General features: G+C 70.8%; 102 protein-coding genes, 3 tRNA genes and 2 pseudogenes (2 of these 107 running past the window's edge). 61 read left to right on the top strand and 46 right to left on the bottom strand.

Going from position 1 to position 114,943, the window contains the following annotated elements; translation table 11 throughout:
• From murJ to trxA, 6 genes are all read left to right on the top strand, one after another.
• On the top strand, positions 1–1,836 hold the 3' portion of the coding sequence (gene murJ / locus JNO44_RS22375; protein ID WP_205365820.1) for a murein biosynthesis integral membrane protein MurJ. 228 nt of this gene lie to the left of the window's left edge; only the last 1,836 of its 2,064 coding nucleotides appear in the window; the start codon falls outside the window, past its left edge; its stop codon occupies positions 1,834–1,836.
• 107 nt (positions 1,837–1,943) lie between these two features.
• Positions 1,944–3,644 carry a protein kinase family protein gene (locus tag JNO44_RS22370; protein ID WP_205365819.1) on the top strand — a complete coding sequence of 567 codons (1,701 nt, stop codon included), beginning with the start codon at positions 1,944–1,946 and terminating at the stop codon, positions 3,642–3,644.
• 186 nt (positions 3,645–3,830) lie between these two features.
• Positions 3,831–4,526, top strand: a complete 696-nt coding sequence (gene sigM / locus JNO44_RS22365; protein WP_205365818.1) for an RNA polymerase sigma factor SigM — start codon at positions 3,831–3,833, stop codon at positions 4,524–4,526.
• Positions 4,523–5,512, top strand: a complete 990-nt coding sequence (locus tag JNO44_RS22360; protein ID WP_205365817.1) for an anti-sigma factor family protein — start codon at positions 4,523–4,525, stop codon at positions 5,510–5,512. The genes sigM and JNO44_RS22360 overlap by 4 nt, the downstream gene beginning before the upstream one ends.
• Before the next feature lie 113 nt (positions 5,513–5,625).
• Positions 5,626–6,600: a thioredoxin-disulfide reductase gene (gene trxB / locus JNO44_RS22355; RefSeq protein ID WP_039634713.1), complete on the top strand. Its 975-nt coding sequence runs from the start codon at positions 5,626–5,628 to the stop codon at positions 6,598–6,600.
• 49 nt (positions 6,601–6,649) lie between these two features.
• Entirely contained in the window at positions 6,650–6,976 is a 327-nt protein-coding gene (trxA, locus tag JNO44_RS22350) for a thioredoxin (RefSeq protein ID WP_067349208.1), read from the top strand.
• 111 nt (positions 6,977–7,087) lie between these two features.
• Here trxA and JNO44_RS22345 read toward each other — a convergent pair whose 3' ends face one another.
• The 9 genes and pseudogenes from JNO44_RS22345 to rpmH all read right to left on the bottom strand — a co-directional run bounded on the left by JNO44_RS22345 (position 7,088) and on the right by rpmH (position 13,938).
• Entirely contained in the window at positions 7,088–7,705 is a 618-nt protein-coding gene (locus JNO44_RS22345) for a GNAT family N-acetyltransferase (RefSeq protein WP_039634717.1), read from the bottom strand.
• Positions 7,706–8,013: 308 nt separating this feature from the next.
• Positions 8,014–9,111, bottom strand: a complete 1,098-nt coding sequence (locus tag JNO44_RS22340; protein ID WP_205365816.1) for a ParB/RepB/Spo0J family partition protein — start codon at positions 9,109–9,111, stop codon at positions 8,014–8,016.
• Positions 9,108–10,178, bottom strand: a complete 1,071-nt coding sequence (locus JNO44_RS22335) for a ParA family protein (protein ID WP_205370214.1) — start codon at positions 10,176–10,178, stop codon at positions 9,108–9,110. The genes JNO44_RS22340 and JNO44_RS22335 overlap by 4 nt, the downstream gene beginning before the upstream one ends.
• Positions 10,179–10,483: 305 nt before the next feature.
• Complete coding sequence (gene rsmG / locus JNO44_RS22330; protein WP_067349216.1) at positions 10,484–11,209, bottom strand: 16S rRNA (guanine(527)-N(7))-methyltransferase RsmG; 726 nt, start codon at positions 11,207–11,209, stop codon at positions 10,484–10,486.
• Positions 11,210–11,342: 133 nt separating this feature from the next.
• Entirely contained in the window at positions 11,343–11,849 is a 507-nt protein-coding gene (locus tag JNO44_RS22325; RefSeq protein ID WP_039634723.1) for a Jag family protein, read from the bottom strand.
• 14 nt (positions 11,850–11,863) lie between these two features.
• The gene (gene yidC / locus JNO44_RS22320) at positions 11,864–13,000 is read right to left on the bottom strand and encodes a membrane protein insertase YidC (protein ID WP_205365815.1); all 1,137 of its coding nucleotides are present in this window, start codon (positions 12,998–13,000) and stop codon (positions 11,864–11,866) included.
• A gap of 3 nt (positions 13,001–13,003) precedes the next feature.
• Entirely contained in the window at positions 13,004–13,321 is a 318-nt protein-coding gene (gene yidD / locus JNO44_RS22315) for a membrane protein insertion efficiency factor YidD (protein ID WP_006604423.1), read from the bottom strand.
• A gap of 86 nt (positions 13,322–13,407) precedes the next feature.
• Positions 13,408–13,776, bottom strand: a pseudogene (rnpA, locus tag JNO44_RS22310) (ribonuclease P protein component); the annotation flags it as partial.
• Between the two features lie 24 nt (positions 13,777–13,800).
• Entirely contained in the window at positions 13,801–13,938 is a 138-nt protein-coding gene (gene rpmH / locus JNO44_RS22305; protein WP_009716483.1) for a 50S ribosomal protein L34, read from the bottom strand.
• A 375-nt stretch (positions 13,939–14,313) separates the two neighbouring features.
• Here rpmH and dnaA point away from each other — a divergent pair, with 375 nt between their 5' ends.
• The 11 genes from dnaA (at position 14,314) to JNO44_RS22250 (ending at position 29,645) form a co-directional block, all read left to right on the top strand.
• Positions 14,314–16,212, top strand: coding sequence for a chromosomal replication initiator protein DnaA (gene dnaA, locus JNO44_RS22300; protein ID WP_205365814.1), 1,899 nt, complete (start codon positions 14,314–14,316; stop codon positions 16,210–16,212).
• A 998-nt stretch (positions 16,213–17,210) separates the two neighbouring features.
• Positions 17,211–18,341 carry a DNA polymerase III subunit beta gene (gene dnaN / locus JNO44_RS22295; protein ID WP_039634734.1) on the top strand — a complete coding sequence of 377 codons (1,131 nt, stop codon included), beginning with the start codon at positions 17,211–17,213 and terminating at the stop codon, positions 18,339–18,341.
• Between the two features lie 171 nt (positions 18,342–18,512).
• On the top strand, positions 18,513–19,391 hold the full coding sequence (gnd, locus tag JNO44_RS22290; protein WP_039634736.1) for a phosphogluconate dehydrogenase (NAD(+)-dependent, decarboxylating): 879 nt from the start codon (positions 18,513–18,515) through the stop codon (positions 19,389–19,391).
• Between the two features lie 41 nt (positions 19,392–19,432).
• The gene (gene recF, locus JNO44_RS22285) at positions 19,433–20,569 is read left to right on the top strand and encodes a DNA replication/repair protein RecF (RefSeq protein ID WP_205365813.1); all 1,137 of its coding nucleotides are present in this window, start codon (positions 19,433–19,435) and stop codon (positions 20,567–20,569) included.
• On the top strand, positions 20,566–21,099 hold the full coding sequence (locus tag JNO44_RS22280; RefSeq protein ID WP_039634740.1) for a DciA family protein: 534 nt from the start codon (positions 20,566–20,568) through the stop codon (positions 21,097–21,099). The genes recF and JNO44_RS22280 overlap by 4 nt, the downstream gene beginning before the upstream one ends.
• Positions 21,100–21,510: 411 nt before the next feature.
• A complete protein-coding gene (gene gyrB, locus JNO44_RS22275; protein ID WP_275695761.1) occupies positions 21,511–23,565 on the top strand; it encodes a DNA topoisomerase (ATP-hydrolyzing) subunit B in 2,055 nt (684 codons plus the stop codon).
• A 50-nt stretch (positions 23,566–23,615) separates the two neighbouring features.
• Positions 23,616–26,240, top strand: coding sequence for a DNA gyrase subunit A (gene gyrA, locus JNO44_RS22270; protein ID WP_205365812.1), 2,625 nt, complete (start codon positions 23,616–23,618; stop codon positions 26,238–26,240).
• A gap of 15 nt (positions 26,241–26,255) precedes the next feature.
• Positions 26,256–26,957 (top strand): DUF3566 domain-containing protein, encoded by a 702-nt coding sequence (locus JNO44_RS22265; protein WP_235093804.1) that lies wholly within the window; start codon positions 26,256–26,258, stop codon positions 26,955–26,957.
• Between the two features lie 100 nt (positions 26,958–27,057).
• Positions 27,058–27,131 (top strand) — tRNA-Ile (locus JNO44_RS22260).
• A 245-nt stretch (positions 27,132–27,376) separates the two neighbouring features.
• Entirely contained in the window at positions 27,377–27,511 is a 135-nt protein-coding gene (locus JNO44_RS22255; RefSeq protein WP_003958712.1) for a DLW-39 family protein, read from the top strand.
• Between the two features lie 274 nt (positions 27,512–27,785).
• Positions 27,786–29,645 carry a vWA domain-containing protein gene (locus JNO44_RS22250; RefSeq protein ID WP_240167613.1) on the top strand — a complete coding sequence of 620 codons (1,860 nt, stop codon included), beginning with the start codon at positions 27,786–27,788 and terminating at the stop codon, positions 29,643–29,645.
• A 75-nt stretch (positions 29,646–29,720) separates the two neighbouring features.
• Here JNO44_RS22250 and JNO44_RS22245 read toward each other — a convergent pair whose 3' ends face one another.
• Together JNO44_RS22245 and JNO44_RS22240 are read right to left on the bottom strand one after the other, a co-directional pair.
• Positions 29,721–31,142 carry a serine/threonine-protein kinase gene (locus JNO44_RS22245; RefSeq protein ID WP_205365809.1) on the bottom strand — a complete coding sequence of 474 codons (1,422 nt, stop codon included), beginning with the start codon at positions 31,140–31,142 and terminating at the stop codon, positions 29,721–29,723.
• Positions 31,143–31,209: 67 nt separating this feature from the next.
• Positions 31,210–31,758 (bottom strand): helix-turn-helix domain-containing protein, encoded by a 549-nt coding sequence (locus JNO44_RS22240; RefSeq protein WP_039634751.1) that lies wholly within the window; start codon positions 31,756–31,758, stop codon positions 31,210–31,212.
• Positions 31,759–31,887: 129 nt separating this feature from the next.
• Here JNO44_RS22240 and JNO44_RS22235 point away from each other — a divergent pair.
• A tRNA-Ala gene (locus JNO44_RS22235) sits at positions 31,888–31,960 on the top strand.
• 91 nt (positions 31,961–32,051) lie between these two features.
• Here the strand turns inward: JNO44_RS22235 and JNO44_RS43600 are convergent.
• Positions 32,052–32,249, bottom strand: coding sequence for a hypothetical protein (locus JNO44_RS43600; protein WP_240167612.1), 198 nt, complete (start codon positions 32,247–32,249; stop codon positions 32,052–32,054).
• The gene (locus JNO44_RS22230; protein WP_240167611.1) at positions 32,198–33,430 is read right to left on the bottom strand and encodes an MFS transporter; all 1,233 of its coding nucleotides are present in this window, start codon (positions 33,428–33,430) and stop codon (positions 32,198–32,200) included. Before JNO44_RS22230 ends, JNO44_RS43600 begins: the two co-directional genes overlap by 52 nt.
• A gap of 93 nt (positions 33,431–33,523) precedes the next feature.
• On the opposite strand from JNO44_RS22230, the gene JNO44_RS22225 reads away from it, so the two are divergent.
• The gene (locus JNO44_RS22225) at positions 33,524–34,444 is read left to right on the top strand and encodes a LysR family transcriptional regulator (RefSeq protein ID WP_205365808.1); all 921 of its coding nucleotides are present in this window, start codon (positions 33,524–33,526) and stop codon (positions 34,442–34,444) included.
• Between the two features lie 87 nt (positions 34,445–34,531).
• Here JNO44_RS22225 and JNO44_RS22220 read toward each other — a convergent pair whose 3' ends face one another.
• A complete protein-coding gene (locus JNO44_RS22220; RefSeq protein WP_205365807.1) occupies positions 34,532–35,251 on the bottom strand; it encodes a DUF5324 family protein in 720 nt (239 codons plus the stop codon).
• A 291-nt stretch (positions 35,252–35,542) separates the two neighbouring features.
• Here JNO44_RS22220 and JNO44_RS22215 point away from each other — a divergent pair, with 291 nt between their 5' ends.
• Positions 35,543–36,070, top strand: a complete 528-nt coding sequence (locus JNO44_RS22215; protein ID WP_205365806.1) for a peptidylprolyl isomerase — start codon at positions 35,543–35,545, stop codon at positions 36,068–36,070.
• Positions 36,071–36,266: 196 nt separating this feature from the next.
• Positions 36,267–37,181, top strand: a complete 915-nt coding sequence (locus JNO44_RS22210; protein ID WP_205365805.1) for a rhomboid family intramembrane serine protease — start codon at positions 36,267–36,269, stop codon at positions 37,179–37,181.
• Positions 37,182–37,436: 255 nt separating this feature from the next.
• Here the strand turns inward: JNO44_RS22210 and crgA are convergent, their stop codons facing one another.
• Positions 37,437–37,691 (bottom strand): cell division protein CrgA, encoded by a 255-nt coding sequence (gene crgA, locus JNO44_RS22205; protein ID WP_039634763.1) that lies wholly within the window; start codon positions 37,689–37,691, stop codon positions 37,437–37,439.
• Positions 37,692–37,868: 177 nt separating this feature from the next.
• Here crgA and JNO44_RS22200 point away from each other — a divergent pair, with 177 nt between their 5' ends.
• The 6 genes from JNO44_RS22200 (at position 37,869) to JNO44_RS22175 (ending at position 42,614) form a co-directional block, all read left to right on the top strand.
• Complete coding sequence (locus JNO44_RS22200; RefSeq protein WP_205365804.1) at positions 37,869–38,639, top strand: DUF881 domain-containing protein; 771 nt, start codon at positions 37,869–37,871, stop codon at positions 38,637–38,639.
• A 36-nt stretch (positions 38,640–38,675) separates the two neighbouring features.
• On the top strand, positions 38,676–39,362 hold the full coding sequence (locus JNO44_RS22195) for a class E sortase (RefSeq protein WP_205365803.1): 687 nt from the start codon (positions 38,676–38,678) through the stop codon (positions 39,360–39,362).
• An 81-nt stretch (positions 39,363–39,443) separates the two neighbouring features.
• A complete protein-coding gene (locus JNO44_RS22190; protein ID WP_205365802.1) occupies positions 39,444–39,620 on the top strand; it encodes a hypothetical protein in 177 nt (58 codons plus the stop codon).
• Positions 39,617–40,273, top strand: coding sequence for an aminodeoxychorismate/anthranilate synthase component II (locus tag JNO44_RS22185; protein ID WP_039634771.1), 657 nt, complete (start codon positions 39,617–39,619; stop codon positions 40,271–40,273). The genes JNO44_RS22190 and JNO44_RS22185 overlap by 4 nt, the downstream gene beginning before the upstream one ends.
• Positions 40,270–41,841 carry a class E sortase gene (locus JNO44_RS22180; RefSeq protein WP_205365801.1) on the top strand — a complete coding sequence of 524 codons (1,572 nt, stop codon included), beginning with the start codon at positions 40,270–40,272 and terminating at the stop codon, positions 41,839–41,841. The genes JNO44_RS22185 and JNO44_RS22180 overlap by 4 nt, the downstream gene beginning before the upstream one ends.
• A 26-nt stretch (positions 41,842–41,867) precedes the next feature.
• Positions 41,868–42,614, top strand: a complete 747-nt coding sequence (locus JNO44_RS22175; RefSeq protein ID WP_205365800.1) for a class E sortase — start codon at positions 41,868–41,870, stop codon at positions 42,612–42,614.
• 79 nt (positions 42,615–42,693) lie between these two features.
• Here the strand turns inward: JNO44_RS22175 and pknB are convergent, their stop codons facing one another.
• The 6 genes from pknB to JNO44_RS22145 form a co-directional block, all read right to left on the bottom strand.
• A complete protein-coding gene (gene pknB / locus JNO44_RS22170) occupies positions 42,694–44,694 on the bottom strand; it encodes a Stk1 family PASTA domain-containing Ser/Thr kinase (RefSeq protein ID WP_205365799.1) in 2,001 nt (666 codons plus the stop codon).
• Positions 44,695–44,840: 146 nt separating this feature from the next.
• A complete protein-coding gene (locus tag JNO44_RS22165; protein WP_073446653.1) occupies positions 44,841–46,310 on the bottom strand; it encodes a peptidoglycan D,D-transpeptidase FtsI family protein in 1,470 nt (489 codons plus the stop codon).
• On the bottom strand, positions 46,307–47,704 hold the full coding sequence (locus JNO44_RS22160) for an FtsW/RodA/SpoVE family cell cycle protein (protein WP_039634781.1): 1,398 nt from the start codon (positions 47,702–47,704) through the stop codon (positions 46,307–46,309). Before JNO44_RS22160 ends, JNO44_RS22165 begins: the two co-directional genes overlap by 4 nt.
• Before the next feature lie 23 nt (positions 47,705–47,727).
• Positions 47,728–49,263 (bottom strand): PP2C family protein-serine/threonine phosphatase, encoded by a 1,536-nt coding sequence (locus JNO44_RS22155; RefSeq protein WP_205370211.1) that lies wholly within the window; start codon positions 49,261–49,263, stop codon positions 47,728–47,730.
• A gap of 132 nt (positions 49,264–49,395) precedes the next feature.
• Entirely contained in the window at positions 49,396–49,920 is a 525-nt protein-coding gene (locus JNO44_RS22150) for an FHA domain-containing protein FhaB/FipA (RefSeq protein WP_067349278.1), read from the bottom strand.
• A 10-nt stretch (positions 49,921–49,930) separates the two neighbouring features.
• Positions 49,931–50,749, bottom strand: coding sequence for an FhaA domain-containing protein (locus JNO44_RS22145; RefSeq protein ID WP_039634788.1), 819 nt, complete (start codon positions 50,747–50,749; stop codon positions 49,931–49,933).
• A gap of 456 nt (positions 50,750–51,205) precedes the next feature.
• Here JNO44_RS22145 and JNO44_RS22140 point away from each other — a divergent pair.
• Positions 51,206–51,289: transfer RNA gene (locus JNO44_RS22140), tRNA-Leu, on the top strand.
• 483 nt (positions 51,290–51,772) lie between these two features.
• Here the strand turns inward: JNO44_RS22140 and JNO44_RS22135 are convergent.
• Entirely contained in the window at positions 51,773–52,765 is a 993-nt protein-coding gene (locus tag JNO44_RS22135; RefSeq protein ID WP_240167610.1) for a LysR family transcriptional regulator, read from the bottom strand.
• Between the two features lie 100 nt (positions 52,766–52,865).
• Between JNO44_RS22135 and JNO44_RS22130 the strand changes: the two genes are divergently transcribed.
• Complete coding sequence (locus JNO44_RS22130; protein ID WP_205365798.1) at positions 52,866–54,128, top strand: MFS transporter; 1,263 nt, start codon at positions 52,866–52,868, stop codon at positions 54,126–54,128.
• A gap of 247 nt (positions 54,129–54,375) precedes the next feature.
• On the opposite strand, the gene JNO44_RS22125 is transcribed toward JNO44_RS22130, so the two are convergent.
• Entirely contained in the window at positions 54,376–55,026 is a 651-nt protein-coding gene (locus JNO44_RS22125) for an FMN-dependent NADH-azoreductase (protein WP_205365797.1), read from the bottom strand.
• Between the two features lie 125 nt (positions 55,027–55,151).
• Between JNO44_RS22125 and JNO44_RS22120 the strand changes: the two genes are divergently transcribed.
• Positions 55,152–55,514 (top strand): winged helix-turn-helix transcriptional regulator, encoded by a 363-nt coding sequence (locus tag JNO44_RS22120; protein WP_039634792.1) that lies wholly within the window; start codon positions 55,152–55,154, stop codon positions 55,512–55,514.
• Between the two features lie 123 nt (positions 55,515–55,637).
• Here the strand turns inward: JNO44_RS22120 and JNO44_RS22115 are convergent, their stop codons facing one another.
• On the bottom strand, positions 55,638–56,072 hold the full coding sequence (locus tag JNO44_RS22115; RefSeq protein ID WP_205365796.1) for a MarR family winged helix-turn-helix transcriptional regulator: 435 nt from the start codon (positions 56,070–56,072) through the stop codon (positions 55,638–55,640).
• Between the two features lie 187 nt (positions 56,073–56,259).
• Between JNO44_RS22115 and JNO44_RS22110 the strand changes: the two genes are divergently transcribed.
• The 4 genes from JNO44_RS22110 to JNO44_RS22095 all read left to right on the top strand — a co-directional run bounded on the left by JNO44_RS22110 (position 56,260) and on the right by JNO44_RS22095 (position 60,949).
• Positions 56,260–57,552 (top strand): ABC-2 transporter permease, encoded by a 1,293-nt coding sequence (locus JNO44_RS22110; RefSeq protein WP_205365795.1) that lies wholly within the window; start codon positions 56,260–56,262, stop codon positions 57,550–57,552.
• Between the two features lie 355 nt (positions 57,553–57,907).
• The gene (locus tag JNO44_RS22105) at positions 57,908–59,464 is read left to right on the top strand and encodes a DUF2252 domain-containing protein (protein ID WP_205365794.1); all 1,557 of its coding nucleotides are present in this window, start codon (positions 57,908–57,910) and stop codon (positions 59,462–59,464) included.
• Positions 59,465–59,628: 164 nt separating this feature from the next.
• Positions 59,629–60,594: a J domain-containing protein gene (locus tag JNO44_RS22100; RefSeq protein ID WP_205365793.1), complete on the top strand. Its 966-nt coding sequence runs from the start codon at positions 59,629–59,631 to the stop codon at positions 60,592–60,594.
• 10 nt (positions 60,595–60,604) lie between these two features.
• A complete protein-coding gene (locus JNO44_RS22095) occupies positions 60,605–60,949 on the top strand; it encodes a rhodanese-like domain-containing protein (RefSeq protein ID WP_073446637.1) in 345 nt (114 codons plus the stop codon).
• Between the two features lie 80 nt (positions 60,950–61,029).
• On the opposite strand, the gene JNO44_RS22090 is transcribed toward JNO44_RS22095, so the two are convergent.
• The 6 genes from JNO44_RS22090 to paaA all read right to left on the bottom strand — a co-directional run bounded on the left by JNO44_RS22090 (position 61,030) and on the right by paaA (position 65,879).
• Positions 61,030–62,163 carry an acyl-CoA dehydrogenase family protein gene (locus JNO44_RS22090; RefSeq protein WP_205365792.1) on the bottom strand — a complete coding sequence of 378 codons (1,134 nt, stop codon included), beginning with the start codon at positions 62,161–62,163 and terminating at the stop codon, positions 61,030–61,032.
• 108 nt (positions 62,164–62,271) lie between these two features.
• Positions 62,272–63,318 carry a 1,2-phenylacetyl-CoA epoxidase subunit PaaE gene (gene paaE, locus JNO44_RS22085; protein ID WP_073446634.1) on the bottom strand — a complete coding sequence of 349 codons (1,047 nt, stop codon included), beginning with the start codon at positions 63,316–63,318 and terminating at the stop codon, positions 62,272–62,274.
• Entirely contained in the window at positions 63,318–63,818 is a 501-nt protein-coding gene (paaD, locus tag JNO44_RS22080) for a 1,2-phenylacetyl-CoA epoxidase subunit PaaD (protein ID WP_205365791.1), read from the bottom strand. The genes paaE and paaD overlap by 1 nt, the downstream gene beginning before the upstream one ends.
• On the bottom strand, positions 63,812–64,531 hold the full coding sequence (gene paaC, locus JNO44_RS22075) for a 1,2-phenylacetyl-CoA epoxidase subunit PaaC (protein ID WP_205365790.1): 720 nt from the start codon (positions 64,529–64,531) through the stop codon (positions 63,812–63,814). The genes paaD and paaC overlap by 7 nt, the downstream gene beginning before the upstream one ends.
• A complete protein-coding gene (gene paaB, locus JNO44_RS22070) occupies positions 64,528–64,794 on the bottom strand; it encodes a 1,2-phenylacetyl-CoA epoxidase subunit PaaB (protein ID WP_039641264.1) in 267 nt (88 codons plus the stop codon). The genes paaC and paaB overlap by 4 nt, the downstream gene beginning before the upstream one ends.
• Positions 64,795–64,895: 101 nt before the next feature.
• Positions 64,896–65,879, bottom strand: coding sequence for a 1,2-phenylacetyl-CoA epoxidase subunit PaaA (gene paaA, locus JNO44_RS22065; RefSeq protein ID WP_205365789.1), 984 nt, complete (start codon positions 65,877–65,879; stop codon positions 64,896–64,898).
• Positions 65,880–66,045: 166 nt separating this feature from the next.
• Between paaA and JNO44_RS22060 the strand changes: the two genes are divergently transcribed.
• The 5 genes and pseudogenes from JNO44_RS22060 to JNO44_RS43590 all read left to right on the top strand — a co-directional run.
• The gene (locus tag JNO44_RS22060) at positions 66,046–66,717 is read left to right on the top strand and encodes a DUF5819 family protein (RefSeq protein ID WP_205365788.1); all 672 of its coding nucleotides are present in this window, start codon (positions 66,046–66,048) and stop codon (positions 66,715–66,717) included.
• Positions 66,714–68,087, top strand: a complete 1,374-nt coding sequence (locus JNO44_RS22055; protein WP_205365787.1) for an HTTM domain-containing protein — start codon at positions 66,714–66,716, stop codon at positions 68,085–68,087. The genes JNO44_RS22060 and JNO44_RS22055 overlap by 4 nt, the downstream gene beginning before the upstream one ends.
• A 523-nt stretch (positions 68,088–68,610) precedes the next feature.
• Positions 68,611–69,357, top strand: a complete 747-nt coding sequence (locus tag JNO44_RS22050) for a hypothetical protein (RefSeq protein WP_205365786.1) — start codon at positions 68,611–68,613, stop codon at positions 69,355–69,357.
• Positions 69,358–69,382: 25 nt separating this feature from the next.
• Positions 69,383–70,144, top strand: a complete 762-nt coding sequence (locus tag JNO44_RS22045) for a TrmH family RNA methyltransferase (RefSeq protein ID WP_205365785.1) — start codon at positions 69,383–69,385, stop codon at positions 70,142–70,144.
• 1 nt (position 70,145) lies between these two features.
• Positions 70,146–70,283: pseudogene (locus JNO44_RS43590) on the top strand (rRNA methyltransferase); the annotation flags it as partial.
• Between the two features lie 9 nt (positions 70,284–70,292).
• On the opposite strand, the gene paaN reads toward JNO44_RS43590, so the two are convergent.
• Positions 70,293–71,975: a phenylacetic acid degradation protein PaaN gene (gene paaN, locus JNO44_RS22040; RefSeq protein WP_205365784.1), complete on the bottom strand. Its 1,683-nt coding sequence runs from the start codon at positions 71,973–71,975 to the stop codon at positions 70,293–70,295.
• A gap of 145 nt (positions 71,976–72,120) precedes the next feature.
• Between paaN and JNO44_RS22035 the strand changes: the two genes are divergently transcribed.
• Together JNO44_RS22035 and JNO44_RS22030 are read left to right on the top strand one after the other, a co-directional pair.
• On the top strand, positions 72,121–73,641 hold the full coding sequence (locus JNO44_RS22035) for a 3-hydroxyacyl-CoA dehydrogenase (RefSeq protein WP_205365783.1): 1,521 nt from the start codon (positions 72,121–72,123) through the stop codon (positions 73,639–73,641).
• Positions 73,642–73,643: 2 nt separating this feature from the next.
• Positions 73,644–74,234: a TetR/AcrR family transcriptional regulator gene (locus tag JNO44_RS22030; protein WP_205365782.1), complete on the top strand. Its 591-nt coding sequence runs from the start codon at positions 73,644–73,646 to the stop codon at positions 74,232–74,234.
• Between the two features lie 26 nt (positions 74,235–74,260).
• Here the strand turns inward: JNO44_RS22030 and JNO44_RS22025 are convergent, their stop codons facing one another.
• On the bottom strand, positions 74,261–74,791 hold the full coding sequence (locus JNO44_RS22025; protein WP_073446616.1) for an Lrp/AsnC family transcriptional regulator: 531 nt from the start codon (positions 74,789–74,791) through the stop codon (positions 74,261–74,263).
• A 248-nt stretch (positions 74,792–75,039) separates the two neighbouring features.
• Between JNO44_RS22025 and pdhA (JNO44_RS22020) the strand changes: the two genes are divergently transcribed.
• The 9 genes from pdhA (JNO44_RS22020) to JNO44_RS21980 all read left to right on the top strand — a co-directional run bounded on the left by pdhA (JNO44_RS22020) (position 75,040) and on the right by JNO44_RS21980 (position 85,315).
• Positions 75,040–76,233, top strand: a complete 1,194-nt coding sequence (gene pdhA, locus JNO44_RS22020; RefSeq protein ID WP_205365781.1) for a pyruvate dehydrogenase (acetyl-transferring) E1 component subunit alpha — start codon at positions 75,040–75,042, stop codon at positions 76,231–76,233.
• Positions 76,230–77,264, top strand: a complete 1,035-nt coding sequence (locus JNO44_RS22015) for an alpha-ketoacid dehydrogenase subunit beta (protein WP_205365780.1) — start codon at positions 76,230–76,232, stop codon at positions 77,262–77,264. Before pdhA (JNO44_RS22020) ends, JNO44_RS22015 begins: the two co-directional genes overlap by 4 nt.
• On the top strand, positions 77,264–78,706 hold the full coding sequence (locus JNO44_RS22010) for a dihydrolipoamide acetyltransferase family protein (protein WP_205365779.1): 1,443 nt from the start codon (positions 77,264–77,266) through the stop codon (positions 78,704–78,706). Before JNO44_RS22015 ends, JNO44_RS22010 begins: the two co-directional genes overlap by 1 nt.
• Before the next feature lie 54 nt (positions 78,707–78,760).
• Positions 78,761–79,675 carry an NTP transferase domain-containing protein gene (locus JNO44_RS22005; protein ID WP_205365778.1) on the top strand — a complete coding sequence of 305 codons (915 nt, stop codon included), beginning with the start codon at positions 78,761–78,763 and terminating at the stop codon, positions 79,673–79,675.
• Positions 79,672–81,240: a molybdopterin molybdotransferase MoeA gene (locus tag JNO44_RS22000; protein WP_205365777.1), complete on the top strand. Its 1,569-nt coding sequence runs from the start codon at positions 79,672–79,674 to the stop codon at positions 81,238–81,240. Before JNO44_RS22005 ends, JNO44_RS22000 begins: the two co-directional genes overlap by 4 nt.
• Complete coding sequence (locus tag JNO44_RS21995; RefSeq protein WP_205365776.1) at positions 81,237–82,373, top strand: potassium channel family protein; 1,137 nt, start codon at positions 81,237–81,239, stop codon at positions 82,371–82,373. The genes JNO44_RS22000 and JNO44_RS21995 overlap by 4 nt, the downstream gene beginning before the upstream one ends.
• Positions 82,374–82,482: 109 nt before the next feature.
• On the top strand, positions 82,483–83,460 hold the full coding sequence (locus JNO44_RS21990) for an NAD(P)H-quinone oxidoreductase (protein WP_205365775.1): 978 nt from the start codon (positions 82,483–82,485) through the stop codon (positions 83,458–83,460).
• A 196-nt stretch (positions 83,461–83,656) separates the two neighbouring features.
• Positions 83,657–84,424: a hypothetical protein gene (locus tag JNO44_RS21985; protein WP_205365774.1), complete on the top strand. Its 768-nt coding sequence runs from the start codon at positions 83,657–83,659 to the stop codon at positions 84,422–84,424.
• A gap of 330 nt (positions 84,425–84,754) precedes the next feature.
• Positions 84,755–85,315, top strand: coding sequence for a bacterial proteasome activator family protein (locus JNO44_RS21980; protein WP_205365773.1), 561 nt, complete (start codon positions 84,755–84,757; stop codon positions 85,313–85,315).
• Between the two features lie 85 nt (positions 85,316–85,400).
• On the opposite strand, the gene JNO44_RS21975 is transcribed toward JNO44_RS21980, so the two are convergent.
• Entirely contained in the window at positions 85,401–87,062 is a 1,662-nt protein-coding gene (locus JNO44_RS21975) for a protein kinase domain-containing protein (RefSeq protein WP_205365772.1), read from the bottom strand.
• Positions 87,063–87,374: 312 nt separating this feature from the next.
• On the opposite strand from JNO44_RS21975, the gene JNO44_RS21970 reads away from it, so the two are divergent.
• Entirely contained in the window at positions 87,375–89,045 is a 1,671-nt protein-coding gene (locus tag JNO44_RS21970) for a protein kinase domain-containing protein (protein ID WP_205365771.1), read from the top strand.
• 26 nt (positions 89,046–89,071) lie between these two features.
• Here JNO44_RS21970 and JNO44_RS21965 read toward each other — a convergent pair whose 3' ends face one another.
• The 3 genes from JNO44_RS21965 to JNO44_RS21955 all read right to left on the bottom strand — a co-directional run bounded on the left by JNO44_RS21965 (position 89,072) and on the right by JNO44_RS21955 (position 91,371).
• Entirely contained in the window at positions 89,072–90,115 is a 1,044-nt protein-coding gene (locus JNO44_RS21965) for a phosphotransferase (RefSeq protein WP_205365770.1), read from the bottom strand.
• Between the two features lie 52 nt (positions 90,116–90,167).
• Positions 90,168–90,584, bottom strand: a complete 417-nt coding sequence (locus tag JNO44_RS21960) for a pyridoxamine 5'-phosphate oxidase family protein (RefSeq protein ID WP_067349359.1) — start codon at positions 90,582–90,584, stop codon at positions 90,168–90,170.
• Positions 90,585–90,711: 127 nt separating this feature from the next.
• Positions 90,712–91,371: a response regulator gene (locus JNO44_RS21955; RefSeq protein ID WP_275695760.1), complete on the bottom strand. Its 660-nt coding sequence runs from the start codon at positions 91,369–91,371 to the stop codon at positions 90,712–90,714.
• A 325-nt stretch (positions 91,372–91,696) separates the two neighbouring features.
• On the opposite strand from JNO44_RS21955, the gene pdhA (JNO44_RS21950) reads away from it, so the two are divergent.
• The 3 genes from pdhA (JNO44_RS21950) to JNO44_RS44485 are packed head-to-tail and all read left to right on the top strand — an operon-like array spanning position 91,697 to position 95,400.
• Positions 91,697–92,914 carry a pyruvate dehydrogenase (acetyl-transferring) E1 component subunit alpha gene (gene pdhA / locus JNO44_RS21950; protein WP_205365768.1) on the top strand — a complete coding sequence of 406 codons (1,218 nt, stop codon included), beginning with the start codon at positions 91,697–91,699 and terminating at the stop codon, positions 92,912–92,914.
• Between the two features lie 2 nt (positions 92,915–92,916).
• Positions 92,917–93,900, top strand: coding sequence for an alpha-ketoacid dehydrogenase subunit beta (locus tag JNO44_RS21945; protein ID WP_067349365.1), 984 nt, complete (start codon positions 92,917–92,919; stop codon positions 93,898–93,900).
• A gap of 21 nt (positions 93,901–93,921) precedes the next feature.
• A complete protein-coding gene (locus JNO44_RS44485) occupies positions 93,922–95,400 on the top strand; it encodes a dihydrolipoamide acetyltransferase family protein (RefSeq protein ID WP_205365767.1) in 1,479 nt (492 codons plus the stop codon).
• A 106-nt stretch (positions 95,401–95,506) separates the two neighbouring features.
• Here the strand turns inward: JNO44_RS44485 and JNO44_RS21935 are convergent, their stop codons facing one another.
• Entirely contained in the window at positions 95,507–95,683 is a 177-nt protein-coding gene (locus JNO44_RS21935) for a hypothetical protein (protein WP_167390791.1), read from the bottom strand.
• Positions 95,684–95,887: 204 nt separating this feature from the next.
• On the opposite strand from JNO44_RS21935, the gene JNO44_RS44480 reads away from it, so the two are divergent.
• The 3 genes from JNO44_RS44480 to JNO44_RS21920 all read left to right on the top strand — a co-directional run bounded on the left by JNO44_RS44480 (position 95,888) and on the right by JNO44_RS21920 (position 98,943).
• Positions 95,888–96,742, top strand: a complete 855-nt coding sequence (locus JNO44_RS44480) for a GNAT family N-acetyltransferase (protein ID WP_205365766.1) — start codon at positions 95,888–95,890, stop codon at positions 96,740–96,742.
• Positions 96,743–96,877: 135 nt separating this feature from the next.
• The gene (locus JNO44_RS21925) at positions 96,878–97,570 is read left to right on the top strand and encodes a GntR family transcriptional regulator (protein WP_205365765.1); all 693 of its coding nucleotides are present in this window, start codon (positions 96,878–96,880) and stop codon (positions 97,568–97,570) included.
• 119 nt (positions 97,571–97,689) lie between these two features.
• Positions 97,690–98,943, top strand: coding sequence for an MFS transporter (locus JNO44_RS21920; RefSeq protein WP_275695809.1), 1,254 nt, complete (start codon positions 97,690–97,692; stop codon positions 98,941–98,943).
• 179 nt (positions 98,944–99,122) lie between these two features.
• Here JNO44_RS21920 and JNO44_RS21915 read toward each other — a convergent pair whose 3' ends face one another.
• Positions 99,123–99,947: a maleylpyruvate isomerase family mycothiol-dependent enzyme gene (locus tag JNO44_RS21915; RefSeq protein ID WP_039634857.1), complete on the bottom strand. Its 825-nt coding sequence runs from the start codon at positions 99,945–99,947 to the stop codon at positions 99,123–99,125.
• 238 nt (positions 99,948–100,185) lie between these two features.
• Positions 100,186–100,716, bottom strand: a complete 531-nt coding sequence (locus tag JNO44_RS21910; RefSeq protein ID WP_073446589.1) for an LURP-one-related/scramblase family protein — start codon at positions 100,714–100,716, stop codon at positions 100,186–100,188.
• A 64-nt stretch (positions 100,717–100,780) separates the two neighbouring features.
• On the opposite strand from JNO44_RS21910, the gene JNO44_RS21905 reads away from it, so the two are divergent.
• Positions 100,781–102,607, top strand: a complete 1,827-nt coding sequence (locus JNO44_RS21905; RefSeq protein ID WP_205365764.1) for an NHL domain-containing thioredoxin family protein — start codon at positions 100,781–100,783, stop codon at positions 102,605–102,607.
• A 225-nt stretch (positions 102,608–102,832) separates the two neighbouring features.
• On the opposite strand, the gene JNO44_RS21900 is transcribed toward JNO44_RS21905, so the two are convergent.
• The 6 genes from JNO44_RS21900 to JNO44_RS21875 form a co-directional block, all read right to left on the bottom strand.
• Positions 102,833–103,723, bottom strand: coding sequence for a helix-turn-helix domain-containing protein (locus JNO44_RS21900; protein ID WP_205365763.1), 891 nt, complete (start codon positions 103,721–103,723; stop codon positions 102,833–102,835).
• A 185-nt stretch (positions 103,724–103,908) separates the two neighbouring features.
• Positions 103,909–104,808, bottom strand: a complete 900-nt coding sequence (locus JNO44_RS21895) for an NlpC/P60 family protein (RefSeq protein WP_205365762.1) — start codon at positions 104,806–104,808, stop codon at positions 103,909–103,911.
• Between the two features lie 341 nt (positions 104,809–105,149).
• Complete coding sequence (locus tag JNO44_RS21890) at positions 105,150–105,971, bottom strand: DUF4232 domain-containing protein (RefSeq protein ID WP_205365761.1); 822 nt, start codon at positions 105,969–105,971, stop codon at positions 105,150–105,152.
• A 156-nt stretch (positions 105,972–106,127) separates the two neighbouring features.
• Positions 106,128–108,122, bottom strand: a complete 1,995-nt coding sequence (locus JNO44_RS21885) for an AfsR/SARP family transcriptional regulator (RefSeq protein ID WP_205365760.1) — start codon at positions 108,120–108,122, stop codon at positions 106,128–106,130.
• Between the two features lies 1 nt (position 108,123).
• On the bottom strand, positions 108,124–109,419 hold the full coding sequence (locus JNO44_RS21880; protein WP_205365759.1) for a M18 family aminopeptidase: 1,296 nt from the start codon (positions 109,417–109,419) through the stop codon (positions 108,124–108,126).
• Positions 109,420–109,722: 303 nt separating this feature from the next.
• A complete protein-coding gene (locus JNO44_RS21875; protein WP_039634869.1) occupies positions 109,723–111,549 on the bottom strand; it encodes an acyl-CoA dehydrogenase in 1,827 nt (608 codons plus the stop codon).
• Positions 111,550–111,738: 189 nt separating this feature from the next.
• Here JNO44_RS21875 and JNO44_RS21870 point away from each other — a divergent pair, with 189 nt between their 5' ends.
• From JNO44_RS21870 to JNO44_RS21860, 3 genes are all read left to right on the top strand, one after another.
• Positions 111,739–112,209: an SseB family protein gene (locus JNO44_RS21870; protein WP_016571781.1), complete on the top strand. Its 471-nt coding sequence runs from the start codon at positions 111,739–111,741 to the stop codon at positions 112,207–112,209.
• A 176-nt stretch (positions 112,210–112,385) separates the two neighbouring features.
• Positions 112,386–113,339: a pirin family protein gene (locus JNO44_RS21865; protein WP_205365758.1), complete on the top strand. Its 954-nt coding sequence runs from the start codon at positions 112,386–112,388 to the stop codon at positions 113,337–113,339.
• A 160-nt stretch (positions 113,340–113,499) separates the two neighbouring features.
• A complete protein-coding gene (locus tag JNO44_RS21860; RefSeq protein WP_205365757.1) occupies positions 113,500–114,660 on the top strand; it encodes an AI-2E family transporter in 1,161 nt (386 codons plus the stop codon).
• On the opposite strand, the gene JNO44_RS21855 is transcribed toward JNO44_RS21860, so the two are convergent.
• Positions 114,576–114,943: the 3' portion of an ATP-binding SpoIIE family protein phosphatase gene (locus tag JNO44_RS21855; protein ID WP_205365756.1), read on the bottom strand. Its footprint extends 1,819 nt past the window's final position; the window shows 368 of its 2,187 coding nt (coding positions 1,820–2,187); the start codon falls outside the window, past its right edge; it ends in the stop codon at positions 114,576–114,578. The two genes, JNO44_RS21860 and JNO44_RS21855, sit on opposite strands and share 85 nt — an antisense overlap.

Raw genomic sequence — 114,943 nt, 5'->3', positions numbered from 1 at the left:
GCCGAGGATCGCTCCGAGCGGGACGCCTTCGCGCATCTCTACCGGGATCAGCAGCAGCCCTACCAGCCGCCGCACCCCGCACCGTCCCCCATGACCCAGCAGGCGCCCACGATGGCCCCCGGCCCGGAGCCGGTGGCTCAGCAGCTCACCGAGGAGCCCGAGCCGGAGCCCGCCCCGGTGGCGGCGGCCGGCAAGCAGTCCGGAGGCCGCGCCTCGGGACTGCTGAAGTCCAGCGCCGTGATGGCCGCCGGCACGATGGTGTCCCGTCTGACCGGCTTCGTCCGCTCGGCGTTGATCGTCGCGGCGCTCGGCGGCGCGGTGCTCGGTGACTCCTGGCAGGTGGCCTACCAGCTGCCGACGATGATCTTCATCCTGACCATCGGCGGCGGTCTGAACTCCGTCTTCGTCCCCCAGCTCGTCCGCGCGATGAAGGAGGACGAGGACGGCGGCGAGGCATACGCCAACCGGCTGCTCACCCTCGTCATCGTCGTGCTGGGCATCCTGACGATACTTGCGGTGTTCGCGGCGCCACTGTTGGTGAAACTGGTCTCGTTCGACATCTCCCGCAACCCGGCGGCCAACGAAGTCGCGGTCGCCTTCACCCGCTACTGCGTGCCCACGATCTTCTTCATGGGCCTGCACGTCGTCATGGGCCAGATCCTCAACGCCCGCGGCCGCTTCGGCGCGATGATGTGGACCCCGGTCCTCAACAACATCGTCATGATCGCCACCTTCGGCCTGTTCATCTGGGTCTACGGCACAGCGAAGACCTCGCACATCGGCGTCACCACGATCCCGGACGACGGCATCAGGCTGCTCGGCATCGGCACCCTGCTGGGCCTGGTGGTCCAGGCGCTGGCGATGATCCCGTACCTGCGCGACGCCGACTTCAAGCTGCGGCTCCGGTTCGACTGGCGCGGCCACGGCCTGGGCAAGGCCGCCAAGCTCGCCAAGTGGACGGTGCTGTTCGTCCTCGCCAACCAGGCAGGCGTCCTGGTCGTCACCCAGCTCTCCACCTGGGCAGGCAACACCGCGGACCGGCAGGGCCACCCGGGCACCGGGTTCATCTCCTACGCCAGCGCCCAGCTGATCTGGAACATGCCGCAGGCGATCATCACCGTCTCCGTCATGGCCGCCCTGCTGCCGCGGCTGGCGCGCTCCGCCCACGACGGCGACACCGGAGCGGTCCGGGACGACATGTCCCAGGGTCTGCGCACCTCGGCCGTCGCCATCGTCCCGATCTCGTTCGGGTTCCTCTCCCTCGGCATCCCGCTGTGCACGCTGGTCTACGGCTCGTCCGGCGCCGGTATCCCGATGGGCTACATGCTGATGGCCTTCGGTGTGGGCCTGATCCCGTTCTCGGTGCAGTACGTCGTCCTGCGCGCCTTCTACGCGTACGAGGACACCCGCACCCCCTTCTACAACACGGTGATCGTCGCCGGCGTCAACGCCGCGGCCTCCGCCCTCTGCTTCCTGGTCCTGCCCGCCCGCTGGGCCGTGGTGGGCATGGCGGCGTCCTACGGCCTTGCCTACGTCATCGGCGTCGGCGTCGCCTGGCGCCGCCTCAGCAAGCGGATGGACGGCGACCTGGACACCGCGCACGTGGTGCGGACCTACGCGCGACTGGCCGGCGCCAGCATCCCGGCCACGATCGTCTCCGGCGCCCTGGTGTACGTCCTGATGCAGGCGCTCGGCACCGGATTCGTCGGCTCGCTCGCCGCGCTCATCGGCGGCGCCGCCGCACTTCTGGCCGTCTTCTACCTCGCCGCCCGAAAAATGCGGATCGAGGAGCTGAACGCCCTGGTGGGCATGGTCAGGTCCAAGCTGGGACGCTGACGGGGCACAACCATCGGCTGCCACCGTGTGTCGTGCATAGTGGCGGACTGTGGGCACAATTGTCTTGGCTCATTGAGCCTGCAACGGATGGGGAGGCAGGAACGACGGTGGCGGAACGGAGCACGGCTGCCGTCGACGTGGCCGACACCAGCGGCGAGGAGTCGCTGACCGCCAAGGCGGGTCGGGCCACGGACGACGGTGCGCAGGCCGAGAAGGTATCCGGCAAGGAACAGGACGCCGCGCGCACCGAAGGAAAGGGCGCCGAGGCAACCGATCCCAAGCCACCGGAACTCCACAGCGGCCACAAACTCGCCAGACGATACCGACTCGAAGAGTGCGTCACCCGTCTGGACGGATTCAGCAGCTGGCGCGCCGTCGACGAAAAGCTGCGTCGGGCCGTCGGGGTGCACGTCCTCCCCGCGGACCACCCGCGGGCCCGTCCGGTGCTCTCGGCTGCCCGGGCCTCCGCGCTTCTCGGGGATCCCCGCTTCGTCCAGGTCCTCGACGCCGTCGAGGACAACGACCTCGTCTATGTCGTCCATGAGTGGCTGCCGGACGCCACCGAGTTGGCCACGGTCCTCGCCAACGGCCCGCTCGAACCCCACGACGCCTACCAACTCGTCAGCCAGGTCTCCCAGGCCATGGCCGCCGCCCACCGCGAGGGCCTGTCCCACCTGCGGCTCACTCCGAGCTCGGTGCTGCGCACGGAGTCCGGGCAGTACCGCATCCGCGGCCTCGCGGTCATGGCGGCGCTGCGCGGCATCACCTGCGAACACCCGCAGCGCACGGACACCGAGGCGATCGGCGCACTGCTGTACGCCGCCCTCACCCAGCGCTGGCCGTACGAGAACGACGCCTACGGCCTCACCGGCCTGCCCAAGGGCGTCGGCCTGATCGCACCCGACCAGGTCCGCGCCGGCGTGCACCGGGGCCTGTCCGAGCTCGCCATGCGGGCCCTGGTCAACGACGGAGCCACCGCGTCCCGCCAGGAGCCGCCGTGCACCACGCCGGAGGAACTGGCCAAAGCGGTTGCCGCCATGCCGCGCATCCGTCCCCCGGAGACGGCGTTCTCGACTCCGCCGCCATATCAGCGCGCGGGCTTCCCCCAGGGTTCCTACGGCCAGGCGGCCCAGGCGACACAGCCTGTCGCCACGCCGCCGCCCCCGCTCCAGAGCCGCACCGGCAAGGCGCTGAAGTGGTCCGTCTCCGCACTGCTGATCGCGGCGCTGGGTCTGGGCAGCTGGCAGCTGGCGGACACCCTGCTGAAGTGGGAGAACGACCACGACACGCCAGGGAACTCGCAGACCACCGGCGGCGGCGCCAAGAAGCCCGACGGCAAGCCGATCAAGATCGTGGACGGCACCGAGTACTACCCCGACGGCCAGCCGCAGCACCCCGACCAGGCGCGGGCCACCTACGACGGGGACCCCTCGACGTACTGGCGCAGCAAGAGCTACCGCGAAGGCCCCGATCTCAACCCGGCCTTCAAAAAGGGCGTCGGGCTGATCTACGACCTCGGCTCCGAGCAGCAGATAAGCAGCGCTTCCATCGGGCTGCACTACATCGGTGACCACACCACGCTGACGCTCTACGCCGCCGATTCCTTCTCACCGTCCGAGCCGCTGAGTTCCATGCGCGAGCTCGGTACGGCCAAGACCTCGGGCAGCACCGCCAAGGTCACGCTGAAGAAGCCGGCGAAGGCGCGCTATGTCGTCGTGTGGATCACCGCGATGCCCAATTCGCCGGCGGACACCTACAGCGGCGCCGGCTTCAAGCAGGGCGTGACCGAGGTCTCCTTCACCAGCTGAGCTGGCATACAGCCCACGAGGGGCGTGGGTACGAGAGCGGTCGGCCGCGAGGCCGATTGCCCGTACCCACGCCCCTCGCTCCATTGAGATCGTTTCCGGCCGGCGAGGTGCCTTTCCCAGCATTTACTTTCGCCACCCGGCGGGCTTCAATGGGATCGAGATCAGGCAGCTACGGCCGGGGGGCCCGTGTCCACCGACAGCGACAAGGCTTCGACACCAACCGACGCCGATCTCCTCGCGCTGCACGTAAAGGGCGACCCCGATGCGTTCGGGGAGCTCGTCCGACGCCACCGAGACCGGCTGTGGGCCGTGGCCTTACGGACCCTCGGTGATCGCGAAGAGGCCGCCGATGCCGTGCAGGACGCACTGGTATCCGCCTATCGCGCCGCGCACTCCTTCCGCGGCCAGTCGGCCGTGACCACCTGGCTGCACCGCATCACGGTTAATGCCTGCCTTGACCGGGCCCGTAAGGCCGCTTCACGACGCACTTCTCCGGTCGCCGAGACCGAACGCCTCGAGCAGCTTCTCGAACCCGAGGAATCCGCAGCACTCCCGGCAGAGCGCCAGGACCTGCACCGTGAACTGCTCAGCGCGCTGCGCACGCTCCCCGAGGAACAGCGCGCCGCTCTCGTGCTCGTCGATATGCAGGGGTACTCCGTCGCGGAGGCCGCCGAGATTCTCGACGTCCCGACCGGAACGGTGAAAAGCCGCTGTTCACGCGGCAGAGCTCGGCTCCTGCCGTTGGTCACCCATCTGCGCGGCGATGACAGGGGTAGCAATCCCGCGAGCGGGGGAAGGAACCGGGCGCAGGGGACATCCGTCCCACCGACGGCAGGACCGAAGGGCACAGGTGCCGTGAAGGGCGGAGGTGGGCGAGCGTGACGTCGACGACCGGCGCAGGCGAGCACCCGGAGGTATCCGAGATCTCCGATCTCACGGACGGGCTGCTCCCTCCCTCACGCACCGCGGATCTGCGGGATCATCTCGCCGGCTGCGCCCTGTGCGAGGACGTCCATGCATCTCTGGAGGAGATCCGCGGGCTCCTGGGTACGCTTCCGGGCGCGACCCGGATGCCGGCCGATGTCGCCGAACGCATCGATGCGGCCCTCGCCGCAGAGGCACTGCTCGACTCCACCACAGCCGAGGGCGAGCCCCTCGTTTCACGTGAAACATCGCCTTCTCTCAGCGCGGTTTCACGTGAAACATCGTCGGGCGCTGTCACAGTTTCACGTGAAACATCGACCGGACCGGCCTCCGTTTCACGTGAAACCAGCGTGCAGGCGCCTTCCCGTGGAGCCACGTCCGCTCCGCCAGCCGGGCGCCGCCGCGACGCTACGGGGCCAGGCCGCCAAGCGCCGGGGCGCCGCACGTCCGGCGCTAGGCGGTGGCCCCGGGTACTGCTGGGCACCGCGGCCGCTGCGGCGGTACTCGGAGTGGGCGGCCTGCTCATCCAGAGCGCCGGCACCAGCGGCGTCCAGGCCACCAAGCAGGACAGCTCCTCTGCGAGCGGAGGAAGAGCCCCCTCCGGCCTGACCGTCGCCAGGCTCGGGACGGACGTCCACAAGTTGCTCGCTACGAAAAAGGCGCACCAGGCGCCGGAGATCGGCACACGCAGTTCCCCCGAGACGCCGTTCCGAAGCGAGTCCGACACGGTTCCGTCGTGTGTGCGTCAGGGCATCGGCCGCACCGAGAAACCACTGGCGTCGAGTCGCAGCACCTATGAGGGCACGGACGCATTCCTGGTCGTGCTGCCGCACCCGTCCGACCCGAAGAGCGTCTCTGCCTACGTCGTCACTGCCTCGTGCGTCTCAGCCACTCCGCCGGCTCCCGGGAAGGTTCTGCTGACCCACTCGTATCGGCGAGACTGAACCGCGGCAAGTGCGCGATGGCGCTCTGGGAATGCTGGCCCCTTAGGATCCGTTGGGTGGGGTGAGAGTTCCGAGACCCCAGCAAGCCGTCGGCAGAGACAAGGAAGAAACCCGTGAGCGACGTCCGCAACGTGATCATCATCGGCTCCGGGCCCGCGGGCTATACCGCAGCGCTCTACACCGCCCGCGCGTCCCTGAAGCCGCTCGTCTTCGAAGGCGCCGTCACCGCTGGCGGTGCTTTGATGAACACCACCGACGTGGAGAACTTCCCCGGCTTTCGCGACGGCATCATGGGTCCGGACCTGATGGACAACATGCGTGCCCAGGCCGAGCGCTTCGGTGCCGAGCTCGTGCCGGACGACATCGTCTCGGTCGATCTCACCGAGGAGATCAAGACCGTCACCGACACCGCGGGCAACGTGCATCGTGCCAAGGCGGTCATCGTCGCCACCGGCTCCCAGCACCGCAAGCTCGGTCTGCCGCGCGAGGACGAGCTGTCCGGCCGGGGAGTCTCCTGGTGCGCGACCTGCGACGGGTTCTTCTTCAAGGACCAGGACATCGCCGTCATCGGCGGTGGCGACACCGCGATGGAGGAGGCCACCTTCCTCTCGCGCTTCGCCAAGTCCGTCACGGTCGTCCACCGCCGCGACGCCCTGCGCGCGAGCAAGGCGATGCAGGAGCGCGCCTTCGCCGACCCGAAGATCAAGTTTGTGTGGGACAGCGAGGTCGCCGAGGTCCACGGCGAGAACAAGCTCTCCGGTCTGACGCTGCGCAACGTCAAGACGGGCGAGACCTCCGAGCTTCCGGTCACCGGCCTCTTCATCGCGATTGGCCACGACCCGCGGACCGAGCTGTTCAAGGGCCAGCTGAACCTCGACGACGAGGGTTACCTCAAGGTCGATGCGCCCAGCACCCGGACGAACCTGGCGGGCGTCTTCGCCGCCGGCGATGTCGTCGACCACACCTATCGCCAGGCGATCACCGCTGCCGGCACGGGCTGCTCCTCCGCCCTCGACGCCGAGCGGTTCCTCGCGGCGCTCTCGGACGGCGAGGCCACGGCCGAGCCGGAGAAGACCGCTTCCGCCTGACCCGCGCACCCCAGCTTTCCGACCCCACCCACCCAGTAAGGAGATTGCCATGGCCGGCGCCACGGTGACCGTGACGGACGACAACTTCGAAGAGGTCGTCCTCAAGAGCGACAAGCCCGTTCTCGTAGACTTCTGGGCCACCTGGTGCGGCCCGTGCCGTCAGGTTGCCCCGTCCCTGGAGGCCATTGCCGCCGAGCACGACGAGATCGTCATCGCCAAGCTGAACACCGACGAGAACCCGGCGACCACCGCCAAGTACGGCGTCATGTCGATCCCGACCATGAACGTCTACCAGGGCGGCGAGGTCGTGAAGACCATCGTCGGCGCCAAGCCGAAGGCTGCCATCGAGAAGGACCTCGCGGACTTCCTCGCCTGAGGCATGCCGTCACGTTTCACGTGAAACAGGCCCGCTCCCTTCGTGGGGGCGGGCCTGTTTCACGTGAAACACACGACGATGTTTCACGTGAAACACCGCGGACGGTGCTGCTCAGAGCGGCCGGAGCGCGGGCTCCTTCTGAACGGCTCCGAGCAGACGGTCCAACGCAAGTTCCACATCTTCCTTCCACGAGATCGTGGTCCGCAGTTCGAGCCGCAACCGCGGAAACCGCGGATGCTGGCGAACGGTCTTGAAGCCCACCGCCAGAAGATGATCGGCGGGCAGCACACACGCCGGCTCGGTCCAGCGGGCATCGCCAAACGCTTCGATGGCCTTGAAGCCACGCTGAATGAGGTCCTTGGCCACTGTCTGCACCATCACCCGGCCCAACCCCTGGCCCTGATAACCGGGAGTCAGCCACGCCGTCAGCAACTGCACCGCATCCGGCGACACCGGGCTGGTGGGAAAGGCCGTCGACCGTGGTACATAGGCCGGCGGGGCGTACATGACGAAACCAGCCGGCACATCGTCGACATAGACAACGCGCCCGCAGGATCCCCACTCCAACAAGACCGCTGAGATCCAGGCTTCCTTCTCCAGCTCTGGACGCCCCGCTTTTACCGCGGCTTCGCCGCTGACGGGGTCGAGCTCCCAGAAGACACAGGAGCGACAGCGCTTGGGGAGATCCGGAAGGTTGTCCAGCGTGAGCGGTACGAGCCGACGGCCCATGGAACCAGGTCCTCGCTTCCCTCGCCTGCCACACCGCGCAGCGCTGTCAGCACCGCCTGCTCTCTGAACAGACCACCAACGAACCCTCCGAGGGCTGCGAGCCCGAAGCCCACTGCCAGCAGTCCGGTGCGGCTCACTGATCGCATGGCCCTCTCCTCGATGTGAGGTTTCTCCATGTGGATGCGTGCCATACCCGATCGCATCGTATCCACCCTTTACGGGCGCGGGTACTGCCAGAAAGCAAAGGGCGAGCCGTGTTCCGGTATCAGTTCCGGAACACGGCTCGCCCAGGAGCCGTAGACGTCAGCTCACTCTGCTTCGCCGCTCTCGTCAGCCGGCGTGTTCCCCAGAACGGGACCCTCGCCCGGAGCAAGCGTTCCCAAGATGCGCTCCAGGTCTTCCATCGAGGCGAACTCGACGACGATCTTTCCCTTCTTCTGGCCAAGATCGACCTTCACCCGGGTTTCGAAACGGTCGGACAGGCGGGAGGCGAGACCGGTGAGTGCAGGGGACACCCGAGCACCCGCACGGGGCTTCTTCGCCTTGCCGGCGCTCTTGGGGCTCGACCCCATGAGCGTCACGATCTCCTCGACCGAACGGACCGACAGCCCCTCTGCCACGATCCGGCGCGCCAGGTTGTCCTGCTCCTCCGAATCTTCCACCGACAGCAGAGCCCGGGCGTGTCCCGCGGAGAGCACCCCCGCCGCGAGCCGCTTCTGCACGGCCGGCGAGAGCTTCAACAGCCTCAGCGTGTTGGTGACCTGCGGGCGCGAGCGCCCGATCCGATCGGCCAGCTCGTCATGGGTGCACTTGAAATCCTGCAACAACTGGTCGTAGGCAGCGGCCTCTTCCAGCGGATTGAGCTGCGCCCGGTGCAGATTCTCCAGAAGCGCGTCGAGCAGCAACCGCTCGTCTTCCGTGGCCCGCACAATCGCGGGGATCTTCTCCAGCCCGGCTTCGCGGCAGGCCCTCCAGCGCCGCTCACCCATGATGAGCTCATAGCGCTCCGGCGCAGTCTGGCGGACCACCACCGGCTGGAGCAGTCCCACCTCCTTGATGGAGGTGACCAGTTCGGCGAGCGCATCCTCGTCGAACACCTCCCGCGGCTGGCGGGGGTTCGGCCTGATCGCGTCCAGCGGCACCTCGGCGAAGTGCGCGCCGGCCACCTCTGCAAAATTGCCGGTGTTCTCCGTCCCAGCCGGTGCTTCCGTTTCACGTGAAACACCGGGCGTCGGCAGCGAGGCCACCTTAGCGGCCGCGACTCCTCGGTCCGGATCCAGAACCGGTACGGACGACGGCGACGTCGTGCCCCTTCCCACCGCCGGCCCGTTCGGATCCGCGCTCTGCGGTGCCGCGGGGATCAGCGCACCGAGCCCGCGGCCCAGCCCTCTACGTCGTTCACTCACTGAGTCCCCTCCGAGATGCTGTGCTGTGCTTGGTAGTTCACACTCAGGCCCTGCTCCCCGGGCTGCGGAGCTCCCCGCAGCGCAATCTCTCGGGCCGCTTCGAGATACGAGAGCGCACCACTGGATCCCGGGTCATAGGTGAGCACCGTCTGCCCATAGCTGGGCGCCTCCGAGATGCGGACAGAACGGGGGATGCTCGTCCGAAGCACCTCGTTGCCGAAGTGGCTACGCACCTCATCGGCGACCTGCGAGGCCAGGCGGGTACGTCCGTCGTACATGGTGAGCAGGATCGTCGAGACGTGGAGCTTGGGGTTGAGGTGCCCTCGTACCAGCTCCACGTTCCGCAGCAACTGGCCCAGGCCCTCCAGCGCGTAGTACTCACACTGGATGGGGATCAGCACCTCGGCACCCGCGACCAGCGCATTGACGGTCAGCAGACCGAGCGAGGGCGGACAGTCGATGAGGATGTAGTCCAGCGGCTGTTCGTACGCCTTGATGGCGCGGTCCAGCCGGCTTTCGCGTGCCACCAGCGAGACCAGCTCGATCTCGGCACCGGCCAGGTCGATGGTCGCGGGGGCGCAGAAAAGCCCCTCCACCTCCACCACCGGCTGTACGACGTCGGAGAGTGGCTTGCTCTCGACCAGCACGTCATAGATCGACGGCACTTCGGCGTGATGGTCGATCCCCAGGGCCGTCGAAGCATTTCCCTGCGGGTCCAGGTCGATCACCAGCACTCGGGCCCCGTGCAGGGCCAGCGAAGCCGCAAGGTTCACGGTGGTGGTGGTCTTGCCGACCCCGCCCTTTTGATTGGCGACCACGATGACCCGGGTCTCGTCAGGGCGGGGCAGCCCCTCGCCTGCGCGGCCCATCGCTCCTACCGCCAGCTGCGCTGCGCGACCTGCCGGTGTGTTGTCCATCAGGGGCGGCGTTTCACGTGAAACGTCGTCCCCGAACGACTCGTTGCGGGGACCGGGGACCGGATCGGTCATCGGTCCCGCGATGTTGGCGTCGGACCGCAAGGATTCACTCTCCTCGACATCAGGCTCACAATGGTGAGAGCCTGCCATGCTTTCGGTATCGCGAACCAGTGAGGTCCGTTCTCCTGTGGATGAACCCACCTCTGTGGATACTTTCGTGACCCGTGTGGGTTTCCGGTCGTGCGGCTCGGCAGCCGCACGACCACGGCCGATGATCCCTTGCAGCAGAGAACGACGTTTCACGTGAAACACGATGCCAGCGCCGCGTCCGATTAAGTCGCGACACTCCGTCTTGTGGCTTTTTGTAGCGCCTGCGGAATTCGCCCTATCCGCTCTTCAGCGGACGGTTCTCCCGAATCGGAGAAATCGGGCCGGATTCGTCGCGCAACGCATTCTCAGCGCCGCCGCCCCCTCGACGCCCGGCTGGTCCGCGCCGCCTTGGCCCGCTTCGCAGCGAACCGCACCCCACCGGGGCTCTCTCCGACCTCCACACGCACCACGGTCGACGGCGGATCCACCACGCCTTCGCCGACGTGCACGATCGACGTATCCACCACGCCGAGCTTGCTCAGCGCGGCCCGGGCCGCCTTGAGCTCCTCCTCCGCGGTGTCGCCCTTGAGCGCCAGCATCTCGCCGTAGGGACGCAGCAGCGGCACCCCCCAGCCGGCCAGCCGGTCGAGCGGCGCGACGGCCCGCGCGGTCACCACATGCACCTGCGGAAGCTTGCCCATGACTTCTTCCGCACGGCCCCGCACGACCGTGACATGGTCCAGCCCGAGCAGCTCGACGACCTCCTGAAGGAAGTTCGTCCGGCGCAACAACGGCTCAAGAAGCGTGATCTTGAGATCCGGGCGCACCAGCGCCAGCGGAATGCCGGGCAGCCCGGCTCCCGAACCGACGTCGCACACCGAGACGCCCTCCGGAACCACCTCGGAGAGCACGGCACAGTTCAGCAGGTGGCGCTCCCACAGCCGGGGCACCTCCCGCGGGCCGATCAGCCCGCGCCGCACGCCCGCGTCAGCGAGCAGCTCGCCGTACCGCACGGCCTCCGGAAAGCGCTCGCCGAATACCTCCTGCGCCGCTTTCGGCGCAGGAGGGAGCTCCGCTGATGCCTCCGTCACGGGAACCGCCCTTCCTCTGGACTGCTTTTCCTGCCGAGAACCCGGCGTTACGACCGGGGATAACACAGAAGGCTGAGAAGTTTTGGCCCCGCCTGCGAGCAGACGGGGCCAAAGAAAGACTGAACGCGAAGCGTCAGGCCGGGAGGACCACCACGCGGCGCTGCGGCTCCTCGCCCTCGGACTCGCTCCGCAGCCCGGCCGCGGCCACCGCGTCGTGCACGACCTTGCGCTCGAACGGCGTCATCGGGTCCAGCTTCACCGGCTGACCGGTGCTCTTGGCTTCCTCTGCCGCGCTCGCACCGACCTTGGCGAGCTCCTCGCGCTTCTGCGCCCGGAAGCCGGCGATGTCCAGCATCAGTCGGCTGCGGTCGCCGGTCTCGCGATGTACCGCGAGCCGCGTCAGCTCCTGCAGCGCCTCCAGCACCTCACCGTCCCGGCCGACCAGCTTCTGCAGGTCACGGCTGTTCGTCTCACCGATGATCGACACCGAGGCGCGGTCCGCCTCGACATCCATGTCGATGTCACCGTCGAGGTCCGCGATGTCCAGCAGACCTTCGAGGTAGTCGGCCGCGATCTCGCCTTCCTGCTCCAGGCGGGTCAGGGTGTCGGCGCCCTTGGTGCCAGGGGTCGTGTCCGTCACGTAAGGACTCCTTCTTACTTCTTGGACGGGTGCTTGGGGCGCTGCTGGCCCTTGCGCTGCCCGGACTTGGTGTTACGGGATCCGGAGGCGGCGCCGCCCTTGGCCGGCGTACCACCCTTCCCCTTGTCGTCCTGCGCGGTGCTTTCCTCCGACGCATTGTCGGCACCCGCCGACGAGGTCGCCCGCGTGCGGTTCCCCGCGGCACCAGCCGGTGCGGTGGCACCGGTCTGGCGCTTGGCCTTGGTCTGCCGCTTGGGCTGCTGGCGGTTCTGGCGCGCGTCCTCGGCCGCCTTCTTCGCCGCGATCTCGGCGGGGCTCTCGACCAGCTTGCCCTGGGCGCGCAGCCGCTCCTGGCGGTCGGTGAACGCCTTGCTGCCCGGGGTGGGGTTGCGGCGGATGACGTACATCTGCTGGCCCATGGTCCACACGTTGGTGGTCAGCCAGTAGACGAGGACACCGACGGGGAAGTTGATGCCGAAGACGGCGAACATGACCGGGAAGACGTACATCAGCATCTTCTGCTGCTGCATGAACGGCGTCTTCACCGTCAGGTCGACGTTCTTCGTCATCAGCTGGCGCTGGGTGTAGAACTGCGACGCAGACATCAGGATGATCATGATGACCGTGACCACGCGGACGTCGGTCACCGAAGCACCCAGGGCCTCGATCTTCGAGGGGGTGTCCATGAACTTCGCCGCGAGCGGCGCACCGAAGATGTGCGCCTTCTGCGCGCTCGCAAGCAGCGTCGGGTCGATGAAGCCGACTGTCTTGTTCTGCGCGATGTGGCTGAGGACCTGGTACAGGGAGATGAAGAAGGGAGACTGCGCCAGGATCGGGAGACAGCTCGAGAGCGGGTTGGTGCCCGACTCCTTGTAGAGCTTCATCATCTCTTCGGACTGGCGCTGCTTGTCGCTCTTGTAGCGCTCCTGGATCGCCTTCATCTTCGGCTGGAGCGCCTGCATGTTCCGCGTCGACTTGATCTGCTTCACGAAGAGCGGGATCAGGCAGATACGGATCAGCACCACCAGCGAGACGATGGACAGACCCCACGCAGCCCCACTGTTCGCGTTGAAGATCAAACTGTAGAACGAGTGGAACTGGACGATGATCCAGGAAACTGCGTAATAAAGAGGACTGAGGATCGTGTCCACGAATCAGGCTCCTTGGGCGTTGGGCTGAGTCTCGGGCTGGGCGACAGGCTCAGGGACGGTGGGCCCGCCCAGACGGCTCCTCAGCCGCTGATGCCAAACCGGACGCTTCCGGGGAGGGACGTGGTCGACGCCACCGAGCGACCACGGGTTGCACCGCAGAATGCGCCAGGCGGTCAGCGCAGTCCCCTTCACCGCGCCGTGCCGGTCGATGGCTGTGTAGCCATAGTGCGAACACGACGGGTAGTACTTGCAGACCGGGCCCAACAGCGGGCTGATGGTCCACTGATAGATCTTGATCAAAAGCAACAGCGGGTACTTCACTGTGCGCTCCCTCCCGGGTCCCGTCCGGGCTTCCCGGGGCCAGCGGCGCGGCCGCCGTCGGTCACCGCCCCGGTGGGATTGCAGCCTTTCGGCGCCCCTCCCAGCAGCCGCTCCAAAGCGGCGTCCAGGTCGCGGGCCAGTTGGTCGTACTCCGCCGCACCCGCGCCGGGCAGGGCCCGTACGACAACCAGGCTACCGGCGGGCAGCCGGTCCAGCCGGTCGCGCACGAGATGGCGGAGTCTCCGCTTGACCTTGGTGCGGACGACAGCGCCGCCAACGGCTTTGCTCACGACGAAACCCGCACGCGCTGGGGGAACACTTCCCCCAGCTGCGTGCGGGTCCGTTGCGCCGCTACGACAATGCACGACGAGGAGCGGGCGCCCGGCCCTGCGTCCCCTGCGTACCGCGGTCGCGAAGTCCTCGCGCCGCCTCAGCCGATGTTCGGTAGGCAGCACGTCATGGACCTAGGTTCAGGCTGCTCAGGCCGACAGGCGGCCGCGACCCTTGCTGCGGCGCGACGCGAGGATCGCGCGGCCGGCACGGGTCCGCATGCGCAGACGGAAACCGTGGGTCTTCGCGCGGCGGCGGTTGTTCGGCTGGAAGGTGCGCTTGCTCACTCGGGGGCTCCAGGAAACTTGTTGTCTCAGAGAGACAGATTTGTGGGGCGTCGACTGGCTGTCACCGTGCGCCCACGAGTAGCTCGCCACGCCCGAGTGCACCGCTTCACGATCACGAGGGCGCGATCTTTGCCCATCGGAGGCAGGCGGCAGCAGCCATCGACAACTCGACCTGGTCACGGTACGCGGGGCTACGCCATTCGGTCAAACCAGCTCCCGAACGGTGCGGAGAGCCCCCGCCAGGACACACTATGCACAGCCTGTGGACAACAACTTGAATCCCCAGGCCCGCCCTGACTACCGTGGCTGAACTCCATTTCCTTCCCGCCCGTCCTGAGAATCACACATTCGTGGGACTGTGAGAGAGCGTGCCCTGTGGCTGATGTACCTGCCGATCTTGCCGCAGTGTGGCCACGTGTACTCGATCACCTCTTGCGGGCCGAGGCCGACGGCCTCAAGCCCAAGGACCAGGACTGGCTCAAGCGGACCCAGCCGCTGGCGCTGGTTGCGGACACCGCGCTGCTCGCCGTCCCCAACGAGTTCGCCAAGGGCGTGCTCGAAGGCCGGCTGGCGCCGCTGATCGGGGAGGCGCTCAGCCACGAGTGCGGACGGCCGATCCGGATCGCGATCACCGTCGACGACTCCTCGGAGGAGCCCGCGCCCCAACCGCCCGCGCCGCCCCAGCAGCACGCCCCGCAGCACTCGCAACACCCTCAGCACTCTCAGCACCAGCCGGCGCAGCACGACGCGTACGACGGCTACGACGGGCGGCACGACACGCGCCAGGGCTACGGGCACCAGGCCGACGACCTGCCCACCGTCCGCCCCGCATACCCCGACTACCCACAGCCGCGGCACGAGCCCGGGGCGTGGCCGCAGCACTCCCGCACCGACCTGGTCGGCCCCCGCGAGGAGTACGGCTGGCAGCAACAGCAGCTCGGCGGCTACCCCGACCGCGAGACGTCCACGGAACAGTGGCGCGAGCCCTACGGCTCCTCGCCGCCGCCCCACCTCCAGCAGCACCAGAACGACTACCGGGCGCAGGGGCCCGACCGCAGCGGGCCACGCCCCTCGGACGGTCCGCGCTCCCCGTACGAGCAGCAGCGCCGCGAGCTCCCCGAGCTCCCGCCCCCCGGTCCCGGCGGCCGGCCTGGCGGTCCCGGGTCCCCGCCGCCGGCGCCCAGTGGCGCCCCCGGCCCGCTCGCCGCGCAGCCCGCGCCGGCGACCGGCCCCGGCGAACCGACCGCGCGGCTGAACCCGAAGTACCTCTTCGACACCTTCGTCATCGGCGCCTCCAACCGCTTCGCGCACGCGGCGGCGGTCGCGGTCGCCGAGGCGCCGGCCAAGGCGTACAACCCGCTCTTCATCTACGGGGAGTCGGGTCTGGGCAAGACCCACCTGCTGCACGCCATCGGGCACTACGCCCGCAGCCTCTATCCCGGCACCCGGGTGCGGTACGTGAGCTCGGAGGAATTCACCAACGAGTTCATCAACTCCATCCGGGACGGCAAGGCGGACGCGTTCCGCAAGCGCTACCGGGACATGGACATCCTGCTCGTCGACGACATCCAGTTCCTGGCGAGCAAGGAGTCGACGCAGGAGGAGTTCTTCCACACCTTCAACACCCTGCACAACGCCAACAAGCAGATCGTGCTCTCCAGTGACCGGCCGCCGAAGCAGCTGGTCACCCTGGAGGACCGGCTGCGCAACCGCTTCGAGTGGGGCCTGATCACGGACGTCCAGCCGCCTGAGCTGGAGACCCGGATCGCGATCCTCCGCAAGAAGGCGGTGCAGGAGCAGCTGAACGCGCCGCCGGAGGTGCTGGAGTTCATCGCGTCCCGGATCTCGCGCAACATCCGCGAGCTGGAGGGCGCGCTCATCCGGGTCACCGCGTTCGCGTCGCTCAACCGGCAGCCGGTGGACCTGGGGCTCACCGAGATCGTCCTGAAGGACCTGATCCCCGGCGGCGAGGACACCGCGCCGGAGATCACCGCGACCGCGATCATGGCCTCGACCGCCGACTACTTCGGGCTGACCGTGGACGACCTGTGCGGCTCCTCGCGCAGCCGGGTGCTGGTGACGGCCCGCCAGATCGCGATGTACCTGTGCCGGGAGCTCACCGACCTCTCGCTGCCGAAGATCGGCGCGCAGTTCGGCGGGCGCGACCACACGACCGTGATGCACGCCGACCGCAAGATCCGCGCGCTGATGGCCGAGCGGCGCTCCATCTACAACCAGGTCACCGAGCTGACCAACCGCATCAAGAACGGCTGACGAGCGGCCCGCCGCCGGCCGCGACCGCCATCAGGGCGCCCCGGGATCCGCTCCCGGGGCGCCCTTCGTCGTACACGGTCCAGGAGGGCGCTCGGAACCGCTCCACGGCGTGTCCGCCGGCCTTCGAGGGCCTGGCGTGGGCCTGTCGCGGGCCGGCTTCCAGGGCTTTCCGGGGCGGTCGCAGGCCGGTCGCCGGGGGGTGAGCACCCTCCACCGTCCTCTCAAACCTGTGGAGCGCGCCGGTTCTGTTCGATTCCCGGCGAGGTCACGGCCTCTCTCCACAGATTGGGCAAGAATCTTCCGTCCACAGCCTGGGGAGGGGAAAGTTATCCCTGTGAGATCCACAGGCCCGGGTGTTGACGGACCATCGGACAAGGTCAACCGCGTGTGGATTTGTGGCCAACCGCAATCCACAGGCTGTGGACAGAGAGTTCATCCACAGGGGTGGTGATGACTTGTCCACCGGCAACCCACAGGTTGGGGGCTGTTGTCCCCAGCGATCCCCAGCTTCTCCACACCGCTGTCCACTGTTCGGCAACGCAACACCACCCCTCACCACGCCGAGTGAAAGCGGTCACACCAAGGTGGTGGGTTGGGCTGTGGGGAACGTGGGTAAAGCTGGGGATGGCACTGGGGAGAAGTGCCCCCGCCCTGTGCATGGGGTGTGCAGAACTTCGCGCGGTCCACAACTGAGCCCGCTTATCCACGGCCGCCACCCACAGGCGCGGTGGACAAAAAATCGGTGCTGACCTGCGCAAAGGAAGTTGTCCACGGTTTCCACAGGGCCTACTACTACGACCACGGATATCAACCGGGGAATGCGCTTCGAATCGGGCCCTGTGCACAACTCGGCTCGGGAGCGCTTCGCTCCGGTCGAGTCGACTTGACCCCGAGCCGCACCGACTGTCGGCGGCGTGCGTCAGACTGGTCTCCGGCAACCCAGCCGACGACGAAGAGCCAGCAGGGCGAGAGCCAGCAACAGCAGGAGGCGGTTTCCGGTGAAGATCCGGGTGGAGCGCGATGTACTCGCGGAGGCAGTGGCCTGGGCGGCCAAGAGCCTCCCGGCCCGTCCGCCGGTGCCCGTCCTCGCGGGCCTGCTGCTGAAGGCAGACGACGGCGCACTGAGCCTCTCCGGCTTCGACTACGAGGTCTCCGCACGGGTCTCGGTGGAAGCCGATGTGGAGGAAGAGGGCACTGTCCTCGTCTCCGGCCGACTGCTCGCCGACATCTGCCGGGCGCTCCCCAACCGCCCGGTGGAGATTTCCACCGACGGTGTACGAGTGACCGTGGTGTGCGGCTCCTCCCGCTTCACCCTCCACACCCTGCCTGTGGAGGAGTACCCGTCCCTGCCGGCGATGCCCACCGCCACCGGCACCGTCGCCGCGGAGGTCTTCGCGGCGGCCGCCGCCCAGGTGGCCATCGCCGCCGGCCGCGACGACACGCTGCCGGTGCTCACCGGTGTGCGGATCGAGATCGAGGGCGACACCGTCACCCTGGCCTCCACCGACCGCTACCGCTTCGCGGTCCGCGAGTTCCTGTGGAAGCCGGAGAGCCCGGACACCTCCGCCGTCGCCCTGGTGCCCGCCAAGACGCTGCTGGACACCGCCAAGTCGCTGAGCAGCGGCGACACCGTGACGCTGGCCCTGTCCGGCTCCGGCCAGGGCGAGGGCCTGATCGGTTTCGAGGGTGCCGGCCGGCGGACCACGACCCGTCTGCTCGAGGGCGACCTGCCGAAGTACCGGACGCTCTTCCCGACCGAGTTCAACTCCGTCGCCGTGATCGAGACCGCCCCCTTCGTCGAGGCCGTCAAGCGTGTGGCGCTGGTCGCCGAGCGGAACACCCCGGTGCGGCTGAGCTTCGAGCAGGGCGTGCTGATCCTGGAGGCCGGCTCCAGCGACGATGCACAGGCTGTGGAAAGGGTCGACGCCGACCTGGACGGCGACGACATCTCGATCGCCTTCAACCCGGGCTTCCTGCTGGAGGGCCTGTCGGCGATCGACTCCCCGGTGGCCCAGCTGTCGTTCACGACCTCGACCAAGCCCGCGCTGCTCAGTGGCCGGCCGGCCAAGGACGCCGAGGCCGACGACGCCTACAAGTACCTGATCATGCCGGTCCGCCTCTCGGGCTGACGCGGCGGACGGCTTTCGTACCGACCGGGCCCCGGCTCTCCGCCGGGGCCCTTGCGGCGACTGGTTGACAGGCCCCGATGAGCGGCTGAGCCCACAGCTGTGCACAGGGTCTCGGGCGTAGGCTCGGACTCGGGTACGAACAGCAACCACTATGTGCAAAGAGGGTCTCTGATGGAGCTCGGTCTCGTCGGTCTCGGCAAGATGGGCGGCAACATGCGCGAGCGCATTCGCCGCGCCGGCCACACCGTCATCGGATACGACCGCAACCCCGACCTGGCCGACGTGGGCAGCCTGAAGGAGCTTGTGGACAGGCTCCAGGGTCCGCGAGTGGTCTGGGTCATGGTTCCGGCCGGTGCCGCCACCCAGTCGACGATCGACGAGCTGGCCGAGCTGCTCTCGCCCGGTGACCTCGTGGTGGACGGCGGCAACTCCCGCTGGACCGAGGACGAGAAGCATGCCGAGGAACTGGCCGCCAAGGGCATCGGCTTCGTCGACTGCGGCGTCTCCGGTGGCGTCTGGGGCCTGGAGAACGGCTATGCCCTGATGTACGGCGGCGACAAGGAGCATGTCGCCAAGGTGCAGCCGATCTTCGACGCCCTCAAGCCCGAGGGCGAGTTCGGCTCCGTGCACGCCGGCAAGGTGGGCGCGGGCCACTTCGCGAAGATGGTCCACAACGGCATCGAGTACGCGATGATGCAGGCGTACGCCGAGGGCTGGGAGCTGCTGGAGAAGGTCGACTCCGTGGAGAACGTCCGCGAGGTCTTCCGCTCCTGGCAGGAGGGCACGGTCATCCGCTCCTGGCTGCTGGACCTCGCGGTCAACGCCCTCGACGAGGACGAGCACCTGAACAAGCTGCGCGGTTACGCCGAGGACTCCGGCGAGGGCCGCTGGACGGTCGAGGCCGCGATCGACAACGCCGTGCCGCTGCCGGCGATCACGGCGTCGCTCTTCGCGCGCTTCGCGTCCCGCCAGGACGACTCCCCGCAGATGAAGATGATCGCCGCGCTCCGCAACCAGTTCGGTGGCCACGCGGTCGAGACCAAGAAGTAAGCACAACCAGCTCAGCAGCCGGGGGAGGTCGGCGCGTAGTCATGCACGTATCGCATCTGTCGCTTGCCGACTTCCGCTCGTACGCCCGGGTCGAGGTCGCGCTCGATCCGGGCGTCACGGCGTTCGTGGGCCCCAACGGGCAGGGCAAGACGAACCTGGTCGAGGCGGTCGGCTATCTCGCCACGCTCGGCAGTCACCGGGTCTCCTCGGACGCGCCGCTGGTGCGGATGGGCGCGGACCGGGCGATCATCCGGGCCGCGCTCGTCCAGGGCGAACGCCAGCAGCTGGTGGAGCTCGAACTCAACCCGGGCAAGGCCAACCGCGCCCGGATCAACAGATCGTCGCAGGTCAGGCCGCGTGACGTGCTGGGGATCGTACGGACGGTGCTGTTCGCGCCCGAGGACCTGGCGCTGGTCAAGGGCGACCCCGGCGAGCGCCGGCGGTTCCTCGACGAGCTGATCACCGCCCGCGTGCCGCGGATGGCCGGCGTGCGCGCGGACTACGACCGCGTCCTGAAGCAGCGGAACACCCTGTTGAAGACGGCGGCGCTGGCCCGTCGGCACGGCGGGCGGCAGATGGACCTGTCGACGCTGGACGTCTGGGACCAGCATCTGGCCCGGGCCGGTGCCGAACTCCTGGCCCAGCGGCTCGACCTGATCGCCACGCTGCGGCCGCTGGCGGACAAGGCGTACGAGCAACTGGCGCCCGGCGGCGGACCGTTGGGGTTGGAGTACCGCGGTTCCGCGGGCGAGGCGATGGCCGCCGCCACGAACCGCGAGGAGCTGTACGGCGCGCTGTTGGCGGCGCTGGGCGAGGCCCGCAAGAGCGAGATCGAGCGCGGGGTGACGCTGGTCGGGCCGCACCGGGACGACCTGCTGCTGAAGCTCGGTCAGCTGCCGGCGAAGGGCTATGCCAGCCACGGCGAGTCCTGGTCGTACGCGCTGGCGCTGCGGCTGGCCTCGTACGAGCTGCTGCGCGCGGAGGGCAACGAGCCGGTGCTTGTGCTCGACGATGTCTTCGCCGAGCTGGACGCGCGGCGCCGGGAGCGGCTGGCGGAGCTGGTGGCGCCGGGCGAACAGGTGCTGGTGACCGCGGCGGTGGACGACGATGTGCCGGGAGTGTTGGTGGGGGCGCGGTACGCGGTCTCCGGCGGCACGGTGGAGCGGGTGGACCGGTGAGCGAACCGCAGCCGGAACGGCCCAAGACTCCGGAACTGTCCGGTGTGGACCTCGCCCGCCAGGCGCTGGTGGCCGCCAAGGAGCAGGCGCGCGCCCGGGGCGCCGCCGCGCAGCAGAAGAAGCAGGCCCGCCGTGGTGGGCTGCGCTCGGGTGCGCGGGCGGACGGCCGGGACCCGCTGCCGCTGGGCGCCGCGATCAACCGCCTGATCACCGAGCGCGGTTGGGAGACCCCGGCGGCGGTCGGCGGGGTGATGGGCCGCTGGCCGCAGCTGGTGGGGCCCGAGGTGGCCCAGCACTGCGAGCCGCAGCGGTACGACGAGGACGCGCGTGTGCTGACGGTCCAGTGCGACTCGACGGCATGGGCGACGCAGCTGCGGCTGCTGGCCCCGACGCTGGTCGCCCGCCTCAACGAGGACCTGGGCCATGGCACGGTCAAGATGATCAAGGTGCTGGGGCCGGGCGGTCCCGGGCGCCGGTACGGACCGTTGCGCGCACCGGGCAGCCGGGGTCCCGGCGACACCTACGGCTGAGTGCGACGGCATGGCCGGGCGCGCGTGCCGAGGGGGGCGGTGTTTCACGTGAAACACCGCCCCCCTCGTGCTTTCTCGGCTGGTCAGGGGCCGTTTCACGTGAAACGACGCACTCCTGTGCGGGCCTTGTAAACACGTGTGACGCATGAGACTCCGCTCACGGTAGCCGGCGGTTGACAGCCCGAAGCGCTGAGTGCCCGCGTGAGCGCCCTGAGGCCCCGTCTCGCATATGGGGAGTCGGCGGACGTCAATTCAGGGCGGCACATGACGACTCAGGTGCCTGCAAACCCCCATGAGTGTCGGCGCTACCGGTAGACTGGTAGCAATCCCGCCCACTCGCGGAACAAGTCGAACGACGAGCCGCTCCCACCTGTCCTTCGCGGGGAGATCGCAACAGGTGTGGAAGGGCTCGTGCTGTGCCAGAAAGGGCGCTTCGTGGCCGACTCCGGCGACCTCAACGAGATCAACATGGCTTCTACCGAAGAGGGGGGTTCGGCCGGTGCCGTGGGCGACTCCTCGGTGGAGAAGTCGTACGATGCCAGCGCGATCACCGTCCTTGAGGGCCTGGACGCGGTTCGTAAGCGCCCCGGCATGTACATCGGCTCAACGGGCGAGCGCGGCCTGCACCACCTCGTGCAGGAGGTCGTCGACAACTCCGTCGACGAGGCGCTGGCAGGCTACGCCGACACCATCGAGGTGACGATCCTCGCCGACGGTGGAGTGCGGGTCGACGACAACGGCCGCGGTATCCCCGTCGGCATCGTGCCGTCCGAGAACAAGCCGGCCGTCGAGGTCGTGCTGACGGTCCTGCACGCCGGCGGCAAGTTCGGCGGCGGCGGCTACGCGGTCTCCGGCGGTCTGCACGGTGTGGGCGTCTCCGTGGTGAACGCCCTGTCGACCCGGGTCTCGGTCGAGATCTGCACGGACGGCTACCGCTGGACCCAGGACTACAAGCAGGGCGTGCCCACCGCCCCGCTGGCCAAGCACGAGGCCACCGACCAGCACGGCACCTCGGTCACCTTCTGGGCCGACCCCGAGATCTTCGAGACCACCACCTACAGCTTCGAGACGCTGTCCCGGCGCTTCCAGGAGATGGCGTTCCTCAACAAGGGGCTGACCATCTCGCTGAAGGACGAGCGCGCCGACCACGTGGACGAGGACGGCAAGCCGCTCTCGGTGCGGTACCACTACGAGGGCGGCATCGTCGACTTCGTGAAGTACCTCAACTCCCGCAAGGGCGAGCTGGTGCACCCGACGGTGGTCTCGGTGGAGGCCGAGGACAAGGAGCGGAACCTCTCCGTCGACCTCGCGATGCAGTGGAACACCCAGTACAGCGAGGGTGTCTACAGCTTCGCGAACATCATCCACACCCACGAGGGCGGTACCCACGAAGAGGGCTTCCGCGCCGCGCTGACCGGCCTGATCAACCGCTACGCGCGCGACAAGAAGCTGCTCCGCGAGAAGGACGACAACCTCACGGGCGAGGACATCCGCGAGGGTCTGACGGCGATCATCTCGGTCAAGCTCGCCGAGCCGCAGTTCGAGGGCCAGACCAAGACCAAGCTGGGCAACACCGAGGTGAAGACCTTCGTCCAGAAGGTCGTCCACGAGCACCTCAACGACTGGCTGGACCGCAACCCCAACGAGGCCGCGGACATCATCCGCAAGGGCATCCAGGCGGCCACCGCCCGGGTCGCGGCCCGCAAGGCGCGCGACCTGACCCGCCGCAAGGGCCTGCTGGAGACGGCGTCGCTGCCCGGCAAGCTGAGCGACTGCCAGTCCAACGACCCGACCAAGTGCGAGATCTTCATCGTCGAGGGTGACTCCGCCGGCGGCTCGGCCAAGTCCGGCCGTAACCCGGAGTACCAGGCGATCCTCCCGATCCGCGGCAAGATCCTCAACGTCGAGAAGGCCCGGGTCGACAAGATCCTGCAGAACAACGAGGTCCAGGCGCTGATCTCGGCGTTCGGCACGGGCGTGCACGAGGACTTCGACATCGAGAAGCTCCGGTACCACAAGATCATCTTGATGGCGGACGCCGACGTCGACGGTCAGCACATCAACACCCTGCTGCTGACCTTCCTGTTCCGCTTCATGCGCCCGCTGGTCGAGGCCGGCCACGTCTACCTCTCCCGCCCGCCGCTGTACAAGATCAAGTGGAGTCGGGACGACTTCGAGTACGCCTACTCCGACCCGGAGCGGGACACGCTGATCGAGCGCGGCAAGCAGAACGGCAAGCGGATCCGCGAGGACTCCATCCAGCGGTTCAAGGGTCTCGGCGAGATGAACGCCGAGGAACTGCGCATCACGACCATGGACACCGACCACCGTGTCCTCGGCCAGGTCTCGCTGGACGACGCGGCCCGCGCGGACGACCTGTTCTCCGTGCTGATGGGCGAGGACGTCGAGGCACGCCGCTCGTTCATCCAGCGCAACGCCAAGGACGTCCGCTTCCTCGACATCTGAGCCCTGTCGGCCCGCACAACAGCCGCAGCTCGAAAGGACTTTGAACCACCATGGCCGACGAGAACCCCCCTGTGACCCCGGACGGCGTGACCGCCGAGGGCGCGCCCGCCACCATCGAAGGCGTCGGAATGCGCGTCGAGCCCGTCGGGCTCGAAACGGAGATGCAGCGCTCCTACCTCGACTACGCGATGTCCGTCATCGTGTCGCGTGCGCTGCCCGACGTGCGCGACGGCCTCAAGCCGGTGCACCGCCGCGTGCTGTACGCGATGTACGACGGCGGCTACCGCCCCGAGAAGGGCTTCTACAAGTGCGCCCGCGTCGTCGGCGACGTCATGGGTACGTACCACCCGCACGGCGACACCTCCATCTACGACGCGCTGGTGCGCCTCGCGCAGCCGTGGTCGATGCGGATGCCGCTGGTCGACTCCAACGGCAACTTCGGTTCTCCGGGCAACGACCCGGCCGCCGCCATGCGGTACACCGAGTGCAAGATGAAGCAGCTGTCGATGGAGATGCTCCGGGACATCGACGAGGAGACTGTCGACTTCCAGGACAACTACGACGGCCGCAACCAGGAGCCGACGGTCCTGCCGTCCCGCTTCCCCAACCTGCTGATCAACGGCTCGGCCGGTATCGCCGTCGGTATGGCCACCAACATCCCGCCGCACAACCTCCGTGAGGTCGCGGACGGCGCGCAGTGGGCGCTGGCCCACCCGGAGGCGTCCAGCGAGGAGCTGCTGGACGCGCTGATCGAGCGGGTCAAGGGCCCGGACTTCCCCACCGGCGCGCTGGTGGTGGGCCGCAAGGGCATCGAGGAGGCGTACCGCACCGGCCGCGGCTCGATCACGATGCGCGCGGTGGTGGCGGTCGAGGAGATCCAGAACCGCCAGTGCCTGGTGGTCACCGAGCTGCCCTACCAGGTCAACCCGGACAACCTCGCGCAGAAGATCGCCGACCTGGTCAAGGACGGCAAGATCGGCGGCATCGCGGACGTCCGCGACGAGACCTCCTCGCGTACCGGCCAGCGGCTGGTCATCGTCCTCAAGCGGGACGCGGTCGCCAAGGTCGTTCTCAACAACCTCTACAAGCACACCGATCTGCAGACCAACTTCGGCGCGAACATGCTCGCGCTGGTCGACGGGGTGCCGCGCACGCTCTCCCTGGACGCGTTCATCCGCAACTGGGTCACGCACCAGATCGAGGTCATCGTCCGCCGGACGAAGTTCCGGCTGCGCAAGGCCGAGGAGCGGGCGCACATCCTGCGCGGTCTGCTCAAGGCGCTGGACGCCATCGACGAGGTCATCGCGCTGATCCGGCGCAGCGAGACGGTCGAGATCGCCCGCGAGGGCCTGATGGGCCTGCTGACCATCGACGAGATCCAGGCGAACGCGATCCTGGAGATGCAGCTGCGCCGGCTGGCCGCCCTGGAGCGCCAGAAGATCACCGCCGAGCACGACGAGCTCCAGCGCAAGATCAGCGAGTACAACGCGATCCTGGCCTCCCCGGAGCGGCAGCGCCAGATCATCAGCGAGGAACTGGCCGCGATCGTCGAGAAGTTCGGCGACGACCGGCGCAGCAAGCTGGTGCCCTTCGAGGGCGACATGTCCATCGAGGACCTGATCGCCGAGGAGGACATCGTCGTCACCATCTCCCGTGGCGGCTATGTGAAGCGGACGAAGACCGACGACTACCGCTCGCAGAAGCGCGGCGGCAAGGGCGTGCGGGGCACCAAGCTCAAGGAAGACGACATCGTCGACCACTTCTTCGTCTCCACCACCCACCACTGGCTGCTGTTCTTCACCAACAAGGGCCGGGTCTACCGCGCCAAGGCGTACGAACTCCCGGACGCCGGACGGGACGCCCGCGGCCAGCACGTGGCCAACCTCCTGGCCTTCCAGCCGGACGAGCAGATCGCGCAGATCCTGGCGATCCGCGACTACGAGGCGGCGCCGTACCTGGTCCTCGCGACCAAGGGCGGCCTGGTGAAGAAGACCCCGCTCAAGGACTACGACTCGCCCCGCTCCGGCGGCGTGATCGCGATCAACCTCCGCGAGCGGGAGGACGGCACGGACGACGAGCTGATCGGCGCCGAGCTGGTCTCGGAGACCGACGACCTGCTGCTGATCAGCAAGAAGGCCCAGTCGATCCGGTTCACCGCGACCGACGAGGCGCTGCGCCCGATGGGCCGGGCCACCTCCGGTGTGAAGGGCATGAGCTTCCGCGAGGGCGACGAGCTGCTGTCGCTGAACGTGGTCCGGGAGGGCACCTTCGTCTTCACCGCGACCGACGGCGGCTACGCCAAGCGCACTGCGGTCGACGAGTACCGTGTCCAGGGCCGCGGCGGCCTCGGCATCAAGGCCGCCAAGATCGTCGAGGACCGGGGTTCGCTGGTCGGGGCGTTGATCGTGGAGCAGGCCGACGAGATCCTCGCGATCACGCTCGGCGGTGGCGTGATCCGCACGCGGGTCAACGAGGTGCGGGAAACCGGCCGTGACACCATGGGCGTCCAACTGATCAACCTGGGCAAGCGGGATGCCGTCGTCGGCATCGCGCGCAACGCCGAGGCCGGCCGCGAGGCCGAGGAGGTCGACGGGCCCGACGGGCCCGAGGAGACCGGCGCGGCCGAGGAGCCCGGGGCCACCGCAGTCGAGGGCGAGCAGCCCGCGGCGGAGTAACACGAGGAGTAGGTCGTGAGTGGAGCCACGGGCGCTGCGACGGGAGATGCGGGAGTCACTTCGGACTCCGCGGCGGAACCCGCAACCGAAAGGGAACGCAGCGCCCGTGGCTCCGTCGCGTCCGACGGCATCCGGGGCGAGGGCGCCCATGAGGGGGGAACCGTGACGAATACCCGACAGCCGCAACCCCAGCCCCAGCCGCCGGCCGGGGGCGGTGGCCAGGGACAGCCGCAGGGAGGCGTACAACAGCCCTACCAGCCGCCCCAGGCGTACCACCCGGGCGGCGGCGGGGCCGAAGCCGGCCAGGCCGTGCGCAAGCCGCGTACGGGCGCCAGCACGGCGCCGCGGACGCGCAAGGCCCGCCTCCGGGTCGCGCGCACCGATCCCTGGTCGGTGATGAAGGTCAGCTTCCTGCTGTCCATCGCGCTGGGCATCTGCACGGTGGTGGCGGTGGCGGTGCTGTGGATGGTGATGGACGCGATGGGCGTCTTCTCCACGGTCGGCAAGACCCTCAGCGAGGCGACCGGCTCAGCCGAGGGCGGTGGCTTCGATCTGCAGTCGTTCCTCTCGCTGCCGCGGGTACTGCTGTTCACCTCGGTCATCGCGGTGATCGACGTGGTGCTGGCGACCGCGCTGGCCACCCTCGGCTCGTTCATCTACAACCTGTCAGCGGGCTTCGTGGGCGGCGTGGAGCTGACGCTCGCGGAGGACGAGTGAGCGCTCCCGGAAGGGGGGCGGCGCCGGGCGTTCCCAAGGCATCGGGAACCGATTTTGGGAACGCCTCTGAAGTGCGCTAATCTTCTGGTGCAGCGAGCGAGCGGCTATAGCTCAGACGGTTAGAGCGCTTCCCTGATAAGGAAGAGGCCCCAGGTTCAAGTCCTGGTAGCCGCACCGCACAGTCGGCCCGGCCGGAGATTTCTCCGGTCGGGCCGATGCTTTTGCCTGCCGCGCGGTCTTTTCGGGGCGGGGGAACCGGATCCGGGTGTGATTCGTTGTGATGGGGCGGGAGTTGGGGCCTTCGCGCACCTCCGGATGAGGTGTTGCCGAGTGCGGGCTAGATAACCGATCGGTATCGACCGGTGTGTATCATCGGCCGACATAGGGTCCCCTACGTCAACGAAAGACGAGGTCGCGCGGTGAAGAAGCTTCTCCTGGTCGCACTGGCCGCCATCGGCGGGCTCCTCGTGTACCGCCAGATCCAGGCGGATCGCGCCGAGCAGGATCTGTGGACGGAGGCGACCGACTCCGTGCCCGCAGGTTCGGGTGTGTGAGACCACACGCACAGCACATTTCGTATGGACCCCGGTTGCCCATGGGCGGCCGGGGTTTCGTACGTACCGGGGCGGGAACACGGGCTTGTGGGTTTGCTATCGCACATTGATGGGTTGCAGCGGCAAAGTCGCTGGTCCTGAAGTCGATGTCCGGGCTGTGACCGGCAGACGCGAGGGGGACGAGGACATGGCACGACCACCACGCAGCGGGGCGGTGGCGCCGGCGGTGGGGGTACCCCCCGCCCGAACCGGGGCGAGAGCCTGGGGGAGAGCCGTGCTGGCCCTGGCCGCGGCGGTGCTCCCGGTCGCGGCGGCGCTTCCCGCCACGGCGGCCCCGCAGGTGGCGCCGGCCGCCGACGGCAGCGGACTGGTGATGGTCCTCGACTCCTCCGGCTCGATGGCCGGGAGCGACGGGGCCGGCAGCACCCGTATCGCCGACGCCCGCCGGGCCGTCGGCACACTCGTGGACGGCCTGCCCGAGGGCTATCCCGCCGGCCTGCGGGTCTACGGCGCGGACAAGCCCAAGGGGTGTGACGACACCCGGCTCGCCCAGCCCGTCGCCCCGTTGGACCGGGACGGCCTCAAAAAGGCCGTGGCGGGCGTGCGTCCCAAGGGCGACACCCCCATCGGGCTCTCCCTGACCAAGGCCGCCCAGGACCTCCCCAAGCCGGCCGCCGGTGGCGTCGGCAAGCGCACCATCGTGCTGATCTCCGACGGGGAGGACACCTGCCACACCCCGTCGCCGTGCCAGATCGCCTCCCAACTCGCCACGTCCGGCGGCGATCTGCACATCGACGTCGTCGGCTTCCAGGTGGCCGGCAGCGCCCGCGCCCAGTTGGAGTGCATCGCCAAGTCCGGCAACGGCCAGTACTACGACGCCCCCGACGCCCGGTCGCTCACCCGCCAGCTCCAGCGCGCCGGCCAACTCTCCGCGAGCGGCTACCGGTTCCAGGGCAAGCAGGTCCGCGGCACCGACGACCGGACGGGCGCACCGGTCGTCGCCCCCGGGCAGTACCTGGACAGCATCGGGCCCAACGAGAAGCGGTACTACGCCGTCGACCTGGACGCCGCCTCGGCGGCAGACTTCTCGGCCACCGTGGTGCCACCGTCCGGTGCGGCGATCGACTACCTCGACACCCTGCGCACCCAGATCGTCCGGGACAAGGACGGCAGTTGCGAGTCCTCCACCGCCCTGTTCGGGCAGCGGGAGGGGGCCACGCCGCTGACCTCGGGCGTCAGCCGCATCCCGACGCAGAGCGGCACCGGCACCTGCGACAAGGCGGGCCGTTACTGGCTGGTCGTCGAGCGCCATGCGGACACCGGCTCGGACGCCGCGCGCTGGCCGATGGAGCTGATGTTTCACGTGGAACATCCGCTGCCGAAGGGCACCACCCCCGCACAGTCGTCCCCGGAGTACGGTGCGGGCGGCAAGAACGCCGAGCTGCCCACCACGGCGCCCAAGGACGTCACCGGCGGCACCGGATTCAACGACGCCCGCCCGTTGGGCCCGGGCGTCTGGCGGGACCAGATCCTCCCGGCGCAGACGCTCTGGTACAAGGTGCCGGTCAGCTGGGGCCAACAGCTGCGCTACGACGTGGAGTTCGCCAACGAACCGCGCTCCGAGGGCAGCTCCCACACCTCGTTCGGCAGCACCCAGGTCTACACGCCGTTCCGGGCCCCGGTCGGCAGCGGAACCGGCGTCTTCAACCCACAGGTGCCCTACAACGGGCGGCCGGCCTCGCTGAGCATGGGGACGGTGCCGGTCTCCTGGACCAACCGCTACGAGACCCACCCCAACGTCATCCCCGTCCACGCCAAGGGCGACTTCTACATCGCGGTGACGCTCGGCGCCAGGGCCGCCCAGGTCGCACAGGACCCGCGGATCGGCGTGGTGCTGCGGGTCGCCGTCCTGGGACGGGCCAAGGCCGGGCCGGAGGCCGGTGCCGCGGCGATCAAGGGGCAGGCGCCCGACGGCGATTCGGGCCCCACCGACAGCGCGACGGACAGCGGCGGCTGGTCCGGGCTCCGGGTCGCCGGGGTCTCCGTGGGCGTGGTGGGCGTCCTGATGCTGGCCGGGCTGGGCACGGCGTACGCCCGGGCCCGCCGCAAGCCGGTGCCGGGCGACGCACGGTGAGCGCAGGCCCAACGGGACGGCGGCGCTCGCCGTCCTGGCGGCGCTGACCGCGCCGGCCCTCCTGCCGGGTGCAAGTCAGCCGGCGAGCAGCGACCACACCCCGATCGCGATGCACAGCAGCGCCACGATCAGGACCGGGATCGCGACCTTCGGGGGCGGTCCCGGTTTCCGTACCGGCCCGGCCGGGGGAGGCACCGCCGGCACCCCGACGCCTCCGGTCGGCGGATGCTGCCCCGGCAGCGGCGGCTGTCCGGCGGTGTACGGGCGGGTCGCGGACGGCTCCGGGCGTGCCGCGGCCGTCGGCTCGTACCGCGGCATCGGGGCCGGGGCCGGGGCGGCCGGCGCCGGGGTCCGGGGCGGGGTGGTCGGCGGGGCCGGGACGGTGCCGCGCGGCGGGGTGCTCGGCGGTGGGGCGGTCGGCGGAGCGAAGGGCGGCGGGGTGCTCGGCAGCGGCGGGACGGACGGTTCCGGCGGCGCGAGGTGGAAGCTCCCGGTGCCCGACAGGGGCGCCTGGACGGCGTCCGTGCCCTGGCCCCCGGTGGTCCCGGCGGTTCCCGTGGCCCCGGCGGCGGCCACGCCGGTGCGCCCGGTGGTGTCCCCGCCCGGAGCGCCGCGCAGCGGCCCGTCCGGACCGAACCCCGACGGCAGCGGCCCGATGTGGTCGAAGACCTCGACGACCTCGTCCTCCAGCGTCACCTCCGGCAGCAGATCGGCCGCCGCCAGCAGCGCCTTCCGGGCCCCTGTCGCGGTTCTGAACCGGGCGTCCGGGTCCGGGTGCAGCAGCGACGCCAGCACCTGCCACAGCGGCTCCGGCACGTCCTCGGGTGCGTTCGGTATGCCGCCGTGGTCCATGAACCGCCGGACCAGCGCCTCGGTGTCCGGCTTGGCGCCGGTGATCAGGCTCAGTGCGACCAGTCCGGCCGCGAACAGGTCCGCGGGGAAGTCCGGCTCGGAACCCAGCATCTGCTCCGGCGCGAAGTAACCCGGCGTCCCCACCACGTAGTTGGTCTCGGTCAGTCGCGGCTCGCCCTTGCGCATCGCGATGCCGAAGTCGGACAGCCGCAGATGCGGACGGCCGGTGCCGGTGGCCTCCAGCAGGATGTTGGCTGGCTTGATGTCCCGGTGCACCACGCCCTCGGCGTGCACGGCGGTCAGCCCGGCCAACAGCTGGTCCATCAGCGCACACACCATCCGCGGCGGCAACGGGCCGTAGTCACCGATCAGATGGGCCAGCGAGCCGCCGTGCACCAGATCCATGGTGAACAGCACCTTGTCGTCGTCCGCCGCCCAGCTCGCCGGGGCCAGTACGTGCGGATGGTCGATCCGCAGCGCCTGCTCGCGGACGAAGCGCAGCAGCGTGTGCGCATCGCTCTGCTGCAGCACTTTGGCCGCCACATAACGGCGGCGCCGGTGGTCCCAGGCGCGCCAGACCGCGCCCACCCCGCCCCGACCGATCGGGTCCACGAGCTCGTACCGACCGGCGAAGATCTCACCCATTGCGCCCCGTCCGCTGCTGGATCCGACTCCCTGCGGCCAACTCGCCTGCGGCCGACCGCGCTTGGCCCTAGCTCTGGTGCGACTCGTAGTGGGCGACCGCGTCGGCGGTGCGACCGGCACCGTAGACCCGGAGGAACTCTGCCAGTTCGGGGTGGGTGGCGGCGAGGCTGTTGGCCGCGTCGATGATCTCGCCGGCGTCGGAGACCGACCGCAGCAGCGACTGGATCTCCCGCACCACCCGGCGCACGGTGGTGGCGCCCGTCGACGACGTGTTCTGGGTGGTGTTGTTCAGCACCGACCCGCCCGCCGTCTTCTTGATCTCCTCCATCCGGTCGGTGGCCTCGGCGGCGCTGACCCGACCGTCCGCGACCTGACCGGCCAACTCCTGCAGCGCCTGCACCCGCTGCACCACGGCCGGGTTGCCTATCTTCGCGCGCTGCCCGCTCATCAGCTGGGACAACATCGGCGCGGACAGACCGAGCACCGCGGCCAGCCGGGCCTGGTTCAGCCCGAGGTCGTCGATCAGACGGCGGAACAGCGCGCCCAGAGGTTCTCCGTACCAACTGCGCTGGAGCTCCCGGGCCCGCGCGGTGGCTTCCTGCTGTGCTGCATCCATGCCGTCTCCCCTGTATCCCCGATCGCGCTTCGCTGCCGCGAATCTCGCGAAGCATCCTACGGAGAGCGACGGTGCGCGGCGATACCCGGTCGGGAAAGCACCCCGACACCGGGTACCCTGTTCGGCGAAGGGGCCTTAGCTCAGTTGGTAGAGCGCTGTCTTTGCATGGCAGATGTCAGGGGTTCGACTCCCCTAGGCTCCACCCCCAAACCCCTCCGACCTGTGGGAACGCAGCCGGAGGGGTCTTTTTGTGCGCCGCTGAGGGCGGGGCCGGGCCGTCGCGGCGGCGGCCGTCACCGCCGGCCCGTGGCGCCCGCGCGGAAGATCAGCAGGACCGCCGCGAGCCCGGCGACGACGAGCACCAGGCCCGCATCCCGCGGCCCGCCCAGGGTGCCCAGGACCGCCACGCCCAACGCCGAGCCGGCCTGCCGGATCCCGTTCAGGGCGCCCTGCGCGGTGGCGGCCAGCTCGGCCGGCGCCTCGACGGCCATCGCGGCGGCGGCACCCGGGATGGAGAGGGTGCCCGCGGCGGCGAGCGCCAGCTCGGCCACCACCAGCAGGGGGAGCGGCGGCCGGCCGCCGGCGAGCAGCAGCAGCCCGCCGGCCAGCGCGGTGGCCGCCATCCCGGCCAGCAGCACCGGACGGGCGCCGTGCCGGGCACCAGCCGTCCGGTGAAGAACGGCATCACGCACACCGGGAAGGTGAGCGGCAGGGAGGCCAGCCCGGCGGCGAGCGGCGAGAGCGCGTAGGTGCGCTGCAGCCACAGGGCGAGCAGGTACATCCCGCCGAAGTAGGCGAAGCAGGACACCGCGGCGGCCAGCACGGCGGACCGTGCCCGGGGGAGTGCGAGCAGCGCCGGCGGCAGCACGGGCGCCGCGACCCGGCGTTCCACGGCGGCCAGCGCGACGAAGGCGACCACCGCGGCCGCGAGCGGCCCCCAGGCGGACGGCGCGGACCAGCCCTCGATGCCGGCCTGGACCAGCCCGAAGGTGAGCGCGCCGAGCGCGCCGGTGGACAGCAGCAGCCCGGACCGGTCCAGGGTGTGTGGCGCGGCGCCGGCGGCCCGCGGAGCCGGCGCCGGGAGCCGGCGGGCGAGCAGCAGCGCGGCCAGCGCGATCGGCGGGTTCACCAGGAACACCAGCCGCCAGCCGCCGAGTTCGACCAGGCCGCCGCCCAGCACCGGGCCGGCCGCCGCGCCCAGTCCGCTCAGTGCGGCCCAGGCGCCGATCGCCCGGGTGCGCCGCGCGGGGTCGGGATAGAGCGCGATGAGCAGCGCCAGTGAGGCCGGCACCAGCCCGGCGCCGGCCGCCCCCAGCAGCGCCCGCCCGGCGATCAGCGCGCCGGCACCGGGCGCCGCGGCACAGAGCACGGACAGCACGGCGAAGCCGATCAATGCCCCGACGTACATCCGGCGCGCGCCCCACCGGTCGGCGAACACCCCGGCGGCGAGCAGCAGTCCGGCGAAGACCACGGTGTAGGCGTCGACCGCCCAGGGCAGTGCGGCGGCGGCCGGGTGCAGCGCACGCCGCAGGTCGGGGAGGGCGACGTTGAGGATCGTGGTGTCGAGGAGGACGAGCAGATTGCCGGCGGCGATGCCGGCGAACGCGAGCCGGGAGCGGGCGGGTGCCGGCGCGAGGGCGCCGGTGGCCGGCGCGCGGGTGTCGGTGGTCATGGCAGCACGGTCGCCCCGGACCGGCCCGGCCCGCGACACCGCACTTCCGATATCCCCATCGGAAACCTCGATGGCCGGTGGCATCCTTGCGGGGTGGACTCCCGCTACCTCCGCGCCTTCGTCGCCGTCGTCGAACACGGCGGAATCTCCGCCGCCGCCCAGGAGTTGGGCTACGCCCAGTCCAGCGTGAGCGCCCAGCTCAAACGCCTGGAGGCGGAGCTGGACGCGACGGTCCTGGTGCGGGCCGGCACCGGCGCCACGCTCACCGACGCCGGACGGCGCCTGCTGCCGCACGCCCGCGAGGCGCTGGAACTGGACGAGCGGATGCGCCGGGCCGCACGCGGCGAGCGCCCCCGACTGCGCATCGGCGCCCAGGAGTCGCTGGCGCACGCCTGGATGCCGGAGGTGCTGGCGGCCCTGGAGTACGGCGCGGCCGGGCCGGGCACCAGCACCGAGGTCGAGCTGACGGTCGGCAACCGCGACCGGGTGCAACGGGCCTTCGGCGCGGGCGAAGTGGACGTGGCGTTCCAGTACGACAACGGGCAGCGGGCGGTCGGCCCGCACGCCGTCGTCGGCCATGACCGCACGGTCCTGGTGGCGGGGCCCGGCCACCCGCTGGCCCGGCAGGAGCGGGTGACGTCGGATCACCTCCTGGACTGCCCGTTCCTCGTCGCCGAGCGGGGCTGCACCTCCGAGATGCTGGTGGACCACCTGGGCCGGGACCTGCTCGCCGGGGCGCACACCGCGACGGTCACCGGCTCGCTGTCCGCGCTGCTCCGGCTGACCGCCCACGGCCAGGGCGTCTCGCTGCTGCCGGCGCTGGCCGTCGCCCGGGAGCTGGAACAGGGCGACCTGGTCACCCTCCGGCTCGTCGAGCCGCTCCGCCCGGTCAGCATCATCGCCCAGTGGCACCCCCGCCTCGGCCTCGCCGAACGGCCCCTGCAGGCCCTCCTCGACCTGGCCCGGCGGGCCGACCCGCTGGCCGGGCAGGGGAGCCGGGCCGAGGTGTCCTGAGCTGCCGCCCACCGGGCCTGCGCCGGCACCCGCCGACGGGCCCCGCCCCGCACCAGTGCGCGGCCCGTCGACGGGTGCGAAAGGGGGTCAGGCGGTGCCGCCGCCACGCCGTTCGTCGGAGTCGGACTCGGCCTGCTTGGCCTGGACCTCGGGGTCGAGCGAGGTGCCCTGACTGCCGTCCACGGCGCTCAGGTGGCCGCGGTCGCCGACCTCGGTGGGCGCCGGCGGCTCGACCAGCCAGTCCGGGTTGGCCTGCTTGTCCCACCACTTCCAGGCGGCGACCGCACCGGCCACCACCAGGCCCAGCAGGGCCAGTCGCTTGGCGGCCTTGCCGCAGGCCGCCCGGCGGCACTGCTTCCGGTGCAGCTTCTCGACCTCCGCGGCCGTCACCTCCCCGCGGAGCGCGGCCAGCGCCACGGCACCCCTGGCCAACGCCTCCTCGCGCACCGGCTCGGCCGCCGCCCGCGCGGTGACCATCGCGCTCTCCAACCGCGGGGCGGTGTAGTCGGCAGCCTGGCGGGCCGCCTGACGGGTGCGGACGGCGGCCCGGGTCGCCACCGCGTCCACCTTGGGCGGCAGCGCGCCGCGGGCGTGCTCGATCCGCGGCTGCAGGTGGGTGTCGTACTGGGACCGGGCCTGCTGGGCCGCCTCGGCGACCTTGGGAGCCAGCCGGGTGCGCGCCTCGTGCGAGTAGTGGACGGCGGCGTCCTTGGCCGTACCGGCATAGGGAGCCACCACCTCCGCTGCGTGCCGCACGCTGTCCTTGGCCGTGTGGGTCGCGGCGCGCACGCTGTCCTTGCGGGTCACGGGGATCCTCCTCCTCGGTGGGGTTCCTGGTCTGGGGGCTGCTCCCCCACCTGTGCTCTGTCGCCTGTCCACCCGATTGACGAGCATGCCCGCTCGCTGTCCGCACGGCATGTGCGAGCGGGCATCCGGGTCATTGGGGACTTTCCGGAGTCTTGTGACGACCATGCCACGCGGCGTTGCATCCTGCGCGGGAAATCAGTGCGAACCCCGTCAAGTGGTGGCGGCCCGGCGCCCGGCGGTCGTTCATGACAGGATCGGTGACCGTCCGCGAAGACTTATGGAAGGTAGATCGTGGCTGAGCAGCTCTACGCCACCCTGAAGACGAACCAGGGCGACATCGAACTCCGGCTTCTGCCGAACCACGCCCCCAAGACGGTCAAGAACTTCGTCGAGCTCGCCAACGGCGAGCGGGAGTGGATCGACCCGAACACCGGCCAGAAGACCACCGCCCGTCTCTACGACGGCACCGTCTTCCACCGTGTGATCAGCGGCTTCATGCTGCAGGGCGGTGACCCGCTGGGCAACGGCACCGGCGGCCCCGGCTACAAGTTCGCCGACGAGTTCCACCCCGACCTGGCGTTCACCAAGCCGTACCTGCTGGCCATGGCCAACGCCGGCCCGGGCACCAACGGCTCGCAGTTCTTCATCACCGTGTCCCCGACGGCCTGGCTGACCGGCAAGCACACCATCTTCGGCGAGGTCACCAACGAGGCCAGCAAGAAGGTCGTCGACGCCATCGCCGAGACCCCGACCAACCCGCGCACCGACCGTCCCGTGCAGGACGTCGTCATCGAGTCGGTGGTGATCGAGACCCGCTGACCCGGGTCTTGCGCCCCGGACCGGTCCGGGGAACCATCGCGCCCCGTCCAGTCGTAGATGATAGGGACGGGGCGCGAAGCTCGTTGTGGGGCGGTGGCCGGGCGACGGGTGGGCGGGGCGCGAAGCTTGTTGTGGGGCGGTGGCTGGGGGCGGGGTGCGCCCGCGTCCCGGCGAGAACGAGGACTTTAGGGGACCGATGGACCAGCCAGGCAGCCCGCAGGAGCCGCAGCAGGCGCACGGCCACGACGGCCTGCCCGGCTGCCACCGCCACCCGGACCGCCCGACCGGCATCCGCTGCACCCGCTGCGACCGGCCGATCTGCCCCGAGTGCATGATCAGCGCGTCGGTCGGCTTCCAGTGCCCGGAGTGCGTCCGCACCGGCGGCGGCAGCGGCCCGGCGCCGCAGGCCAGCGCGCCGCGCACGATAGCGGGCGGCACCCTCACCGCCGACCCCCGGCTGATCACCAAGATCCTTCTGGGCCTGAACGTCGCCGTCTTCATCGCGGTGCTCGTGGCCCAACAGGCCGGTACCGACCTGGTCAACCGGCTCGACATGATCGGCCTGGCCATCGACCCCAGCCGCTATCAGCTGGTCGGCGTCGCCCACGGCGAGTGGTACCGCCTGCTGACCGCGGTCTTCCTGCACCAGCAGATCGCCCACATCGCCTTCAACCTGCTGTCGCTGTGGTGGCTGGGCCCGCCGCTGGAGGCGGCCCTCGGCCGGCTCCGCTTCACCGCGCTCTACCTGCTCTCCGGCCTGGGCGGCAGCGCCCTGTCCTTCCTCATGGCCGCCCAGAACCAGCCCTCGCTGGGGGCGTCCGGCGCGATCTTCGGGCTGCTGGGCGCCACCGCCGTGTTGATGCGGCGGCTGCGGTACGACATGAAGCCGGTCCTGATCCTGCTCGCCCTCAACCTGGCCTTCACGTTCCTGTGGCCGAATATCGCCTGGCAGGCGCACGTCGGCGGACTGGTCGTGGGCGCCGCGGTGGCGTTCGGGATGGTGCACGCGCCGCGGGACCGCCGCACGCTGGTGCACGTCGGGACGTGCGTGGTCGCCCTGCTCGCGATCGTCGCGGTGGTGTGGGTACGGACCCTTCAGCTGGTGGGTTGAGGCCCCGCGGGGCCACGTTGTCCACAGTCCGTGAAGGATCTTGTGCATGCTGTGCGGAAGCCGGCCCCGACACCCCGCAGAATGGCGTTTCCGCAGGAAGGGGCGGGGGCGGGGGCCGGCATCGGGGGGTACCGCCGGTCACACCGGCGTCAACCTCCCGAGGGTTATCCACAGATCTTCTGAAGTTTTCCCCGACTGTGGATAACTGTGTGGATGGCCTTGGGTAGGGCTTGCGCTATCCCCAGGAGGGGCGCGCTACTTCCACTGCGTGGAGACGCCGAAGCCCACCGCGATGAAGCCGAAGCCGCACACGATGTTCCAGTTGCCCATCGCCTTGATCGGCAGATCGCCCTCGGAGACGTAGAACAGCACGATCCAGGCGAGCCCGATCACGAACATCGCCAACATCAGCGGCGCGACCCAGCCACGACCTGAATTCATCTTCAGGCTGGTGGTCTTCGCCGGCGGCGGCGTGAAGTCGTCCTTCTTGCGGATCCGTGACTTCGGCACGAGGAACTCTCCTGTCGATGTGCTGCTCCCCCACTCCCGACGGTGAGCGGGTGGTCTCCCCGCCGCACGGGAGCGGTACGGGTCGGGAGCCAGGGTACGGACACGAGGGGAACGGATTTCCTTCCCAGGCGTCCGTTAGCGTAGTGCTTCCGCGGCGTCGTAAGGAGTAAGGGTACGTTGAGCACTTCCGCCGGCTCCCCCGGGCGCCCTCCACGTCCCCGGCTGCGGCCCGTCCGACTCCTCACCCTCCTCGTCTTCGCGCTCGCCGGCCTGATGTTCTGGCTGAGCTTCGACACCGCCCGCGGCACCAACCTCCGCTCGGACGACTCGATGCTGCGGCTGTCCGACCTCATCCAGGAACGCAGCCACAAAAACGGCGCCCAGGACGAGCGCAACGCCGGTCTCCGCGCCGAGGTCGACGCCCTCGCCCGCCGCGACACCAGCCCCTCCGCCACGGAAGAGGCCAGGCTCAAGGGCCTGGAGCAGAGCGCCGGCACCAAGCCGCTGTCCGGCCAGGGCCTGACCGTCACCCTCACCGACGCCCCGCCGAACGCCACCGCCAAGATCCCCGGCATCCCCGAACCCCAGCCCAACGACCTGGTCATCCACCAACAGGACCTCCAGGCCGTGGTCAACGCCCTGTGGAACGGCGGCGCCAAGGGCATCAAGGTCATGGACCAGCGGCTGATCTCCACCAGCGCGGTCCGCTGCGTCGGCAACACGCTGATCCTCCAGGGCCGGGTCTACTCCCCGCCCTACAAGATCACCGCGGTCGGCGACCGGGACGCCCTCAACCAGGCGCTGACCGCGTCCCCCGCCATCCAGAACTACCTCCAGTACGTCAACGCCTACGGCCTCGGCTGGAAAGTCGACCAGCACGATGCGGTGACTCTTCCCGGCTACTCCGGCACAGTGGATCTCCACTACGCACAGCCTGTGAAGCCGTAGCCCGCAGACCGCGGGCCGGCGGGGAGGGGCGGCCCGATGACGACGCGGTGGATCGTACGGACGGCCAGCGAAATCTGCCTCACCGCCGGCACACTGATCGTCCTCTTCGTCGTCTACCTCCTCTACTGGACCGGCGTCCGGGCGGACAGCGCGATGGACAGCGAGATCGGCCGGCTCCAGGACCAGTGGTCCACCGGCCCGGTCGCCGCCGGAGCCCCCGCCCCCACACCCACCGCCCCGCCCCGCCGCTACGGGCCCGGCCGCTCCTTCGCCGTCATGTACATCCCCCGCTTCGGGCCGGACTGGGCCAAACCCGTCCTGGAAGGCACCGGAACCGACGTCCTCCAACGCGGCCTGGGCCACTACGACCGCACCGCCCGGCTCGGCGCCACCGGCAACTTCGCCGTGGCCGGCCACCGCCGCACCTACGGCGACCCCTTCAAGGACTTCCCCCGGCTGCGCCCCGGGGACGCCGTGGTCCTCACCGACGGCACCACCTGGTTCACCTACCGCATCGACAACCGGCCCTACACGACCCTGCCCACCGACATCGGCGTCATCGACCCGGTGCCGCGGAAGTCCGGCTTCACCGGCCCCGGCCGCTATCTCACCCTCACCACCTGCGAACCGGAGTGGGGCCACAGCCACCGGCTGATCGCCTGGGCACACCTCGATTCCACCCAACCCGTCACACAAGGAAGGCCATCGGCTTTGACCGGCTGACCCACCTGCGCACAGCCTCTCCCCTTACTCTGGTGTCGCAATCGACATCGTCAACGGCATCGGCAAGGGGACAGCGACACCATGTACGGCTGGATCTGGCGGCATCTGCCGGGCAACACGTGGGTGAAGGCGCTGATTTCCGTGCTGCTCGGCCTGGCGGTGGTCTTCGTGCTCTTCCAGTGGGTCTTTCCGTGGGCGGAGCCACTGCTCCCCTTCAATGACGTCACTGTCGACCAAGGGATGGCAGCCACCCGATGACCGCACGGATTCTCGTCGTCGACAACTACGACAGCTTCGTCTTCAACCTCGTCCAGTACCTCTACCAGCTCGGTGCCGAATGCGAGGTACTGCGCAACGACGAGGTCGCCCCGCGCCACGCCCAGGACGGCTTCGACGGCGTGCTGCTCTCCCCGGGCCCCGGTACCCCCGAGCAGGCCGGCGTCTGCGTCGACATGGTCCGGCACTGCGCCGACACCGGCGTCCCGGTGTTCGGCGTCTGCCTGGGCCTGCAGTCGATGGCCGTCGCCTACGGCGGAGTGGTGGACCGCGCCCCCGAACTGCTGCACGGCAAGACCTCGCCCGTCCTCCACGAGGGCGCCGGCGTCTTCGCCGGACTGCCCTCGCCCTTCACCGCCACCCGCTACCACTCCCTGGCCGTCGAACCGGACACCGTCCCCGACGAACTGGCCGTCACCGCCTGGACGGAGGCCGACGACGCCCCCGGCGGCCGGATCATCATGGGGCTGCGGCACCGTGAACTCCCCGTGGAGGGCGTGCAGTTCCACCCCGAGTCGGTACTGACGGAATGGGGACACCGGATGCTGGCCAACTGGCTGGTGGAGTGCGGCGACAAGGAAGCGGTGGAGCGTTCGGCGGGGCTTGCCCCGGTGGTCGGCAAGGCCGGCGCGTGACCGCGCTACGCCCCGAGCACGAAGGACGGCCCTACGAGCCGTACGAGGAGCAGCCGTCCGCGCCGTCCGCCCCGTACGGGCAGTCCGACGCGTTCGAGACGGCGGTGGGGCGGCTCGACGACCCGCTGAACGACCCCCTGCCCGGCCGCTCCCCGGCACCCCACCCGGCCCCCTACGGGCAGCAGGCACCGACCGCCCGCGCCGACGGGGGCACCGCGACAGAGGGCTCCCCCTGGTTCCGGCCCCGCCAGGACCCCGCCGCCTCCGGCCGCCCCGAGCCGCCGCCGACGACGCCAACGCCGCCGCGGAGACCGGCCCGGCACCGCAAACCCGGCCCCGAGGACACGACGCCTGGCCCGCCGCCCCCGCGCCCCTACGGCTCCGAAGCCGACGCCTACGGTCAGGTGAACGGCGGCCTCGGCCACGGCAGATACGCCCCGCCCGCGGAGCCGATACCCGATCCACGTGGCGTCGCGGAGGCCCTCACCGCGCCCCTCCCCACGATCCCCCCGCTGCTTCCCTCCCGGTCCGGCCGCCCCGTGCGCCCGGCGCCGGCCGGGGTTCCCTCGCAGTCGGACGACGCCACCATGGCGCTGCGCCAGGCCGAGCAGTCCGGCGACGACACCGTTTCACGTGAAACCAGCGCGACCGTTTCACGTGAAACCGACGCCGCCATCGCCGTTTCACGTGAAACCACGACCGCCGCCCTGGTGACGGGTGGCCGCGCGGCCCGCCGCAAGGCCGCCCAGGCCGCCGCCAAACGCGGGGGGCGCCACGGCCGACGCAGCGCACGCACCGCCTCCGCTTCGGCCTCGGCCGCCGCGACGGACGCCGAGGCGCCCAAGGTCCCCATGACCCGGGTCGAGGCCCGCCGGGCGCAGCGCGCCGCCAAGGACAGCCCCGGCCTGATCGCCAGCCGCGCACTGGGCGAAGTGTTCATCACCCTCGGCGTGCTGATGCTGCTGTTCGTCACCTACCAGCTGTGGTGGACCAACGTGATGGCCGACGAGGAGGCCGGCGGCGCCGCCAACAACCTTCAGCACCAGTGGGAGCAGGGCGGCGGCGAGAAGAAGAACCTCGCGGACGGCGAGCGCTTCGGCATCATGTACATCCCCAAGCTCGACGTGAAGGCCCCGATCGCCCAGGGCATCGACAAGCACTCCGTTCTCGACCACGGCATGATCGGCCACTACGACGCCGCCAGCGGCATCAAGACCGCGATGCCCTGGGACAAGGCCGGCAACTTCGCCGTCGCCGCCCACCGCAACACCCATGGCGAGCCGTTCCGTTACATCAACCGCCTCACCAAGGGCGACAAGATCGTCGTCGAGACGCAGAGCGCCTACTACACCTACGAGATGGAGAGCGTCCTCCCGCAGACCTCTCCCAGCAACACCAGCGTGATCGGCCCGGTCCCGCCCGGCTCGGGATTCACCGGCCCGGGGCGGTACATCACCCTGACCACGTGCACCCCGGAGTTCACCAGTACCTATCGATTGATCGTCTGGGGCAAGATGGTGGACGAGCGGCCACGGAGCAAGGGCAAACCGGAAGCGCTCGCCGGCTGAGCGGACAACTGAAGGGGAGCTAACCGGTGACTGCCAGCGGAATCGACGAGGACCGCGACGGGTCCGCGATGTCACCGGAGCCACGCCGGGGGTGGCGCACCTTCGCCTCCGTCGTCAGCGTCATCGGTGAACTCCTCATCACGGCCGGGCTGATCCTGGGCCTGTTCGTCGTCTACTCGCTGTGGTGGACCAACGTCCTCGCCGACCGCGAATCCCACAAGCAGAGCGACCAGGTTCGCAAGCACTGGGCCGCCGCGCCACCGGGACCCAAGGGGCCGGGAGCGCTGGACACCAAGGACGGCATCGGCTTCCTCCACGTACCGGCGATGGACAACGGCGAGGTGCTGGTCAAGAAGGGCACCGACAACGACATCCTCAACGAAGGAGTCGCCGGCTACTACACCAAGCCCGTCAAGTCCGCCCTGCCGCAGGACAAGCAGGGCAACTTCGCCCTCGCCGCGCACCGCGACGGCCACGGCGCGAAGTTCCACAACATCGACAAGCTCAAGGTCGGCGACCCGATCGTCTTCGAGACCAAGGACACCTGGTACGTCTACAAGGTCTACGCGACGCTCCCGCAGACCTCCAAGTACAACGTGAACGTCCTCGACAAGATCCCGGCCGAATCCGGCAAGCACAAGGCCGGCCGCTACATCACCCTCACCACCTGCACCCCGGTCTACACCTCGGACTACCGCTACATCGTCTGGGGCGAACTGGAACGCACCGAAAAGGTCGACGCGGACCGCACACCCCCCGAGGAACTCCGCTGACCGACCACCCCGCACACGACGGAGCCCCGGCCGCCCTCCAAGGGCAGCCGGGGCTCCGTCGTACGGGGTCGTGCGGGAGCTAGTGCTTCTTCCCCCAGCCGAACGGTCCGCCGAAGATGCCGCCGTCCTGGTTCCCGTTGTCGCCGCCCCCACCCGCGGTGGTCAGGTTCACGGTGGTCGACGCGGGGTCGCCCTGCGTCCCCGGCTGCGGGTCCTGGTTTATGACCACGGCGTTGTCGTCCTGCGAACTGCCGTTGGGGAACTGGATGTTGTTGTAGCCGGCCTGCTGGAGGATCTGCTTGGCCTCCTTCACCTTCTTGCCCCGCACCTCCGGCACCTGCGCCTGCGCGGCCTTGCCGACCGTCAGCGTGACCGTGGAGCCCTGGGCCACCTGCTGGTTCCCATCCGGGCTTTCCGCGACGACCTTGCCGTTCTGCGCCGGGTCGGTGACGTTCTGGTCGGGCCCCCGCTTGACCTTGAAGCCTTGGTCGGTCAGCTGCTTCTGTGCCGCGGCGAAGTCCTGGCCCTTGACGTCCGGCACGGTCGCCTTCGGCGCCGCCTTGGCCACCGTCAGCGTGATCTGGACGTCCTTGGTCGACTGGGACTGCGCGTCGGGGCTCTGCTTCGTGACGATGCCCGGCGTCCGGTCGGACACCTCTTCCGCCTTGGTGACGTTCTGGAAGCCCTTGTTCTTGAGCTGGTTCACCGCCTGGTCGAACGGCATGCCCTGCACGTCGGGGATGGCCACCTTCACCGCACCCGAGCAGATCGTCACGTGGACCGTGCTGTCCTTGTCGATCTTGGTGTCGGCTGCCGGTTCCTGCGCGGTGACCTGGCCCTTCTGGGCGTTGTCGCACTCCTTGCTGCCGTCCTGGACGACCTTGAAGGAGCTGTTGTCGCCGTACGACTTCGCCTCCGCCAGCGTCTTGCCCTCAAGGTTGGGCACCGTGATGGAGTTGCTCTTGTTGCCGCCGCTGAACATCGCCTTGCCGATGAAGATCGCACCGACCAGGACCAGGACCGCGGCCAGCGCCAGCAGGATCGTGGAGACGTTGCTCTTCTTGCCGCCGCCCCGCCGCCGGTCGCCGCGCTCCTCGTAGCCGTAGCCCCCGTCGTCCGGGTTCATCGGGGGCAGCATCGACGTCTTCGGGCCGCCCGGGTCCTGCGCCCGCAGCATCGTCGTCGGCTGGTCCTGCTCGCCGTAACCCACCGCACCCAGCGCGGCGGTCGCCGCGACCGGCTGGCCGTCCAGCGCCGCCTCGATGTCGGCCCGCATCTCGTCCGCCGACTGATAGCGGTAGTCCGGGTCCTTGACCAGCGCCTTCAGGACGATCGCGTCCATCTCCGGGGCGATCTCCGGATCGAAGGTGCTCGGCGGTTGTGGCTCCTCCCGCACGTGCTGGTAGGCCACCGCGACCGGGGAGTCCCCGACGAACGGCGGCCGCACGGTCAGCAGCTCATAGAGCAGGCAGCCGGTCGAGTACAGGTCGGAGCGGGCATCGACCTGCTCGCCCTTGGCCTGCTCCGGCGACAGGTACTGCGCGGTACCGATCACCGCCGCGGTCTGCGTCATGGTCATACCGGCATCGCCCATGGCCCGGGCGATACCGAAGTCCATCACCTTGACCTGGCCGGTACGGGTCAGCATCACGTTGGCCGGCTTGATGTCGCGGTGCACGATGCCGGCGCGGTGCGAGTACTCCAGCGCCTGCAGCACACCGATCGTCATCTCCAACGACCGCTCGGGCAGCAGCTTCCGCCCGGAGTGCAACAGCTCACGCAGCGTCGACCCGTCCACGTACTCCATGACGATGTACGGGATCGACACCCCGTCGACGTAGTCCTCGCCGGTGTCGTAGACCGCGACGATCGACGGATGGTTCAGCGAGGCGGCCGACTGGGCCTCACGGCGGAACCGGGCCTGGAAAGACGGATCGCGGGCGAGATCCGCCCGCAGGGTCTTCACCGCCACGGTGCGGCCGAGACGGGTGTCATGCGCGAGGTAGACCTCCGCCATGCCACCACGGCCGAGCACCGAGCCCAGCTCGTACCGGCCGCCGAGGCGACGCGGCTCTTCCATAAGCTTCTCCAGCCCTCTCCGTCAGTCCCGACCGCACCCGTGTGTGGTCCGGCGGTGTGCTGTCCGGGCATACCGTACCCGGCACGCCGTACCGGACCGGACCGGAGCCGCAACCTGATACGTGACCGGTATCGCCATGCCCCGCGTCACCGCTGGCCTTCGATGACCGCCTCCATCACGCCCTTCGCGATCGGGGCGGCGAGCTTGCCACCGGCGATGTCGTCACGGAGGGTGTCCGACCCCTCGATCACCACCGCCACCGCAACCGGAGTGCCCTTCGCGGTCTTCGCATACGAGATGAACCAGGCGTACGGATTGTCCTTGTTGTTCTCGCCGTGCTGCGCGGTACCGGTCTTGCCACCGACCGTCACGCCGTCGATCTGCGCCGACTGACCCGTGCCGTCCTTGACCACGGTCTCCATCATGCTCTGGAGCTTCTGCGCGTTCTCCGGCTTCAGCGGCCGACCCAGCTCCTGCGGCGTGTGCTGCTGCACGACGTTGAGGTTCGGCGCCACCAGCGACTCGACCATGTACGGCTTCATCAGCTTCCCGCCGTTGGCGACCGCCGACGCCACCATTGCCATCTGCAACGGCGTGGCACGGTTCGACGCCTGCCCGATACCGGCCATCGCATTCTGCGGCCGGTTGTCCTTCGGGAAGACGCTCTCCGCGGCCCGCACCGGAGTGTCGATCTTCGCGTCGTTGAAGCCGAACTTCTCCGCCTCGGCCTTCATCTTCGCGTTGCCGAGATCCGCACTGACCTTGCCGAAGACGGTGTTGCAGGAGAGCCGCAGGGCCTCCCGCAGCGACACGTTCTCGCAGGCGATGCTGCCCTCGTTGTTCAGCGGCTGGTGCGCGGTGTCCGGCAGGATGAACGGCACCGGCGAGTCCGTCTTGGCGTCCGGGTCGGTGTACAGGCCGTTCTCCAGCGCCGCCGCCGCGGTGACCACCTTGAACGTCGAACCGGGCGGGTACGTCTGCCGCAGCGCCCGGTTCAGCATCGGCTCGTCCGGGTTGTTCTTCTTCTGCAGCGCGTTGTACGCCTCGGCGTCCTTGTCCGTCATCCCCGCGAACGTCGACGGGTCGTACGACGGCGTGCTGGCCAGCGCCAGGATCGCCCCGGTCTCCGGGTTGAGCGCCACCACCGCGCCCTTCTTGTCCCCGAGCCCGTCGAAGGCCGCCTTCTGCGCCTTGGCGTCGAGGGTGGTCACCACGTTCCCGCCCTTCTGCTTGCCACCGGTGAACATGTCCACCGTGCGGCTGAAGAAGAGCCGGTCGTCCGTGCCCGTCAGGATCGCGTCGTTCAGCTTCTCCAACTGGTTGGAGTCGAAGGCCTGCGATGCGTAGCCGGTGACCGGCGCCCACATCTTGCCGTTCTTGTACGTCCGCTTGTACTTGAAGTCACCACTGTCCGTCGTCGTCGAACCGGTGATGGCCTTGCCGTCGACGATGATGTTGCCGCGCGGCGTGCTGTAGCGCTCGATCGCCACCCGCCTGTTGTGCGGATCGTTCTTGAGCTGGTCGCTCTGGACGAACTGCACCCAGTTCACACGGATGAGCAGGGCGAGGACGAGCAGGCCGCAGAAGACCGCGACCCGTCGCAGGGGCTTGTTCACGGGCGGACCACCTGGGTCATCTCGGCGTCGGTGGACGGAGCGGGGGCGGGAGCGGGACGGCGCGCGGTGTCACTGATCCGAAGCAGGATCCCCACCAGCGCCCAGTTGGCGATCACGGACGAGCCACCTTGGGCCAGGAACGGCATCGTCATACCCGTCAGCGGGATGAGACCCGTCACACCGCCCGCGACGACGAAGACCTGCAGCGCGAAGGCGCCCGACAGACCGACCGCCAGCAGCTTGCCGAACGGGTCGCGCGCCGCCAGCGCCGTACGGATACCGCGCTCGATGAGCAGGCCGTACAGCAGCAGGATCGCCATCAGACCGGCCAGGCCGATCTCTTCGCCGACGGTGGCGAGGATGTAGTCGCTCTTCGGGGCGATACCGCCGATGAGCCGGGAGTAGCCCTGTCCGAGACCGGACCCGAGGATGCCGCCGGAGCCGAAGGAGTACATCGACTGCGCGGTCTCCGTCACACCGCCGTTCTGCAGCTCCAGCGGGTTGAGCCAGTTGTGGACACGCACCTGCACATGCGACTCGAAGGTGGCCACGGCGACCGCACCACCGGCGCTCAACAGCAGACCGAAGACGATCCAGCTGGTGCGCTCGGTGGCGACGTACAGCATGATCACGAAGAGGCCGAAGAAGAGCAGCGAGGTGCCCAGGTCGGTCTCGAAGACCAGGATCATCAGGCTGAGCGCCCAGATGACCAGAATCGGGCCGAGGTCCCGGCCGCGCGGCAGATACATGCCCAGGAAGCGGCGGCTGGCCAGTGCCAGCGCGTCCCGCTTCACCATCAGATAGCCCGCGAAGAAGATCGCGATGATGATCTTCGCGAACTCACCGGGCTGCAGCGAACCGACACCGGGAATCGTGATCCAGATGCGCGCGCCGAACCGGGCCGGGAAGAAGATCGGGGCGATCAGCAGGACCAGCGCCACCACCATCGAGATGTAGGTGTAGCGCTGCAGGACCCGGTGATCCTTCAGGAAGACCAGCACACCGAGGAAGAGCGCGACGCCCAGCGTCGACCACATCAACTGACCCGGTGCCATGGCACCGCCCAGCTGCGGGGTGCTGATCTTCGGCTCCTGGTCCAGCCGCCAGATGAACACCAGCCCCAGGCCGTTCAGCAACGTCGCGATGGGCAGCATCAGCGGGTCCGCATACGGCGCCCACTTACGGACGACCAGGTGCGTGACCCCCGCCAGCAACCCCAGCCCCAGCGTGTAGCCCAGCGCCCCCGCGGGCACCGAACCGTCCTTCGCCAGACCGACGTTGACGTAGGCGAACACCGGGATCAGCACCGCGAAGACGAGCAGGGCCAGCTCGGTGTTGCGACGACTCGGGGCGGCGAACGTGCCCACAGTCGTCGTGGTGGTTGTACTGCTCATGAAATCTCCGGCCCTCTACGCCCTCACTGCTGGGTGCTGCAATTCTTCTCCAGCTTCTGCTGCTCCTCGGAGGGCGTCTGGCTGGGCGTCGGCGTGGGGGTGGTGCCGGCCGTCGCGGCCAGCGTCCCGGCCACGCCGCTACCAGCGGTGCCCGGCTTGGCGCCGGTCGTCGGCGTACCACCGGGCTTACCGGCCTGGGCGCCCTTGCCCTTGGCGGCCCCGGCCGCCCGCTCGGCGGCCTCGCGCTGCTCCTTCGCCTGACAGGCGCCGGCCTGCTTGCCGAGCTCGACGACCTTCTCGCTCGCCTGATTGCGGTTGTCGACCGCGATGGTCTCCTTGACCTGGTTGCGCTGGTACACCGGCAGGTACTTGAGTTCGATCTCGGGGTGATCCTCGTCGACCGCGTTCAGCTTGATCCACGCCAGGTCCTGGCTGATGCCCCGGTACAGCGCGACATGATCGTCCTTGGCGCCGACGAAGTACTGCGTCTGCGTCCACTGGTAGCCCCCGTACAGCCCTCCGCCGATCACCCCCAGCGCCAGCACCGTGAACAGCGACGCCTTCAGCCACTTGCCGCGCCGCCGCGGCTTGAGGAAGTCCTCGTCCGTGAACGCCCCGAACGAGCCCTGCGGCACCCCGCCGACCTCCGGGTCCCCGCTGCCGGGCGGCCCGAAGGCACCCCCCGGAGCGGCCTGCGCGTCCCGGCGGCCCAGCTCGGCGGCGCGCGCCGCCGGCGTCTGGAGCGTGCTGGGGTCGTTCAGCTGGTGCTGGTTCTCGGCGACCGCGCCGACCACCACGGGGGTGTCGTTGAGCTGCCCGGCCGCCGCCTCGTTGCCGTCCACGTCCAGGACGTCGGCGACGATGCAGGTGATGTTGTCCGGCCCACCGCCGCGCAGCGCGAGCTGGATCAGCTCCTGCACCGTCTCGTGCGGCCCCTGGTAACCGGCCAGGGTCTCTTCCAGCGTCTGGTGGCTGACCACCCCGGACAACCCGTCCGAGCAGATCAGATACCGGTCCCCGGCCCGCACCTCGCGGATCGACAGGTCCGGCTCGACATGATCGCCACTGCCCAGCGCCCGCATCAGCAGCGACCGCTGCGGATGGGTGGTGGCTTCCTCCTCGGTGATCCGACCCTCGTCGACCAGCCGCTGCACCCACGTGTGGTCCTGCGTGATCTGGGTCAGCATCCCGTCCCGCAGCAGATACGCCCGGGAGTCACCGACGTGCACCAGACCGAGCCGCTGGCCCGTCCACAGCAGCGCGGTCAGGGTCGTCCCCATGCCCTCCAGCTGCGGATCCTCCTCGACCATCACCCGCAGCTGGTCGTTGGCGCGCTGCACGGCGGTGCCCAGCGAGGTGAGGATGTCGGAACCGGGAACGTCGTCGTCGAGCTGGACGAGCGTGGAGATCACCTCGGACGAGGCGACCTCACCGGCGGCCTGGCCGCCCATGCCGTCCGCGATGGCGAGCAGCCGGGGCCCGGCATAGCCGGAGTCCTCGTTGCCCTCGCGGATCATGCCCTTGTGCGATCCGGCGGCGAAGCGCAGCGACAGACTCATGCGCACCTCACCCGTCGGCTCGGGGTACAGCCGGTCTCGTCGAGCCACACTGCCCACCCTCCGGTCGGGAGCACGCCCGGGTCCGCCGAGTGGACCGTTACGGCTCGCTCGCTCCGCTCGCTCATTGTCGTACTACTTCCGCAGCTCGATGACGGTCTTGCCGATGCGGATCGGGGCTCCCAGGGGAATCGGAGTCGCGGTCGTCAGTCGGGTCCGGTCAAGGTACGTGCCGTTCGTGGAACCGAGGTCCTCGACGATCCACTGGCCGTCGCGGTCCGGGTAGATCCTGGCATGCCTGCTGGACGCGTAGTCGTCGTCCAGCACGATGGTGGAGTCGTGCGCCCGCCCCAGGGTGATCGTCTGGCCCTGGAGGGCGACGGTCGTACCGGCCAGCGTGCCCTCGGAGACCACCAGCTTGGTGGGGGCCCCGCGCCGCTGCCGGTTCCCGCCGCGACCGCCGCTCTCCTGGCGGCGCTGCTGCTGGGGGGCAGCCTGGCGCTGGGTGCGCGGTTCCGGCCCGCCGCGGCGGGCGGCACCGCGCTGAGTGACGCGCGTGCCGAACAGATCGCTGCGGATGACCTGAACGGCCACGATGACGAACAGCCACAGTACGGCGAGGAAACCCAACCGCATGACCGTGAGGGTCAGCTCTGACATTGGCCCCGCTTCACCCTTCGGCTTGCCGGTAAACGATGGTGGTACTGCCCACGACGATCCGCGAGCCGTCGCGGAGACTAGCGCGGGTGGTGTGCTGCCCGTCCACCACGATCCCGTTGGTGGAACCCAGATCCTGGATCGTGGCGGGCGTGCCGACCCGGATCTCACAGTGCCGCCGGGAGACCCCAGGGTCGTCGATCCGCACGTCGGCGTCGGTGCTGCGACCCAGCACCATGGTGGGGCGGGAAATCTGGTGACGGGTGCCGTTGATCTCGATCCAGCGCCGGGTCTGCGCAGGGGGCTGCGGCCCGGCACCGGGCGCTCCCGTACGAGGCACGGGCGCCGCACCGGGCGGCGGGGACGACGGCATGGGCGGCGCCACATGACCGCCGGGGGGATTCGGCGCCCCGGTGGCGCGGGCCGCCGCGGCCTGACCGGGACGGTCCTGGGACGTGCTGGATGCGAGGGTGCGGCTGCGGACGCGGTACAGACCGGTGTCGAGATCCTCGGCCTTCTCCAGATGGACCTTGATCGGGCCCATGAAGGTGTACCGCTGCTGCTTGGCGTAGTCGCGGACCATGCCCGACAGCTCGTCGCCGAGCTGGCCGCTGTACGGGCTCAGCCGCTCGTAGTCCGGAGTGCTCAGCTCGACGATGAAGTCGTTGGGGACGACCGTGCGGTCGCGGTTCCAGATGCTGGCGTTGTTGTCGCACTCGCGCTGCAGCGCGCCGGCGATCTCGACGGGCTGCACTTCGGACTTGAACACCTTGGCGAAGGTGCCGTTGACGAGACCTTCGAGACGCTGCTCGAAACGCTTCAGTACTCCCACGGGGCACCTCCTTCCTCAGTCTTCGTCAGGGTCGCCCTGATACTGCTTACTGATCGTATCCACGCGCCGGGAAATCGGCTGGTTCCCCTTTCCTGCCTGGAGGACGAGTGTCGCCCACCACAGGGTTGCCCGGTGCCCGTCGTCCTCCTCATCGCCTCCCTACGCCGCTTCCTGTGCACTGCGATCGTAGATGTGCCCCGTTAACAGTGTCCCGCAACCGCCGACCCGACCGAGGGGGCGGGGGCCGACTCAGGCCAGCGTCCCAGGTGGCCCTCCGGAGAACGCGCGGGGTCGCCCCCGAGTGCCCCTCGCACCCCCCGCAGGCCGGGGACCGGGGGAAAGGCGTGTGAAGACACCCCCAACAGCGTGCTAATGTTCTCGATGTCGGAAGGCGCTCCCGCAAGACCCGGACCGAACGGCCCGGATCGCGTGAGAGAATAAACCGGCAGCACCCATGCGCGGGTGGCGGAATAGGCAGACGCGCTGGATTCAGGTTCCAGTGCCCGAAAGGGCGTGGGGGTTCAACTCCCCCCTCGCGCACAGATGGTCATCTGACCATACGAGGCCGGTTGGTTCGACGGAAGTCGGATCAACCGGCCTCGTTGTTTGTGTGGTTCGGGCGGCGGCCCCCTGCGATCGGCAGGGGGCCGCCGCCGTTCTGCGGGTCGGTGCCGCGGCTCTGTTCGAGGTGGTGGCCGGGCGGATGCCGACTGCCGCGGGCCGCAGGCAGGGCTGTCGTGGTGGAGGTGACGAGCCGGCCCCACTGGGGTGTGACATTGACTACAGGCAGGGCGGGTTCGGGCCGACGGAAGGGCGTCGGCCGCCATGCGGCAGGCGAAGGCGCGCACCGTCGCCGACATCGACCGCGGCCCGTCCGCCTCCGCACCACTGGCTGAACGGCTCCGGCATCTCCGCCCTGGACCTCGACGCCTCCCGCTTCGCGCCGCTGACCGGGGCCGCCCGGCGGGACCTCCTGCTGCGCTCGGCGTTCGCCGCGTCACATTCCTCCCTCACCTCCCTCCCTCACCTCCCGTGCCGTGCTTCGCCGTTCGCGGTGTCCGGCCGGTGGCGCGGGCGCGGGGAGGTACCGGCCGCCGTCACCTCCCGCACCGCGTCGGCGAAGGCCCGGACCCGGGCGGTTTCCCGGGCCGCGTGGTGCACCACGCCCAGTACCGAGTCGGGGAGGCCGGTGACCGGGACGAAGACCACGTCACGGCGTCCGTGGTAGTCCGCCGTCGGCCGGCACAGCAGCATCCCGCCCCGGCCCGCCGCGGTCAGCGTCAACCCCTCCTGCAGCGTGCTGACCCGGGGGCCGGCCGGAACGGGCCGGCCCTCAGGGGTGGCGATGGGCGCCTGCGCGGTGCGCCAGTACACCGGCGCCGGCCGGTCCGGGGCAATCAGGGGCAGCCCCGCCAGCTCCTCGGCACTCAAGGACGCACGGGACGCCAGCGGGTGCCGCACGGACAGCGCCACCGTCTGCCGCTGCGCCGAGAACACCGGCCCCAGGACGAGATCCGGCTCGGCCACCGGGAGCAGCGTCACCGCCACGTCCACCGCACCGCTGCGCAGCGCACCGAACGGGTCGCACAGCGGGATCTCCACGATCTGCGTGGCGCACCCCGGATGCCGGGCGTGGAAGGCGTCGATCGCCCGCATGATCCGGTCGTCGGCGGTGCCCTGGAAGCCGACGGTCAGCCGGCCCTCGATGCCGCGGGCGGCCGTGCGGGCGCCCTCCACCGTGGCGCGCAGCGCGTCGTAGGCCGGGCGCAGGGACGCGTGGAACTCCTCGCCCAGCGGCGTCAGCCGGACCCGGCGGCTGGTGCGGTCCACCAGCCGCGCACCGATCCGGGACTCCAGGGCGCGCAGTAGCTGACTGACCCGGCTCTGGGAGATGTAGAGACGCTCCCCGGTACGGCCGAAGTGCAGCTCCTCGGAGAGCACCAGGAAGCACTCCAGCTCGCGGAGTTCGAGACCGGGAGCGCCGACGGGGCCGGCGGGGGCGGTCGGGCCGCTCATGCGCCCCTCCTCCAGGTGCGGTCGATCGATGAGTGCTGCTCATAGAAGGGTGAGGAGTTCGCCGTTGTTCCCCCGCGGCGGCGCCGGAACGCTGGGAGCCATGGCGAAGAGCGAGAGTGCGGTGACCAGCGCGGCTGCCACCGGCACGGTGGAGGATCTCCAACGGGACGCGGCAGAAGGGGAGTCGGGGCGCCGGCGCGGGGGGTGGCCGGCGGTCGGGGCGCTGGCGGCGGGGACGTTCACGGTGGTGACGTCGGAGATGCTGCCGGTGGGCCTGCTGACGCCGATCGGCAGGGACCTGGGGGTGTCGGACGGGACGGCCGGGCTGACGGTGACCGTCACCGGCGTGGTCGCCGCCCTCGCCGCACCGGTGCTGACGCTGCTGATCGGGCGCCGGGACCGGCGCACCGTCCTGGCCGCCCTGATGGGCACGTTGACCGTGGCGAACCTGCTGGCCGTCTACGCCCCCAACGTCGCGGTGCTGCTGGTGGCCCGGGTACTGGTGGGGCTCGGGATGGGCGGGGTGTGGGCGATCGCCTCGGGGCTCGCGGTACGGCTGGTGCCCGAGCGGCGGGTGGCTGCGGCCACGTCCCTGATATTCAGCGGGGTCGCCGCGGCGTCCGTCCTGGGCGTGCCGGCCGGCGCGCTGGTGGGTGAACTGGGCGGCTGGCGCGCGGCGTTCGCGGCGATGGCCGGGGTCTGCACCGTGGTCCTGGTCGCGCTGGTCGTGCTGCTGCCACCGTTGCCGGCGCCCGGCGCGGTGCGGCTGGGCGGGGTGCTGGGGCTGCTGCGCCGGCCTCCGTTGCGCACCGGGCTGGTGCTCGTCGCGCTCCTGGTGGCGGGGCACTTCGCCGCGTACACCTATGTGCGGCCGGTCCTGGAGATGGTGGCCGGCGCGCGGCCCGGACAGGTCGGCACCGTGCTGCTCGCCTTCGGGGTCGCCGGGCTGGCGGGCAACTTCCTGGCCGGCGCCGGCGCGGCCCGCGCCCCACGGGCCACGCTGCTGGCGATCTGCACGGTGCTGACCGCCGCGGTCCTGCTGGTGCCCCCGATGGGGCACGCCGCCGGTGTCCTGGGCGCCGCGGCCCTGGTGGCCGTCTGGGGCCTGGCCTACGGGGGCGTCTCGGTCAGTACGCAGACCTGGCTGATGGCGGCCGCGCCGGACGCCCGGGAGGCGGCCTCGGCGCTGTTCGTGGCGGTGTTCAACGCGGCCATCGCGCTGGGCGCGCTGATCGGCGGGCTGGCCGCGGACGGCTGGGGGACCGGCGGCGTGATCGGGCTGGGCGGCGGGCTCGCGGCGGGCGCGCTGCTGGCCGCGGCGCTGGGCAGGAGCCCGGGCCGGGGAGCGGCGGCCACGGGGTGACGCCATGGCCGTGGGGTGGTGTCACGGGGACGAGGTGACGCCGCGGGGGTGAGATGGTGCCACGGCCACGGGGCGAGGTGGACGGGGCGCGGGCCCGGGCGGGCGGAACCACGGGCCGGGAGCGGTCAGCCCCGCCCAGGGGGCAGGCGGGGCACGACCGTTCTTCCTCGGGGCGCCGGACGGCGGGGCCCACGGATCGGACCGGCACGGTCCGGGCGGGCCTCCCGTCAGGCGGCGCGGTCTCCGCTCAGGCGGCGAAGCGCGCGACCAGCTCCTTGGCCTTGGCCTCCGCCTGCTCGTGGGCCTTGGCACGGGAGGTCTCGAACAGCGGGACCAGCTCGGCCATCGCCGGGTTGCTGGGGGCCATGGTCAGCTCCGGCACGATGAACTCCACCTCCAGGCCGAAGCCACCGTTCAGGACGGCCTCCAGGTAGTTCTGGACGTACTCGAAAGGCTCGCGCGGGGTGCCCGGCGCGTAGGAGCCGCCGCGGCTGGCGACCACGACGACCGGCTTGCCCTTCGCCGACGCGTTCTCGCCGACGGTGCGGCCCATGATGATCGCCTGGTCGAGCCACGCCTTGAGGGTCGAGGGGATCGTGAAGTTGTACATGGGCGCGCCTATGACGATGGCGTCGGCCTGCTCCAGCTCCTCGGCCAGCTGGGTGCGCAGCGCGAAGGCGGCCTGCTGTTCCGGGGTGTGCGTGGCCGGGTCGGAGAAGCCGGCGGAGGCGGCGACGGCGTCGATGTGCGGCAGCGGGTCGGCGGCCAGGTCGCGGTGGATGACGGTGCCGTCGGGGTGCTGCTCCTCCCAGGTCTTGCGGAACGCGGCGGTCACCGCACGGGAGGCGGAGCCGCCCTCGGGGAAGACGGAAGAGTCGATGAGCAGAAGCGTGGCCATGGGGATCGGTCCTTCGCTATGTGGCCGGGCGGGACCGACCACCAGTTGAATTCCGTATGTCACTATTCATAGCACAGGAACTTACTTTTCTGCAGTAGCCAACGGGAGGGCGGTACCCTGGGTGTATGGCGGACCACGGTGAGGCGATGTGCAGGCAGGTCGACGGCGGTATGACGCGCGTCTTCGAACTGTTCGGAAAGCGCTGGACGGGCCTGATCGTGGCCACGCTCATGCCCGGCCCCGTCCACTTCGCCGACCTGCGGCGCGCCATCCCCGGCATCAGTGAGCGGATGCTCTCCGACCGCCTGATGGAGCTGGCCGCGACCGGTCTGGTCGTCCGCGAGGTCGACGCCGGACCGCCGCTGCGGGTCTCCTACCGGCTCACCGAGGCCGGCCGCGCCATGGAGCCCGCCCTCAAGGAACTGGGCCGCTGGGCCGAGACCTACCTCGCCGACGGGGGGCAGTGCCCGGAGCGCTTCCGGAAGTAGCGCCGCGGGCGGGACTCCGCTCCCGAAGGGGCGGTCGAGTCGCTCCCTGTGGGGCGGTCGCGCCCCTTCCGGCGGGTCGGTCAAGACGCTTGCGGGAGGGCCGGTCGCGCCCCTCCCGGTGGGTCAACCGAGCTTCTCCTGGGCGGCGTTGTAGCGCACCAGGTACGAGGCGAACCGGTCGAGGTCCTCCTCGCCCCAGTCGGCGAGCCGCTCGTGGAACGCCTGGCGGCGGCTGGCGGTCACATTGGCGAGCACCTGGGCGCCCTCCGCGGTGGGGTGCAGGACCTGGACGCGGTGGTCGTCCGGATCGATGCGCCGCTCGACGAAACCGAGCTTCTCCAGTGCCGCGATCTGTCGACTGACCGTGGACTTGTCCAGGTAGTAGTGCGCCGCCAGGTCGGTGGCGCGGCATCCCTGCTGGTCATCGAGGTGCGCGAGCAGGGTGTAGGACACCAGGGAGAGCTCGGGGTGCATCCGGGCGGCGGTCGCGCGGGCGCGCCGGGCGAACGCGGTCATCTCCTGCTGGATGGTCTCGACGGAAGCGTCGCGCTGGGTCACGGGGTCGCCTTTGCCTTTCGGGAAACTAGTTGTACAGTACAACGTGGCGTGAGAGTTGTAATAGCCAACTACTGGCGGGGCGTCCGCCCGCTCGCCCGGGCACCGGAGCCACAACCCACCGGCCACAGCTGAACGACGACCGGCCCACCACACAACCGGCCCGGACGACTACTGAGAAGGCTTGCCCATGACCGCGGACCGACGACGTCCCGACCACCGAAGCGACCACCGCAGCGACCGGCACCAGGTCCGGCCAGGCGACCTGCGCCACGTGGTGACACACCTGATCACTCCGCTCCTGATGTGCGTCGGAATGGGACTCGCCTACCTCGGCGCCTTCGCCAACCCCTCACCGCACCACCTGCCCGTCGCCATCGTCGGAACCGGCACGCACGCCCAAGTACTCGCGCAGACCATCAACGACAAGGAACACGGCGAACTCGAAGCACGCACCGTCCCCGACCGGGCCACCGCCGTCGGCCAGTTGAAGAACCAGGAGATCTTCGGCGCCTACCTGGCCGGCGGCAACCAAGCCAACGGCACGGGCACCGGCACCGGTACCGGTACCACCAACCGGGCCTCCCTCTCCCGGAACGGCGACGCACAACACGGCCCTGAACTCCTGGTGGCCACCGCCGGGTCCGACACCAGCGCCACCGTCGTCCAGAAGATCTTCACCCCGCTCGCCGCCCGACAAGGCGACCCGCTGAAGGTCACCGACATCGCACCGACCGCCGCGCACGACCCCACCGGACAGGGCATCTTCTTCCTGCTCGTCGCCCTCAGCATCGGCTCCTACGCCTCCGTCGCGGTCATCGGCGGCGCCGGCGCCGTCCTCCCGATGCGGATCCGCGCCGCCCTGGCGACCGGCACCTCCTTCGTGGTCGCCGCCATCGGGACCCTCTTCGCCGGACCGGTCTTCCACCTGGTCGACCACGGCCTGTGGGCACTGTGGGGCATGGCCTGGCTGTACTCCGCCGGCATCCTGCTCATCGGCACCGGCCTGCACACCTTCCTCAAGCGCTGGACCACGCTCGGCGTGATGGTGCTCTTCGTGATGCTCAACTTCACGTCCTCCGGCGGCATCTTCCGCCCCGAGATGCAGAACGGCTTCTTCGCCGCCCTGCACTCCTTCTGGAACGGCGCCGGCTTCGTGGAAGGCACCCGCAGTCACGTCTACTTCGACGGCCACGGCCTCGCCGGACACGTCTGGACGCTCGCGGGATGGCTGCTCGTCGGCCTGCTGATGGTCGCCGCGGCGGCTCTCACCGAGCAGCGGCGGCGCACGGCCGAAGCCGAAGCGGTGGCCAACGCCGGCGCGGTAGCCGCCGCCGCGGTAGCCGCCACGATGCCCGAACGCACCCCGGAACGAGCCCAGGGACGTACCCCGGAACGGGCCTCCGCGCGGCCCACCGCGCAGCGCGACAGCGAAACGGAAGAGGAGATGGAAGAGGAGATGGAAGAGGCCGTGGGCGTCTAGCCGACGCCGCCAATGCCGCAGCGGCCGAGCGGTTTCGCCCGGCCGCTTCCTCCTCTGCCTCCTTCTCCGCTTGCTTCGCCCGTTTCTCGCCTTCTCCCCTCCTTTCCTCGCTCCCTTCGTCGCCCCCCCTCCTCGCTTCCGCCCTCGCTTCCGCCCTCGCTTCCGCCCGTCCTTCCTGGGGTGTGCCCGGCGGTCCGATCCGTTCCCTCCGGCCCCCTCCCTGTCCGCCTCCGAGAGTTATCCACAGGCACGACGGACGCCGGGCCGTTGTCGGTAACGTCAGTGCCCGGCGAGCCGCACAGGCCGCCGAGTCGGACGGACGCGGGGGATGCCGGTGTGCCGGGGCACACCAGGAATGCCGCGCGAAACCAAGGGCACGAAGGGGGAGGTGGCCGCCGTGACACGCGTGCCATACGTACCGGGGTTCGCAAAGGCGGACGCGGAAGGGCCGTCGGCCAAGGCCGTGGGCCGGGCACTGCGGGATCAACTGCCCCGCGACGAACAGGCCGTTCTGCGGATCACGGCCGGGCGCCCCGACGCGGTGGCGTCGGTCGAGGAATCCAACGCCGGGCGGCTGCCCGAACTGACGCCCATCAGGGTCGGACGGATGGCCGCCAGCCCCTTCGCCTTCCTCCGCGGCTCGGCCGGACTCATGGCCCACGACCTGGCGGAAAGCCCCGTCACCGGCATCGGGGCCCAGATCTGCGGAGACGCGCACGCCGCGAACTTCGGCCTCTACGCGGACGCCCGCGGCGGCCTGGTCATCGACCTCAACGACTTCGACGAAACCGTCCACGGCCCCTGGGAATGGGACGTCAAACGGCTCGCGACGTCGATAGTTCTCGCCGGCCGGGAGGCGGGCGCGAGCGAGGACGACTGCAAGGCCGCGGCGCAGGACGCCGCCGGCGCCTACCGGCGCACCATGCGGCTGCTGGCAAAGCTCCCGGTGACCGAGGCGTGGAACGCCATCGCCGACGAGGAACTGGTCTCGCACACCGACGCCCGAGACCTGCTGGGCACCCTCGAACGGGTCGAGGCCAAGGCACGCAAGAACACCAGCGCACGGTTCGCGGCGAAATCCACCGAGCGGGGACCGGACGGCGGCATACGGTTCGTCGACGCGCCGCCGGTGCTGCGCCGGGTACCGGACGCGGAGGCGGCAGCGGTCGCCTCGTCGCTCGCCGGCTATCTGGAGACGCTTCCCGAGGACCGACTGCCGCTGCTGGCACGGTACGCGGTGCACGACGTCGCCTTCCGGATAGTCGGCACCGGCAGCGTCGGGCTGCGGTCATACGTGGTGCTGCTGCTGGACCACCGTGGCGAGCCCCTGGTCCTCCAGGTGAAGGAGGCCCGCCGCTCGATACTGGCGCCCTACGTGGCGAAGGTCGGCTTCCCCGCGCCCCCGGCGGAACACGAGGGCCGGCGCGTGGTGCTCGGACAGCGACGGATGCAGGTGGTCAGCGACCTGCTGCTGGGATGGACGACGGTACGGGAGGGCACGACGGACGGCATACATGGCATACATGGCGTACACGGCATACGCGGTGTATCCGGCGTCCATGGCGTCGCCGGGGAGGAGCGGTCGAGTGGCGCGGGGGCGCCGGACGGTCTGGGCACCGGACTGCCTTTCCAGGTACGGCAGTTCCGGAACCGCAAGGGCAGCGTGGATCCGGCCCAGCTGTCGGACGGGCAGCTCGACGACTACGCCCGGATGACCGGTGCACTCCTGGCCCGCGCACACGCCCACAGCGCCGACCCGCGCGTAGTGGCCGGCTACTGCGGCAAGGGCGAGGCACTCGACGAGGCGATAGCGGCGTTCGCGGTGGCCTACGCGGAGCGCACGGAAGCGGATCACGCGGACCTGGTCGCGGCGATACGCAGCGGTCGCATCGCGGCGGAGAGCGGGGTGTAACGGCGAGGGGCCCCGGCTCCTTCCGGGGGCTTTGCGGGCGGGGTCGGGTGGGGCGGTGGTTGGGGTGAGGTGTGGGGGCGGGTGGGGAGGGGGCCGGGGGGGGAGGGCCCCGAGGCCCCCGGTGCGGTCAGGTGGCCGCACCCCCCGGGCCGTACGCTGACCAGGTGACGAACTCGCACGCGGAGAACGCGCAGGACGGCCAGGACCGACCGGACGTACCGGGGACACCCGGCGCCCCGGCCGAACCGCGGGCGGCGGATGCCCGCGGGGCGGTGCCGGGCGCCGAGCGGGGCGACGGGGACGCCCCCGCTCCCGGCGGGGGCCCGCAGGGCGCGGGTGAGGGCGCGGATGGTCGGGACGAGGCGACTCGGCGGCTGGCGAAGGCGGTGCTGGCGGCCGAGCAGGCCCTGATCGAGTTCGAGATCGCGGTGGAGACCTTCCGGGTGGAGGTGGAGAACTTCTCCCGGCTGCACCACCAGCGGCTCGGCCCCATGTACGCGTGGCTGGACGAGCTGGACGCGCAGATCGCGGAGGCCGTGGCGGCGCGCTCCGGCGACCCCGAGGACATCCGTAAGGCCCGCGAGGCACGTGCGTCGGTGCTGCCGATGCCGCAGGTGGAGGAGCTGTTCCACGGCTGGCTGGGGTCGGAGGGGCTGTTCCCCGAGGCGCAGGCGATGCTCACCGATCAGCCGGTTCAGCCGCCGCCGAAGGTGCGGCCCGGCGAGGAGGCCCGCAAGCTCTACCGCGACCTGGTGCGCCGGGCGCATCCGGACCTGGCGCGGGACGACGCGGAGCGGGCCCGTCGGGACGGGTTCATCGCGCGGGTCAACGCTGCGTACGGGCGGGGCGACGAGGCGTTGCTGCGGGAGCTGGTGCGGGAGTGGGAGGCCGGTCCGGCGCCCGCCGAGCGTCGGCCGAGCGAGAGCGAGGAGCTCTATGCCCGGCTGGAGTGGCTGGCCGAGCGCAAGGAGCTGCTGGCTTCGGTCGTCGTGGAGCTGGAGGCCAGCGCGATCGGCTCGATGATCCGGATGGCGCCGGACGATCCGGATGCTCTGCTGGACGAGATCGCCGAGAAGCTGATGGCCGATGTCCGGGAACGCGAGGCGTATCTCGCCCAGCTGGTCGGGTAGCGTCGGGAGTATGCATTTTGGTTCTGTGCCCACGGTCGGTGTCGATGTCCTCACGCCCGAGGACTTCCTCCTGGACGTCCGTGAGGACGACGAGTGGGCGGCCGGGCACGCCGAGGGCGCGCTGCACATTCCGATGAGCGAATTCGTCGCCCGTTACGGGGAGTTGACGGAGGCGGCGCCGGACAGCGGCAAGGTCTATGTGATGTGCCGGGTCGGTGGGCGGTCGGCTCAGGTCGCGCAGTATTTGATCCAGCAGGGCATCGACGCGGTGAATGTCGCGGGCGGTATGCAGGCGTGGGAGGCGGCCGGGCGTCCGGTGTCGGACGGCAAGGGCGGCGTGGGGACCGTCATCTAGGTCCTCGGGGCTCTCCTTCAGGCCCTCGGGGATCTCCCCGTAGGGCCTGGTCTGCTGTGGCGGCCCGTGTCGTGTGGGTTTCAGCTGAGCGGGTGTGCGGCGAGGAGTTCGCCGAGTGCTTCCTCGTGGGCGGCGGCGGGGCCCAGGGCGAGTTCGAGTTGTTTGGCCCAGGCGTGGTAGCGGTGCAGTGGGTAGTCGGTGTCGGCGCCGAAGCCGCCGTGCAGGTGCTGGGCGGTCTGGACGACGCGGCGGACGCCTTCGGAGGCCCAGATCTTGGCGACCGCGATGTCCCCGGTGGGCGGTAGGGGGCCGCTCGCTCCGGTGGTGAGGCGCCAGGCGGCCTGCCAGAGGGTGGCTTCCATGGCGCGCAGGTCGATGAAGCGGTCGGCGGTCTGGACGGCGACGGCCTGGAAGGTGGCCAGGGGGAAGCCGAACTGTTCGCGTTTCCCGGTGTAGTCGCTGGTCATGGTCAGGACGCGTTCGCCGAGGCCCAGGGCCAGTGCGCAGGTGCCGGTGGTGAGCAGGTCGCGCAGGGTGTTCCAGGCGGCGGGGTCGGTGAGTGTTTCCCGGGCGTCGGTGCGTACGGAGTCGAGGTGGACCTCGGCGTGGCGCTCGCCGTTGGTGGATGTCTGGTCGTGCAGGGTGAGGCCGGTGCGGTCTCGGGGGACGAGTGCGAGGAGGGTGTGGCCGTCGGGGGTGTGGGCGGGGAGCAGGATCCGGTCGGCGGTGGGGGCCCAGGGGACGGCGGTGTGGGTGCCGTCGAGGGTCCAGGTGGTGCCGTCCTGGCGGGCGGTGACGGCGAGTTCGGCCGGGTCGTGGCCGGTGCGTCCGTGGGAGGCGGTGGTGACGACGAGGTCGCCGGTGGTGATGTGGGGGAGGATCTCGGCGCGGAGGTCGTCGGTGGCGTGGCGCTGGAGGGTGTGCGCGGCGGCGTAGGACTCCAGGAGCGGGACGCGGGCGAGGACCTTGGCGGATTCGCGGAGGACGAGGCAGAGGGCGAGGGGGTCGAGGCCCGCGCCGTTGTGTTCGGGGGCGATGGGGAGGCCGAGCAGGTCGGCGTTGGCGAGTGTGTGCCAGAGGGGGCGGTCGAAGTCGTCGGCCACGGGGCCGTGGGTGAGTGCCGGGCTGGGTGTGCTGTCCGGGGTGACTGCTGAGAAGACGGCTTGTGCCGCTTCGACGGCTGCCTGTTGTTCTTCGGTGAAGGTGAAGTCCACGGTCCGTCCTCCCGCGCGCCGTCGGATTCCGACAGTGATATCTGACGAGGCGTCAAGGTAGAACATGTTGCAGGAATTGGGAATGGCGCGGACGGCGGTGGGTGGTTCTCAGCGGTCGAAGTCCAGCTCAACCTGTTCGGTGGCGGGGTGGGACTGGCAGGCCAGTACGTATCCGGCGTCGACCTCGTCGGATTCCAGGGCGAAGTTGCGGTCCATCCGGATCTCGCCGGAGACGAGGAAGGCGCGGCAGGTGCCGCAGACGCCGCCCTTGCAGGCGTAGGGGGCGTCGGGACGGTTGCGGAGTACGGCTTCCAGGAGCGATTCGCCGTCGTGGACGGGCCAGGTGCCGGAGCGGCTGTCGAGGGTGGCGGTCACCGTGCTGTGTGCGGGCGCGGTGGCGGCGGGGACGGGGGCCGCGGCGCCGTTGTCTATGTGGAAGATCTCTTCGTGGATGTGGGTGCGCGGTACGCCGAGGGCGCGCAGGGCTCGTTCGGCGCCCTGGACGAGGCCGAAGGGGCCGCAGAGGTACCAGCCGTCGACGGCGTCGGTCTGCAGTAGTGCGGGCAGCAGGGTGTGTAGGCGTTCCTGGTCGAGGCGGCCGGAGGGGAGGCCGGTCTGGCGTTCCTCGCGGGAGAGTACGTGCACCAGCTGGAACCGTTCGGGGTAGCGGTCCTTGAGGTCGGCCACCTCCTCCAGGAACATCGTGGAGGCCGTGGTGCGGTCGCTGCGGATCAGGCAGAAGCGGGCGTGTGGTTCGCGGGCGAGCAGGGTGGTGGCGATGGAGAGTACCGGGGTGATGCCGCTGCCGCCGACGATGCCCACGAACTGGCCGGGGCGGGGGGCGAGGGTGAAGCGGCCGGCCGGGGCCATGACGTCGACGGTGTCGCCGACGGTGAGTTCCTTGAGGGCGTAGGTGGAGAAGGCGCCGTCCTCGACCAGGCGGATGCCCACCCGCAGGACGGGGTCGTCGGTGGCGGGGGTGCAGATGGAGTAGGTGCGGCGGATTTCCTGGCCGTCGATCGTTCTGCGCAGTGCGATGTGCTGCCCGGGGGTGTGTCGGAAGGTCGTGCGGAGTGCGGGCGGGACGGTGAAGGTGACGGCCACCGCGTCGTCCGTGAGTCGCTCGATCTCCCGCACTCGGAGCGGGTGGAACATCACAACTCCTTGAAGTGGTCGAAGGGTTCGCGGCAGGACTCGCAGCGGCGCAGCGCCTTGCAGGCCGTGGAGGAGAACCGGCTGAGCAGGGTGGTGTCGGTCGATCCGCAGTGTGGGCAGCGGAGGGTGAGGTCGAGGGGTATCGGTCTGCGGGCGGGGCCGGTGGGGCGGGGTGGGGCGATGCCGAACGCTTCGAGTTTGCGGCGGCCTTCGTCGGTGATCGCGTCGGTTGTCCAGGGCGGGCTGAGGACGGTGTGGACCTCGACGTGGGGTATGCCGTGGTCGTGGAGGACGCGTTGGACGTCGGCGGACATCGTTTCGATGGCGGGGCAGCCGGTGTAGGTGGGGGTGAGGGTGACCTCGACGCGGTCGGGGGCGGTGAGCCGTACGTCGCGCAGGACGCCGAGTTCGGCGAGGGTGAGGACGGGCAGCTCGGGGTCGGGGACGGAGCCGGCGAGTGCCAGGAGTTCCGTTTCCAGGGTGGTGGGGGTGGTCACCATGTCGCCCCCGGGTGGCTGCGGTGGAGGTGTTGCATTTCGGCGAGCAGTCGGCCGAAGGGTTCGGTGTGGAGTCCTTGGCGTCCGCCGCCGGCGGTCCAGGCGCCGTGGCGGGGGCCTGCGGGGACGGTGAGGGTGGCGCGCTCCAGGGCGCTGGTGATGCGGGTGGTCCACTCGTCGCGGAGGGTCTGCCAGGGGACGTCGTCCAGTCCGTCGACGGGGTCGAAGAGTTCGCCGGTGAACCGCCAGAGGGCGTCCAGGGCGCGCTGCATGCGGGTGTGGCTCTCGTCGGTGCCGTCGCCGAGGCGCAGGGTCCACTGTGTGGCGTGGTCGCGGTGGTAGGCGGTCTCCTTGACGGCTTTTCCGGCGAGGGGCGTCAACGGGGTGTCGGTGGTGGCGAGGTGGTCGTAGAGCAGCTCTTGGTAGGTGGAGAAGTACAGCTGGCGGGCGATGGTGTGGGCGAAGTCGCCGTTGGGCTGTTCGACGAGTTGGACGTTGCGGAAGTGGCGTTCCTCGCGGAGGTAGGCGAGTTCGTCCTCGTCGCCGGCGAGGGAGAGCAGGATCCGGGCCTGGCCGAGGAGGTCCAGGGCGATGTTGGCGAGGGCGACTTCCTCTTCGAGGACGGGGGCGTTGCCCGCCCATTCGCCGAGGCGGTGGGAGAGGATCAGGGCGTCGTCCCCGAGGGGCAGGGCGGGGGTGGTGGGGTGCGGTGTCATAGGTGGTGCACCCCCTCGGGGATTTCGTAGAAGGTCGGGTGGCGGTAGGGCTTGTCGCCGGCCGGTTCGAAGAAGGTGTCCTTCTCGTCCGGGGAGGAGGCGGTGATCTGGGTGGAGGGGACGACCCATAGGGAGACGCCTTCGGAGCGCCGGGTGTAGAGGTCGCGGGCGTTGCGCAGGGCCATCTGGGCGTCGGGGGCGTGGAGGCTGCCGGCGTGGGTGTGGGACAGGCCGCGGCGGCTGCGGACGAAGACTTCCCACAGGGGCCAGTCGGTGGGGCCGGTGGTGGCCGTGGGTTCGGTGGTGGTGTGCGGCCGGGTGGGTTCGGCGGGTGCGGCCGGGGCGTGCGTGGGGCGTGGTGTCGTCATCGGGCCGCCTCCTCCTGGTCGGTGCCGGCGTGCGGTGGGTGGGCCGGGTGTTTGGCGGCGTGTGCCGCGGCGGCCTCGCGGACCCAGGCGCCTTCTTGGTGGGCGCGGCGGCGGCGGCCGATCCGTTCGTCGTTGCAGGGGCCGTTGCCCTTGAGGACTTCGCGGAATTCGGTCCAGTCGATGGGGCCGAAGTCCCAGTGGCCTCGTTCTTCGTTCCACCGCAGGTCGGGGTCGGGGAGGGTCAGTCCGAGGGTTTCGGCCTGGGGGACGCAGATGTCGACGAAGCGTTGGCGCAGTTCGTCGTTGGAGTGGCGCTTGATCTTCCAGGCCATGGACTGGGCGGAGTGGGCGGATTCGTCGTCGGGCGGGCCGAACATCATCAGCGAGGGCCACCACCAGCGGTCGATGGCGTCCTGGGCCATGGCGTGCTGGGTCTCGGTGCCGCGGCTGAGGGTGAGCAGGAGCTCGTATCCCTGGCGCTGGTGGAAGGACTCCTCTTTGCAGATGCGGACCATGGCGCGGGCGTAGGGGCCGTAGGAGCAGCGGCAGAGCGGGACTTGGTTGGTGATGGCGGCGCCGTCCACGAGCCAGCCGATGGCGCCGACGTCGGCCCAGGTCAGGGTGGGGTAGTTGAAGATCGAGGAGTATTTCTGGCGGCCGGTGTGGAGCTTGTCGAGGAGTTCGTCGCGGCCGGTGCCGAGGGTTTCGGCGGCGCTGTAGAGGTACAGGCCGTGTCCGGCTTCGTCCTGCACTTTGGCCATGAGGATGGCTTTGCGGCGCAGGGACGGTGCTCTGGTGATCCAGTTTGCTTCCGGCTGCATGCCGATGATCTCGGAGTGGGCGTGCTGGGCGATCTGGCGCACCAGTGAGGCGCGGTAGTCGTCCGGCATCCAGTCGCGTGGTTCGATCCGCTCGTCCGCGGCGATGGTTGCGTCGAACAGGGCTTCTTGGCCCGTGTCCTCCGGCGCGATCGTCGTCATGTGGTGCCCCCTCCTCCCGACCGACCGATCGTTCGGTTCAATGGTGAGTGGGCGGACCGCGGGTGTCAAGCCTGTGGATATCCAGGGGAAGGTGTGCTCGGGCCGGCCGCATAGGTACCGTTCCGGGGCGGAGTCGGCCGCTACGAGGACGGGGAACGGGGCGGGAATGCAGTCATACGGGGACGAATCGCGGCCATTGGCCACGCTGTCGCTACCCTCGCGGATCGTCATAGGCGCGGCGGCCAGCGGTATCGCGGTCGCCGTCCTGATCCATCTCGCGATGATGTTCCTGCACATCGCACCGTCGAACACGCTCAGTAAGCAGCAGGACGGACTGATCAACGACTACGTCTATCCCGAGTACGAGCAGAACTGGAAGCTGTTCGCCCCCAACCCCCTCCAGCAGAACACCGACGTCCAGGTCCGCGCACAGCTGCGCGCCCAGGACGGCGCGGCGCGGACCACCGGTTGGACCGATCTGACCGCCCGCGACGGGCAGGCCATCCTCCACAACCCGCTGCCCAGCCACACCCAGCAGAACCAGCTGCGCCGCGGCTGGGAGCTGCTCTCCAACAACCTCGACGCGCAGAACCGCCCGACCGGCGAGCGCGGCGAGAGCTTCGCCCGCTACCTCCGGCGGATCGTGATGCTCCGGATGTCCGGTGAGTGGACCAAGGGCGGCGACCGGGTCGAGCAGGTCCAGATCCGCTCGCGGACCACCGCGGTGCTCCCGCCGCCGTGGAGCGCCGAGAAGATCAGCGACCGACCCGTCTACCGCGTCCTGCCCTGGTGGCCGATCACCGCGAACGACCTGCCCGAGGGGGCGACCAACAAGTGACGTCACCGACGCCGCAGCAGCCGCGCACCGCCGCCCGGACCCCCGACGCCCCCGCACAGACTCCGCAAGAGGCCCCCGCGGCCTACCAGGAGACCCGCATCGAACGCGCCGTCGGCCGCGGCTTCGCCCGGGTCGCCGCCCGGGCGCTGGCCCCGTACCAGACCGCCGTCATCCGGATCGGCTTCGCCGGCACCTGGCTGCTGTTCCTGCTGCGCGAATGGCCCCACCGGCAGCAGCTCTACGGGCCCGCCGGCCCCTGGGACTTCGGCATGGCGCGCCAACTGCTCAACGGCAACCACGGCTTCTCCGTCCTGGTGTGGTCCGACGGCCGCGGCTGGTTCGAGTGCGTCTACGTTCTCGCCATCGTGGTCAGCGCGCTGCTGATGCTCGGCTGGCGCACCCGCACCATGTCGGTGCTGTTCATGGTCGGCGTGCTCTCGCTGCAGAACCGCAGCGTCTTCATCGGGGACGGCGGCGACAACGTCATCCACCTGATGGCGATCTACCTCGTGCTGACCCGGTGCGGCCAGGTGTGGTCGCTGGACGCCCGGCGCGCCCGGCGGGCGGCCGCCGCCCCCGGGGGAGACGCCGCGGTCCCGCCCCGTGACCTGACCGGCATCGTCCTGTGGGCGGTGCTCGGCCTCGCCCTCGCCGTGGCCCAGCTGTCCGGCGCCCCCGGCCTCACCTGGTTCGGACACGGGCCGTTCCCGCACTTCGGCTGGAGTCTGGCCCTGTGGGGACTGTGGGCGACGCACGGCCTGTGGTGGGCGGTGCGACGGCACGCCCCCGGGGAGCCCCGGGTCGTCCTCGACACCCTCGCCAAGCTGGCGCACAACGCCGCCCTGCTGGTGATCATGGTCGAGGTGTGCCTGGTCTACGCCACCGCCGGCTGGTACAAGATCCAGGGCTCGCGCTGGCAGGACGGCACCGCCGTCTACTACCCGATGCACCTGGACTACTTCTCCCCCTGGCCGGAGCTGTCCCAGCTGCTCGGCGGCAACGGCCTGGTGATCATGCTGATCACCTACGGAACGGTGATCTTCCAGGTCGCCTTCCCGTTCACCGTCTTCAACCGGCGCCTGAAGAACGCGCTGCTGGTCGTCATGATCTGCGAGCATCTCTCGATCGCGTTCCTGCTGGGACTGCCGTTCTTCTCCCTGGCGATGATCACCGCCGATGCCGTCTTCCTGCCGACCAACTTCCTGACCTGGCTCGGCGGCCGGCTCACCCGCCTGCGCCGCCGGCTGTTCCGGCGCACCGGCGACCCCGGCGCGGGCACCGGCGACCACGGCCCGGGCACCGCCGCCGGGGGCGCCGGTCCGGAGGCCGCCGCCCGGTCCGGCGGCGATGGCCAGCCGCTCGTGGGGTGAGCAGCGGAACCACCGCCCCCGCCGTGTCCCTCCAGTACGACGAGGGGCACGGGCTTGAGATCGGTGTCGGGCCGCACCCGTGGCCCCGGCCGCGGGAGGCCCGCTACGCCCCGAGCCGCTCGCCCATGGCGACCGCCGCAACGCCGTCGATCGCTATCGCTGCTGGACGCGGCAGACGACCGTCGCGCCCGTGGAGCGTCGCATGGCGTGACGGTGAGCCTCCCGACAGGAGCGGACCCGGAAGAACATTCCGGGTCCGCCATGTTTGCTTCCGGGTCGTGCTCCCCGATCGCCCCAAGGGCCAGGGCGAGTTGATGCGCATCCCGTCGCTGCGTGCGCCTGTGCCGCAGCGGTCTCACCTGACTCAAGCGCCGCGCTCTCACCTCGGTCGGCGGCCGTCCCGGCCACGTCGGCCGGCAAGCCGGACAGCCGGTCCGCACGAGCGGCGAACGACGCCAGGGGGCGAAGCGCCTCGCAGCCGTTCTGTGCGGGCGTGCGAGGATTGTTCGATATGGACGGCCGCATGAGCAGCAGGAACCCCTTGTACAACTCCGCGACCGCGATCATCTCGCTCGTCTTCGCAGCCATCTGCGTGGGCGCCTCCGTGTGGTTGATGAGCGTCTGGGTGCCGAAGCAGATCGCCGATGAGCGTGCGTACCGGTCCGCGCCGGACTGCGCACAGGCGACCCGGACGGATGACTGCGTCCGGGACCAGGAGTTCACCGTCTCGGACATCCGCCTCGGCGAGGACCAGCACAAGGCCACCCTGACCGACTCCGCGGGCACGGCCCGGCGGATTGGATTCGCCGACGACGACCCGCTGTTGAGCACGCTGCGCGACGGGGACCGGGTGACTGGCACCGTCTGGCAGGGCGCCGTCCAGGAGGTCACAGCCAAGGGGATCAACCAGAAGACCTGGGCCCGTCCCGTCAATCCCCCCGGCGCCGATCTGGCCGCCGCCCTCGGCATGGGCGTTGCGGGACTGACCCTGAGCACCGTGTGCGTGTGGCGGCTGCGGCAGGGAGCCGACACGCACGAGCCGACCCGGCGCATGCGCTATCTCGTCCGGCTCGCCGCCGGCCTGGGAGTGGCCGGGATCGCCGCAGCCGTGATCACCGCGTACTTCGACCTCGGGCTCTGGACGGGCCCGGCGCTCTGGGCACTGTTCACCGCGCCGATGGTGGCCTTCACCGTGCACGTGTGGCGGCGGGCCCCGTTCCTGCCTCCCGAGCCATGGAAGCCGACGCCCCTGGGGCCCAGGGCCTGGTAACGGCCGTGAGCCGTAGTCTGATGTGGTGAGCGAGGACGAGATCACCACAGTCGTGCGGCGGTGGCGGGACGCTGCCCCTGAGAGGGTGCTGCTGGACGGCTTTCATGCCGTGAAGCACGCTCTCCGCTTCGAGGCGGACGTCCGCCTGGCGATCTCCAGCGACAAGGGCTCCGTCCTGGCGTTGGCAGATGAGTTGGCCGACGACCTCACCCATCGGATCGGCGATCTCGTGATCGAGGTGCCGGCCAGAACCCTCCGGGATCTTGTGCCGAGGGTGCATCCCACCCAGGTGGCCGGGCTGGCCGTTCGACCCGACCTCCACCGCAATCTGGAGACCCTGTCGAGGACCCCGCGGCCGGCTCCGATCGTCGTCCTGGAGAACCCCCGCAACCTCGGGAATGTCGGCGCCGTGGTCCGGCTCGCGGCGGGGTTCGGCGCCACCGGCGTGGTCACCACCGGCGACATGGACCCGTGGCACCCCAACGTGGTGCGGGCAGCGGCGGGCCTTCATTACGCGACCGCGGTCGAGAGTCTCCCGCTCGACGATCTACCGCCGGGGCCGGTGTACGCACTGGACCCGGAGGGGGACGACATCAGATCCGTGGTGCTTCCTGATGACGCGCTGCTGGCGTTCGGGTCGGAGCGGCATGGCATCTCGCCGGAACTCCGGAAGCGGGCCACCCGGCTCGTAGCCCTCCCGATGAGGCCCCAGGTGTCCAGCTACAACCTGGCGACGAGCGTCGCCATGGCTCTCTTCCACTGGGGCGGCCCGCCTCCGGCTCCGTGAGCGGTCATGGCGGCGCCGCGGCGCGATGGTGACCGACCGCCAGCACGTCCGCCACCACCCGGGCACCGCGGAACCGGCCTCCTGGGCCGCCGCCGAGGGGCCGCCGATCATCGGGATCGGGGCCCGGAACTCGCCCGGGCCCCGGGCCTCACGCCTCCCGCCGCACCTCCACCGTCCGGAACCGGTTCGCCACGAAGGCGCCGTCGCACAGCGCCGCGTTGGCCGCCGGATTGCCGCCCGAGCCGTGGAAGTCGGAGAACGCCGCCGTCTGGTTCACATACACCCCGCCGGTGAGGTTCACCGACAGCTGGGCGCACTCCTCCAGGCAGACGTCCTCCACCATCCGCTCCACGTCGGCCGAGGTGGTGTACGCGCCGACCGTCATGGCGCCCTTCTCCCGGACCGTGCGACGCAGCAGCGCCACCGCGTCGACGGCGGAATCGACCGCCACCGCGAAGGACACCGGACCGAAGCACTCCGACAGATACGCCGCCTCGGACTCCGGCTTGGCGCCGTCGAGCTTGACGATCAGCGGCGTACGGACCGTGGCCCCCGGGAACTCCGGGTTCGCCACCTCGCGGGAGGCCAGCGCCACCTCACCGAACCCGGAAGCCTCGTCGACCCGCGCCTTGACCTGCGGATTGACGATCGCGCCGAGCAGCGCGTTGGCCCGCGCGTCGTCGCCCAGCAGACCGCCGACCGCGCCCGCCAGATCACTGACGACCTCGTCGTACGACTTCGGGCCGGCGTCCGTGTCGATGCCCTCGCGCGGGATCAGCAGATTCTGCGGGGTGGTGCACATCTGGCCGCTGTAGAGCGACAGCGAGAAGGCGAGGTTGCTGAGCATGCCTTTGTAGTTGTCCGTGGACTCGATGACCACGGTGTTGACGCCGGCCTTCTCGGTGTAGACCTGCGCCTGGTGGGCGTTCGCCTCCAGCCAGTCGCCGAAGGCGGTCGAGCCGGTGTAGTCGATGATCCGGACCTCGGGCCGGACCGCCAGCGCCTTGGCCAGCCCCTCGCCCGGCTTGTCCACCGCCAGGCACACCAGATCGGCGGGGAAACCGGCCTCGGCGAGCACCTCCCGGGCCACCTGGACCGTCAGGGCCAGCGGCAGCACGGCGCGCGGATGCGGCTTGACCAGCACCGGATTGCCGGTCGCCAGCGAGGCGAACAGGCCCGGGTAGCCGTTCCACGTCGGGAAGGTGTTGCAGCCGATCACCAGGGCCACGCCGCGCGGCACCGCCGTGAAGGTCTTGGTCAGCTCCAGCGGGTCCCGCTTGCCCTGCGGCTTGGTCCATGCCGCCTTCTCCGGGGTGCGGGTCTGCTCCTCGTAGGCGTACGCCACGGCCTCCAGGCCGCGGTCCTGGGCGTGCGGCCCGCCCGCCTGGAACGCCATCATGAACGCCTGGCCGCTGGTGTGCATCACGGCCTGCGCGAACTCATGGGTGCGGGCGCTGATCCGAGCCAGGATCTCCAGACACACCGCGGCGCGCGCCTCCGGCCCGGCGTCCCGCCACGCGGGGAGCGCGGCCCGCATGGCCGGCAGCAGCACCGAGGCGTCCGGGTGCGGATAGGTGATGCCCAACTCCGGTCCGTAAGGCGAGACTTCCTCGCCCGCCCAGTCGTCCGTGCCGGGCTGGTCGAGCGCGAAACGGGTACCGCGCAGCGCCTCGAAGGCGGCGAGGCCGTCCGGGGCGGCGCTCTCGCCGTACGCCTTGGGGTGCTCGGGATGCGGGGACCAGTACGCGCGGGTGCGGATGGCTTCCAGCGCCTTGTCGAGGGTCGGGCGGTGCTTCTCGATCAACTGGGCTGCGGTCATTTCGGCGGCCATCGATGACCAACTCCTCGTCGACTGCGCGGAAAGTGGATAGGGGCTGGGAGTGACACAGCAACGGAGTTAGAGTAACCGAACGATCGGTCGGGGCAAGAGGGTCCGGCCATCCTGTGGAAAACTCGGTCGGGGAGGATCAGCTGCCATGACGGCAATCGGCACCGACACCACCGTGGCAGTGGTGGGCACCGGCACCATGGGGCAGGGAATCGCGCAGGTGGCACTGGTCGCAGGCCACCCCGTACGGCTCTACGACAGCGCCCCGGGCCGCGCCGCGCAGGCCGCCGAGGCCATCGTGCGGCGGCTGGACCGGCTGGTGGAGAAAGGCCGGTTCCCGACGGCCGAACGGGACGCCGCCCGCGCCCGCCTCTCCCCCGCCGAAGGGCTCGTCGAACTCTCCGACGCGGCACTGGTCGTCGAGGCGATCCTGGAGCAACTCCCCGCCAAACAGGAGCTGTTCCGCTCTCTGGAGGACGTCGTCCCGGCGGACTGCCTGCTGGCCACCAACACCTCCTCCCTGTCCGTCACCGCGGTCGCCGGCGCGCTCCGGCACCCCGGTCGCTGCGTGGGCATGCACTTCTTCAACCCCGCCCCGCTGCTCCCCCTGGTGGAGATCGTCAGCGGCTTCGCCACCGACGACACCGCCGCGGCCATCGCCTACGACACCGCCGCTGCCTGGGGAAAGACCCCCGTGCGCTGCGCCGACACCCCCGGCTTCATCGTCAACCGCATCGCCCGCCCCTTCTACGCCGAGGCGCTGCGCGTCCATGAGGAGCGCGCCGCCGACCCCGCCACCATCGACGCCGTCCTGCGCGAGGGCAGCGGCTTCCGGATGGGCCCGTTCGAACTCACCGACCTCATCGGACAGGACGTGAACGAGGCGGTCACCCACTCGGTGTGGACGGCCTTCTTCCAGGACCCGAAGTTCACGCCCTCCCTGGCGCAGCGCCGCCTGGTGGAGTCCGGGCTGCACGGCCGCAAGGCGGGGCGCGGCTGGTTCGACTACGCCGAGGGCGCCGCGCGGCCCGAGCCGGCGACCGCCGCGGCCTGCCCGCCCCCGGCCGCGGTCGCCCTGCACGGGGAGCTGCCCGGCCCCGCCGCCGCGCTGCCCGCGCTGATCGAGGACGCCGGGATCAAGGTCCTCCGCAACGGCGCAGCGGGGGAGTCCGAAGGTTTCGTCCGGCTGCCCGGCGGGGCCCGGCTGGCCCTGACCGACGGCGATCCGGCCACGCGCCGGGACCGCAGCCCCGGTCTCCGCTTCGACCTCTCGCTCGACTACCGGGCCGCGACCCGGATCGCCCTGGCCCCCTCGGCGACGGCCTCGAAGGCGGACCTCGCCGAGGCCGTCGGCCTCTTCCAGGCGCTCGGCAAGCAGGTCAGCGTGATCGACGACGTCCCCGGCATGATCGTCGCCCGCACGGTCGCGATGATCGTCGACTTCGCCGTGGACGCCGCGGCCCGTGGCGTCGCGACCCCCGAGGACATCGACGCCGCGATGCGGCTCGGCGTGAACTACCCCGGTGGCCCCATGGAGTGGGTCGAGCGGCTCGGTGCCCGCTGGGTCAGCACGCTGCTGGACTCCCTGCACCGCCAGAATGCCGGGGGACGTTACGTACCGTCCCGGGCGCTGCGGCGCCGTGCGGACCTCGAGGAATTGGTGCTCTAATCATGACCATGGCCAAGCGCGACGCCTACACGCCCGATTCGCTGCTCGCGGTCTCCGTCGAGGTGTTCATCGAGCGCGGCTACGACGGCACCTCCATGGAGCACCTCTCCAAGGCGGCCGGCATCTCGAAGTCCTCGATCTACCACCACGTGCGCAGCAAGGAAGAGCTGCTCCGCCGCGCGATAAGCCGCGCCCTGGACGGGCTCTTCGGTGTGCTGGCGGAACCCGGCGCCCAGGAGGGGCGGGCGATCGAGCGGCTGGAGTACGTCACCCGGCGCGAGGCCGAGGTGCTGATGGACGAACTTCCCTACGTGACGCTGCTGTTGCGGGTGCGGGGGAACACCGACACCGAGCGGTGGGCCATGGAGCGCCGCCGCGAGTTCGACCACCGGGTCGCGGCGCTGCTGAAGGAGGCCGCGGCCGACGGCGACCTCCGGGACGACGTGGACGTCCGGCTCGCCACCCGCCTGCTCTTCGGCATGATCAATTCGATCGTGGAGTGGTACCGGCCCGGGCGCGGCGACGCCGCGAGTCGCGACGAGGTCGCGGAGGCCGTGGTGCGGACAGCGTTCACGGGGTTGCGCAAGGTCTGAACGGGGCCGCGCCCACCGGGGCTGCCTCAGTCCCCTTCCCGCCCCTCCTCCAGCCCCAGGTCCGTCTCCTCGAAGACCAGCAGCGTGCGGGTGCTCAGCACCTCCGGTATGGACTGGATCCGGGTCAGGACCAGCTCCCGCAGCTCGCGATTGTCCTTGGTGTGGACCAGCAGCAGCACGTCGAAGTCGCCGCTGACCAGCGCGATGTGGGCGGCCCCGGGCAGCGCGGTGAGCTGCTTGCGCACGGTCCGCCAGGAGTTCTGGACGATCTTCAAGGTGACGTAGGCGGAGGCCCCCTGACCGGCCCTTTCCTGGTCGACGAGGGCGCTGAAGCCGCGTATGACACCGTCGTCGAGCAGCCGGTTGATCCGCGCGTAGGCGTTGGCGCGGGAGACGTGCACCTGCTCGGCGACGGAGCGTATCGAGGCCCGGCCGTCGGTCCGCAGCAGGCGCAGGATGGCGCGGTCGATGGTGTCCAGCGGGCGGGCGGCCGGAGCAGACGGGGCGGGCGCCGTCGACGACTGCCCGCCCGGATTGGCCATCTGTTCCTCCGGCATGTGCTCCCGCCTCCCCTTGATGGACTCCCTGTCTTCATCACAAGCCGTGGAGGACCGTTTGTCCACAGGCTGAACCCGCCTGTAGCCAAAATGCATCGGCGACCGAACAATCGGTAGGGAGGGGTCACCCGCCCCGACTGTTCGCGTTCCGCCCGGCCTCCCCAGCCACCGCCGGGAGGCATCCCCCGCTCGCCCCCACCCCGTGAGGCGCATCGCGCCACCCCTTCGATGACGAGGAGGTGCCCGTCATGACGGTCCTTGAGCAGCCCGGCAGCAGCAGGCACACCAGTGGCCCTGCCGGCCCGCCGCCCGCCTGGCGGCCGCGCGTCGATCCCGCGCCCCTGCTGCCCGAGGCCGAGCCGCATCGCCTCCTGGGCACGGACGCCGCCCGCCGGCTCGACCCCGCGCTGCTGAAGCGGCTCTACACCGAGCTGGTGCGCGGCCGCCGGTACAACACCCAGGCCACCGCCCTGACCCGACAGGGCCGGCTGGCGGTCTACCCCTCGTCCGCGGGCCAGGAAGCCTGCCAGGTCGCCGCGGCCCTCGCCCTCGACGAGCAGGACTGGCTCTTCCCCAGCTACCGCGACACCCTCGCCGCCGTCGCCCGCGGCCTCGACCCCGTACAGGCCCTGACCCTCCTGCGCGGCGACTGGCACACCGGCTACGACCCGTACGAGCACCGCATCGCCCCCCTGTGCACCCCGCTCGCCACCCAACTCCCGCACGCTGTGGGCCTGGCGCACGCCGCCCGCCTCAAGGGCGACGACGTGGTCGCCCTGGCGATGGTCGGCGACGGCGGCACCAGCGAGGGCGACTTCCACGAGGCGCTCAACTTCGCGGCCGTCTGGCAGGCCCCGGTCGTCTTCCTCGTACAGAACAACGGCTTCGCGATCTCCGTGCCGCTGGCCAAGCAGACCGCCGCGCCGACCCTCGCCCACAAGGCGGTCGGCTACGGCATGCCCGGCCGCCTGGTGGACGGCAACGACGCCCCCGCCCTGCACGAGGTCCTCACCGAAGCGGTCCGGCGGGCCCGTGAGGGCGGCGGCCCCACCCTCGTCGAGGCCGTCACCTACCGCATCGAGGCCCACACCAACGCCGACGACGCCACCCGCTACCGCACCCAGGCCGAGGTCGAGTCCTGGCGGGCCCACGACCCGATAGCCCTCCTGGAGCGCGAGCTGACCGACCGCGACCTGCTCACCGAAGAGTTCGCCACCGCCACCCGGGACGGCGCCGAACGACTCGCCGCCGACCTCCGGGAGCGGATGCACACCGAACCGCCGCTGGACCCGATGGACCTGTTCGACCACGTCTTCACCCAGCAGACCGGTCAACTGCGAGCCCAGGCAGCCCAGTTGCGCGCCGAGCTGGACGCCGAGGCCGAAGGACACCCCGAGACCACCACGGGCACCGCCATGCCCGCCCAGGAGGCCAGGCCATGACGACCACCACCGCGCCGACCGCGCGCAAACCGGCCACCATGGCGCAGGCGCTCACCCGCGCGCTGCGCGACGCCATGGCCGAGGACCCCGCCGTGCACGTGATGGGCGAGGACGTCGGCACCCTGGGCGGCGTCTTCCGGGTCACCGACGGCCTGGCCAAGGAGTTCGGCGAGGACCGCTGCAGCGACACCCCCCTCGCCGAGGCCGGCATCCTGGGCACCGCCGTCGGCATGGCGATGTACGGGCTGCGGCCGGTCGTGGAGATGCAGTTCGACGCCTTCGCCTACCCGGCGTTCGAGCAACTGATCAGCCACGTCGCCCGGATGCGCAACCGCACCCGCGGCGCGGTCGCCATGCCGCTGACCATCCGCATCCCCTACGGCGGCGGGATCGGCGGCGTCGAGCACCACAGCGACTCCTCCGAGGCGTACTACCTCGCCACCCCCGGCCTCCAGGTCGTCACCCCCGCGACCGTCGAGGACGCCTACGGGCTGCTGCGCGCCTCCATCGCCTCCGACGACCCGGTCGTCTTCCTCGAACCCAAGCGGCTCTACTGGACCAAGGCCGACTGGTCGCCGGACGCGCCGGCCCCGGTTGCCCCCCTGGGCCGGGCCGAGATCCGTCGCCGCGGCAGCAGCGCCACCCTCATCACCTACGGCCCGTCGCTGCCCGTCTGCCTGGAAGCCGCCGAGGCCGCCCGCGCCGAGGGCTGGGACCTGGAGGTCCTCGATCTGCGCACGCTGGTGCCGTTCGACGACGACACGGTCTGCGCGTCCGTGCGGCGCACCGGCCGGGCCGTGATCGTCCACGAGTCCAACGGCTTCGGCGGCCCCGGCGGCGAGATCGCCGCGCGGATCACCGAGCGCTGCTTCCACTACCTGGAGGCGCCGGTGCTGCGCGTCGCCGGTTTCGACATCCCCTACCCGCCGCCCATGCTGGAGCGGCATCACCTCCCCGGTGTGGACCGGATCCTGGACACCGTCGCCCGCCTCCAGTGGGAGTCGCGCTGGACCGAAGGACGTGGTGCGTGATGGCCGAGGTGCGCGAGTTCACCCTGCCCGACCTGGGGGAGGGCCTCACCGAAGCGGTGATCGTGCAGTGGCTGGTCGAGGTCGGCGACGTGGTGGCCGTCGACCAGCCGGTGGTGGAGGTCGAGACCGCCAAGGCGATGGTCGAGGTGCCGTGCCCGTACGGCGGGGTGGTCACCGCCCGCTTCGGCGAGGAAGGCGCCGAAGTCCCGGTGGGGGCACCCCTGGTGACGGTCGCGGTCGGAGCGGTGCCGGACGACCTTGCCGGAGACGAGGGGGGCACCCCCTGCGCAGGGGGTGCCCCCTGGTCGAGCGCAGCCGAGAGCGGGGGAGGAGTTGACAGCGCGGTGGCCGGCCCCGGCGGCCCCACCACCGCGCCGGCCCCGGCGCCCCCCGAGGCCGGGGAACCGCAGGACTCCGGTTCGGGGAACGTCCTGGTCGGCTACGGGACGAGCAGCTCCTCGGCCCGACGCCGCAGGATCCGGCCGGGCGCCCCCGAGGGCCCCGCGCACCGGCCGGCCGCGCCCCTCGCCGCCGCGGCCGGTCCCGCCCCCACCACCGAGGCCAACGACACCCGCACGGCGGCCGTCATCTCGCCGCTGGTCCGCCGCATCGCCCGCGAGCACGGGCTGGACCTGCGGGACGTGCGCGGCACCGGACGCGAGGGGCTGATCCTCCGCACGGACGTCGAGTCCGAGGTCCGGGCACGGGCGGCGCGCGAGCCCGTCGCCGTCGCGGCGGCCGGGCCCGTCCCCGGGGAGGAGCGGATCCCGCTCAAGGGCCTGCGCGGCGCCGCGGCCGAGAAGTTCCGCCGCAGCCGCCACGAGATCCCCGACGCCACGTGCTGGGTGGACGCCGACGCCACCGAACTCCTCGCCGCCCGCCGGGCGATGAACGTGCCGGGCGCCCCCAAGGTGTCGCTGCTGGCGCTGCTGGCCCGCATCTGCACGGCCGCGCTCGCCCGCTACCCCGAGCTCAACGCGACGGTCGACACCGCGGCCCAGGAGATCGTCCGGCTGCCCGCGGTCCATCTGGGCTTCGCGGCGCAGACCGACCGCGGCCTGGTGGTGCCGGTCGTCCGGGACGCCCAGGACCGCACCGTCGAGCAGCTGTCCGCCGAGATCGCCCGGCTCACCGACGCCGCGCGGGCCGGAAAGCTGTCCCCCGCCGAGCTCTCGCACGGCACGTTCACCCTCAACAACTACGGAGTCTTCGGCGTCGACGGCTCCACCCCGATCCTCAATCACCCCGAGGCGGCGATGCTCGGCGTCGGCCGGATAGCCGCCAAACCCTGGGTGCACAAGGGCGAGTTGGCGGTCCGGCAGGTGGTCCAGCTGTCGTTCACCTTCGACCACCGGGTGTGCGACGGCGGCACCGCGGGCGGTTTCCTGCGCTATGTCGCCGACTGCGTCGAGCAGCCCGCGCTGCTGCTGCGCGGGAGGTGACGACCCCGCGGCGGCCGGCGGTGTGAGCGCGCGGCACCCGGCGATACTCAAGGGGTGAGCGAGCACACCGACTACGACGCGATCGTGCTGGCCGGAGGGGCGGCCCGACGGCTCGGCGGGGCGGACAAACCCGCCCTGCCGGTCGGCGGCCGCGCCCTCCTGGACCGGGTCCTGGCCACCTGTCCCGACGCCGCGGCCACCGTCGTCGTCGGCCCCGCGCGCCCGACCGCCCGCCCCGTGGTCCAGGCCCTCGAAGACCCGCCCGGCGGGGGCCCGCTCGCCGCGCTCGACGCCGGGCTGCGGCACACCACCGCCCCCACCGTGCTGGTGCTCTCCGCCGACCTGCCGTTCCTGACGGCCGGGACGGTCCGCGCGCTCCTCGAAGCGGCGACCACCGGCGGCGATCCACCCCCGGACGGGGCGCTGCTGCGCGATGCGGAAGGGCGGGACCAGCCGCTGGTGGCCGCCTACCGAACGGCCCCGCTGCGCCGCGCGCTGGACCGGCTGCGGTCCGCCCACGGCGCCCTGACCGGCCTGCCGCTGCGCCCGTTGCTGTCCGCGCTGGCGCTCGTCCGCGTCCCGGACACCACGTCCACGGCGTCCTTCGACTGCGACACCTGGGAGGACATCGGCACGGCACGTGCCCGGATCAGGGAGCATGGACACGTGTTGGACGAATGGATCACGGCAGTCAACGCCGAACTGGGCATCGACCTCGATGTCGACACGGCGGCACTCCTCGACCTCGCGCGGGACGCGGCGCACGGCGTCGCCCGCCCGGCCGCGCCGCTGACGACCTTCCTGGTCGGTTACGCGGCGGGCCGCCAGGGAAGCGACGTGGCGGAGCTGTCGCGGCGGGTCGCCGCGCTGGCCGACCGCTGGGCGGCGGAGGCCGCGGCCGAAGAGGCCAGGACGGCGCCGGCGACCGGCTCCGGATCCCCGGCTGACGAAGCGCGGCCCGCGGAATGACCGAGGGCGAGCACGGCGACCCGTTCGGCGACGAGTTCGCTGACGCGCTCGCCCTGGCCAACGGCACCCCGCCGGGCCGCCGACCCGCCGGATCCGGCGACCGGACGCCCGGCGGCGCGGCGCCCGGTCCGTACCCCGTCGCCCGCGCGGGATCGCCGCGGCCCGACGACGATCCCGCGGCCGGCGGCACCGACCGGGACCGCCCCGTCGGGCCCGGCGACGCCCGCGACACCGCCCCCGCCCACCCCGGCAAGCGGCCCACCGGCCGCTCCGGCACGCCGTGGCGCACGGCCCGGGACATCGCCGAACACGCGGTGCACGAACCGCCCGGCCCCGGGACGGCCGCGCTCGCCGACGCGCTCGGCCGCACGCTCGCCGCTCCCCTCACGGCCCTCACCGACCTGCCCTCGTTCGACACCTCGGCGATGGACGGCTGGGCGGTCTCCGGCCCCGGCCCCTGGCGCCTCGACCACGCGGCGGACGACACCGGCACCGACCCGGACACCGGCATCCTCGCCGGCCACGCCACCACCGCGGCGCTCCCCGACGGCCATGCCCTCCCCATCGCCACCGGAGCCCGCATCCCGGCCGGCGCCACCGCGGTGCTGCGCAGCGAACACGGCGAGGTCCTCGAACTCCCCGACGGCCGGGCCCGGCTGTACGCGCCGCGGCCGGTGCCGCCGGGCCAGGACATCCGCCCGCGCGGCCAGGAGTGCCGGTGCGGCGACCACCTGCTGCCCGCCGGCACCCTGGTGACCCCCGCGATCCTCGGCCTGGCCGCGGCGGCCGGCTACGACGAACTCTCCGTCCACCCCCGGCCCCGCGTCGAGGTGCTCGTCCTCGGCGACGAACTGCTGAGCAGCGGACTGCCCGAGGGCGGCCGGATCCGCGACGCGCTCGGCCCGATGCTGGTGCCCTGGCTGCACGCCCTGGGAGCCGAGGCGGCGCCTTTGCGGCACCTCGGCGACGACGCCGACGCGCTGCACGACGCCCTCGCCGGGTCCACCGCCGACGTGGTCCTCACCACCGGTGGCACCGCGTCGGGCCCCGTCGACCATGTGCACCCCACCCTCCGACGGCTCGGCGCGGAACTCCTGGTGGACGGCGTGGCGGTGCGCCCGGGCCATCCGATGCTGCTGGCCCGCCTCGCCCCGCGCCGGCACCTCGTCGGTCTCCCCGGCAACCCGCTGGCCGCCGTGTCCGGCCTGCTCACCCTCGCCGAGCCGCTGCTCCGCACGCTCGCCGCCCGCCACCCCGCCGCGCCCTACCGGGTGCCGCTGGCCGCCGCGGTCTACGGGCATCCGCACGACACCCGGCTCGTCCCGGTGGCCTACCGCGACGACGACCGGCACGGGCTGGTGGCCGCGCCGCTGCACTTCCACGGGCCCGCCATGCTGCGCGGGATCGCCGCCGCCGACGCGATGGCCGTCGTCCCGCCGGGTGGCGCGGAGCCCGGCACCGAGGTCGAACTCCTCGAACTGCCCTGGCCGGCGGGCTGGTCGGCGGGTTGGCCGACCCCGGACACCTCCTACGACCCCGCAGCCCCCACCGGAGGCGCCGCGTGAAGCTCCCGTCCCACGACGCCGCGGCCCGCGAGGTCCCCGAGGACCGCTCCCACCGGGTGATACTGCCCCGCCGCACCCCGAAGGCGCCGATACGGCAGGTCGCCCGGCGGCTCACGATGGCCCTGCTGGTGCTCGTCGCGACGGTCTTCATCGTCTGGTTCGACCGCGAGGGGTACCACGACAACGCCGGTGGCCCCCTGGACCTGCTCGACTGCGTCTACTACGCCACCGTCACGCTCTCCACCACGGGTTACGGCGACATCGTCCCCTACAGCGCCAGCGCGCGGTTGCTGAACATCCTGCTGGTCACGCCGCTGCGCGTGCTGTTCCTGATCATCCTGGTCGGCACCACGCTGGAGGTGCTGACCGAGCGCACCCGTGAGCAATGGAAATTGACCCGCTGGAGAAACGCCTTGCGCGATCACACCGTCATCGTCGGCTTCGGGACCAAGGGCCGGTCCGCCGTCCAGACCCTGTGCGCCACGGGTCTGTCCCGGGACCGGATCGTCATCGTCGACCCCAGCACCAAGGTCGTCGAGTCCGCGGTGTCCGAGGGGTTCGCGGGCGTGGTCGGCGACGCGACGCGCAGCGATGTGCTGCTGAGGGCCGAGATCCAGCGCGCGCACCAGATCGTCATCGCCACCCAGCGCGATGACACCGCCGTCCTGGTCTCGTTGACCGCGCGTCAGCTCAACAAGCGCGCCAACATCGTCGCCGCGGTGCGGGAGGAGGAGAACGCGCCGCTGCTGCGGCAGTCCGGTGCCGACGCGGTGATCACCTCGGCCAGCGCGGCCGGGCGGCTGTTGGGCCTCTCCGTGCACAGCCCCAGCGCGGGCGCCGTCATGGAGGACCTGATCCAACAGGGCAGCGGCCTGGACCTGGTGGAGCGGCCGGTGGTCAAGTCCGAGGTCGGCAAGACCGTCCGGGAGACCGGCGACCTGGTCGTCTCCGTCCTGCGCGGCCACCGGCTGCTGGGGTACGACGACCCGGCGGCGAGCCCGCTGCAGGCCGCGGACCGCCTGATCACCATCGTCCGCGCCGCCGCGGAGGAGCCCGCCGTCCCCGGCAAGCCGCCGGGCAAACCGACGCTGTCCGGCACCGGGGTCTCCCCCATGCGTCCGGTGGACGAGTGACGGATCGTGGGACGGGGGGCTGTGGACCGGACGTGACGGGCCGTGACCTGTAGCGAAGCCCCGCCCCGCCCTTTCGCCCCATGGCCGGTCGGCGAGTAGCCTCGCGCCCATGCGAGCGATCACAATCCCCGAGCCCGGTGGCCCCGAAGCCCTCGTCTGGGCCGAAGTGCCCGATCCGCAGCCCGCAGAGGGAGAGGTCCTGATCGAGGTCGCGGCCAGCGCCGTGAACCGCGCCGACCTGCTCCAGCGCCAGGGCTTCTACGACCCGCCGCCCGGTGCCTCCCCGTACCCCGGCCTGGAGTGCGCGGGGCGGATCGCGGCGGTCGGGCCCGGCGTGCACGGCTGGGCGGTCGGCGACGAGGTGTGCGCGCTGCTGGCGGGCGGCGGCTACGCCGAGAAGGTCGCCGTCCCGGCCGGCCAGGTGCTGCCGCTGCCGGCCGGCGTCGACCTCGTCACGGCCGCTTCGCTCCCCGAAGTCGCCTGCACGGTCTGGTCGAACGTCTTCATGATCGCGCACCTGCGGCCCGGCGAGACCCTGCTGGTCCACGGCGGCGCCAGCGGCATCGGCACCATGGCGATCCAGCTCGCCAAGGCCGTCGGCGCGCGGGTCGCGGTCACCGCCGGCGGTCCCGAAAAGCTGGCCCGCTGCGCCGAGTTGGGTGCCGACATCCTCATCGACTACCGCGAGCAGGACTTCGTCCAGGAGATCCGCAAGGCCACCGACGGCAAGGGCGCGGATGTCATCCTCGACATCATCGGTGCCAAGTACCTCCAGCGGAACGTCAAGGCGCTGGCGGTCGCCGGCAGGCTGGCGATCATCGGCCTGCAGGGTGGCGTGAAGGCCGAGCTCAACCTCGCCGCGCTGATCGCCAAGCGCGCCGCGATCACCGGCACGGGTCTGCGGGCCCGCCCGGTGAGCGAGAAGTCCGCCATCGTCGCCGCGGTCCGGGAGCACGTCTGGCCGCTGATCGGCAACGGCCAGGTCCGCCCGATCGTGGACCGGATCCTGCCGATGGCGGAGGCCGCCGAGGCGCACCGCGTCGTGGACGCCAGCAGCCACTTCGGCAAGGTCGTCCTGACCGTCTGAGCGCGACCCGACCGTCGCCCCCGGGGCTCCGAACGCCCCTTGCCCCTCCCCGTGCCGGCAGGTCACTCCGCCGATCTGCCCGAGATGCCGCGGTCTCACCGCTGTGTGACGCTGGGCACGTCACTCGACGGCTCGGCACGGGAGGGGCACCGTGGTCGCTGCAGGATTCCGTTCGCGCATTGCCTCAAGTCTGCTGGTGGTCGCCGCCGCTCTGCCCGTCTCCCTGACCGCCGGCCCCGCGCTGGCGCTGGACAGCCAGTCCACCCCGTCCGCCCGCCCCGATGGCCCCGCGGACGACCACGCGACGGATCGCGCACTGCCCGCTGGCCGCCTGGGGGAGCTCTACCCCGGCCGTCCCGGCGTGCCCGACCGCCTACCGGACTTCCCCAGCGCCGACGACTTCCGGGACCTTCCGGACCACGCCCTGGACCTCTCCGGCACCCTGCCCGGTTTCCCGCACCACCCCGGCGGGCCGTTTCTCCATGGATCGCGCCACCACCGGCATCACCCGTTCGGCAGAGTCTTTCCCTGGCGTTCGGACCCTCCGGCCCCCGGTGACGACTCCGCGGACGCGGGCGCCCCCGCGCCGTCCGACTCGCCGAGTGCCCCCGCGATCGACCCCGTGCAGCTGCCGCCCGGCCGGTCCGAGCAGCCGACCTCGCACGACGGTGCTTCCTCGGCCTCGTCGGAGCCCGGCCCGGCCCCGGCCGAATCGGCGCTGCCGTCCCCCGAGCGCCCGCGTGATCTGGCAGGCGCCCCCGCTCCGAGCCCCTACGGGCAGGCACCCTCGCCCTCCCCCGAGCGGGAACCGGACAACTCACTGGCCGGTCCGGAGCCGGCGGCCAGCCCCTACGCCATCGACGCCCCCGGAACCAAGGTCGAGCGGGTTCTCCCGATGGGCGCCGGGATGGCGCTCACGGGCCTGGGCCTCGCCTTCCTCGGCCTCCGTCTGCGGCGTCGCTGAGGCCCGTTCCCGGTCAAACGACGCACCGTGGTTTCACGTGAAACGCTCCGCGCTCCGTCGCTGCGCGCTCCGTGGTTTCACGTGAAACACCGCTGGGTCGCAATGTTGCCTGTGAAACGGCATGACCTTGTGGTTTCCCGTGACACGAGGGGAGGAGGCGTTTCACGTGAAACGGCCGGGATGCTGCGGTTTCACGTGAAACCGCACGCCGAAAGCGCCAGGCGAAAACCGCGTGACCGCCCGCAGCCGATCCGCCCTTCCGGAAAGGGTGGATCACCTTTTGACAGGGGCACCACCGTTCTAGACGTGCTCGTACGAGAGAATGGCGGCATGGATATGCCGATGAACGAACGGTCGCAGGAGAACCAGCACGTCCTGGTCGTCGGCCCGGACGGCATGGCGCTCGGCAGCGCCGGCTCCGGTGGCGGGGACGAGGGCGACGAGCCCCGTGAGGTGCCGGTGACGGACATGGTCGAGCAGCCTGCGAAGGTCATGCGCATCGGCAGCATGATCAAGCAACTGCTGGAAGAGGTGAAGGCCGCCCCCCTCGACGAGGCGAGCCGGGTGCGCCTCAAGGAGATCCACGCCAGCTCGGTCAAGGAGCTGGAGGACGGGCTGGCACCTGAGCTGGTCGAGGAGCTGGAGCGGCTCTCGCTGCCCTTCACCGAGGAGTCGGTGCCGACCGAGGCCGAGCTGCGGATCGCCCAGGCCCAGCTGGTCGGGTGGCTGGAGGGACTCTTCCACGGCATCCAGACCGCGCTCTTCGCCCAGCAGATGGCCGCCCGCGCCCAGCTGGAGCAGATGCGTCGTGCGCTGCCGCCGGGCATCCCCGCGGACGGGCACCAGGAGCAGCCCGGTCACGACGGCGCCCGCTCGGGCCCCTATCTCTGATCGCGGCGTCCGGACGCCCACAACGGCCGGAGGGGCCGGCACGCATCGCGCGTGCCGGCCCCTCCGCTGTCAGGGTCTGCTGTGGTCAGCTGCTGCGACCGGTCGAGACGGTCAGCTCGATGGTGTCGTTGCTGCGCGGGTCCCACCAACTGACGGCCGCGGGCGTCTGTTCCGTGACGGTGTTCTTGGGCCAGAGCCCGTCGTTCACTTCCCTGACCACCCTGTACTTCCACCCGGCGGCCTCGATGCACTGCTTGACCGACTCCAGGTTCTTGCCCTTGAAATAGGGGAAGAGGACCTTGCCCTTCAGGCTGTCGCTGACGGCCGGCGTCGCGTTGGTGCACTCGGTGACCCGGATCGTCGCCGTCTTGTCCTCGGGGCGGGTGCTGGCGGTGGGCGACGAGGAGTAGGAGTACGCGGACGTCGGGGTGTCGGTGCCGCCGCCGCCATCGCTGCCGGCGCTCAGGCCGATGCCGATCGCTATCGCGGTGACCACGACCACGCCCACCACCGCCGAGACGATGACCACCGGGCTGTTGTTCTTCCGGGGGCGTGCCGGCGGCATCGAGCCCGTCACCGGCGCGGGCGGGCCGGGGAAGGGCGGCGGCGGGGCCTGGAAACCGGCGCCGACGAACGGCGCGGGCGTCGGGGCCGGGCCGGGCGCCGGCGTGGGGTAGGCGTTGTTCACCGGCGGCGGCGTCGAGGGACCGAAGGCCGCCTGCGTCGGCTGGTACGGCTGCTGGACGTTCGGCGGTGCCGGGGTCTGCGGGTTGCCGGAGGCGGTGGGGAACACCGCGGAGGAGACCGAGGCGCCGCTGGTGCGGGCCCGCGGGCCCTCGCTGATGATCAGCGGCGTCGCCCCGGACTGGCCGGAGCCGGCGATCCGCAGGCACTCGTCCCGCATCGCCTCGGCGGTGGGGAACCGTTCGTTGGGGTTCTTCTTCAGCGCCCGGGTCACCAGCGCGTCCACCGCGGGCGACAGCGAGCGGTTGATGCTCGACGGGACCGGCGGCTCTTCCTGGACGTGGGCGTAGGCGATGGCCAGCGGGGAGTCCGCGTCGAACGGCAGCTGACCGGTCAGCAGCTCGAAGAGCATGATGCCGACCGAGTACAGGTCGGAGCGGGCGTCCACGCCGCGGCCGAGCGCTTGCTCGGGCGAGAGGTACTGCGGGGTGCCGACGACCATGCCGGTCTGCGTCATCGACGTCACGCCGGACTGCATGGCGCGGGCGATACCGAAGTCCATGACCTTGACGACATTGCGCTTGGTCATCATGACGTTGCCCGGCTTGATGTCCCGGTGGACCAGGCCCATCTCGTGGCTCGCCTCCAGCGCGGCGAGCACATCGGCGGTGATTTTCAGCGCCTTTTCCGTCGGCATCGCGCCGTGCTGGGCGATGTCGCCGTCGAGCACGGAGCGCAGCGGCTGGCCGGAGACGTACTCCATGATGATGTACGGGACCATGCCGCCGTCGAGCTCGTCCTCGCCGGAGTCGAAGACCGAGACGATGTTGGTGTGGGTGAGCTTTGCCACTGACTGCGCCTCGCGGCGGAAGCGCTCGCGGAACGCCTGCTCGCGGCCGAGCTCGGTGTGCAGGGTCTTGATTGCGACCTCGCGGTCCAGCACGCTGTCATAGGCGAGGTGCACGGAGGCCATGCCACCTGCACCAAGAAGATCACGAAGCTGGTAACGTCCACCGCCGACCGAACGGCCCTCGAATTGGCCCTGAGCGCCGTCCTGGCTCATCGTCCCGCTTCCCCCTGGGCGCACTGCCCGTATGTCCAGCGATCAAATCTAGAATTCCGCAGCCAAGTCTGCCCCAGGCCGCGGACACGTCAAGCTGTGTGCCCGTTCCGTGACCAGATGTGCAAGATCCGGGCACGATCGTGGAGGGTTCGGTGCCTCCGATCACCCCTGGTGAACTTGCCACACTTGGTAAGAGGAAGGTTTGATGGCCGGTCCACGACGGACCGGTGGGTGCCGCGGAACCTGTAGCGTGCTCTAGCGAAGACCGAGACCTTACCGCTGTGATGCGGATCGATTCGACGGCGAGGACCGATGGCACCGACGCAGAGCCCCCAGGGGCCGTCCGATCCTGACGCCACCGGCTCCAATGTCCACGACGCACCGGAGATGTGGGGCAACGGCGGACTGGTCGGTGACGGCCGCTACCGGCTGACGCGCCGGCTGGGCCGTGGCGGCATGGCGGAGGTGTTCGCCGCCGAGGACGTACGCCTGGGCCGTACCGTCGCCGTGAAGCTGCTGCGCGCCGACCTCGCCGAGGATCCGGTGTCCAAGGCCCGCTTCACCCGCGAGGCACAGTCCGTGGCCGGCCTGAACCACCACGCGGTCGTGGCCGTGTACGACTCCGGCGAGGACTTCGTCGGCGGCAACACCGTGCCCTACATCGTGATGGAGCTGGTCGAGGGCCACACCATCCGCGATCTGCTGCTCAACGCCGACGCCCCGCCGCCGGACCAGGCGCTGATCATCGTCTCCGGGGTGCTGGAGGCGCTGGCCTACAGCCACCAGCACGGCATCGTGCACCGCGACATCAAGCCCGCGAACGTGATCATCACCAACAGCGGCGCCGTGAAGGTGATGGACTTCGGCATCGCCCGTGCCCTGCACGGCGCGCAGTCGACCATGACGCAGACCGGCATGGTCATGGGCACCCCGCAGTACCTCTCCCCGGAGCAGGCGCTCGGCAAGACCGTCGACACCCGCTCCGACCTCTACGCCACCGGCTGCCTGCTCTACGAACTCCTCGCGCAGCGGCCGCCGTTCACCGGTGAGACCCCGCTCTCGGTCGTCTACCAGCACGTCCAGGACATGCCGGTGGCGCCCTCCCAGGTCGCCGACTCGGTGCCGCCGGAGCTGGACGGCCTGGTCATGCGGTCGCTGGCCAAGGACCCCGACGACCGTTTCCAGAGCGCCGAGGAGATGCGCGGTCTGGTCCAGTACTCGCTGCAGATGCTGCACGAGCAGGGCGGCCACACCGGCACCTGGAACACCGGTCCGGTCGCGATGCCCGAGGGCGGCCACACCATGGCCCTCCGCGGCGGCGTCGCCGAGACCACCGCGCTGTCCCACCCCGACGCCGGGCAGACCGCGGCGCAGCCGATGCTGGCGCCCGGGATGCGGGACGACGACGGCGGATTCGAGGGCGGCTACCGCCGGGCCAAGGGCGGCCGCGGCAAGGCGTGGCTGATCGCGGTGCTCGCGCTGATCGCCATCGGCGTGGGCGTGGCCTTCGCCCTGCAGAACACCGGCGACAGCGGGCACAAGCCCAAGACGCCGATCACGCGGTCCCCGCAGCCCTCGGAGTCGGACCGGACCACCGAGCCGCCGACGGACGAGCAGACCACCCCGGAGACCTACCCGGGCGGCACCAGCGGTGGCGGGAACACCTACACCCACCGGCCGAGCCGTGAGCCCAGCACTCAGCCGTCGTCCGAGCCGCCGAGCTCGGAGCCGCCGAGCTCGGAGCCGCCGACCAGCACCACCGGCGGGACGACCACCGGCGGGACCACCGACGGCGGCACCACCGACGGCGGGACGACGGACGGTGGCACCACCAATGGTGGGACGACCAATGGCGGTACGACCAACGGTGGCACCACCAATGGTGGGACGACCAATGGCGGGACGACCAACGGTGGCACCAACAACGGCGGCACCACCACCGGCGGCGGTACGCCTCCGCTGGGCGGGACGACCGCCGGCTGACCGAGGGCGGGCTGACGCCTCGCGCGTCAGCCCGTGAACGCCCTCCGCACGGCCGGATACGCGCGGGTCCACCACACCGCCAGCGCGGCCGAGGCGGGGAACTGCGGATCGGTGCGTCGGTCGCCGAGCCGGTAGCGCCAGGTGAGCATCCAGAAGTCGTTCAGCCGCTCCCACCAGACCCGGTGGACGGCCGCGGCCAGCTCGTCGGCACCGGCGCCGCACACCCTGCGGTAGGCGCCCGCGTACGCGGCGACCTTCGCCAGGTCCAGCGTCCCGCAGGGGCGGACGAAGAAGATCGCGGCGGCGCGCACCGCCTCCTCGGCGCGGGGCTGGACGCCCAGCCGGTCCCAGTCGACGATCGCGGCCGGTTCGGTGCCGCGGTAGAGCACGTTCAGCGGGTGGAAGTCGCCGTGCACCCAGCCCGCCGGGGGCTCCGTGCCGGGCGCCGGGCGACGGTGCGCCTGCCGCTCCAGCAGGGTCCGGCGCTCCAGCAGACGGTGCTCGGCGAGCTCGTCGAAGCTGGTGCGGGGTCGGGCGCCGCGGGCCAGTGCCAGCAGCTCGTCGATCGTCTCGAAGGTCCGCTCGGGGTCGGCGGCGGCGTCCGTGCCGGGCGGCCGCGGCGGTGCCGGCTCATCGGCCATGACCTGCTCCAGCGTGGTGTGGACGAGCCCGAGCAGGGCGCCGAGCCGGCGCGACTGACCGACGGTCAGCACCGCGCCGCTCAGGTGCCGGCCCTCGATCCAGGGGTGCAGGGCGTAGCAGCGGCCGTCCAGCACGGTGAAGGTCCGGCCGTCCGCGCCCGTCACGGGAGGGACGACCGGCAGACCGAGCCCGGCCAGCCGGCGGGTGGCGCGGTGCTGCCGGGTGAGGGCGGCGCGGTCGCCGTCGAGGTGGTGTTTGAGGAAGTAGCGGCCGCGGGTCGTGGCGAGGAAGTAGCCGTGGTTGAGCAGCCCCTCGGCGACGGGCTCGCAGGACAGCGGTGCCCCGGCGCTGTCGTAGTGGCGCAGCAGGGATCCGAGGGTGTCGCGGTCGGGCGTCGCCGCCGACCGGACTACAGATGAGCGCAGCACGCGCCAGATGTTAGATCAACGTCGCCCAGTGGAGTGGGTGTACCGGAAAGCCTTACAGAGGGTGTGCATATCCGAAGACCGGGACATCCGTGAGGTGATGCAGCGTCACGAACTCCGGTTCTATCCGCAGGAAGACCGGGTCGTACGGGACCCCGTCGGCCAGCCGCGGGGTGCGGCCGAACAACTCCCGTTCGGCCGGGGTGGGTTCGATGACCCGGGCGGTGCCGGTGAACTGCACGGACCAGGTGTCGCGGGCGCCGCTGTTGACGTTGTCGGCCTCGTACGCGACGACGCTGCCGTCCAGTGCGCGGTGGTAGTCGTAGCCGCGGTGCAGCCGCAGGATCACGCGGTCGTCGACGACGATGTGCCGGGTGACGGTGGTGAAGGGGAGCGCCCGGCGGCTCGCCGACACCCGACCGTAGGGGGTCCTGCTGAGCAGCTCGATGGCACGGAAGACGTCGGTGGGCATGATCCCACCCTGCCCGCCCGGCGGGGCGGCGGATAGGGGCGGCAGCCCCAGGTCGGAGGGACGTTGGTCCCTGTGTCCGGCCGCGGAATCGCCGCCTCCGCGGCCGCGGCCGGAGTTTTTCTCCTGGTCAGCGCCGTTCGGCCTGCATGCGGGCAACATACGCGGCGGCCTGCGAGCGGCGTTCCATGCCGAGCTTGGAAAGCAGGCTGGAAACGTAATTCTTGATCGTTTTTTCGGCGAGATGGAGCCGTTCGCCGATTACGCGATTGGTCAGTCCCTCGCCGATCAGATCGAGGATCTTGCGTTCCTGCTCGGTGAGGTTCGCCAGTCGGTCGTCGCCCTTCGCGGCGCTGCCGTCGCGGAGTCGTTCCAGGACGCGGGCGGTGGCCACCGGGTCGAGCAGTGATTTGCCGGCCGCCACGTCGCGGACCGCGGAGAGGAGTTCGCTGCCCCGGATGGCCTTGAGGACATAACCGGACGCACCGGCCATGATCGCATCAAAGAGGGCTTCGTCGTCGGCGAACGAGGTGAGCATCAGGCATTTGATGTCCTCGTTCTGCGAGCGGATCTCACGGCAGACCTCGACACCGCTGCCGTCCGGGAGCCGGACGTCGAGCACGGCCACGTCCGGACGCGTCGCAGGGATCCTGACCAGCGCATCGGCCGCGGTGCCGGCCTCGCCGACCACCTCGATGTCTTCCTCGACCGAGAGCATTTCGTGGACGCCCCGCCGGACCACTTCGTGGTCATCGAGCAGGAAAACCGTGATTTTTCCGTCTTCGCGCACATCCCCAGTCTCACACATCAACTCTTCCCGTGCTCCAGGTCACCGATATAACGTGCCGTTGTCCCGGCGGCCTGCAACGCTGTGACCAGGAGTTGTTCCCAGCCTTCGCGATTTACTTGGAAATCCAAGCAAAATCGCAGGTCAGCGCCATTTCCACTTCGGCTTTGACAATGGGTAACGTGCAATGAGCAGGCCACTCCGGGGCGCTTTGTTCCACCCGGATCCGGCCGCGTTCGCACACACCCCGTGCGCCGTATCGGATACCGGGTGAGCCGCAAACGGCCACCGGCGGACCCCGGGGGCCGGACAGACGGAGGAGCAGCACGTGACCGTGGAAGGCACTGCCGAGCGGAAAACCGCCCGCGGCGGCAGCAAGCGCACCACCGCCAAAAAGGCGACGCCGACGAAAAAGGCGACGCAGTCCGGGACCAGGAACAGCGCCCGGTCGGACGAGGCGGAGCAGGACCAGCTCGTACAACTGCTGACCCCCGAAGGGAAGCGGGTCGAGCACCCGGATTACGCGATCGACCTCTCTCCCGAGGAACTGCGAGGTCTGTACCGCGACATGGTGCTGACCCGGCGTTTCGACGCCGAGGCGACCACCCTCCAGCGTCAGGGCGAGCTGGGCCTGTGGGCCTCGCTGCTGGGCCAGGAAGCCGCCCAGATCGGCTCGGGCCGCGCGCTGCGCGACGACGACTATGTCTTCCCCACCTATCGGGAGCACGGCGTGGCATGGTGCCGCGGCGTCGACCCGACGAACCTGCTGGGCATGTTCCGCGGTGTCAACAACGGCGGCTGGGACCCCAACAGCAACAACTTCCACCTCTACACCATCGTCATCGGGTCGCAGACGCTGCACGCGACCGGCTATGCGATGGGCGTGCAGAAGGACAGCGCGGATTCCGCGGTCATCGCGTATTTCGGTGACGGCGCCTCCAGCCAGGGCGACGTCGCCGAGTCCTTCACCTTCTCCGCGGTCTACAACGCCCCGGTCGTCTTCTTCTGCCAGAACAACCAGTGGGCGATCTCCGAGCCCACCGAGAAGCAGACCCGCGTCCCGCTCTACCAGCGCGCCCGCGGCTTCGGCTTCCCCGGCGTCCGGGTCGACGGCAACGACGTCCTGGCCTGCCTGGCGGTGACCAAGGCGGCACTGGACCGGGCGCGCACCGGCCAAGGCCCCATGCTCGTCGAGGCGTTCACCTACCGGATGGGTGCCCACACCACCTCCGACGACCCGACGCGGTACCGCGCCGACGAGGAGCGGCTGGCCTGGGAGGCCAAGGACCCGATCCTGCGGCTGCGGAAGTACCTGGAGGCCGAGGGCTTCGTCGACGACGCGTACCTCGCGGCGATCGACGAGGAGAGCGAGACCCTGGGCAAGCGGGTCCGCGATGCCGTACGGGCGATGCCCGACCCGGACCACATGGCGATCTTCGAGAACGCCTATGCAGACGGGCACGCGCTCGTCGACGAGGAGCGCGCGCAGTTCGCCGCCTACCAGGCGTCGTTCGCCGATGCCGAAGCCGCCGCGGAGGGGAACTGACCATGGCCGTCCACGAGAAGATCACCATCGCCAAGGCGATCAACGCGTCGCTGCGCGCCTCCATGGAGGCCGACCCCAAGGTCCTCGTGATGGGCGAGGACGTCGGCAAGCTCGGCGGCGTCTTCCGGGTCACCGACGGACTCCAGAAGGACTTCGGCGAGGACCGGGTGATCGACACCCCGCTCGCCGAGTCCGGCATCATCGGCACCGCGATCGGCCTGGCCCTGCGCGGCTACCGCCCGGTCGCCGAGATCCAGTTCGACGGCTTCGTCTTCCCCGCCTACGACCAGATCGTCACCCAGCTCGCGAAGATGCACGCGCGGGCGCTGGGCAAGGTCAAGGTCCCGGTCGTCATCCGCATCCCCTACGGCGGCGGCATCGGCGCGGTCGAGCACCACTCCGAGTCCCCCGAGTCGCTCTTCGCGCATGTCGCGGGCCTCAAGATCGTCTCTCCCTCGAACTCCTCCGACGCCTACTGGATGCTCCAGCAGGCCATCGCGGGCGACGACCCGGTCATCTACTTCGAGCCCAAGCGCCGCTACCACGACAAGTCGCGCCTGGACACCGAGTCGATCCCGGACCCGCTGCACAAGGCCCGGATCACCCGGCCCGGCTCCGACCTCACGCTGGTCGGCTACGGCCCGATGGTGAAGGTCTGCGAGGACGTCGCCAAGGTCGCCGCCGAGGAGGGCAAGTCGGTCGAGGTCGTCGACCTGCGCTCGATCTCCCCGATCGACTTCGACACCGTGCAGTCCTCGGTCGAGAAGACCGGCCGGCTGGTCGTGGTCCACGAGGCGCCGGTCTTCTTCGGCTCGGGCGCGGAGATCGCCGCCCGGATCACCGAGCGTTGCTTCTACCACCTGGAAGCACCGGTGCTGCGGGTCGGCGGCTTCCACGCCCCCTATCCGCCGTCCAGGCTGGAGGACGAGTACCTTCCGGGGCTGGACCGGGTGCTCGACGCCGTTGACCGCGCGTTGGCGTACTGAGGGCTGAGGAGAGTCGTGACCATGACTGCAGGGACCGCCGGCGCCGCGAACACGCAGCGCATCCGCGAGTTCAAGATGCCCGACGTGGGCGAGGGCCTCACCGAGGCGGAGATCCTCAAGTGGTACGTCCAGCCCGGTGACACCGTCACCGACGGCCAGGTCGTGTGCGAGGTCGAGACCGCCAAGGCCGCCGTCGAACTGCCCATCCCCTACGACGGGGTGGTGCACGCGGTGAACTTCGACGAGGGCACCACCGTCGACGTCGGCACCGTGATCATCTCGGTCGACACCGACCCGGGTGCCGGGCCCGTCGCGGACCAGCCCGGTGCCGCCGCGGCGCCCGCCGTGACCGCGGAGGAGGACGAGGAGCCGCAGGGCCGGCAGGCGGTGCTGGTCGGCTACGGCGCCGCGCCGTCCTCGACCAAGCGTCGGGCCCGCAAGCCGCAGCCCGCGGTGCCGGGCCAGACCGAGCCGGTGAGCGTCGGCCTCCAGGCCGAGCTGAACGGGCGCTCCGCGCCGGCGCCGGTCGCCACCCCGGTGGCCGTGCCCGCGCCGCCGGTGGTGCCCGCCGCCTCCGCACCGGCCGCCGAGCGGCCGCTGGCCAAGCCCCCGGTCCGCAAGCTCGCCAAGGACCTGGGCATCGACCTCGCGACGGTCGCCCCGACCGGGCCGGGCGGCGTCATCACCCGTGACGACGTCTACGCGGCCGCCGCACCGACCGCGGCGGCACCGGCCGTCGCGCCCGTCGCACCCGAGGTGGGCGTCCCGGCCGCGGCTCCCGTGGTCGCCTTCGACGCCGCTCGCGAGCGGCGGGTGCCGGTCAAGGGCGTGCGCAAGGCCACCGCGCAGGCGATGGTCGCCAGTGCCTTCAACGCGCCGCACGTCACGGAGTTCATCACCGTCGACGTGACCCGGACGATGAAGCTCGTCCAGGACCTGAAGCAGGACCCGGACATGGCGGGGCTGCGGGTCAATCCGCTGCTCCTGGTCGCCAAGGCGTTCCTGGTCGCGATCAAGCGCCATCCGGAGGTCAACGCCTCCTGGGACGAGGCGAACCAGGAGATCGTCTACAAGGACTACATCAACCTCGGGATCGCCGCGGCCACCCCGCGCGGTCTGATCGTCCCGAACATCAAGGACGCGGGCGTCAAGACGCTTCCCCAGCTCGCCACGGAGCTGGGCGAGCTGGTGGCCACCGCCCGCGAGGGCAAGACCTCTCCGGCGGCGATGTCCGGCGGCACGGTCACCATCACCAACGTCGGCGTCTTCGGCGTCGACACCGGGACCCCGATCCTCAACCCGGGGGAGTCGGCGATTCTCGCCGTCGGTGCGATCAAGCTCCAGCCGTGGGTCCACAAGGGCGAGGTCAAGCCGCGCCAGGTCACCACCCTCGCGCTCTCCTTCGACCACCGTCTGATCGACGGCGAACTGGGCTCCAAGCTGCTCGCGGACATTGCGGCGATCCTGGAACGGCCCAAGCGGCTGATCACCTGGGGGTGAGCCGCCGGGACTGACCGTCCGGGCCGAGCCCGTGACGGCGGCAGGGGCGGTGTTTCACGTGAAACGGTCGGTGCGTTTCACGTGAAACACCGCCCCTTGTCGTTGCTCAGCCCCGAACGAGCTCGACCACGCGACTGAAGTGCGCCACCGGTCCGGTCGGCGCGGACGGGTCCGCCTGCGCGGCGCCACGGGTCAGTGCGGCGCCCGCCCATACGGCGGCGACGATCAGGGCCAGCACGACGGCGTTGCGGGCGCGGTGGCCGGTGTGCGTCCTGGACTGCATGGTCAACTCCCCTTGTCCGGTGGGCCGTATCGGCTCCGTACCTCTATTCACCCATGGGATTCGGGCCCGATCCGTACGCGTCAGGTACGGACTCGCATACGCCTTGAGTCGGACCGGAGATCCCCCTGGAGTCCCCCTCTCGGCAGGGGCGGGCCCCGGAAAAGGGGTTTGCCGCAGCTGCCCCGGCTGTTTACGGTCGGCGAAATGAGCAGTCACACGGTCATTCGGCGCTATCGGGAAGCAGATCAGGACGCGGTGTGCGACCTGTGGTCCAGGGCGTCACGGCAGGCGCATCCGTTCATCGAGGGGGAAGGCGAAGGAGAACGGGCGCGGGTCCTTCGCGAGGTGTATCTCGTCCAGGCGGAGAACTGGGTCGCCGAGCGGGACGGGGCCGTCATCGGACTGCTCGGCCTGTTGGGCGGCGGCGAGGACGGCGGTGTCGAGATCGGCGGGCTGTTCGTGGCTCCCGAGGCGCAGGGCGGCGGCATCGGCCGGGAGCTGGTGGAGCACGCGGCGTCGCGCTACGGCGCGCTCACCCTTGAGGTCTTCGAGGAGAACGCCCGCGGGCGGCGGTTCTACGCGGGCCTGGGCTTCACCGAGCGCGGGCGGCGGATCGACGACCGGACCGGCCACCCGCTCATCACCGTGGCACGCGAGGCGCCGCTGCGCTCGGTGTCCTGGCTGCATGTGCGTGACGGGCGGCTGCTGAGCGTCCGGACGAGGGGCAACGACACCTTCTACCTCCCCGGCGGCAAGTACGAGCCGGGCGAGACCGCGCGCCAGGCGCTCGCTCGGGAGCTCTCCGAGGAACTCGGCCTGCGCATTCCCGCCGAGGACCTGTCGGAGGCGTTCGTCGTCCATGACGTCGCACACGGCAAGAACGGCCGGCGGCTGCACATGACCTGCTTCACCGGCGGTCCCCAGGACATCGAACCGGCTCCCGGCCGGGAGATCGCCGAGTACGCGTGGTTCGACCGCGAGGAGTCCTTCGTGCGCTGTGCGCCGGCCCACCGCCAGGTGGTGGACCGTCTGGTCGCGCAGGGGCGGATGACGGCCTGAGCCCGCGTCGGCCGGCGCCCCGGCAGGGGTGCCGGCCGGCCCTCATAACGCCTCTACCAGGACAAACACCCCGTTGATCGTCCGCATCGCGGAATGACGTACCGGACGCATACCTGTTGTATCTATCCTGTGCACATGCCATCAGCGTCCACCTCCACCGCCCCGACAAGGGAGACCGGTCCCGTTCCCACGAAGCAGCCGCCCGCCGCCGAGCGGGTCTACACCCACATCAAGGACGCCGTCCTGGAACGCCGCTACGAGGGCGGGATGCTGCTCACCGAAGGCGAGCTCGCCGACGCGGTGGGGGTCTCGCGCACCCCGGTCCGCGAGGCACTGCTGCGGCTGGAGGTCGAAGGGCTGATCAAGCTCTACCCGAAGAAGGGCGCGCTGGTCCTGCCGGTCTCCGCGCAGGAGATCGCTGATGTCGTCGAGACCCGGCTGCTGGTGGAGAAGCACGCGGCGGCCAAGGCCGTGCCCGCCGGCGAGGCACTGATCAACGAGCTGAGCGAACTGGTGGAGACCATGCGGGAGCAGGCCGCGGCGGGCGACCTGGCCGCCGTGTCGGTCACCGACCGCGCCTTCCACGCCGCCATCGTGCGCAGCGCCGGCAACCAGATCCTGGACCGGCTCTACGAGCAACTGCGCGACCGGCAACTGCGGATGGGCGTCGCGGTGATGCACGCCCACCCCGACCGGATCGCCAAGAACATCGCCGAGCACACCGAAATCCTCGAGGCGCTGCGGGCCGGTGACGCCGAGGCCGCCACCGACGCCGTACACCGGCACGTCAGCTGGGTCCGCAATCTCGCGCAGGGGGACCAGCGATGAGCAGCAGTGCCGACGGCATCGCCGGAAGCGGCGGTTCCACCGGAGGGGGCATAGGCGGCGGCATCGTCGGGGGCGGCGCCCGGCTGCTGCCCTCGGATCCGCCCGGCGGCCGGAAGGCGATAGCCGTCTGGGGCGTCGGCGTTGCGGTCTATTTCGTCGCGATCACCTACCGCACCAGCCTCGGCGTGGCCGGCCTGGACGCCGCCCACCGCTTCCACATCAACGCGTCCGCGCTCTCCACCTTCTCGATCCTCCAACTGCTGGTGTACGCCGGGATGCAGATACCCGTCGGCCTGCTGGTCGACCGGCTGGGCGCGAAGAAGGTCCTGGCCCTCGGCGTGGTTCTTTACACCGCCGGCCAGTTCGGCTTCGCGTTCTCGGACGCGTACGGCATGGCGCTCGGCTCGCGGGCGCTGCTGGGCTGCGGTGACGCGATGACCTTCATCAGCGTGCTGCGGCTGGGTGCCCGGTGGTTCCCGGCCCGCCGCGGGCCGATGATCGCCCAGATCGCGGCCCTGGTCGGGATGGCGGGCAACCTGATCTCCACGCTCGTGCTGGCCCGGCTGCTGCACACCTTCGGGTGGACGACGACCTTCGCCGGCAGTGCCCTGGGCGGTATCGCCGTACTGGTCCTGCTGCTGCTCTTCCTCAAGGACCATCCCGAGGGTTTCGCCCCGCCGCCCACGCCCCGCGAGCACAGCGGCGCGACCTTCGTCCGCCGGCAGATCGCGAACGCCTGGCGCGAGCCCGGCACCCGGCTGGGCATGTGGGTGCACTTCACCACCCAGTTCCCGGCGATGGTCTTCCTGCTGCTGTGGGGACTGCCGTTCCTCGTGGAGGCACAGGGCCTCTCCCGCGGTACGGCCGGCGAACTGCTGACCCTCGTCGTGCTCTCGAACATGGCCGTGGGCCTGGTCTACGGGCAGATCATCGCCCGCCATCACGCGGCCCGCCTGCCGCTGGCGCTGGGCACCGTCGCGGCCACCGCGCTGCTGTGGGCGCTCACCTTGTGCTGGCCCACCACACACGCCCCGATGGGCCTGTTGGTCATGCTCTGTGTGGTGCTGGGTGCCTGCGGCCCCGCTTCGATGATCGGCTTCGACTTCGCGCGGCCGGCCAATCCGCCGGAGCGTCAGGGCACCGCGTCCGGCATCGTCAACATGGGCGGCTTCACCGCCTCGATGACCACCCTGCTCGCCGTCGGCATGCTGCTCGACGCCACCGGAGACAACTACCGGATCGCGTTCGCCTCGGTCTTCGTGCTGGAGGCGCTCGGTGTCACGCAGATCCTCCGGCTGCGCAGCCGTGCAGCCCGGCGTGAGCGGGAACGTCTGGTCGTCAGCAGGGTCGAGGCCGTCCACGTCCCGGCCTGACGCGGCCGAGGCCGGTGTGCAACCGCGGCAACCGTTTCACGTGAAACCAAGGAGATCGTTTCACGTGAAACGGGTAACTCCCTGCGCACCGTCCGGCCGGCGGGCAGTGGTGCGGGCCGGCTGAGGACCGCGTCCCGTCAGCGCCGCCGGTTGCCCGTCGGCTGCCGTCGCGGGCTCCGTTACGGCGTCACCGCGAGGTTGTCGAGGATGGCCTGGGCCAGCTCCTGGTCACCGTCGATCTTGACCTGCTCGGCGACCGTCGACGGACGGACCCGGCCGCAGGCCAGCTGGTGGAAGGTGTCCCAGTCCATCGCCAGCGTCACCGTCGGGCCCAGCGAGACGCTGCCGTCGACGGTCGCCTTCCCCTCGGCGTCGACCCGGACGGTGCGCATGAACTCCACCGGACCGCTGATGTCGAAGACCACCGTCGAACTGGCCGGCGCCTTGGCCCGGTTGGTGACGATGCCGGGCAGGACCCGAACCAGTAGATCGCGGGCCACCAGCGCACCGGGCGAGTCGAGGTTGCCGGGCTGCCCGAGCGTGCGGCGCAGGTCCTGCTCGTGCGCCCAGACATCGAACGCCCGTTGCTCCAGGATGAATTCGAGTGTGCGGTCCTCGCCGAGCGGGCTGCGCACCACGGTGTCCGGCTGGCGGGTCTCGTTCCGCAGCTGCCGGGAACGCCGGATGACGGTGTATTCGAGCTCGCTGAGCATCTCCGGTGCGGTGTGGTGCCGACGGACGTCGACCTGGACCTCCATCCGGCGGGCCGACTCGCTGCGCACGTGGTAGAGGTCGCGGGGCAGTGTGTGGATCGGCCGGGGGTCGCCCAACATCTCGCATTCCAGGCCGATGACGTGGGAGACGATGTCGCGCACGGACCAGCCTGGGAGGTCCGTCGCCCTGTTCCACTCACCCTCGACGAGCGGAGTCACCAGCTCGGTTATCGCTTCTATGGAGTGCGTCCAGGCATCGATGGAGGACTGAAGGCTGGGATGGACGGTCACGGGACCCCTCGAACGGTTCGTACGCGGGCTGCTGTCTGGCAGTTAAGTTACGCTGCGCACGGGCACCCCGGCAGTGCTTTCGGGTGACCATCGTAGGCGGATGTTCGACGGCGGGGCCGGTCGAAAGCGTTGCCGGTGGTACTGTGCGCGATTCGTTTCCCCGGATTGGTGCGGAGTCGGCGAAACCGGTCAACCGGCGCCCGATTCGGGTGGTTTGGCCGGTACGCCTGGCACCTCCTCAGTCGTCCTCGCGCTCCCGCTCCGCCATCCGGATCACCGAGACCGCGACGGCGATCAGCAGCGCCGGGTCCGCGTCCTCCCGTACGACGTTGACCGCGTAGGTTTCGCGCATGGTCAGCCAGCGCCGCGAGATCTCGGCGAGCAGCTCACCGTCGTACTCGACCGCGAACTCCCGGTCCAGGATCTTGCCGCTGACGTCCAGCTCGGTGCCGTCGACCAGCTCGACGCGGTAGTGGTGGCGCAGCAGCGACAGCCGCTTGCGCTTGATCGTCGCCAGCGGCTGGTCGTCCCGCTCGATGGTCATCGCATCGCGCAGGCTGAACATCTTCTTGCGGATGGTGATCAGCACCCGCCGCTCGGTGTCCTTGAGCTCGAAGGTCTCCCGCAGGCGGAGCGCCTTCCCGTCCACGAGGAAGGCGTGCCGTCCGTGATCGTCGTCGACCCAGTAGTCCTCGCCGATGCCGAAGATCCGGTCGTGCACGACGTACTTGCGGGAGCGCGGGGAGTGCCCCCCGTGGGATTGCAGCATGGGTGACGTGTTCCCCCTGCCCCCTGCGGAATGCGTGCGCACCGGAGTGACGTTGAATGTCCACATGGCTTCACGTGCGCGCGTCCGGGCCCCCGAGCTGATCGGCAAGGGTGGCTGGCTCAACACCGGCGGAACTGACCTCACCCTCTCTGACCTGCGAGGACGCATTGTCATCCTCGACTTCTGGACGTTCTGTTGTGTGAATTGCCTGCACGTCCTGGACGAGCTGCGGGAGCTGGAGGAGCGGCACCGCGACTCGGTCGTGATCATCGGCGTGCACTCCCCGAAGTTCGTCCACGAGGCCGAGCACCAGGCGGTGGTGGACGCCGTCGAGCGGTACGGCGTCGAGCACCCCGTCCTCGACGACCCGGAGCTGGCGACCTGGAAGCAGTACGCGGTGCGGGCCTGGCCGACGCTGGTGGTGATCGACCCCGAGGGCTACGTCGTGGCCCAACACGCGGGCGAGGGCCATGCGCACGCCATCGGGAAGCTCGTCGAGGAGCTGATCGCCGAGCACACCGAGAAGGGCACGCTGCGGCGGGGCGACGGGCCGTACGTACCGCCGGAGCCGGTCGCCACCGACCTCCGCTTCCCCGGCAAGGCGGTGCGGCTGCCCGGCGGCACCTTCCTGGTCTCCGACACCACCCGGCACCAGCTGGTGGAGCTGGCGGCCGACGGCGAGCAGGTGGTGCGCCGGATCGGGACCGGCGAGCGCGGGCTGGGCCCGGACTCCTTCAACGAGCCGCAGGGGCTGGCGCTGCTGCCGGACGGCACGGTCGCCGTCGCGGACACCGTCAACCACGCCATCCGGGTCTTCGACCCCGCGACCGGCGCCCTGGAGACCGTGGCCGGCACCGGTAAGCAGTGGTGGCAGGGCTCGCCGACCTCGGGCCCGGCGCGCGAGGTGGACCTCTCCTCGCCGTGGGACCTCGCCTGGTGGCAGGACCGGCTGTGGATCGCGATGGCCGGAGTGCACCAGATCTGGACCTACGACCCGGCCGACGGCACGGTGGCGGTGGCGGCCGGCACCACCAACGAGGGACTGGTGGACGGCCCCGCCGCCGAGGCGTGGTTCGCCCAGCCCTCCGGGCTCGCGGCGGCCGGCGACCGGCTGTGGATCGCCGACTCGGAGACCAGCGCGGTGCGCTGGATCGAGCGCGCCGCGCACGATGACCCGGCCGCCCCGGGTGACGGCTACGTCGTCCGCACGGCCGTCGGCACCGGGCTCTTCGACTTCGGGCACCGCGACGGCGCGGCCGAGCAGGCCCTGCTCCAGCACCCGCTGGGGGTGACCGCGCTGCCCGACGGCTCGGTCGCCGTCGCGGACACCTACAACCACGCGCTGCGCCGCTACGACCCGGCGAGCGGCGAGGTCACCACGCTCGCGACGGATCTGCGGGAACCCTCCGCGGCGGTCCTCGTCGACGACGACATCGTGGTGGTGGAGTCCGCGCGCCACCGGCTGACCCGGCTCCGGCTCCCCGAGGAGGCGGTCCGCGTGGAGTCGGTGGCGCACCGCACCCAGCGCGCCGCCACCGACGTCGCCCCCGGCACGCTCCGCCTCGACGTGGTCTTCCAGGCCCCGGCCGGCCAGAAGCTCGACACCCGCTACGGCCCCTCGACGCGGCTGCTGGTCAGCGCCACGCCGCCGGAGCTGCTCGCCGACGGGTCGGGCGCGGGTACGGATCTGGTGCGGGACCTGGTCCTCGCGGACGGCGTGACCGAGGGCGTGCTGCATGTCTCGGCGATGGCCGCGTCCTGCGACGACGCCCCGGACATCGAGTACCCGGCCTGCCATGTGCACCAGCAGGACTGGGGCGTTCCGGTCCGGATCACCGAGGACGGCGCGGCCCGCCTGGGGCTGGTGCTGGCGGGACTGGACGCGGAATAGCCCCGGCCAGGGCCGGGCCAGGGCTACCTGGGGGGAGTGCGGGAGGCCGGTGCGCGGGGTCCGTTACCCGACGCCGGCTTCCAGCTTGGCGGCGGAAAGGCTGCTGTACCAGTTGGTGAAGCACGGGCCACCATAGCGACTGCCGTTGTCACGGCCAGGACGGGTTTGTTCCGCGCGGCCCTGGGCTCGTCTTTCCCCGGCGTGCACGGCCAAACCCGGTCCCCGTCAGTTCCGGCAGCGGGGCAGCTCGTCGTCGAGCTGGTCCGGCCGGACGCGGATGCCGGGCATCCAGGCCGGACCGCCGTCGTGGTCGACCCGGAACCAGATGCTGCTGTGCCCGCCGGCCTCGTCGGTGACGGTGATCCCGTCGGCGATCTTGCACACGGCGCGCAGCACTTCGCCGTGCCAGACGTGCCCCACGACGTTGCGCCGCTCATACGGCGCATAGGGGTCGTGCGCCAGGCCGAGCGCGCAGTAGTCGGTGTGGCTGTGCTGGCAGGCCCGTTCGACGTTGTTCACGGTGATCCGGGCGGATCCGGCGGTCGGTCCCGGGGCCGAGGCGGCCGGCTCCCGGCCGTCGCCCCCGTCCCTCCGGCTGCCGGCGTCCGCGCCGGTCAGAGCCAGGACGGCGAACGCGGCCCCGGCGAGCACGGCGGCGGTGCCGAGCCCGGCGAGCAGCAGGCGCAGCCGGCGCCGCCCGGACGGGGCATCCCCGGGTTCCGCGTCCTGAGGTCCCGCCGGCTCCTCGGCGCCCGGTCCGGTCCCGGTGTGCGGCTCCGCGGCGGCCGCCGGTGCCTCGTCCGCCGCCTCCTGGGCGCGGTGCAGCAGTTCCACCAGCGCGGGCAGCCGGTCCTCGCCGGTGAACGAGAGCTTGCACCACTGCACCAGCAGCCGTTCGTCGGGCAGGCTCTGCCCGCGGAGGTACCGCGAGAGGGAGGAGCGGCTGGCCGGCAGCCGTCCCGCCAACTGCTGGAGGCTGTATCCCAGTTCGCCGTGCATACGGCGCAAGGCGGCGACGAAGTCCCGTGCGGGACCGGAGAGTTCTGCGGGGAGTGGGGCGAGGGGTTTGCGGCGGATGTTCGTGGCGTGGTTCTCATGGCCAGGCACGTCTCGCATTCCAGCACAGTGGACATGCGCGTGCGAGGGGCACTTCCGCTCCCCTGTGACGGAAGTGCCCCTCGTTACGTGATCCGGAACGAACACGGACCGTTCGGTGACGTTTCACGTGAAACAGCGCGCCGCGGCTCCGTGAGGGTGGTGCCGGATCCGTCGGACGTACCGAGTCCGCTCGCCGGCGTCGTTCAGTCGCCGAACGCCACGGGCCGGTAGGGAGTGAACTCGGCGTCGCCGCCCGGCAGGCCGTAGGTCAGGCTCCGGTGGTCGGTGCCGTGACCGCCCCGCTGCTCGAAGGCGGTGTACGAGGAGTGCGCGGCGTCGTTCCACTTCTCGAAGATGACGACGTGCCGGTTGTTGTTGTCCCCCGTCGCGTCGATGAGCAGGTCGCCGCCCTGCAACGCGCCGAGCGCTATGGGCCGGGTGAGGCCGCGGTCGGAGGCCAGGCCCACGGTATTGGTGCCCGGCGTCGGCAGCCCGAGGGCCATCGACACATAGCCGGAGCAGTCCTGCCGGTAGCCGTCCTTCCAGACCTTGGCCTGGCTGTACGGGACCTGCGCGCCGTTGTCGGCGGTCAGCCAGGTGGCGGCGCGCGCCAGCATCTCCTGGCGCGAACTGCCCGGCTGCTGCGGCGGCTGACCGCCGTGGACGGGTATGCCCGGCAGCCGGTCCTGCGGTATGGCCACCGCGACCACGGTGAGGAAGCCCTTCACCGGCCCGGTGATGTGGGCCATGAAGGTCGAGCAGGCGCTGCCCTCGCACACCCGGTGGCCGGTGTCGACCTGGTAGTCGGCGGTGATCCGGTCCCGGCCCGGCCCGGAGGTGTTGATCACCCCCACGGCGGGGGAGCGCGTGTCGGCGCCGGCGTGCACCACCCAACGGGTGCCCCACGTGGGGAAGTCGGCGCGGGCGGTCCGCTGTGCGTCGCTTGCGGCACCGTGCGCGACCCCGGTGACCCCGGTGATGCCGAGACCGGCCACGGCGGCCGCGGGAAGCACGCGGCGCAGCAGGGCCCGACGGAGTGCGGATCCCGCGCCCTCCACGGGGGTTGTGCCGTCCCCTGGTTGCGTGGTGCCGTGTTCGGCCATGCGTGCCCCTCCGCGTCATCGGTCCGTGCCGTTCTCCTGATCGGTTCGCGGCGACGGGGACCATGCTGGGGCGGGACGCGGACGACGAACGGCCGATCCGCGTCCCGTGGGACGCACCTGCCCTCTCACAAGGCTGTGACCTGCGAGGACGTTCCGGTAGGCGGGGGTTTTCGGGACGCCGTCGGGGGCGTGCTGGGACATGACGGGACAGCCGCGGGCGGCCCGGGCCGCGCGTCGCCGACCTCCCTGGGGGAGGCCGGCGCGGAGAAAGGGCGCCCGCCGGGGGATTCGCGGGCGCCCTGCTTTGGGGGCGGCGGAGTGCCTTCGGGCGATGGCCCGGATTACCAGGAGGCCGCCGTGTTCGGGTCCGTCTGCCAGTACGACACCCGCGCGTTGTCATCGATGTACGCCGAGCCGCCGGGCAGTGCCACCTTTGCCGAGCCGCCGACGCTCCCGTTGCCGTCCCGGCCGGAGAGGCTGACGGACAGCGAGGTCGCGTTGATGCCGTTGCTGCCGCCGTCGGCCCCGGACAGCAGCACGCTGGCGTAGCCGGACTCCCCCGGAGTCAGCGTGACCACCGCCTGCGGCTTGCTGTCCGGCATGTCGGCCACCGCCGCCTGGGCGTTGTCGAACTGCAGGTAGGGGTAGGCGTAGAGGTCGCAGGTGGCGCCCGAGGTGTTGGTGGCCTGCAGCATCAGGTGGTTGATCGGGCGGGTCAGCGGCTTCGCCACGATACGGATCTTCGCCGCGTCGCAGGCGGTCCGCCGGGCACCGGAGCCCGTGCCCCCGCCGTTGGCGGACGGGCCCGCACCACCCGAGGAGCCGTGCTTCCCGGCGCTGGCAGTGCTGTCCGTGACGGTGGTGCCGCCCTTGCTGTTGTTGCCGTCCTTGTCGCCCTTGCTGTCCTTACTGCCGTTCCCCGTAGGCGCGTTGCTGTCCTGTTTGCCCTGCCCGCTCTGTCCGCCGTCGGCCGCCGGGTCCTTGGAGTCCTGCGGGGCCGGGTTGAACGGCTTGGCGTCGCTGGTCTTGAGCGGGTTGTCCTGACCGCCGCAGGCGGTGAGGGTGAGCGCGGCGACGGCGGTCAGCCCGGCCGCGGCGATCCGCAGCGTACGGCGCCGGGCCATGCGGGAGAGACGGGCGGCGGTGGCGTCGGTGCGTGGCATGTCCGGTCTCCCCCGGTCGACGGGCGCTGTGCTGCGCTCCGTGGCGTGGCCGGGCCTGGTCGGCGCCCGGCCCGGTCGGTCCTGCGGTCTGACCACAAGATTGCCGACCGCCGCTGCCGTGCCACTAACGCCTGCCTAACGTCCGCCCCGCGCCGCTCAGCGGGGCGTGCCACCAGGGCGTCCGCCCTGCCCCCCGGGCTCCGTTCCGTCGCCGCTCTCCCGTCCCCGCTCGCCGTCCCCGCCCTCGTCCCGGGCGAACAGCTGGGTCAGGGTGCTGATCGTGTAGACGTCGGTGGCCTCTTCGTCCACCAGGTGCATCTCCGCGAGCCGCTCCAGGCCGTCCTGGGTGCGCTCCTGGTCGGACCCGGCGAGCGCCGCCGCAGCGGAGGCGTTGAGATGCCCGTCGGGGCTGTTCGCCAGCGCCCGGAGCAGCCGCGCGTCGTCCGCGGACAGCCGGGCGACGGACATCCGCAGCGCCGCCGCGATCCCGGTGTCCTCCGCCGACAGCAGTGCCAGCCGCCGCCGCTCGTCGCGCAGCGCCGAGGCCAGCCTGGCCAGCCGCCAGCGCGGCCTGGCGGTCAGTTGCGCCGCCGCGGCCCGCAGCGCCAGCGGCAGCCCGTCGCACAGATCCACCAACTCCCGGGCCGCGGCCGGGTCCTCCGCGACCCGCACCGACCCGAGCATGGCACCGAGCAGCGCTGCTCCCTCCTCGTGGCCGAGGGCCTGGAGGCCCACCGGCCAGGCGCAGTCCGTGGCCACCAGCCCGTCGAGCCGGCTGCGGCTGGTGACGACCGTGGCGCAGTGCGGACCGCCGGGCAGCAGCGGTCGGACCTGAGCCGAACTCCGCGCGTTGTCCAGGACGACCAGCAGCCGGCGTTCGGCCACCAGCGAGCGGAACAGCGCCGAGGCGGCCTGCGCGGAGCCGGGCACCCGCTCCGGACGGGTGCCGAGCGCCAGGAGGAAGTCGCGCAGGATCTCGGCCGGCGCGGCCTCGTCGCCCTCGCCGAAGCCGCGCAGATCGGCGAAGAGCTGCCCGTCGGGGAAGGCCCCGGCGTGCAGATGCGCCCACTGCACGGCACACGCGGTCTTGCCGACGCCGGCCGGGCCCGCGACCACGGCCAGCGGGCTCTCCCCGGTCGTACGGTCCGCCAACGCTTCGGTCAGGGCCTGGAGTTGGTACTCCCGTCCCAGGAAGCGCGCGGGCGGCCGGGGAAGCAGCCGGGGCGCCGCACCGGCCCTTTCCCGACCGGTCTCCGCCCCTGCAGGCGTGGCCGTCCCGCCGGCCGCGCCGGTGCTCCCGCCTTCGGGCGACGGTGCGGTGCCGTCAGGTTTCACGTGAAACGCGCGCCCCTCGGTCGACGCGTCCTTGGCCCCGCGCGCCGGCTCCGCGGCCTTCCGCCCCCTGTCCGTGGCCTCCGCCCGCAGGATCTCCTCGTACGCCGCGCGCAGCCGCTCACCCGGATCGACCCCCAGCTCCTCGCTGAGCAGCCGCCGGGTGCGGTGGTACCACTCCAGTGCGTCGGACTGCCGCCCCGTCCGGAACAGCGCCCGCATCAGCGCGGCGATCAGACCTTCCCGCAACGGGTGGTTGACGGCCGCGGAGTACAGCAGGGCCGCGGCCTGTTCCTGCTCGCCGAGCACGCTGTACGCCCGGGCCAGGGCCTCGACGGCGGACAGCCTGCGCTCCTCCAGGGCGTGCGCGGCGGCGGCGAAGGGCGGGCTGGTGACCGTGCCGGTCAGTGCCGGCCCGCGCCACAGCCCCAGCGCCTCGCGCAGCAGCGGCACGGCATCGGCCGGCGCGGCCTCCGGACGGGCCAACGCGACCAGCTCACCGAAGCGGTGAGCGTCGATCAGCTCCTCCGGCAGCCGCAGCAGATAGGCCGAGCCGTGCGTGGCCAGCTCGATGCCGTACGCCTCGGCTCCGCCCGCGGCCAGCGTGGCACGCAGCCGTGAGACATGCCCCTGCACGACCGTACGGGCGTGCTCGGGCGGTTCGTCCTCCCACAGGGAGTCGATCAACTGCTCCAGTGGGACGGTGGTGTTGGGCTGCAAAAGCAGCAGTGCCAGCACACTGCGCCGTTTGGCGGGCCCGAGCGACAGCTCCTCGGAGCCGCTTGTCACGGAGATCGGGCCGAGCAGCGAGAATTCCAACTCAGCTCTCCAGGAATGCCGTGAGGGCGTTCGCCAGCAGGTACGGGTCCTGGGCGCCGCACAGTTCGCGGGCCGAGTGCATCGACAGGATCGCGACACCGATGTCGACGGTCTGGATGCCGTGCCGGGCAGCGGTGATCGGGCCGATCGTGGTGCCGCACGGCATCGAGTTGTGCGACACGAAGGACTGCCAGGGCACACCGGCCCGCTCGCAGGCCGCGGCGAACACCGCCCGCCCGCTGCCGTCGGTCGCGTACCGCTGGTTGACGTTCACCTTGAGGATCGGTCCGCCGTTGGGCATCGGGTGGTGCCCCGGCTCGTGCCGGTCGCCGTAGTTGGGGTGTACGGCGTGCCCGGTGTCCGACGACAGGCAGACGGTGCCGGCGAAGGCCCGGGCCCGGTCCTCGTACCCGCCGCCGCGGGCGAAGACCGAACGCTCCAGCACCGTGCCGAGCAGCGGGCCGTCCGCGCCGGTGTCCGACTGGCTGCCGTTCTCCTCGTGGTCGAAGGCGGCCAGGACCGGGATGCCGGACAGTCGGCCGCCGTCGGCTGCCGCCGCGGCGAGTGCCGCCGTACCGGCGTGCACGGACAGCAGGTTGTCCATCCGCGGCCCGGCGACCAGTTCGCGGTCGCGCCCGAGGTAGGCGGGTGGTTCCACGCTGTGCACCATCAGATCCCAGCCCTTGATGTCGCCGGCCGGGACCCCGATCTCGTCCGCCACGAACGCGATCAGATCGCCCTCGGCGACCTCGCCCAGTCCCCAGATCGGCGTCATATGGCGCTGCTTGTCGAGCTTGAGGCCCTCGGTGTTCACCGATCGGTCCAGGTGCACGGCCAACTGCGGCACCCGCAGCAGCGGCCGGTCCACGTTGACGAGCCGGTTGCTGCCGTCGCTCAGGGTCACCCGGCCGCTGAGCCCCAGATCGCGGTCGAGCCAGGTGTTGAGCAGCGTCCCGCCGTAGATCTCGACGGCGATCTGCCGCCAACCGCGGGCGCCGGTGTCCGGGATCGGCTTGACGCGGAGGTTGGGGGAGTCGGTGTGCGCGCCGACGATGCGGAACGGGGTCGCGGCGCTCGCGCCCTCGGGCACGTACCAGGCGATGATCGCGCCGCCGCGCAGCACGTACTTCCCGCCGCTCCGGCCGTCCCATGCGTCGGTCTCCGCCACCTGCCGGAAGCCGGCCTTCTCCAGCCGTTCCGCCGCGTTCGCCACCGCGTGGTACGGCGAGGGGCTGGCGGCGAGGAAGGACATCAGGTCGTCGGTGTGGCCGCGGTCGAAGCGGGCGGAGTTGGTCATGGATTCAGCATAAGGAGCCAACTCCGCTCTACCGCGTGCCCCTAGGCCGCGACTCCGTTGCCTTCCGGCCACGATTTTCCCATTCCAGAGCGGATGCGCCGGTGGAGCGCCCGATTCCGGTCCCACTCGGCCGCACGGGCACCGGTGGGCTCGTCCGCACCATCCGTCCCGGCATGACGATGCCCGCCTCCCCGGGGGAAGAAGAGGCGGGCACCATCAGTGTCGGCATTGATTCTGAGAGGTTTGTGAGAACCCCGTGACGGTCCGGGAACAGCTCCCGGACCGTCAGGACTCAACAGAGGCTCAGAACGCGGCCTCGTCGAGCTCCATCAGGGACTGGTCGATGGAGTCGGCCAGCGTGCGCTGGAGCGCCACGCCGGGCAGGACGTTGTGCGCGAAGAACTTCGCGGCAGCGATCTTGCCCTCGTAGAACGGCTTGTCCTTCGACGACGCACCGGCCAGCTTCTCGGCGGCCACCGCGGCGCCCTTGAGGAGCAGGTAGCCGACGACGACGTCACCGGAGGCCATCAGCAGGCGGGTGGTGTTCAGGCCGACCTTGTAGATGGACTTGACGTCCTTCTCCGTGGCGGCGAGGTCGGTCAGCATGGCGCCGACGATGCCCTCCAGGGCCTCGGCGGCCTTGGCTAGCTCGCCGCGGGCCTGCTCCAGCTCGGCGCCGCCCTCGGCGTCGGCCAGGAACGTCTTGATCGTCTCCGCCAGCTGGGTCAGGGCGGCGCCCTGGTTGCGGACGATCTTCCGGAAGAAGAAGTCCTGCCCCTGGATGGCGGTGGTGCCCTCGTAGAGGGTGTCGATCTTGGAGTCCCGGATGTACTGCTCGATCGGGTACTCCTGGAGGTAGCCGGAGCCGCCGAAGGTCTGCAGCGACTGGGCCAGCTGCTCGTAGGACCGCTCCGAGCCGTAGCCCTTGACGATCGGCAGCAGCAGGTCGTTCAGCGCGTGCGTGGCGGACGCGTCCTCGCCGGCGGCCTCCTTGATCAGGATCTCGTCCTGGACGGTGGCGGTGTACAGCACCAGGGCGCGCATGCCCTCGGCGTACGCCTTCTGCGTCATCAGCGAGCGGCGCACGTCCGGGTGGTGGGTGATCGTGACGCGCGGGGCGGACTTGTCGGTGAACGCCGCCAGGTCCGCGCCCTGCACGCGCTCCTTGGCGTACTCCAGGGCGTTGAGGTAGCCGGTGGAGAGGGTCGCTATCGCCTTGGTGCCGACCATCATCCGGGCGAACTCGATGATCCGGAACATCTGGCGGATGCCGTCGTGCTTCTCGCCGATCAGCCAGCCCTTGGCGGGGTGGCGGTCGCCGAAGGTCATCTCGCAGGTGTTGGACGCCTTCAGGCCCATCTTGTGCTCGACGTTGGTGGCGTAGACGCCGTTGCGCTCGCCCAGCTCGCCGGTCTCGAAGTCGAACTCGTACTTCGGCACGAGGAAGAGGGAGAGGCCCTTGGTGCCGGGGCCGTGGCCCTCGGGGCGGGCGAGGACGTAGTGGAGGATGTTCTCCGCCATGTCGTGCTCACCGGAGGTGATGAAGCGCTTCACGCCCTCGATGTGCCAGGAGCCGTCCTCCTGCTTGACCGCCTTGGTGCGGCCGGCGCCGACGTCCGAGCCGGCGTCGGGCTCGGTCAGCACCATGGTGGAGCCCCAGCCCTTCTCCGTGGCGACCTTGGCGATGTGCTTCTGCTGCTCGGTGCCCTCCTCGAAGAGCACGCCTGCGAAGGCCGGACCGGAGGCGTACATCCACACGGCGGGGTTCGATCCCAGGATGGACTCGGCGAAGGCCCACAGCAGGGAACGCGGCGTCGTGGTGCCGCCGATCTCCTCCGGGATGCCCAGGCGCCACCACTCGGCGTCCATGTACGCCTGGTAGCTCTTCTTGAAGGTGTCCGGCACCGGCGCGGTGTTGGTGTCCGGGTCGAAGACCGGGGGGTTCCGGTCGGCGTCGGCGTACGAATCGGCCAGCTCGTTCTCCGAGAGTCGGGCGATCTCGGACAGCACGCTCTTGGCGGTGTCGACGTCCATCTCCGCGAACGGTCCGGTGCCGTACACGCTGTCACGGCCGAACACCTCGAAGAGGTTGAACTCGATGTCGCGGAGATTCGACTTGTAGTGCCCCATGGGTACGGCTCCGTAAGGGTTCGGGAGGGCCTCTGTACGAGGAAGACCTCGACGCGAGGAAGGGACCTCGATACGCAATACCAGCAAGTAGCTACGATGATGCTACCCATCAGTAATAAGAAGCAACCCCTAACGGCCGATCTGTGACGAGCGTCCCCCGCGCCACCCCGAATCAGTACGCTGTGGCGCATGTACGGCTACGACCAGAACGCGGGCGCCGGGCAGCAGTACGGAGCGCCGCCCCCGCCGCAGCAACCGGCCCCCGGGGGCTACGGCGAGCAGCCGCTGTATCCCGAGCCGTCCCCGCCCTCCCTCGCCGACGCGGTGCGGGCCTTCACGACCGGCTCGATGTCGGCCGAGGACTTCCAGGGCATCTTCTCGACGTCCAAGGTCTACTGCCCGCGCGGTGACAACCCCGGTTTCCTGGCGCTGCACAACACCCAGCAGCCGGTGATCCCGATGTTCACCTCGCTCAAGGAGCTGCGCCGGTACGCGGGCAAGGAGTCCAAGTACTTCGTGATCACCGGCGCCGAGGTGCTCGACCTGCTGCCGACCGGCTACGGATTCGTCCTCGACATGGAGGGCGACCACCGGATGGTCTTCGACGCGAAGGCCGTGGAGCAGATGGTCGACTTCGCCATGCGCCGGATGTACGGCTAGCCGGGATTGCTGGGCGGGCCGCCGACGATGCCCTCGGGGCGGCCTGCCTCCACCCCTTCTTCTCCCCGCTGACCTGCGGAAACCTCCATGGGGTCGAATCGGGAATGGCGCACGCCTTGCCAGTTGTTCAGCTTTCAACTAACTTGTTTGAAGCGCGAACAACCGAGGAGGCCGTCATGCCCGCCGTGACCATAGAGAATCCGCTGACCCTGCCGAGGGTGGCCGCGCCCGCCGGGGCACGCACCCGGCCCGTGCTGACCGTCAACACCGCCCCGAGCGGTTTCGAGGGCGAGGGCTTCCCGGTGCGCCGCGCCTTCGCCGGGATCGCCTACCGGCACCTCGACCCGTTCATCATGATGGACCAGATGGGCGAGGTGGAGTACGCGCCCGGAGAGCCCAAGGGCACGCCCTGGCACCCGCACCGCGGCTTCGAGACCGTGACGTATCTGCTCGACGGCACGTTCGTGCACCGTGACTCGCACGGTGGCGGAGGGGTCATCAACGACGGCGACACCCAGTGGATGACGGCGGGCTCCGGCCTGCTGCACATAGAGGCGCCGCCGGAGTCGCTGGTGATGTCGGGCGGTCTCTTCCACGGCCTCCAGCTGTGGGTGAACCTCCCGAAGAGCGACAAGATGATGGCGCCGCGCTACCAGGACATCGGTGGCGGCCGGGTCAAGCTGCTGACCTCCGCCGACGGCGGTGCGCTGCTGCGGCTGATCGCCGGTGACATCGATGGTCACCAGGGGCCGGGCGTCACCCACACCCCGATCACGATGATCCATGTGACGGTGAGCCCGGGTGCCGAGGTCACGCTGCCCTGGCGTGCGGACTTCAACGGCCTCGCCTACGCCCTGGCCGGGCGTGGCACCGCCGGTGCGGAGGGCCGTCCGTTCCACATAGGCCAGGCGGTGGTCTTCGGAGAGGGCGACGCGCTCACGATCCGGGCCGACGAAAGCCAGGAGTCGCGCAGTCCGAACTTCGAGGTGGTGCTGCTGGGCGGGCTGCCGATCCGCGAGCCGATGATGCACTACGGACCGTTCGTCATGAACACCCACGCCGAACTGGCCCAGGCCTTCGAGGACTTCCAGGCCGGCCGGCTGGGCACGATTCCCGCTGACGCGCTATGAGCGGCCGCTGATGCCGGGATCGTGGGGGCGGTGTTTCACGTGAAACACCGCCCCCACACACGTGTTTCACGTGAAACGCCCCGGTGCGGGCCGCATCCCGGCCCGTGAGGGAGGGGCCCAATACGCCTCACCGGCCGCCCTGCCGTGGTGGACTGTCCGAGTGCGAAACGACTCGGATCAAGACCGGAGCGGCGCCCAGCCCGGCGGGCCGCCGCACTCTGCGCCCCTGCTCCCGATCGAGGCCCGCCGCGCCGCGGCATGGTGCGCGGCCGGACTGCTGGTTGCGGCGGTGGTCGCCGTCGGCGTCTGGCTCTGCGTCGAGTTGAGTGCCGCGGTCACCCCCGTGCTGCTGGCTCTGCTCGGCAGTGCGCTGCTCGGTCCGGTGTACCGGCGGCTGGTGGCGATGCGGCTCAACCGTTCGTTGGCGGCCGGGCTGACCTGCGCCCTTCTGATGGTCGTGGTCGGGGGCGCCGGATACGTCGTGGTCAGCGCGCTGGTCGACACCGGGGACCAGATCATCGCCTCGCTCAAGGACGCGGCGGCGGATCTCACCAAACACTTCGGCGTGGCCGGGAATTCACTCAGCGATCTCGCCACCAACGCCAAGACGCTGGTCGGCAAGTTCGGCAGCACCGCCGCCTCCGGGCTGCTGGCCGGCGTGAGCATCGTGGGACAGTTCATCGCCGCCGCGGTGCTGGCCCTGCTGCTGACGTTCTTCTTCCTGCGCGACGCGGACAAGGCGGTCGGTGCGCTGCACGACTGGTCGCCGGGCAACTCGGCCCCTCAGCTGGAACGGATGGCCCGCCGCGGCTTCCAGTCCATCGAGGGCTTCATGCGTGGTACCACCTTCATCGCGCTGATCGACGCCATCTGCATCACCGTCGGCCTGCTGATCCTGGACGTTCCCGGTGCGCTCGGCCTGGGCGCGCTGGTCTTCGTCGGCGCCTACATCCCCTACCTCGGCGCGTTCATCTCGGGCGCCGTGGCGATCCTGGTGGCCTTCGCGGACCGGGGCGTCGTGATCGCGCTCTGGGCGCTCGGCGTGGTCCTCGCCGTCCAGGTGCTGGAGGGCCACGTGCTCCAGCCCATGATCCAGAGCCGTACGGTCCAGATGCATCCGGCGGTCGTCATGCTGGCGATCACCGCGGGCGCGAGCGTCGCCGGGATCCTCGGCATGCTGCTGTCCGTCCCGCTCACCGCGGCGATCTCCGGCGTCCTGCACGAACTGCGCAAGCACTACGCGGCGGGCTCGGGGACGGACTCCTCGTCGCCGGACGACACCGCGCCGGGCGACTCTCCCGCCGCCCCGGCGCCCTCGTAGAGCTCGAACCACGTCGACTTGCCGTCCCCGCGCGGGTCCACTCCCCACGCCCCGGCCAGCAGTTCCAGCAGCACCAGGCCGCGCCCCGAGGACGCCAGCTCACCGGGCCGGCGGCGGTGCGGCAGTTCGTCGCTGCCGTCGGCGACCTCGACCCGGAGGCGCCGGGTACCGCGTTCGCCGGAGACCTCGGCCACCAACAGCGCGTCCCCGTCGGTGTGCGTCAGCACATTGGTGACGATCTCGGAGACCAGCAGGGCCGCGGAATCCACCTGGTCCGGGTCGC

Source organism: Streptomyces noursei, assembly GCF_016917755.1.
GTDB classification, from domain to species: Bacteria; Actinomycetota; Actinomycetes; order Streptomycetales; family Streptomycetaceae; genus Streptomyces; species Streptomyces yunnanensis.
This window is presented reverse-complemented; position numbering and strand designations above follow the sequence as displayed.

What these genes read in the sequence shown, in the direction of transcription:
- trxA (WP_067349208.1), top strand. Translation starts at nt 6,650, where the DNA reads ATGGCCGGCGCCACGGTGACCGTGACGGACGACAACTTCGAAGAGGTC.
- JNO44_RS22345 (WP_039634717.1), bottom strand. Translation starts at nt 7,705, where the DNA reads ATGGGCCGTCGGCTCGTACCGCTCACGCTGGACAACCTTCCGGATCTC.
- JNO44_RS22335 (WP_205370214.1), bottom strand. Translation starts at nt 10,178, where the DNA reads ATGGCAGGCTCTCACCATTGTGAGCCTGATGTCGAGGAGAGTGAATCC.
- gnd (WP_039634736.1), top strand. Translation starts at nt 18,513, where the DNA reads ATGGAGCTCGGTCTCGTCGGTCTCGGCAAGATGGGCGGCAACATGCGC.
- recF (WP_205365813.1), top strand. Translation starts at nt 19,433, where the DNA reads ATGCACGTATCGCATCTGTCGCTTGCCGACTTCCGCTCGTACGCCCGG.
- gyrA (WP_205365812.1), top strand. Translation starts at nt 23,616, where the DNA reads ATGGCCGACGAGAACCCCCCTGTGACCCCGGACGGCGTGACCGCCGAG.
- JNO44_RS22245 (WP_205365809.1), bottom strand. Translation starts at nt 31,142, where the DNA reads ATGGGTGAGATCTTCGCCGGTCGGTACGAGCTCGTGGACCCGATCGGT.
- JNO44_RS22240 (WP_039634751.1), bottom strand. Translation starts at nt 31,758, where the DNA reads ATGGATGCAGCACAGCAGGAAGCCACCGCGCGGGCCCGGGAGCTCCAG.
- JNO44_RS43600 (WP_240167612.1), bottom strand. Translation starts at nt 32,249, where the DNA reads ATGGCCGTCGAGGCGCCGGCCGAGCTGGCCGCCACCGCGCAGGGCGCC.
- JNO44_RS22230 (WP_240167611.1), bottom strand. Translation starts at nt 33,430, where the DNA reads ATGACCACCGACACCCGCGCGCCGGCCACCGGCGCCCTCGCGCCGGCA.
- JNO44_RS22210 (WP_205365805.1), top strand. Translation starts at nt 36,267, where the DNA reads ATGGACCAGCCAGGCAGCCCGCAGGAGCCGCAGCAGGCGCACGGCCAC.
- JNO44_RS22195 (WP_205365803.1), top strand. Translation starts at nt 38,676, where the DNA reads ATGACGACGCGGTGGATCGTACGGACGGCCAGCGAAATCTGCCTCACC.
- JNO44_RS22190 (WP_205365802.1), top strand. Translation starts at nt 39,444, where the DNA reads ATGTACGGCTGGATCTGGCGGCATCTGCCGGGCAACACGTGGGTGAAG.
- JNO44_RS22185 (WP_039634771.1), top strand. Translation starts at nt 39,617, where the DNA reads ATGACCGCACGGATTCTCGTCGTCGACAACTACGACAGCTTCGTCTTC.
- pknB (WP_205365799.1), bottom strand. Translation starts at nt 44,694, where the DNA reads ATGGAAGAGCCGCGTCGCCTCGGCGGCCGGTACGAGCTGGGCTCGGTG.
- JNO44_RS22160 (WP_039634781.1), bottom strand. Translation starts at nt 47,704, where the DNA reads ATGAGCAGTACAACCACCACGACGACTGTGGGCACGTTCGCCGCCCCG.
- JNO44_RS22155 (WP_205370211.1), bottom strand. Translation starts at nt 49,263, where the DNA reads ATGAGTCTGTCGCTGCGCTTCGCCGCCGGATCGCACAAGGGCATGATC.
- JNO44_RS22150 (WP_067349278.1), bottom strand. Translation starts at nt 49,920, where the DNA reads ATGTCAGAGCTGACCCTCACGGTCATGCGGTTGGGTTTCCTCGCCGTA.
- JNO44_RS22135 (WP_240167610.1), bottom strand. Translation starts at nt 52,765, where the DNA reads ATGAGCGGCCCGACCGCCCCCGCCGGCCCCGTCGGCGCTCCCGGTCTC.
- JNO44_RS22130 (WP_205365798.1), top strand. Translation starts at nt 52,866, where the DNA reads ATGGCGAAGAGCGAGAGTGCGGTGACCAGCGCGGCTGCCACCGGCACG.
- JNO44_RS22125 (WP_205365797.1), bottom strand. Translation starts at nt 55,026, where the DNA reads ATGGCCACGCTTCTGCTCATCGACTCTTCCGTCTTCCCCGAGGGCGGC.
- JNO44_RS22120 (WP_039634792.1), top strand. Translation starts at nt 55,152, where the DNA reads ATGGCGGACCACGGTGAGGCGATGTGCAGGCAGGTCGACGGCGGTATG.
- JNO44_RS22110 (WP_205365795.1), top strand. Translation starts at nt 56,260, where the DNA reads ATGACCGCGGACCGACGACGTCCCGACCACCGAAGCGACCACCGCAGC.
- JNO44_RS22105 (WP_205365794.1), top strand. Translation starts at nt 57,908, where the DNA reads ATGCCGCGCGAAACCAAGGGCACGAAGGGGGAGGTGGCCGCCGTGACA.
- JNO44_RS22095 (WP_073446637.1), top strand. Translation starts at nt 60,605, where the DNA reads ATGCATTTTGGTTCTGTGCCCACGGTCGGTGTCGATGTCCTCACGCCC.
- paaE (WP_073446634.1), bottom strand. Translation starts at nt 63,318, where the DNA reads ATGTTCCACCCGCTCCGAGTGCGGGAGATCGAGCGACTCACGGACGAC.
- paaD (WP_205365791.1), bottom strand. Translation starts at nt 63,818, where the DNA reads ATGGTGACCACCCCCACCACCCTGGAAACGGAACTCCTGGCACTCGCC.
- paaC (WP_205365790.1), bottom strand. Translation starts at nt 64,531, where the DNA reads ATGACACCGCACCCCACCACCCCCGCCCTGCCCCTCGGGGACGACGCC.
- paaA (WP_205365789.1), bottom strand. Translation starts at nt 65,879, where the DNA reads ATGACGACGATCGCGCCGGAGGACACGGGCCAAGAAGCCCTGTTCGAC.
- JNO44_RS22060 (WP_205365788.1), top strand. Translation starts at nt 66,046, where the DNA reads ATGCAGTCATACGGGGACGAATCGCGGCCATTGGCCACGCTGTCGCTA.
- JNO44_RS22050 (WP_205365786.1), top strand. Translation starts at nt 68,611, where the DNA reads ATGAGCAGCAGGAACCCCTTGTACAACTCCGCGACCGCGATCATCTCG.
- paaN (WP_205365784.1), bottom strand. Translation starts at nt 71,975, where the DNA reads ATGGCCGCCGAAATGACCGCAGCCCAGTTGATCGAGAAGCACCGCCCG.
- JNO44_RS22035 (WP_205365783.1), top strand. Translation starts at nt 72,121, where the DNA reads ATGACGGCAATCGGCACCGACACCACCGTGGCAGTGGTGGGCACCGGC.
- JNO44_RS22030 (WP_205365782.1), top strand. Translation starts at nt 73,644, where the DNA reads ATGACCATGGCCAAGCGCGACGCCTACACGCCCGATTCGCTGCTCGCG.
- JNO44_RS22025 (WP_073446616.1), bottom strand. Translation starts at nt 74,791, where the DNA reads ATGCCGGAGGAACAGATGGCCAATCCGGGCGGGCAGTCGTCGACGGCG.
- pdhA (WP_205365781.1), top strand. Translation starts at nt 75,040, where the DNA reads ATGACGGTCCTTGAGCAGCCCGGCAGCAGCAGGCACACCAGTGGCCCT.
- JNO44_RS22015 (WP_205365780.1), top strand. Translation starts at nt 76,230, where the DNA reads ATGACGACCACCACCGCGCCGACCGCGCGCAAACCGGCCACCATGGCG.
- JNO44_RS22010 (WP_205365779.1), top strand. Translation starts at nt 77,264, where the DNA reads ATGGCCGAGGTGCGCGAGTTCACCCTGCCCGACCTGGGGGAGGGCCTC.
- JNO44_RS22000 (WP_205365777.1), top strand. Translation starts at nt 79,672, where the DNA reads ATGACCGAGGGCGAGCACGGCGACCCGTTCGGCGACGAGTTCGCTGAC.
- JNO44_RS21990 (WP_205365775.1), top strand. Translation starts at nt 82,483, where the DNA reads ATGCGAGCGATCACAATCCCCGAGCCCGGTGGCCCCGAAGCCCTCGTC.
- JNO44_RS21980 (WP_205365773.1), top strand. Translation starts at nt 84,755, where the DNA reads ATGGATATGCCGATGAACGAACGGTCGCAGGAGAACCAGCACGTCCTG.
- JNO44_RS21975 (WP_205365772.1), bottom strand. Translation starts at nt 87,062, where the DNA reads ATGAGCCAGGACGGCGCTCAGGGCCAATTCGAGGGCCGTTCGGTCGGC.
- JNO44_RS21970 (WP_205365771.1), top strand. Translation starts at nt 87,375, where the DNA reads ATGGCACCGACGCAGAGCCCCCAGGGGCCGTCCGATCCTGACGCCACC.
- JNO44_RS21960 (WP_067349359.1), bottom strand. Translation starts at nt 90,584, where the DNA reads ATGCCCACCGACGTCTTCCGTGCCATCGAGCTGCTCAGCAGGACCCCC.
- JNO44_RS21945 (WP_067349365.1), top strand. Translation starts at nt 92,917, where the DNA reads ATGGCCGTCCACGAGAAGATCACCATCGCCAAGGCGATCAACGCGTCG.
- JNO44_RS44485 (WP_205365767.1), top strand. Translation starts at nt 93,922, where the DNA reads ATGACTGCAGGGACCGCCGGCGCCGCGAACACGCAGCGCATCCGCGAG.
- JNO44_RS21935 (WP_167390791.1), bottom strand. Translation starts at nt 95,683, where the DNA reads ATGCAGTCCAGGACGCACACCGGCCACCGCGCCCGCAACGCCGTCGTG.
- JNO44_RS44480 (WP_205365766.1), top strand. Translation starts at nt 95,888, where the DNA reads ATGAGCAGTCACACGGTCATTCGGCGCTATCGGGAAGCAGATCAGGAC.
- JNO44_RS21925 (WP_205365765.1), top strand. Translation starts at nt 96,878, where the DNA reads ATGCCATCAGCGTCCACCTCCACCGCCCCGACAAGGGAGACCGGTCCC.
- JNO44_RS21910 (WP_073446589.1), bottom strand. Translation starts at nt 100,716, where the DNA reads ATGCTGCAATCCCACGGGGGGCACTCCCCGCGCTCCCGCAAGTACGTC.
- JNO44_RS21905 (WP_205365764.1), top strand. Translation starts at nt 100,781, where the DNA reads ATGGCTTCACGTGCGCGCGTCCGGGCCCCCGAGCTGATCGGCAAGGGT.
- JNO44_RS21900 (WP_205365763.1), bottom strand. Translation starts at nt 103,723, where the DNA reads ATGCGAGACGTGCCTGGCCATGAGAACCACGCCACGAACATCCGCCGC.
- JNO44_RS21895 (WP_205365762.1), bottom strand. Translation starts at nt 104,808, where the DNA reads ATGGCCGAACACGGCACCACGCAACCAGGGGACGGCACAACCCCCGTG.
- JNO44_RS21890 (WP_205365761.1), bottom strand. Translation starts at nt 105,971, where the DNA reads ATGCCACGCACCGACGCCACCGCCGCCCGTCTCTCCCGCATGGCCCGG.
- JNO44_RS21880 (WP_205365759.1), bottom strand. Translation starts at nt 109,419, where the DNA reads ATGACCAACTCCGCCCGCTTCGACCGCGGCCACACCGACGACCTGATG.
- JNO44_RS21875 (WP_039634869.1), bottom strand. Translation starts at nt 111,549, where the DNA reads ATGGGGCACTACAAGTCGAATCTCCGCGACATCGAGTTCAACCTCTTC.
- JNO44_RS21870 (WP_016571781.1), top strand. Translation starts at nt 111,739, where the DNA reads ATGTACGGCTACGACCAGAACGCGGGCGCCGGGCAGCAGTACGGAGCG.
- JNO44_RS21865 (WP_205365758.1), top strand. Translation starts at nt 112,386, where the DNA reads ATGCCCGCCGTGACCATAGAGAATCCGCTGACCCTGCCGAGGGTGGCC.